Below are 111409 nucleotides of genomic sequence, written 5' to 3'. Positions count from 1 at the left end.
GACGTACACGGCGGAGCGCGTCGAACGCCCGACCTCCTTGGAGCAGGCCGCCGAGATCGTCGCGCGCGAGCCCCGCGTCCACGGCCTCGGCACCCGGCACTCGTTCAACGACGTCGCGGACACCCCCGGCGTGCTGCTCGACCTCACCGCGATCCCGACCGACCTGGCGATCGAGCACGGAGACGGCGCGAGCACCGCGACACTCGGCGCCGGCACCCGCTACGGCGTCGTCGCCCCCGACATCGACGCGGCCGGCCTCGCCCTGCACAACATGGGCTCGCTGCCGCACATCTCGGTCGGCGGCGCGATCGCGACCGGCACGCACGGCTCCGGCACGACGCTCGGCTCGCTGAGCACCGCCGTCTGCGCGCTCGAGTTCCTCGGCCCCGACGGCACGACCCGCACCGTGCACCGCGAGGACCCCGACGGCCCGGGCAGCGTCATGCACCTCGGCCTGCTCGGCATCGTCACCCGCGTCACGCTCGAGGTGCAGCCGACCTACCTGATGCGCCAGGACTCGTACGGCCCGTTCCCGTGGCGCACGTTCCTCGACCACGTCGCCGAGATCCAGGCCGCCGGGTACTCCGTGTGCTCGTACACCCGGTTCGGCGACGAGATCGGCGAGGTGCTCGTGAAGAGCCGCGCCGAACACGTGCCCGACGACCTGTTCGGCGCACCACGACTCCCCGGCACCCCGGGCGACGCCTCCCGCACCGCCCGGGACGGCTCGATGGGCCCGTGGTGGGACCGGCTGCCGCACTTCCCCATCGACTCCGTCCCCTCACACGGCTCCGAGGTGCAGAGCGAGCACTTCGTCCCGCTCCGCCACGCCGCGGCAGCGCTCGACGCCCTCCGCGGGCTCGCCGACCGCATCCAGCCGCACCTGCACGTCGCCGAGCTCCGGACGATGGCCGCCGACGACCTCTGGCTCAGCCCGTCGCAGGGCGAGGACGTCTTCTGCATCGCCTTCACCTGGAAGAAGCACCCCGAGGAGGTCGCGGCGCTCCTGCCCGACCTCGAGGCCCGCCTCGCACCCCTCGGTGGCCGCCCGCACTGGGGCAAGATGAGCTCGCTCGACAGTGACGCGGTCGCCGCGCTGTACCCGCGCCTCCCCGCGTTCCGCGAGCTGGTCGCCCGGGCGGACCCGGACCGGACGTTCGCGTCCGCCTTCGGCGAGCGGTCCTTGCGGACCTGACCCGAGCCTCCCGTCCGGTGCATCCCGGCCCACCACCGGACGGGAGGCGCTCCCCACGTCCGCCCCGCCGCTCACGGCAGGTGGGTGACCACCTTCGCCTGCCCGTCCCAGTGCCGGAGGGCGCCCACGGTGAGCACCTCGGGGAGCGGTCTCGCCGCCGTGAGCGCGCGGAGCGCTGCGGGCAGGTCGACGTCCCGGATGCGGCGGGCCAGGGTGACGTGCGGCGCCCACCGTCCCGGGGCGGCGGGGTCGAGCGAGCCGGGAGCCGCGCGGTGGACGGCCTGGTGGAACCGCGCCAGGGGCTCGTCGACGACCACGCCGAGGCCGAGCACGTGCCGACCGGGCCCGGCGGGGAAGAGCAGGACCCCGGCGACGCGGAGCTCGGCGGGCAGGGCCGTGTCGAAGCCGGTGGGGACGGGCAGGGTCTCCCCCGCGGCGAGGGTCACGTGTGGGTCGTTCGTGCCCGAGTGCCCGAGACTCGGCAGCTCCGCCGCGACGAGCGTCTGCCAGAGCGTCCGGACCACAGCGTCCGAGGGGTCGTCGAGGACGAGTTCGATGCTGCGCACCCGTCCGAGTCTGCCCGGCGGCAGCTGCGCGCGTCCCGGTTGTAACACGGCGGAACGCAAGTCGACCGTGCCCCCGCTGGCCGTCACACTCGTGTCAGTCCACGAGCGTGTGACCCCCACTGCACGGCCCGCGAGGCCCGCCCCACGAGGAGCACCCCATGACCGCACCCGCACTGCCCGACAAGCCGAAGCGCAAGCGCCCGATCGGCTGGATCGTCGCCGCGGCGATCGTCGTCGTCGCCATCATCATCGCCGTCGTCGCGGTCGCCGTCCGCTCCGGTGGCGACGACTCGAGCGCCGCGTCCTCGGGCAACGCGCCGAAGACGGTCACGATCGGTGTCTCGGACAAGTCGCTGCCGTACTGGGACACGTACGTGAAGCTCGCGAAGTCGCAGCTCAACGTCACGGTGAAGCTGCAGAACTTCTCGGACTACTCGCTGCCGAACCCTGCGCTCAAGGACAAGCAGATCGACATCAACCAGTTCCAGCACATCCAGTACCTGGCGAACTACAACGTCACCTCGGACGACGACCTGCAGCCGATCGGTGCGACGGCCGTCTACCCGCTGCCGCTGTACTCCACCAAGGTCTCGGACGTCGCGGACTTCAGCAACGGCGCCAAGGTCGCGATCCCGAACGACGCCATCAACGAGGCGCGGGCGCTCCTGGTCCTGCAGGCCGCTGACCTGGTGACGCTCAAGGACGGCGGCAACGCGTTCTCGACCGTCGCCGACATCACCTCGCACAAGGTCGACGTGCAGACGCTCGACGCCTCGCAGACCGCGAACGCGCTGCAGCAGGGTTCCGTCGAGGGCGCGATCGTCAACGTGAACTACGCCACCTCGGCCGGGCTCGACACCAAGGACGCGATCTTCCAGGACGACCCGAAGAGCGCATCGGCCGCCCCGTACGTGAACGTGTTCGCGGTGCGTGACGCCGACAAGACGAACAAGACCTACCTCGAACTGGCGAAGCTGTTCCAGGACGACGCCGTGCAGAAGGTCTTCGCGAAGGACTACCCGGACGCCGTGCCGAGCGACGAGAGCGCTGCGACCCTGCAGAAGGAACTCGCGGCGGTCGAGAAGGACGCGAAGGCGGCAACGGAGTAGTGGCTGCCCTCGTCGAACTCCGCGGCGTCTCCAAGAGCTACCGCCGCGCCGACACCGGCGAGACCGTGGTCGCCGTCGAGGACGTGTCCCTCGACGTCGAGCAGGGTGAGGTCCTCGGCGTCATCGGCTACTCCGGTGCCGGCAAGTCCACCCTGGTCCGCCTGGTCAACGCCCTCGAACTGCCCACCTCGGGCACCGTCACGGTCGCGGGCCAGGAGCTGACGGCGATCCCCGAGCGGGATCGCCGTCTGGCGCGTCGCCGCATCGGGATGATCTTCCAGCAGTTCAACCTGTTCCGCTCCCGCACCATCGCCGGCAACGTGGCGTACCCGCTCAAGGTCGCCGGTGTCGGGAAGGAAGAACGGGACCGCCGTGTCGCCGAGCTGCTCGACTTCGTCGGACTGCTCGACCGGGCGTACGCGTACCCGGAGCAGCTCTCCGGCGGCCAGAAGCAGCGCGTCGGCATCGCCCGGGCGCTCGCCTCGAACCCCGAACTGCTGCTCGCCGACGAGGCCACGAGCGCCCTCGACCCGGAGACCACGTCCGAGGTGCTCGCGCTCCTCCGCCGCGTGAACCGGGAGCTCGGTGTGACGATCATCGTCATCACGCACGAGATGGACGCCGTCCGGCAGATCGCGGACCGCGTCGCCGTCATGGAGCAGGGCCGCGTGGTCGAGGTCGGGGACGTCTACGACGTGTTCTCCACGCCGGCCAACGCCGCGACGAAGCGCTTCGTCCGCACCGCGCTGCACGACCGGCCCTCCCCCGAGACGCTCGCGCGGCTGCGGGAGCGGCACCCGGGGCGGCTCGTCACCGTGCAGATCACCGACGAGGCCCGGTTGCAGAACCGCATCGACGCGGTGTTCCGGTCCGCCGGGGTCACCGCCGAGCTCGTGTACGGCGGGGTGGGCGAGATCCGGGAGCGCCGGATCGGGTCGCTGACGTACGAGTTGACCGGGCCCGGTGCTGGTGCTGGTTCTGGTTCTGGTTCCGCCATCGACGACGCCGTGGCGGCGCTCCGCTCCGGCGGCGTCACGACCGACGAGGAGGCAGGCGCGTGAACAACTCCTTCCAGAGCGTGATCGACACGTTCGACGTCTTCCTGTCCTCGGTGCGCGACACGATCGTGATGTCGCTGGTGTCCCTGGTCATCGCCGGGCTCATCGGTCTGGCGCTCGGCCTGGCGCTGTACGCGACGCGTCCGGGCAACCTGCTCGGCAGCCGCACCGCGTACACGGTCATCAACCTGCTCGTGAACATCGTCCGCCCGATCCCGTTCGTGATCTTCCTCGCCGCGATCGCCCCGCTCTCGCGCGTGGTGGTGCAGACGACGATCGGCGTCCCCGCGGTGACGTTCGCGATCTCGCTGGCGGCGGCGTTCGCGGTCGCCCGCATCGTGGAGCAGAACCTGCTGGCGGTGGACCCCGGCGTGGTCGAGGCCGCGCGGGCATCGGGAGCGCACCCGGTCTCGATCCTGCTGACGGTGCTCATCCCGGAGGGGCTCGGGCCGCTCATCCTCGGGTACACGTTCATCTTCATCGGCATCGTGGACATGACCGCGCAGGGTGCACTCGTCGGTGGCGGTGGCCTCGGCGAGTACGCCATCACCTACGGGTCGCAGCGCTACGACTGGTGGATCGTGTACGTCTCGGTGGCGGCGATCGTCGTCATCGTGCAGCTCGGGCAGTTCATCGGCAACCGCTTGGCGCGCGCGACGCTCCGCCGCTGACCCCTGCCGAGATCGCACTTCGTGTCGCCCGCCCTCGAGCGAGGCGACACGAAGTGCGATCTCGCGCGTCGGGCGCGGGGCGCGGGCGCGCCCGCGCGGCGCGCGCGGCGCGCGGCGCGGGCGGACGCGCGGCGCGCGGACGCGTCAGGCCGCGCTGTCGGCGGCGACGCTGTCGGCGGCCGCGGCGCCCGGCGCCTCGTAGTGCGCCCGCACCAGGATCGGACGGTGGTCCGAGATGCCCGCCGGCAGGGTCTCCACGCCGGCGATGTGCAGCCCGACGCTCGTCGCGAAGTCGAAGTGCCCGGTGAACTTGCGGTACCGCAGGTACGTCGGCTGGTCGGAGAGCGAGAGCGCGAAGCCGTGCGACTCGATCTTCCGGCGCAGGTTCGTCTGGAACCACGGGTAGTTGAAGTCGCCGACCATGATCGCCGGAGCCTCGCTCGACAGGTCCCGCACGAACTGGTGCGCCGCCTCGATCTGCTTGCGCCGCAGTGAGTTCGTCGCCGTCAGCGGTGAGGCGTGGAACGACGCCACGATCACGTCGGTCGCGGCCTGCTTGTCGTGCAGGTGCATCGCGATGAGGCGTTCGTGCGCGGGCGCGAGCACCCGGTCGTGCAGGGACTTCTGCAGCGAGTGGATGCTGAAGTCCTGCACCTCGAAGCGATCGTCGCGCTTGTAGATCGCGAGGCCGAGACGGTTCGCCTTGGTCGACGCGGCGAGGGTCAGGCCCCCGACGGCGGGCGCGAGGTCGTTGCTGTCGCACTCCTGGACGCACAGGACGTCGGCGTCCGATGCCTCGGCGAGGGCGGCGAGCTCACCGTTCGCGGCGTGTTCCCGCAGGTTGTAGCTGACGACGCGGATGGTGGTGGGTTGGACGTCGGTGTCCATCGGGATGGTCCCCTGTTGGTCTGGCACGGGCATGCTGCCTTCCTTCCGGAGCCGGGTCCCTGCGTCCCGCTCAGTCTGCCGCGGCAACGGTACTCGGCGTCCGCAAGCAGTTGCTGAGACTGTAGCGCCTGCCGGATTTCCGGCGCGTGACAGGGACACGAACGTTCACGCTCGCACCCGCCGGACCGGGCGGATGGTGTCCCCGGCGGTCCGGCTCATGACGATCCCCTCGACACAGGCGACGACGAGCAGCACCGCGATCACCCAGAACGCGACCGCGTACGGCCCCGAACCTCCGAGCCCAGCGGCTGCGCGGATGACGACCGCGGCGACGGCGACCCCGAACCCGGCGGCGGTCTGCTGCAGCGTCGAGGACAGGGTGTTCGCCGGGGTCATGTCGGCCTGCTCGACGTCCGCGAACGCGATGGTGTTGTACGCCGTGAAGCCGACCGAGCGTGCGGCACCGCTGACGACGAGCAGCACGGCGAGGACCCAGAACGGCGTCGCCGGGGTGAGGAACGCCATCGCGACGACCGTGGCCGCGGCGACGGCGGACGACACGATGATGACGGGGCGGTACCCGAACCAGCGGAGGAACGGCGTCGTCGCGGGCTTGATGCCGAGGTTGCCGACGAAGACCCAGAGCACGGCGGACCCGGCTTCGAGCGCGGTCCACCCCCAGGCGTCCTGGAAGAGCAGCGGCAGCACGAACGGCACGGCGGAGACGGCGAGCCGGAACAGGCTCCCGCCGGCGTGCGACACCCGGAAGGTCTCGAGGCGGAACGCGTCGAGTCCCATGATCGGGTGCGGTGCCCGCCGGAAGTGCCGGATCGCGAGCCAGGTGCAGACCGCCCCGACGACGCCCGCGACGACCGCGGCGACGACGGGCACGGTGTCGAGTGCGAGGAGCGACGCCATCACCACGAGCGCGCCGAGCCCGAAGCAGGCGAGCAGTGAACCGCGCCAGTCGAACGGCACGCGCTGCGGTGCCCGCTCCTGGGGGACGAGCACGAGCGCCGCGACCAGGGCGATCACGCCGAGCGGGATGTTCACCAGGAAGATCCAGTGCCACGTCAGGGTGTCGACGAGGACGCCGCCGATGAACGGCGCGATGATCGGCGCGGCGAGTGCCGGCCAGGTCAGGATCGCGATCGCGGTGACGAGCTGGTCCTTGCCGGCGCTCCGGAGCACGACGAGCCGCCCGACGGGGACCATCAGCGCGCCGCCGATGCCCTGCACGATGCGCCAGATCGTCAGGTCCACCAGCCCGTTCGACGCGGCGCAGAGCCCGGACGCGATGGTGAAGACCGCGATCGCGCCGACGAACACCGTCCGCGACCCGATGCGGTCGGTCAGCCACCCGCTCACCGGGATGCACACCGCCAGCGTCACGAGGTACGCGGTGATCGCGATGCCGATCGCCGCGGAGTCGACGCCGAGGTCGCGTCCCATCGCCGGGGCCGCGGTGGCGAGGATGGTGCCGTCGAGCAGCTCCATGAAGAAGGTGCCCGCCACGAGCACGGCCACCGCCGTGCTGCCCGTCCGTCGTCTGGCCGATGTCGTCGTCGTCATGTCACCACAAATGCTATGCCCAGCGGCGCGCGGGCTGTTCTGCAATGTGGAACGGTGGGACGGACAGCGTTGTCCGGACGATCGTCCGTGCAGCAGCGTGGACCCCGTCGAAGGAGGATCGATGCCGACCATCCCCGCCACCGTCAGCACCAAGGGCGCATGGGACCCGGGTGCCAGCACCCCGCACCACGTGCTCGACGCCGCGCACCTGCCCGTGATGACGCTCCGCGACTCCGCGCTCGTCAACAACACCGCGGTGATGCAGGCGTACGTCGAGCGGCACGGGCTCCTGTTCGCCCCGCACATGAAGACGCACATGTCGCCGGACCTCGCCGCGCGGCAGATCGACGCCGGCGCGTGGGGCGTCACGGTCGCGTCGGTCCAGCAGGCGATGGTCGCGTGGGAGCACGGCATCCACCACGTCCTCGTCGCGAACGAGGTCCTCGACCCCGCAGGGCTCGCCTGGCTCGCGTCCCGCCGCTCCGCCGACCCCGCGTCGGACGTGCTCTGCTACGTCGACTCTGCGGCGGGCGTGGCGGCAGCGGCAGCGGCGACCGCGGCGGTCGACGGGCAGCTCCACGTACTCGTCGAGGTCGGGTTCCCCGGCGGGCGCACCGGCGTCCGTGACGCGGCAACCGCTTCGGACATCGCGCAGCGGGCCGTCGACGCGGGCCTGACCGTCCGCGGCGTCTCCGGCTACGAGGGCGGCCTGCCCGGCGTGGACGAGGCCCGTGCGTACGTCGACGGCGTCCTCGCGATCGTCGCGAGCGTCCGACCCCTCGTCACCGGCGACCGGGCACTCCTCAGCATGGGCGGCAGCGCCTGGTTCGACGCCGTCACCGACGCCGTCGCAGCCCGACCGGACGACCTCGACGTGCTGCTCCGGTCCGGCGCGTACCTCACCCACGACGACGGCTTCTACGAGGCACGTACGCCGTTCCACCGACACCCGGCAGAGGGCTCGCTCCGCGCGGCGATCGAGGTGTGGGGGCGGGTCACGTCCTGCCCGGAACCCGGCCTGGCACTCGTCGCGGTCGGCAAGCGCGACATCTCCTTCGACGAGGGTCTCCCCGTGGTGCGGCAGATCCGGATCGGAGGCTCGGCTCGGGACGCGCAGCGCGTCCCGGCACCCGGGGCGGTCACCGTGACCCGCCTCGACGACCAGCACTGCTACCTCGCGCTGGCGACGGGGGTCACGCTGACGCCCGGCGACGTCGTCGTGTTCGGCATCTCGCACCCGTGCACGGTCTTCGACAAGTGGCGCCAGGTGCACGTCGTCGACGACGACGACACCGTGCTCGAGACGATCGCGACGTGGTTCTGATGCAGACAGCCGAAGCACCCGAGCTGCCCGCACGGAACGCCGCGCTCTCCCTCCGGCGTGGCCTCCGGATCCTCGACCTCGTCGCCGACCGCACCCGGAACGGTGACCCGTCGGTGAGCCTGACGACGCTGAGCACCGCGCTCGGCACCTCGAAGTCGACGGTGCTGCGGCTGACGGCCCCGATGCTCGAGAACGACCTGCTCCGCCGCACCGCGGACGCCGGCTTCACGCTCGGCCTCGGGTCGCTGCTGCTCGGGCAGAGCTACCTCGAGGGGATCGACCTCCGCGCCGCCGCCGCGCCCTTCCTCCGCCGCACGGCCGAACAGACCGGGCTGACGTGCCACCTCGTCGTCCCGGACGGCACCGACATCGTCTACGTCGACAAGGTCGAGACCCGGGGCACCGTCCGGATGGGTTCCCGGATCGGGAACCGCCTGCCGATGCGCAACACCGCGTCCGGCAAGGCGATGGTGGCGTTCGGCGAGCCGGACCTGCTCGACCGGGTGCTCGCCCACCCCGCCGCCGCGATGACCGAGCACTCGATCACGGACGACGACCGCTGGCGCCAGGAGATCGGCCGGACGCGGGAACGCGGGTACGGCATCGACGACCGCGAGAACGAGCCGGACATCCGCTGCGTCGCGGCCCCCGTGCTCGACCACGCGAACCAGGTCGTCGGCGCGATGAGCATCTCCGGGCTCGCGTCCCGGTTCAAGGCCTCGGCCGTCCGCGACCTCGGGGGCGGCGTCGTCCGGACCGCGCTCGAGATCTCGGTCGCGCTCGGGTCGTCCTCGGCACAGCTCGCCCTCGCCCGGGGTGCCCGGTGACCGGCGTCCTGACCTTCGGCGAGACGATGCTCCTGCTCGCCGGGCGCGGCGCCGTCACCGACCTCGACGCGATGGGCGTGGACACCGGCGGCGCGGAGAGCAACGTCGCGATCGGCCTCGCCCGCGCCGGTGTCGACGCGACCTGGATCGGCCGGGTCGGCGCCGACCCCGCCGGGGACCGCGTCCTCGCCGACGTCGCGGCAGAGGGGGTCGAGGTCGTCCCCGTGCGCGACCCGGAGCGCCCGACCGGGATCATGATGAAGGAACGACTCGACGGGGGTCGCACGCGGGTCACGTACCACCGCCGGGGTTCCGCGGGCGCTGCCCTGACTCCGGCGGACGTGCCCTCCGGCCTCGTCGAACGCGCTGCGCTGCTGCACCTCTCCGGCATCACGCTCGCGCTCTCGGACACCGCGCGGGAGACCGTGCACGCCGCGATCGTCCGCGCCGCCGATGCCGGCGTCCCGGTGTCGTTCGACGTCAACCACCGCCCGAAGCTCGTCGACGACGACACCGGCCGGTCGTACTACCGCGCCGTCGCCGCCCACGCCGCGGTGGTCTTCGCCGGCGACGACGAGGCACGCCTGGTCCTCGGGCGTCCGGAGCGCGACGACGACGAGGAAACCCTGGCGCACGAGCTCGCCGCGCTGGCGAACGGCCGCGCGGTCGTGAAGCTCGGGTCCCGCGGGGCCGTCGCGTCGATCGACGGGGTGCTGTACCGGCGGCACGCCAGCCCGGTCGCGGTGATCGACCCGGTCGGCGCCGGGGACGCGTTCGTCGCCGCCTGGCTCGCCGCGGACCTCGCCGGGGCCTCCCCCACCGCCACGCTCGACCGCGCCGCAGACGCCGGCGCGCTCGCCTGCACGGTCGACGGCGACTGGCGCCGGCCGGACCCCGCCGCGCTCGGTCTGGTCGACGTGACCGGGATCGACCACGCCGTCCACGACCGCGTCGACCGATGAGCACGATGGAGAACGACACGATGACCGACACCACGACCACCACCACCACCGGGACCGCGCGGCACCGCCACGAGGCCGGACCGGCCATCGCGATCCTCCGCGGCGGGACGGGCGAGCACGTCGAGGACGTCATCCGCACCCTCGTCGATGCCGGCGTCCGGGCGATCGAGATCACCACGAACACCCCGCGCTGGCGTGAGGGCATCGCGTGGGGCACCGCGGAGTACGGCACGGCGGCGGCGATCGGCGTCGGCACCGTGCTCGACACGCGGCAGCTCGACGAGGCCGCCGCCGCCGGAGCCACCTTCGCCGTGAGTCCCCACACCGACGCGGCCATCGGGGAACGCGCGCACGAGCGTGGCCTCGGCTGGTACCCGGGCGCGGCGACGCCGACCGAGATCGTCCGCGCCTGGCAGCTCGGAGCCCGCGCCGTGAAGGTCTTCCCGGCAGCCCAGCTCGGCGGCCCCGCATTCCTCAAGCAGGTGCTCGCACCGCTGGACTTCGTCGACGTCATCCCGACCGGCGGCATCGGGGTGGACGACGCCTGCGACTACCTCGACGCCGGTGCCGTCGCCGTGGGGCTCGGGTCGCCGCTGGTCGGGGACGCGCTGACCTCCGGCGACCTCGACGCGCTCCGGGCCCGCGCCGAGCGACTCGTCGCCGCGGTGCACCGATGACCGTGCTGCTCCGCGGCGGTTCCGTCGTCGGCGTCGTCGGCACGGCCGCAGACGCGGGTGTCGCTCCCGGCGTCGACGACGTCGAGCGGGCCGATGTCCTCGTCGAGGGCGACCGCATCGTCCGGGTCGCGCCGGACATCACCGCACCGCCGGGCGCCACCGTCGTCGACTGCGGCGAGCGCCTCGTGCTCCCCGGCCTCGTGGACGCGCACTCGCACGCCGGCTCGCTCGTGTTCGAGCCCGAGGTGCAGCTCGCGCTCCTGCGGCAGGGCGTCACCACGATCGTCACCGGGCAGGACGGCGTCGGACCGGCCCCGGGTGGTGGTGCGTTCGCCGACACGTACTTCGCCGCGATCGACGGCCCCCACCCCCGCTACGACGGCAGCGGCATCGCCGGACTCCTCGCCACGTACGACGGCACCACGCCGCTGAACGTGGCGACGCTCGTCCCCGCCGGGACCGTCCGGCACGAGGTGCACGGGGACGACCCCGGTCCGGTGACGCCGCAGGAGCGCCGTGCGATGCGCACGATGGTGCGCGACGGTCTCCACGCGGGTGCCGTCGGGCTCGCGACCGGGCTCGACTACGTCCCCGGGCTGTACGCCGACACGGCGGAGCTCACGGCGCTCTGCATCGAGGTCGCCGATGCGGACGCGCTGTACGTCTCGCACATGCGGGGTGGCTACGAGACGAACGCCCGGGCGGGCCTCGACGAGATCGCGGAGATCGTCCGCGCGACGGGGGTCCGCGCGCACGTGTCGCACCTGCATGCGCCCGTCGAGCTCGCGGTCGAGGCCCTCGCCGACCTCGAGCGTTCCGGAGCGCCGATGTCGTTCGACGCGTACCCGTACTCCCGCGGCTGCACGATCCTGTCGATGCTGCTGCTGCCCGCCGACCTCGCCCGTCCGGGCACCACCGACCTCGCGGCGGCCATCGCCGACGAGGACGGCCGTGCCCGGGTCCGCGGCGCCGTGCTCGACCGGGTGCTCGGACGCGCGGACCTCGGCACGGGGTGGGCGGAGCAGATCACGCTCTCGCACGTGCCGGCGCCGGAGTTCCACGCGCTGCAGGGCCGCACCCTCGCCGAAGCGGCCGAGCTGACCGGCACGGACCCGGTCGACCTCGCGCTCGACGTCCTCGTCGACTCGGCGCTCCAGGTCACCGTCGTGATGCGGGTGCCAGACCCGCGGACCTCCGACGAGCTCACCCCGCTCTTCCGGCTGCCCGGGCACACGGCGGGCTCGGACGGGATCTTCGTCGGCACGCACCCGCACCCCCGGGCGTACGGCACGTTCGCGCGGTACCTCGAGGAGTACGCGGTCCCGGGCCGCCTGGGCTGGGCCGAGGTCGCCCGGCACCTCGCCACGACGGCGGTCGAGCGCCATCGACTCGGCACGCGGGGGACGGTGACGGCCGGGGCGGTCGCGGACCTCGTCGTGGTCGATCCGGAGCGCGTGGCCGCACGGTCGACGTACGCCCACCCGATGCAGCTCGCGGAGGGGATCGACGACGTCCTCGTCGCGGGTGTCCCCGTGCTGCGGGACGGCGCCCTGACGCACGAGACCCCCGGCCAGGGGCTCCGCAGAGTGTCCTGACCGGGGGCGCTGAGCCTTCACTCAGCCGAGCGAGCGCGCCGAGGGCAGCTCGGATGGCCGCTCAGGCGGTCGGGAGCACCGCGACGACGTCGATCTCGACGAGGATGTTCGCCAGGTGCGACTGCACGGTGGTGCGCACCGGGTACGGCGCGGTGAAGTGCTTCGCGTACTCCTCGTTGAAGGCCGCGAAGTCACGGTCCGAGTGCTCGAGGTGCACGGTCGACTTCACGACGTCGTCGAGCGTCGCTCCGTGTTCGGCGAGGACCGCGGCGACGTTGGCCAGCACCTGGGCCGTCTGCCCGGCGACGTCGTCGGCGATCGCACCGGTGGCCGGGTCCTGCGGGCCGAAGCCGGCGGTGTAGAGGAAGCCGTTCGCGACGATCCCCTGGCTGTAGGGGCCGGCGGGCTTCGGGGCGTTCTCGGTCACGATGGCGGTCTTCGGCACGGTGGCTCCTCACGGTGGGGTTGCGGGCGGGTCGTCCCAGGCTAGGGCGAGCGGGGCACTGCGGACCGACCACGGGACGGCCGTTTTCCGCACTGCACAACGTGTGTCGTGCCTCCCGACCGGCGCGCTGTGTGCGTCACCCAGCCACCGTGACTATCGTCGTGGCGTGCCGCCCGACGGAACCCTCACGCAGTCGATCGCGTCCGGCCGTCGCCGGGCGATCGACTCGGTCACGAGCCTGCCCGCGTGGGCCGCCGTCGTGCTCGTCTGGTTCGGCGGCCGCATGGTCTCCACGCTCTGGCTCGCATTGGTGTACCCGCTGACCGGGCGGGCGCTGCCGGAGAACGCGATCTGGACCAACGACCACGGGTTCCTGCGCTTCCTGACCGCGTGGGACGGGCAGTACTACGAGCAGATCTCCCTGCACGGGTACCCGACGACGCTGCCCCTCGACACGGCGGGACACGTGGCGCAGAACGCGTGGGCGTTCCTGCCGGCGTTCCCGTTCACGATCCGGTTCGTCACCGTCTGGACCGGCATGACCTTCGAGGTCGCCGCACCCGCGATCGCGCTCGTCGCCGGCCTCGTCGCCGCGTTCCTGCTGCACCGGCTGGTCCGCGAAGGCGCCGGCAACACCGCGGCGATGTGGGCCGTCTTCTTCTTCACGTGCGGGCCGCTGTCGTTCCTGCTGCAGGTCGGGTACGCGGAGAGCATGTTCCTGGCGCTCGTGTTCGGGGCGCTCCTGGCGCTCGAGCACCGGCGGTACGGGCTGCTCACCGCGCTCGGGGTCGCCGCGGCGTTCACCCGGCCGGGCGCGCTCGCGCTGCCGCTGACGCTCGGGGTCGTCGCCCTGGTGCGCTGGGTCCAGTTGCGCCGCGGCAACTCGCGGGTGCTCGACGGGTTCCCGCTCCGCGAGCAGGCCCGCGTCGTGGCGTCCGGCGTCGTGATGGTCGTCGCGGGACTCGCGTGGCCCGTGATCGCGTCGCACGTCACCGGGCGCTCCGATGCGTACCTGGCGACCGAGATGTCCTGGTGGGTGAACTTCATCGGCCGCGTGGACTTCGTGCCGCTGACGCCGTGGTTCCTGACCACCGCGAAGTGGCTCGGCGTCAGCGGCGTGCTCATCGTCGTCGGGCTGCTGATCGGGTACCCGATCTGGCTGCTGCGCCGGTCGACCCGGAAGCTCGGGTCCACGACGCTCGTCTTCTCCGGGGCGTACGCGCTCTACGTCTTCGCGGTGTCGCTGCCGATGGCGTCCACCCCGCGGCTGCTGATGCCGCTCGCGCCGCTGTTCGGGTCACCCGAGCTCGTCGCGAAGCCCTGGATGCGGTGGACGCTCGTCACATGCGCGCTCGCCGGACAGCCGGTGCTCGTCGCCGTGCTCTGGCTGCTCGGCCCGCCCTGACCCGGGCGCTCCGCGCATTCGGGCGCTCCGCGCACTCGGGCGCCCCGCGCACTCGGGCGCCCCGCGCACTCGGGCGAGACGCCGCTCACCGGGCCAGACGCCGCCGCAGACGGCGGCGTCTCGCGGAGCCGGCGGCGTCTCGCGACGCGCGTCTCGCTAGAGCTCGACGGTGCCGTGCGAGCCGACGTCAGGCTGCGTCTCCTTGCCGAGGGCGGCCTTCATCGTCTGCACGAGGCTCCCGACGGGGCCGGTGTCCTGGGTCCAGTACTCGACCGACTCCCCCTCGACCGTGAGGAGCCGGATCGACGGGTCGTCGCGGCCGTCCGGGAACCATGCCTCCGCGAACGGCGACCACAGCTCGTCGATCACGGAGTCGTCCTTCGTCACGGTCGCGGTGCCGGCGATGGACAGGTACCCGCCCTGCGACTCGATCGCGACGTTGACGTGCGGGTTCCTGGCGATGTCGTCGACCTTCTCGCTGCCGTCCTGCACGAGGAACCGCAGGGTGCCGTGGAAGGTCTTGTCCTGCACCGCGAGGGGACGTGCGTGCAGGGAGCCGTCCTCGCTGACCGTGGTCAGGAGGGCCGTGTGGGCCCCGTGGACGATGTCGGAGATGGCGGCGCGCTGGTCCGCCTGCGTGTCGGTCATGGTGCTCCTTCGCATCGTGCGCCCCGACCCACCGCGACGTTGCCGGGCGGACCCGGGGCCGTACCGTTCCGGCCAGTCTGCCCCTCGGACCTGGGCGCGTCCGGCGCAGCGCGTCTCGTCCGGCATCCGGTCCTGCGGCCGGCTCGCCGTCTCGTCCCGGAGAGCGACAGTGGTCGGGTGTGCGGACCACGAGGAGTGTCGCTTCGGCGGCGTGGTCCCGCTGCGCGGCGACCGGGAGGCCCGGTGCCGGTCCGGCGCGCGCGCTCGACACGGCAGGCGCGCGCGTCGAGGGCGGCCGCGCGGGATCCGCGCGGGTCAGGCGGGCTCGTGGATGGTCGTCTCGACGTCGACGACCTGCGGGATGCGCGGCATCGACGCGAAGCCGAACCGCACGGGCGGGTCGAGCGGCGCCAGGGACCCGAGGGACTCCCCCGCCCAGGTGCCCCGCACGCCGGTCACGTCGTGCGCCCCGGTCACGCCGTAGTACTCGCGACGCCCGCCGCCCGCCGAGCCCGCGGTGCCGGCACCGGGCGCGACGAGCCGGGCGATCGGGTCGATCGCGCTGAGCCACCTCGGGTCACGGGCGACGCGCTTCGGGACGATGCGGAGCACCCGGCCGAGCGGCGAGATCGCGCCGACGTCGATCGTCGCGCGGAGCTGGCCGGCGTCGAGCTCGAGCCCGGCCGCGGTGCGGCGGGCGGTGACCGGGACGACGTCGACCGCGTCGAAGCGGTAGGTGCCGGAGACGTACGCGGCGACGATCTCGTCCGGGGCGAGCAGCACGCTCGAGCCGTCGGGCAGCTCCACGAAGACGTCCGTGAACGCGCCGAACGGGGAGCGTTCCCACATCCCGACGACGAGCCGCACGCCCGAGGTCGTGCCGACGCCCATGATCCGACCACGGAAACGACGTTCGACGGTGCTGGGGCGCGACGGCATGCGGGAGACGGTACGCGGCGCTCCCGTGAGGCCGCGTGGCGGGCGCGACCCGAGCCTCCCGGCCGCGCGCGACCCGAACCGTGTCGGACCGCCGCCGCGCCGCCCGCCACCGGGCCGCCGCCGCCCCGGACCGCCGCACAACGAAAAGCAGTTCGCACCACGGAATCCCGTGGTGCGAACTGCTTTTGGTTGTGCCGCGCCGAACGGCACCAGCCATGCGGCGCCAGCCGAACGGCGCCAGCCGTGCGGCGCCAGCCGAACGGCGCCAGCCGTGCGGCGCCAGCCGAACGGCGCCAGCCGTGCGGCGCCAGCCGAACGGCGCCAGCCCTGCGACGCGAGCCGACTACGGGACGGGGACCGGCTCGGCCAGGAGCTCGCGGACCCGCGGCGCGACCGCGGTGCCGTAGAGCTCGATCGAGCGCATCATGTCCTCGTGCGGCAGCCGTCCGGTGGCGTACCGCAAATCGAACCGGGTGACCCCGAGGATCCGCATGTTGCGCGCGATCTTCCGCGCGACGGTCTCGGGCGAGCCGACGTACAGCGACCCGCCGGCGGAGAGCCCGGCCTGGTACTGCGCGAGGTCGAGGGGCGGCCAGCCGCGCTCCCGGCCGAGCCGGTCGGTGACGTCCTTGTGGAACGGCCAGTAGCGCTCCGCCGCTTCCTCGTCGGTGGCGGCGACGAACCCGGGCGAGTGCATCGCGATCGGCTGCTGCGGCAGGTCGAGCTGCGTCAGCGCCTGGCGGTAGAGCCGGGAGAACGGCGCGAACTGCGCGGGCTGCCCGCCGATGATCGCGAGGAACAGCGGCATGCCGTAGGACGCCGCACGGATCACGGACTGGGGCGAGCCCCCGACGCCGATCCACGTCGGGATGGGGCCGTGCTCGAGCTTCGGGAAGACGTCCTGGTCGGTCAGCGACGCGCGCTTCGTGCCGCTCCACGTGACCGGGTCGCCGCCGCGGAGGGCAGCCCAGAGCTGCAGCTTCTCCTCGAACAGGACCTCGTAGTCGGACAGGTCGTAGCCGAACAGCGGGAACGACTCGGTGAAGGAGCCGCGGCCGAGGATGACCTCCGCGCGGCCGTTGGAGATCGCGTCGACCGTGGCGAAGCGCTCGTAGACGCGGACCGGGTCGTCCGAGGAGAGCACCGTGACGGCGGAGCCCATCCGGATGCGCTCCGTGCGTGCGGCGATCGCGGCGAGGACGACCTCGGGCGCGCTGACGGCGTAGTCGACGCGGTGGTGCTCGCCGATGCCGATGAAGTCGATGCCGGCCTGGTCGGCGAGGACGGCTTCGTCGATGACGTTCCGGATGCTCTCCGCGTGGGTGTGTGTCGAGCCGTCGAGCCGGTCGGTGACGTCACCGAAGGTGTCGAGGCCGAGCTGGACCGGCCCGACGCGGTCGGGAGCGGGCGGCGGGACGTCCGACGGACGACCGGTGCCGAATGCGTTGCTCATGGCGACCTCCAAGTGAATGCGTTTGCATGAATCTAGCACAGTCAGGGCCCGCGTGTACGGTCTCGCGCATGCCGAAGATCCCCGACCAGACCGGACGCCGCATCGTCGTCACCGGAGCGAACAGCGGCACCGGCAAGGAGACCGCGACCCGCCTCGCCGAAGCCGGAGCATCCGTCGTCATCGCGGTGCGCACGCCGTCGAAGGGCGAGGACGCCGCAGCCGCGATCCGCCAGGCGCACCCGCACGCCGACGTCGAGGTCCGCGAGCTCGACCTCGCCGACCTGTCGAGTGTCCGGCGGTTCGCCGCGGGCATCCTGGCCGACGACCGGCCCCTCGACGTGCTCGTCAACAACGCCGGCGTGATGGCGCCGCCCGAGCGCTTCGAGACCGTCGACGGGTTCGAGCTGCAGTTCGGCACGAACTACCTCGGCCCGTTCGCCCTGACGAACCTGCTGATGCCCGCACTGCTCAAGGCCTCGGCACCGCGGGTGGCGACGATGTCGAGCATCGCGGCCGTCCCCGGACGGATCCGGTTCGACGACCTCCAGTGGACGCGCGGGTACTCCCCGTGGCGGGCGTACGCGCAGTCGAAGCTCGCGGACCTGCTCCTCGCGCTGCACCTGCACACGCTCTCCGTCGAGGTCGACTGGCCGCTCGTCTCCACCGCGGCGCACCCCGGCTACACGCGCACGAACCTGCAGTCGGCGGGGCGCTCGCTCGGCCGGTCGAAGCCCGTCGCGTCGCGCCAGCGGGCGTGGCCCTTCACGCAGGACGTCGCGCAGGGCAGCGAGCCGATCCTGTACGCGGCGGTCGGGCCGAACGCCACCGGCGGCGCCTACTACGGGCCGTCGGGTCCGTTCGGCATCGTCGGGCCGGCGACCACGGCCTCGATCCCGCGGTCGGCGCGGAGTGCGGACCTGGCGCGGAGCCTGTGGGCGGTCGCGGAGGACCTCACGGGGACGCACCTGCCCGCCTGACGTGGGCGCGGAGCGCGGGGCGCGGGGCACGTGCGGCGCGGGCGGCGGCCGGGCGGCGCGCTGCGGCGTGACTCGGATTGACAACCTCGCTGTCGTACGACATCCGCGGTGTCGTTCGTTCGCGTTGGTGACGGTTGCGCCCGCACGCGACGACAGCCTCGCTGTCGTACGACAGCGAGGGTGTCGTACGGGGACGGCGCGCGGCGCGCGCGGCGGCGCGGCGCGCGCGGCGGCGCGGCGCGCCCGCGCGTCAGGCGCGGTGGAGCTCGACGCTGCCGTCGATGTCGCCCGGGTCCGCGAGACGCGCGTGCTGCAGGACCGTGCGGCCCGGCCCGACCGCGGCGGCCACGATCGAGAGCGTCGCGAAGTGCCCCTCGGGCTCGACGGCGTCGCGGAGGATCGCGTCCGGGTCGTCCGAGGGCAGCGCCGCGGACTCGGCGAGCAGCCCGAACCAGGGGCTCCAGCCGTCACCCGGGTCCGTCCCGGCGTCGGCGGCACGGAGTTCGTCGAAGGGGGCGAGGTCCGGCGGCCCGCTCGGCGCCGCCACGGCACGGAAGGGCTCGAGCCAGCGACCGATGCGCGGCGCCGCCGGGTCGTCCGGCTCGCCGTGCGTGATCATGTGCACGCCGGGGCCGAGCTCGACGGTCCGGACCTCGGCGCCGTCCCAGGTCACGACCGAGCCGCCGGACGCCGTCGCGCGGACGAGGTTGAACGCACGCGTCGTCGGCAGGGTGCCGTCGTGGCCGGGCAGGCGCTCGTCCGCGACGGCGTCGAGGGGCAGCACGCCCCTGGTCGTCCAGCTGCCGTCGGCGGAGGGGACGTCCTCCCAGCGGTTCAGGACCACGGCGAGCCCGCCCTCGTCGGAGGCGGCGAGCCAGGCGCCGCCGGCCTCGCGGTCGCGGACGCCCCGGAGTGCCGGGTCACGGTCGGGCCACCAGGCGGCGGGCGGGTCCCAGGGGCGGGTCGGTGACTCGTCCCGCATCGCGAGCATGGTGACGGGCCACGCCGAACCGGGTTCGACGCGGACGACGACGGTGCACATGGCGTCGATCCTCGCACGGTGCGCTGACCGCGCGACGCGAGCCCCCGCCCGGGTAGCGTGGCGGGCGTGAACGGAGCACCCGCAGCGCGCAGGACCATCGTCGTCGGCATCACCGGAGGCATCGCGGCCTACAAGGCCGTGCAGGTCGTCCGCGAGTTCGTGAAGGCCGGCCACGACGTGCACGTCGTCCCGACCGAGGGTGCGTTGCAGTTCGTCGGGCTGCCGACGCTCGAGGCGCTCAGCCGGAACCCCGTCACCACCAGCGTCTTCGAGGAGGTCGCCGAGGTCCGGCACGTGTCGCTCGGCCGTCGGGCGGACCTCGTCGTCGTCGCCCCCGCCACCGCCGACTCGCTCGCCCGGATGGCCGCCGGCCTCGCCGGAGACCTGCTCGGCACGACGCTCCTGGCGACCGAGGCCCCGGTCCTCGTCGCGCCGGCCATGCACCCGCAGATGTGGGAGCACCCCGCGACCCGGGCGAACGTCGCGACGCTGCGGTCCCGCGGCGTCGCGTTCGTCGGACCCGAGGTCGGCGCGCTCACCGGCGACGACGCCGGGATCGGGCGGATGTCGGAACCCGACGCGATCGTGGCTGCCGCCCTGTCGGTGCTGGACCGCACGACGGGCGCGGGCCGATCCGCCGGGGTCGAGCCGAGCCTCCAGGCCGGTGCAGCCGGAACCACACGAGAAGCCGGAGCAGCCGGAACCGGCAGCCCTGCCGGCATCGGCGCCCGCGGGGAGCAGGGCGACCTCGACGGCGTCCGCGTGGTCGTCAGCGCCGGCGGCACCCGCGAGCCCTTCGACCCGGTGCGCTTCGTCGGGAACCGCTCGAGCGGCCGCCAGGGCATCGCGATCGCCGCAGCGGCCGCAGCCCGCGGTGCCGACGTGACCCTCGTCGCCGCGAACGTGGACGGCGGCCTCACGGCGGACCTCGACGTCCGCGTGGTGCCCGTCGGCTCCGCGCTCGAACTCGCCGAGGCCGTGCACGCCGCAGCAGCCGAGGCCGACGTCGTCGTGATGACCGCCGCGGTGGCCGACTACCGTCCAGCTGAGGTGCTCGGCGAGAAGCTCAAGAAGGACGCGCAGGGCGAGCGGATGACGCTCGAGCTCGTGCGGAACCCGGACGTCCTCGCGGACCTCGTGGCCGCCCGTCGCACGGGGCAGGTCATCGTCGGGTTCGCTGCGGAGACCGAGCCGGACCGTGACGCCCGGATCGAACTCGGCCGCGCCAAGATCGCCCGGAAGCCGGCCGACCTGCTCGTGGTGAACCGCGTCGGCTGGTCCGAGGGGTTCGAGCGCGAGGAGAACGCCATCGAGGTGCTCGTCCCCGGCGGCGAGGTGGTGCGCGAGGCGTCGGGCACCAAGGCCGAGGTGGCGACCGTGCTCCTGGACCTGGTCGCGACCGCCCTGACCTGAGAGCCGCCACCGGCGCCCGGGCCACGATGGACCGCATGGGACGACGCTCCGAACGCGCCAGACGCGCCACCAGGACGGCCGGCGTGCTCGCCGTCATCCTCGGCGGCGCCGGCGTCACACACTTCCTCCGTCCGCGCGGCTACGACCGCATCGTCCCGGCGGGCCTGCCCCCACGCGTGACGACCCTGGCGTCCGGCGTCGCCGAGCTCGGCATCGCGACCGGCCTGGTCATCCCCGCCACCCGCCGTGCGGCCGGGATGGCAGCGGCGGCCCTGTTCGTCGCGGTGTTCCCGGCGAACCTCAAGATGGCGCGCGACCTGCTCGACAGTCCCCGCTCGAGCCGCGCGATGCGCATCGTCTCGGTGCTGCGCCTCCCCCTGCAGGCGCCGCTCGTCGCGTGGGCCCTGCGCGTCGGTCGGCACGCACCCCGGGGATGACCCCGACCGCGCGGGACCGGGCGGCCGTGCCGCTCCGGCACCGCCCCGTGACCGTGCACGCGTGGGACGACGTGGTCTTCGCGCACTGGCGGCACGACCCGGAGTCGCTCGCGCCGCTCGTGCCGCGGGGCACCCGTCCCGACGTCGTCGACGGCAGTGCGTGGGCCGGGCTGTCCGCCTACGTCTTCCGGGAGACGCGGGTCCCGCCGTTCCCGCCGTCCGGCCGGCTCGGCACGATGACCGAGGTCACGATCGAGATCCTGACCGTCGACGACGCCGGCCGGCACGGGGTCGTGTACCGCACGGTCGACACCGGGAACGTGCCGGCGATCGTCGCGGCGCACGCGCTGCTCGGCGTGCCGTACACGTTCTCGCACGCGCGGGCGAAGCGCCGTGGGGACGTGCTGACGTACCGCTCGGTCCGGCACCGGGGCGGGCTGGGTCCGGCTGCCGTGGTGCGGTCGTCCCGCCGCTCGCGGTCCACCCGGGACGGAGGCCCGGTGCCACCCCGCCACGCCGCATCCGTCCGTGTCGTGGCCGGCGAGGTCGACGACTCATCGCTCGCGGTCGAGCTCACCACCCGTGCGGGCATCCACGCGCGGTACCTGACGCAGACGGTGTTCTGGCAGCGGCAGCACGACCCGTTGACCCTCAGGAGCGCCCGGCTCGAGCGGCTCGGCGGGGACCTGCCGGACGCCGTCGGGATGCCGGGGCTGCTCGACCGGCAGCCGGACTCGCTCCTGGTCCTCGACGGCACGACGGTCCGCTACGCGTGGGGCGAGGTCGTGTCGTGAGCGCGGATCCCTTCGACCTCGGGCGGTTCGTCCGCGCGCAGGACGGGGTTCACGAGGTCGCACTCGCGGAGCTGCGCCGTGGCCGGAAGACCTCGCACTGGATGTGGTTCGTCTTCCCGCAGCGCGCCGGGCTCGGCCGCAGCGCGATGTCCGAGCGGTACGCGATCCGCAGCGACGACGAGGCGCGCGCCTACCTCGCCCACCCGGTGCTCGGCCCGCGCCTGGTCGAGGTCGCGGAGGGCGCTGCGACCGCTCCGGCTCGTTCCGCCGATGCGCTCATGGGCGGCGTCGACGCACTGAAGCTCCGGTCGTCGATGACCCTGTTCGCGGCCGTCGCCGACCGTCCCGAGCCCTTCCGCGCGGTGCTCGACCGATGGTGGCCCGGAGCGGAACACGACACACGCTGAGCCGACCGGAACGCCGTTCGCATATCAGGTATCGTGACCGATGCGTCCGCACCGACCGTTCCGTCGGACCGTCGGACCCCCTGATCTCGAAGGAAACGACATGCCGGTCCCCAGCAGCGCCCCGACCGAACACCAGCTGCTCCGCGACACCGTCCGCCAGAAGATCCACGAGGCGATCATGGACGGCACCCTGGAACCGGGCGAGCGCCTCAACGACGAGGAACTGATCGCCTGGCTCGGCGTCTCCCGCACCCCCATCCGCGAAGCCCTCAGCCAGCTCGCCCGCGCCGGCCTGATCGAGATGGCGCCGAACCGGTACACCCGGGTCACCACGCCCCAGCCGACCGAGGTGATCGAGGCGCTCCAGACCCTCGGCGTGCTCTTCGGCGGCGTCGTCCGCCTCGCGGTGCCCCGCCTCGGTGCGCCGGCGCGGAAGAAGATCCTGTCGGCGCTGGACAAGACCATCAAGGAGTTCGAGTCGCACGACATCGGCGGCGTGAACAAGGACGCCCTCGGGGTCTTCGCGCTGTACGTCGACGAGTGCGGCAACGACAACCTGCGCCGGGTGTGCGCCGACACCATGGACGGTCTGGCGTTCCGGCTGCGCCTGCCGAACCTCGACGAGCTCGTCGACTGGGACCAGATGACCGCGGACTTCAAGCGGCTCCGGAGCGCGACGGAGCACGGTGACAACGTCGCGGCGGAGCTCGCGACCGAGGCGATCCACCAGCTCCCGGGCGAGAAGCACTGACCCGACGATGAGTTCCTGCCTGTTGCACTGAGCATCGGTACAGGAACCGTCCCGCTACCATCGCCACGACCGCACGAACCCGATCTCGAAAGCAGCAGATGAGCCCTCGGCAGACGGACCGCACCGAGATCGCCGCGCGCCTGGCAGCCGCGGTGGGTCGGATCAACCGGCGCGCCCGCACCGACTCGGCCTCCCTCGGCTACGGGATCGTGTCGGCACTCGCGACGATCCAGCGCGAAGGGCCCCTGCGACCGGGTGACCTCTCCCGCCTCGAAGTGGTGACGAAACCCACGATGACCCGCATCCTGACGGAGCTCGAGCAGCGCGGCTTCATCGCGCGTGAAGCCGATCCGCGTGACGGGCGGGCCTTCATGGTGAGCGCCACGCCAGAGGGAATCGCGGCCGTCGAGCAGGCACGCTCCCAGCGCACCGGGATCGTCGCCGAGCTCATCGCCGAGCTCCCGACCGAGGACGTCGTGGCCATCGCCGGGGCACTCGACGCACTCGAACGCGTGGCGCAGGGTCACCCCTCTCAGGAGAACCCCAGCTCGTAGCGCCGGACGGGCCGTTACCGAACCGTTACCGACACTCCGGGAGGGGGTGGACGGACGGTTCTGCCAGTGTTCGTGCACGACCTGTCCAGGGACGGTCGTCATCGTTGCCGCTTCGCCACCGCGGCGGCCGCCCCACACGGCTGCGCACCGGCGACGGACGGGCCCCACACCACCGTCCGGTCTCCCCCGGCTCACCCGTGCCCCCTCGCGATGACGCAGCGCGCCCGAACGAACCGCCCGACAACCGGAATCGATGACAGGACACAACTCCGACCTCCCCACCACCACCAACAGCACGCGCCGCGCGGCCCTGGACTCCCCCGGCCGCCGGATGCGCCGTGCACTCCGGAAGCGCGGCGTGCTCATCGCCGGCGGTGCCGCGGTGCTCGCGATCGCCGGGGGCGCACTGACCGTCGGCACGCAGCCCGCGATCGGTGAGGCCATCGGCATGCCGACCGCCACCCCGACCCCCGGGCTCAACGGCACCGCGCTCGACCGGGCGCAGGCAGCCGCGACGATCGAGACCGCGAAGACCATCGTCGCGACCGCGAACGACAAGACCGACACGACGGCGCTCGAGCAGCGGATCACCTCGCTGTCCGACTACACGAAGCTCTCCGGCGGCACGCTCAGCGCCCGCATCGAGTCGACCGTCGACACCACGCAGGACGTCGCCCAGGCGAGCGCCGACCAGGACAAGCACGACGCCGACGCAGCCGCGGCGGCCGCCGCAGCCGCCAAGGCGAAGGCGGACGCCGCAGCCAAGGCGCAGGCCGAGGCCGCGAAGGCCGCAGCGGCAGCAGCCGCGAAGGCGAAGGCCCAGGCGGCCGCGAACACCCCCGCCGCCGCGAAGGCCACCGCCAGCTCCCTGGCGTCGTCGCAGTACGGCTGGGGCTCCGACCAGTTCCAGTGCCTCGACAGCCTCTGGACCAAGGAGTCCGGCTGGGACTACCAGGCGTACAACGCCTCGGGCGCGACCGGCATCCCGCAGGCACTCCCCGGGTCGAAGATGGCGACGATCGCATCCGACTGGCAGACCAACGCGACCACCCAGGTGACCTGGGGACTCAAGTACATCAAGGACGCGTACGGCACCCCGTGCTCGGCATGGGCGCACTCGCAGGCGACCAACTTCTACTGAGCACGCACCACGACGGGGCGCCTGGGTTTCCCCAGGGGCCCCGTTCTCGTGTAGTCATGCACAGTGACGACGATCGGACTCCGCCGCATGGGACCGCGCGACCCCGCCGAGGGGCACCGCGCCGCGAGTCCCCTCGAGCTGCTCTTCGACCTGGTCTTCGTCGTCGCGGTCGGGTTCGCCGCGACGAACCTGCACGAGATCGAGACCGAGGGGCACGTCAGCTCGGCGATCCTGTCGTTCGCGATGGTGTTCTTCTCGATCTGGTGGGCCTGGCTGAACTTCTCGTGGTTCGCCACGTCGTTCGACATCGACGACTGGCTCTACCGCGTGATGACGTTCGTGCAGATGGCGGGCGTGCTCGTGCTCGCCGCGGGCGTCGGGCCCGCGATGCAGGACGGCTCGTTCACCATCGTGGTCGTCGGGTACGTCGTGATGCGGCTGGCGCTCGTCGGCCAGTGGATCCGCGTCGCCGTGTCTTCCGCGCGCTACCGGTCGACCGCGCTGCACTACGTGGTCGGCATCACCGTGGTCCAGGTGTTCTGGGTCGCGATGCTGCTCCTGCCCGCGCACGCGCAGCTGTTCGTCGCGCCGGTGCTCGTGTTCTTCGAGGTCCTCATCCCGATCTGGGCCGAGTCGCGCGCCGAGACGACGCCGTGGCACCGGCACCACATCGCCGAGCGCTACGCCCTGTTCACGCTCATCGTCCTCGGTGAGGGACTCGTCGCGTCCGCGAGCGCCGTCATCGACGGGCTCCGGGACGCCGAGCACCTCGGGCCGCTCCTCGTCCTCGCCGCCGGCGGGCTCGTGATCGTCGCCGGGCTGTGGTGGATCTACTTCTCCCGCGAGCAGCACGAGCACATCCGCGGGCTGCGGAGCGCGCTGGTCTTCGGCTACGGCCACTACTTCGTGTTCGCGGCCGCCGCGGCGCTGCCCGCCGGGATCGAGGTCGCCGTCAGCGCCGACGCGGGCGAGGCGGACCTGTCCCACGCGTCCGTCGCCGCCACGATCGCGGTGCCGGTCGCGCTGTTCGTCGCGTCGATCTGGGCGCTCGCACTCCGGCCGTCGCTGTCGGGCCGCTCGAACGTCGTGGTCGTGGTGCTGACGCTCGCGATCCTCGCGAGCATCGCGGTGCCGGAGGTCTCGCTCGTGGCGACCGCCCTGCTGGTCGCGGCGATCGTCGTGGTCCTGGAGGTCGCGGCCCTGCGGCCCACCCGCTGACGGACGGGAGGCTCGTGGCGGCGCCGCCACGGGCCTCCCGTCCGGCGCGTGGCCGCCGGTCAGCGCTCCCGACGCGCGTCTTGCGGTCCCGACGCGGAACGACGACCGGCGGAACCGGGGAGCCGCGGTCAGCCGACGCGCGCGATGCGGACGTCGACGCGCGCCAGCGTCAGGCCGTGCTCCGCACACTGGGCGAGCACCGCGTGGTGCACCGCTCGCGCGACCTGCGGAGCCGGCAACACGCCGTCGGTCCCGATGACGACGCGGAGGACGTCGCCGTCGAGGACGACTCGCGCCGCTTCCGTGGCGTGCCGGACCGCCGCGACGGTGCTCTGCAGTGTCGGACGGGCCCGGTAGACCTCGGCGACGCCGGGGACCGCGAGGACGGCCGCCTCGACCGCGGCGAGTGCTGGTACCTGCTCGACGTCGCTCATGCGCCCGCCTCCCCGGTGGTGTCGGTGCTGTCGGTGCTGTCGGCGCTGTCCGTTCGGGTCCCCGCCGGGTCCTCCGGCGGGTCCGGCATCGCGGTCGCGGCCGGCATGGTCGTCGCGGCACTCGGGACGGACACGGGAGGCTCGGTGCGGCTCCCCGCGTCGGTCAACGGCGTCAGCGGGTTGCGTCCCACCATCGGTCGGGTCAGCAACGCCGGTGTCGTCCCACTCGCGTGGACCATGGACACCGTCGGGCCGCTTGCCCGGACTGCTGCGGACACCGCCGTCGTGCACGACGCGATCGCGGGGTGGGACCAGCGCGACCGGACCACGCGACGCGAGCCGGTCCACCCGACCGCGCCGAGCCTCCAGGCCGTCGACCCCGCCACCCACCTGCGCGGCCTCCGGGTCGGTGTGATCGCCGACTACGCGCTCGTCGGCAACCAACCCGATGTCACCGCCAGCGTGCGCGCCGCGCTCGACGCGCTCGACGCGCTCGTCGCCGCTGGCGCGGTGGTCACCGAGATCCACGTGCCCGGTGTGGACGAGCTCGTGGATGCGCAACTCGTGGTCGACGCTGTGGAGCCGAGCGCGATGCACCTCGACCTCCTGCGCACCAGGCCGGACGACTACGGCGACGACGTCCGGACGCATCTGGAGATCGGGCTCCGCTACTCCGGCGTCGAGTACGTGCAGGCGCAGCGTTTCCGAGCGTGGTTCCGCGACGGGCTGCTCGAGGCGATGCGCGACGTTGACGTCCTCGTGACACCGACCCTGCCGTTCACGGCGCTGCCGCACGGCGCGGAGAGCGTCGAACTCGACGGGGGGCCGGCGTCACTCACGGCCGGGAACATGCGGTACACAGCGATCGGCAGTATGGCGGGCCTCCCCGGACTCAGCGTTCCGATCGGGCTCGACCGGGACGGACTCCCGTTCGGGATGCTCCTCACCTCCCGAGCGTTCGACGAGACGCGAGCACTCGCAGCCGGGAACGGGTATCAGGCGATCACGTCGCATCACCTGCTGCGACCACAGCTTCCTTGACCGCCCGCATGCCAGCCTGTGCTCGCGAGCATCTGCGCACCGCATGCCAGAGGTCGAGTCGCAGCCTCCGCACGCTCAGGCGGGAGCCCATCGACCGCGAGGAAACAGTGTCGTGGCTGACCACTCGTCACCGTGCCGATGACCGCCGAACTCGGCCGGTTCAACGTTGGACGTCAAGTGTCTGTGCTCGGACGGCCGAGGCCACCCGATTGCGTCAGCGCAGCGAACGCAGAGTCTGTCAGCTCATCCAGCGGCGAGATGCCGTTGTCCTCGACCCAACCGTCGTAGGCCACCATCAGGCAGCCGACAGCAGCCATCACTCGCGTGCGCACCGCGATGATCGGCGTCCCGACCCGGGGCTCGCGTTTGAGCAGGAGGTCAACGAGTTCTGGGCGCCAACTTGCCTGCTTCTCGTGAAGGCGTGCCCAGAGCGCGGGGGTGGACCAGACGAGCCGGATCCTGTCGAGGCCGTCCGCCGCATCTTGCAGCAGATCCACTGCCGGAGCAACCGCGGCGCGGAGCGCCGACCAGGCGTCCTCGGTCAACGGCTGGGTATCGAGAACCGCGGCCATCTGGTCGCCAACGGTGTCGAAGACGTGCAAGACCACGTCCTCTTTGCTGCCGAAGTAGCGCAAGAAGGTGCTGCGTGAGACACCTGCTTCTCTCGCGAGGTCGTCGAAGGTGATTGCGTCGAAACCCGACTCGAGGAATTTCCGCAGACCGACGGCACCGAGTTCGTTGCGAACGGCGGCACGCCCGATCGCTCGCGTACTGGTCCCGTGCATCCGACCATCCTACGAGCCTTGACTTCAGTTGCAGGTACGAATTCTTGCGTCTACAGTGACACTCAGTGTCAAACAAGGCGCTGATGTTCACGCGATACGGAGAGAACACCCATGACCTACGACCTGCCCGCCCTGCACATCTCGGTAGCTGATGGGGTCGCCCATGTCACCATCGACAATCCCCCCTTGAACCTCTCTGACGGGACTCTCCTACCATCGCTGCGCCGGTTCGTCTCGCAGGTGCGTGGCGACGAAGCCGTCCGCGTGATCGTCTTCGACAGCGCTGATCCCGACATCTTCGTGGCGCACGGCGACACTCGGTTCATCACAGAACCCGAGGTGATGGCAGCCGCCGGCGCGGCAACGATGGCGGCGAATCCGGATGCGGAGTTTCCTGCGGACATGAACCTCATGCAAGTTGTCCACGAGGAAGTGCGCTCTCTCCCTCAGATCACGATCGGGAAGCTGACCGGCCTCGCCCGCGGCGGTGGCAACGAATTCCTCATGGCGTTGGACATGCGCTTTGCCGCCATCGGTAAAGCCGGTCAAGCCCAGCCCGAGGCGCTCATGGGCATCATGGCCGGTGGCGGAGGGACGCAGTACTTGACCTCGCTCGTCGGCAGGGCTCGTTCCCTCGAGATCCTCCTCGGCGCCCAGCTCGTCGATGCCGAACTCGCCGAGCGCTACGGGCTGGTGAACCGGGCTCTGCCGGCGGACGAGATCGATGAGTACGTCGGTTCACTGGCACGTCGGATCGGTGAGCTGAGGCCCGAAGTCGTCTTCGCCGTCAAGGAGGCGGTGAACACGGTTCCGAGCGGAGTGACGCGAGGAGGCCTCGCAACGGAGAATGCGCTTCTCGGTCCGTTGTTCACCGCCGACGCGGCAGAGCTTGCTCACCGGCTCCTCGACGCCGGCATGCAGACCCGTGCCGGCGAACTCCGCCTCGAGGCACTGATCAGCGAGATCTGACGGCTTGGGCGCCGGCTTCTCCATGCGAGACCGGCGCCCAGCAGTCACCGTTCACAGCTCAATGGCCGGGGATGTCGACCGAGCTGACGTTCACCTCGAGCGGGACGACGTCGGTTCGCACCCATGTCTCGTACACGTCGAAGCGTTCTTCGTTCTTCGTCCAGGACGTGGATTGCACGCAGATGACCGGCTCGCCGCGCACGATTTCCAGAGCTTCAGCGACTTCAGCAGTCGCGGCCCGCGCACGGATCGTGCGGTGCGCGCCGCGGAGTGGGTAGCCGGCACGCGTCAGCAGCTCGGAGAGGGACCCAGTTCCGTTGAGCACGGCTTCCGAATCGCCGACGATCGGGGCGACGCTTGGCGGACTGTAGTTGACGCTGTACACGGCAGGGACACCGTCCAGGTGGCGAAGGCGGACGAGTTCGAATCCCTCGACTCCGACCGCGACTTCGAGCAAGGCGGCGACGAAGTCCGGCAGCTTCGCTCTCCCCGATCGCAGGACGGTGGTGGTCACGGCGCGGTTCTGTCGTCCGACCGCGTTCTCAAGGAACCCTTCGGTGTTCTGGATCATCCATCCACGGTCGGACGACGGCCGCGACGCGAAGACACCTCGATTCGGGACACGCTGGGCTAGTCCTCGACTCTCAAGGAGCTGCAGGGCCTGCCGGACGGTCGCGCGGGCGATTCCGTACTCAGCGGAGAGGTCCAGTTCGCTCGGCAAACGGTCCCCCACAGCGATCGCCCCGTTCTCCACGCGGACCTGGAGCACATCAGCGAGCTGTTCGTAGTACGGCACAGGCGACTGCCGGTCAATGGCCTGTTGCTCGCTCATCCTGGCTCTCCTCGCATCGCACCCGGGGCGGCATGACACCACCACGTAGACGGTATGACCATCTCATACGGACAACCCGTACAGCCACCGCACGGTGCTCCGCTCCCGACCGATCTCAGCTATTGGACTGCAGGTTGCGAGGATCGCGCCGCCGTCTTCTCGAAGTACCCCATCGCCACCTTCGCAGCGTCATGCTGCTGCGAGATCTGCGTTTCGGTTCGCAGCGGGGCGAGTTCGTCGCCGTTCGTCGACCAGACCGGGAACGCCCCTTGCAGCGCAGCAAGCGCCTGCATCGCCGCCCCCTTGGCGACGTACTCCTCGGGATCGGGGACGACAACAGGTACGTCGACCATCTGCGTCAGGATGTGCTGAACCGCCTCACTTTGCGCAGCACCACCGATGAGGACGACGCGTTCCGTGACGATGCCACACCGCTCCAACGCTTCGAGCATCTCGACCTGGCTCGCAAGGGTTCCTTCGATGATGGCCCGCGCGAAGTTCGGACGGTTGAAGTTGGTCAGGGACGCTTGATGCAGTGAGGCTCTCGCGTGGGGCAGATCCGGAGTCCGCTCTCCTTCGAAGTACGGCAACAGGGTCAGACCGTTCGCACCTGCCGGGGCAGAGAGCGCAAGGTCCGAGAGTTCGTCGAACGAGCAGCCGAGCAGTGCGGCGCCGAGTTCGAAGTTCCGGCCGGCGTTCAGGGTCGCAACGAGCGGTTGGAACTTGCCAGTGGCGTCCGCGTAGTTGCAGACGTATCCGGCGTAGTCGTGGATCGGCGTTTCGGACTGCGTGTAGACGACCCCGGAGGTTCCGAGAGAGAGCACGGTGTCGCCGGCGCTGACGTCGAGCGCGAGGGCTGCGGCTCCGTTGTCACCGCTGCCAGCGCCCACGACGATTCCTGCGGGGATGCCGGGGATACCTCCACCGGTCACACCGGCGCGGTCGAGCGGTCCGAGGATCTTCGGAAGGGTCACGGTCTTGCCGAACGCATGCTCGACGAGGTCCATGCAGTACTCACCGGTCTCCGGCGACCAGTACGCGGTTGCCGCGGCGTCCGATCGGTCGGTGACGAGAGCATCCAGGCCGCCGTGCCCGCTTCCGTACCCCAGGAGGCGCCAGGTGAGCCAGTCGGGGACGATCGCCACCGCGGCAGTTCGCTCGGCTGCCGCCGGGTCCGTGTCTCGCAGCCAGCGGAGCTTCACGACGGTGTCCGAGAGCGTGAGCGGTAGGCCCGTTCGGCGGATCCACGTGTCTCGACCGAGTTCCTCGTTCAGGCTGACCATCTGGCCGTGGGAACCGGTGTCGTTCCAGAGCGGTGAATCGCAGACGACCTCGCCGTCCTCGTCGAGGAAGACCGGAGTGTGCTGTTGACCGCTCACCGCGATCGCTTGCACGTCTTCGAGTCCGCCTGCACGCTCAACCGCTGTGAGCAGCGCCTGCCACCACCGATCCGGGTGGACGATCGTGCCGGACGGGTGTGACGCCTTCCCTTCCCGCACACGGTTGCCGGTCGCGGCGTCTCGAACAGTGACCTTGCACATCTGCGTGGATGAGTCGATCCCTGCGATCAGCATCGTCGACCTCCTTTGGGTTACGGAAGTTGTCTCAGACGGTTCGAACAGCCTCATGCGGGGAGACCCTTGAGGTAGTCCCACTGGGGCTGGATCGTTGCTCGCCATTGAGCGAGTGCCTCGCGTCGAGCCGTGTCGACGTCCACATCTTCCGGATCGCTGTCCTGCCAACTGAGCCGCTGGTCGGAGGCGAGGGCTTGCGCGCCGCGGGAGACGACCTCCGGGAATCGGGAGGCTGTGAGCGGTGTGCCGAGGAGGTCCGCCTTCAGCTGCTGCCAGAGCGGGTTCCCGCCTGCGGGCCCGATCACCTTCACGCGGCTCGCCGTGACTGGGAAGAGGTCGAGCACGTCGGAGAACTGCAGTGCCATCCCGAGGAAGCAGCCCAGGATGAGTTCGTTGGCGGTCGTGTCGGTCTGCAGCCCGGCGATCGCGCCGCGTGTTCGAGCGTTCTTCGTCGGCGGGGGGCTCCCGCGGAACTGCGGGAGGATCACGGGCACGCGGTCGAGCGCCACGTCGCCGGCGACGTACTCCTGGTGGATGCCGGAGATGCTGTCAGCGAGTTCCGATGCGGAACGACCGAGCAGTCCCTGCAACGTCGCGAACGCCGAGCCACCAGTCGGGATCGAGGCGAACAGCGTGTAGTCGGACCCGGTGCAAGAGATTCCGTTCGCGAGCTTCGCGCGTCCTGCTGCCGGACCGAGAGTCGGTGCGTCGGTCAGGAACAGCAAGCCCTCGGTCGTCCCGGTCGAATTCAGCAGCTCGTTGTGTTCAAGGTCGGCGCCGACGGCACCGACCATGTGATCGTGGCCGGCGACGTGGACCATGACAGAGGTGTCCAGTCTGAGCTCCGCGGCCCGAACGGGCGAGAGCGTCGTGCCTTCGGAAGCGGTGCGGAGGTCGGGGAACCGGCTGACGTCCAGATCGAAGAAGTCGCACATCTCGGCCGACCACGTCCTGGCCGCGAGATCGAGCGCCATCGTCCTGCTGGCGAGGGAGAACTCCGACCATCGTTCGCCGGTCAGTTCGGCCGCTACGAACTCCGCCACGTTCAACCACTGCGCATCAGCAGCCCCCGAGCCAGCGTCGTCCACGGCCCACGCCACTTTCGAGATGCCGTAGTTCGGGTTCACCGGGAGTCCAGTGATCGCGTACACGCGATCGCGGCTGAAGACATCGAAGTCCTCGAGCCAGTCCGCTCCACGGTGGTCGTGCCAGAGGATCATCGGCGATGCCAACGACCCATCGGGGCGGACCAGCCCGCCGGACTCTCCCACACCGGCGATCGCGATGCGACGCACCGAACGTCGTGCCGCATCGTCGAGGCCGCGGACGAAGTCGGCGATCTGCTGCAGCAGCGCCTCCACCTGGTAGACCTCTCCCCAAGCGTCCCGGGTCGTCGGCGTCGGGTGCTTCGTCGAGACGACGACGCCGCCCACGTCGTCGAACAGGCACAGCTTGATGCTGGTCGTGCCGATGTCGACCGTGATGGTAGGGAGCACGGGGTGAGGTCCTTCGGTTCGGCGCTGAACGCGGTGACAGGTCAGGCGACGGATGGGTTCAGCGTGCGGATACGCTTCTCGACTACGTGGGTGATGGCGGCGACCGCGTCCGTGGAGACTCGGATGAGCGACGCCTCCTTCGGGTTGGCGTTGTAGGCCTCGCCGAACGAGCGGATCATCGCGTTCCGGAGATCGCTGGCAACGTTGACCTTCACGACGTTGTACTCGTGTAGCTGCGCGAGCTGCTCATCGGGCAGTCCGGAACCGCCGTGGATGACGAGCGGGACCGGGCTGGCGTCGCGGACGGCGGCGAGCAGCTCGAAGTCGATCGCGGCGTTCGGGACGTACCCGTGCTGGTTCCCGACCGATACCGCGAGCATGTCGCACCCGGTCGCGGCGACGAACTCGGCGGCCTGCTGGGGGTCGGTGTGTGCCGCGAACTCGGGAGCGACGTCGTCCTCCTTGCCGCCGATGCTGCCGAGCTCTGCTTCGAGAGCGAGCGACGACGGCGTCAGCTCTCGTGCGATCTTCGAGACGCGCACGTTCTCGTCGTAGTCGTACTCGGAGTAGTCGATCATGATCGAGGTGAAGTCCGCCGCAAGCGCATCCCTCACAGCATCGAGCGACTTCCCGTGGTCGAGGTGCAGCGCCACCGGGACGTCGCACTCTGCCAACCGGCGGCTGACCATGTCGTAGATGTACTCGAACCCTGACAGCGCCGCGTTGGTCGGAGCGACCTGGATGAACGTCGGAACGCCGACCTTCTCGATCGCTGCGACGATCCCCATCGTCGTTTCGATGTTCGTGGTGTTGAACGCGCCGGCGACGAGCCCGCGTGAAGTGCACTCGTTGATGACGTCGATACCGCTGACAAGAGGCAAGAGGGTTCCTTTCGGCCTGCACCGACGGCGTCGCGACGTGCAAGTCGCCGTGTTTTCGGAGCGCTTCGGTGGTCTCGGCGGCTTCCAAGGGGCGCACGCGGCGGCGCGGATGATTGCGTCATCGCGTCGCTGCGACGGAGATCCGTCTCGGCCGAACCGCCTGGGTTCCCGTCCATGGTAGGCAGGTTGGTACAGATTGTCTAGTCCATATGTACAGTCCAGCGAATTGTCCACATCGGGCTGTTGCGGTCCCGCTCATGGGACAGAATGACGCTCGTGAAGCGCGCACACCGGGGTCCGATCGTCTGCGGGGTCGACATCGGCAGTACCAACACGAAGGTCGTCGGTCTGGGTGCTGACAGTCGAGTCGTCAGCCGAGCCCAGCGACAGACCCCGCGCGACGACACCGATCTGTCCATCGACGCGCAGCAATTGCTTCGGCTCATCGAGGACATGCTCCTCGAGGTCTGCGGGACAGAGTTCGCCGTTCATGCGGTCTGCGCCGTCGGTGTCGGCGAGGACGGCATCCCCGTCGACGCACAACTGCGCCCAACGGCGTCGGCGCTCGCCTGGTTCGATCCACGACGAGCCAGGCTGTTCACCGCCGTCGCCCCGCAGCTCGCTGCAGCTGACGGAGTCGGCGTCGGCGACGATGCCGCAAGAACGCTCGTCGGTTGGCTCTGGGCCCGTGAGCAAGGACAGCTCGAATCCGCAGCAGGCTGGGTATCACTCACTGACTACGCAGCCAGCGCTTGGTCCGGCACCGCCTTCATGAGCGACTCGATCGCGGCGCGGACCGCAGCCTGGGACGGAAGAACTCGCTCATGGGTGCTGGCGCGAGTGGAGAGCACGCTGCGGGATCCGACGCTCCTGCCGAAGGTCCTCACCGCAGGTGAGGCCGTCGGACCGATCCTGTCGAGGCGCTTGGACGCGGCCGGAGTGCTTGCCCCAGGCGCACTCGCGATCGCTGGCGGCCACGACCATCCGATCGGCGGGTGGGCAGTGGACCGGCTAGACCAAGGAGCAGTACTCGACTCCATGGGAACCGCGGAAGTCGTCGTGGCGCAGGCGCCGGAGCAGGTGAACCGAACCACAGGAGTCGACGTCGCGCCCGGGATCCGGAACACCGGCACCTCACTCCTGTCGGTCGAGGAGTTCACCCGGAACGTCGAATGGGCGTCGCTCGACCCAGAGGTTGCGTCGGAACTGCGACTCATTGCGAGCGGTCGAAGGAAGCCGGACGGGTACGTGGACTCGGACGTGTTCGTCGCGGGCGATCGCGGCGGAGGCCGACCGAAGTACTCCGTCGGAGCTCCCGCGAAGGCGACATCGAGGGCGGCGGCGGTACTCGGCGCCCTCGCGCGGGTCGGCGCCGATGCGATCGACGAAGTCACCGCGCTGATGCCCGCACCAGGGCACGTGTACGTGGCCGGTGGATGGTCACGTGCGCCCGGCTGGCTCGCGATCAAGGAACAGGTCAGCGGACGGCGGATGCAGATCGTGCACGAGCCGGAAGTCGCAGCCGTCGGCGCAGCGATGCTCGCGGCGGCCGCGCTGGACTGGGTAGTCGACGCCGATACCGTGATGCGCGCCGACACCAGCCACGAGAGCGCCCGGTGATGCCCCGTCCCTAGGGCAGGTCACCGTGCCTGTCCGCAGCCGCGATCCGGAGGTTGCGGGGATCTTCCTCGCTTCGGAGCGCGAGACACAGCAGCGCCCCGACGACGTACATCGCCACGAAGGTGCCGATGAGGATGGGAACGTTTGCTGCTCCGCCGAGGACACCGACAAGGACCGGGCCGATGAACGCCGAGAGGCCTGCCGCGAGCGTGTACACAGCGAGCGCGCTCCCGCGATCTTCCGCCGGGACGAACGAGGGGACCAGGGCCGTGAGAGGTACGAAGCCGGCCAGACCAATTCCGAGAATCGCCCAGCACAGGACAGTGAGCCAGAAGTTCGGGCCAACCAGCACCGGCACGATGTACAGCGAGGCGGCCCCGACCGCGCTCATCACACACCCGAACCAAAGCACCGTGCGTTGCCACCCAAACCGGTCGCCGAGGACTCCGAAGAAGAGGTTGGCGAAGATGTTCGCCGTGTAGACGATCGTCACGATCTGCAGGTACTGAGACTGCGTGAAACCGATCTGTTCAGTGAAGAAGAACGGCGCGACGACGAAGAGCGCGAAGTTCGGCGCCGTGTTGATGAGCCGTACGAGTGCTCCGAGACTCACCCGTGGCTGACGCCAGATGATCGTGAGTCCCTTGGCAAGCTCAGCGATCGCGCTGTCGCCGTTGTGCGCGGGTCCGGCGTGCTGTCGGTCTCGGACGCCGAGGATGGCGGTGAGCGCCCCGAGGACCACGAGGCCCGTCGCAAGCCAGAAGGTGCCGACTTCACCGATGACCGGAATCGTCCAACTGGCCAGCAGCGATCCGAGCGTTGGCAGTCCAGCTCCGAATACGAACCAGAACCAGCCCACGGAGCTTCCGCGCTGCTCCGGTCGGGTCGCGGTGTTGATCCACACCAGGAACGCGTAGGCAAAGAACGGGTACCCGATGCCGCGGATCGAGTACGCGACGACGGCCACCCAGTGCACGTCAGCACCGACGCCGACGGTCAGGAACAGCGCCTCGAACACGACCCAAGTCACGGCGCCGATGATCATCACCTTGCGGGGGCCGAGGACCGAGGAGAGGGTGCCAGAAAGCCACGATCCGATGGTGACGAAGATGCCGTATGCGCTGATCGTCACCGCGGCAGCGGACTCGCTGAAGCCTTCTGTGTCCACGAGAAACGGCGACAGGTAGTTCGACTCGACTCCGTCCCCGATCATGAACAGCAGGACGCCGATGAACCCGAGTGCGAGTGGGGCGGGCAGGCCGAGCCGGTCGAGGAGCCCTCGACCCGTCGGCACTGCTGCGCTGGCGGTCATGGACTCGTTGGTCATCGCGCGTTCTCCTTCGAACGGATGTGGGGTGGGGGCCGCGCCGGACACCACGGAGGCGCGGCCCCCGACGAGTCACGGTTGATCGGACTCGCCAGTATTGAGAGCTAGAACCACTTCTCGGCGCGGTGGTCCGCCTGGATGCGGCGGATGGTGTTCGAGCGCGAGCGCAGCACGAGCGAGTCGGTGTGGATGACCCCGCGCGAGCGGCGGACACCGTCGACCAGGACGCCGTCGGTGACGCCGGTGGCGACGAAGAACGTGTTGTCGCCCGTGACCAGGTCGTCCTGGTCCAGGACCTTGTCCAGGTCGTGACCGGCGTCGATCGCCTTCTCGCGCTCCTCGTCGTCCTTCGGCTGCAGCTTGCCGAGGATCACACCGCCGAGCGCCTTGATCGCGCACGCCGTGATGATGCCCTCGGGGGTGCCGCCGACCCCGACGCACATGTCGATCGGCGAGCCGGGCAGCGCCGCGGCGATGCCACCGGCGACGTCACCGTCGAGCAGCAGCCGGGTACCGGCACCGGTCGCACGGATCGCACGGATCAGCTCGTCGTGGCGCGGGCGGTCGAGCACGGCGATGACCATGTCCTCGAGGTCCTTGTGCTTCGCCTTCGCGAGCGCGCGGATGTTCTCCCCGATCGGCTTCTCGAGGTCCAGGACCCCGCGACCATCGGGCCCGGCGGCGATCTTGTCCATGTAGAAGACGGCGGAGGGGTCGTACATCGAGCCGCGGTCCGAGACGGCCATCACGGAGATGGCGTTCTGCCGGCCGGCGGCGGTGAGCGAGGTGCCGTCGATCGGGTCGACCGCGATGTCGCAGGCCGGGCCGTGCCCGTTGCCGACGTGCTCGCCGTTGTAGAGCATCGGGGCGTTGTCCTTCTCGCCCTCACCGATGACGACGACGCCGTCGAAGTTCACCGTGCCGAGGAACTTGCGCATCGCGTCGACGGCAGCGCCGTCCGCGAGGTTCTTCTCACCACGACCGACCCACGGCTGCGCCCGGATCGCCGCTGCCTCCGTCGCACGCACGAGTTCGAGGGCCAGGTTGCGGTCGGGCTGGAGGAACAGGGAGCCGGTCTCCGTAGAGGGCTCGTCAGCGAGTGAAGGCATGCTCCCATCATGTGACTTGCAACGATTTTTGTCTAGACAGTCCAACGCGTATAGACACAAGCAGCAATCTCGTCGTACTGTGTGTCAGCGGCTCGCCCAACGACGTAGCAGTCTCCGGGAGAACGCCCTGAAACGGCGGGTGCAACGCATCCGCGACGCGACTCCCGAGAGGATCAACGAAGATGCGCGCAGTAGTGCTCGACGGCACAGGCTCGATAGAAATCGCGGACATCCCCGCGCCGACGCCCGGCCCGAACGATGTCGTCATCGCCCCCGAGGCGGTCGGCATCTGCGGTACCGACATCCACCTTGCCTCCGGCGATTACCCCACCGGCACGTTCCCCGTCGTCCCCGGGCACGAGTTCGCCGGTACCGTCACAGCCACTGGTGCTGAGGTCACGAAGTTCGCCATCGGCGACCGCGTGTCGGTCGACCCGAACGTGAACTGTGGCCACTGCGAAGAGTGCCTCGCCGGCGCGACGAACCTGTGCGAGAACCTGTACCCGATCGGCGTGACCGTCAACGGCGCGTGCGCTGAGTTCGTCGCCGTGCCCGAAAAGGTCGTCTTCAAGCTGCCCGAAGGGGTCGATTGGGCAACTGGCGCCCTCATTGAACCACTCGCATGCGTGCTGCACGCGTTCGGGCGCATCAAGCCGATCGAAGGCCAGCGGGTCCTCATCTACGGAGCCGGCTCCATCGGACTGCTCGCTCTCGCGGTTGCGAAGGCGCGTGGCGCGAAGAGCATCGAGATCATCGAACCGAGCCCCGTCCGTCGCGACGCCGCGATCGATTTCGGTGCGGACTCCGCTGGGGCGCCTGGTACGAACTCCGGCGTGCAGGACATCGACCTCGTGATCGAAGCCTCCGGACACCCGGCGGCGGTCTCCGACGCTCTGACCCGACTGGCGAAGCGCGGCACGCTCCTGCAGATGGGCGTGGTCAGCCCCACCGCCACCATCGATCTCCGCCCGTACGACCTGTTCGACCGCGAACTCTCCATCGTTGGCTCGCAGTCCCTCGCTACCTCCTACCCCGACGCGGTCACCGAGATCGTCACCCTCGACGACCTCGCCCCCCGCACCGTCACCCACACCTTCGGGCTCGACGACTACGCCGCCGCGCTCGAGGCAGCGAAGTCCGAATCTGCCCGCAAGGTGCACCTCCTCCCGCAGCAGTGACGCTGCCCTCACGGAAGAAACCCGCCATGTCCACCACGCACATCCGTACCAGCGGCCCGGCCTCGACCGGCTTCATCGACCGACTCGGACTTCCCCGCCCGCTCGTCTGGGGCTTCGTCGGCCTGCTCCTCTTCATGATCGGCGACGGCGTCGAATCGGGCTACATCGCGCCGTTCCTCGCGAACAACGGCGCGGGCACCGAGACGAACGCCGCCATCATCATCTCCGTGTACGGCGCCGTCGTCACCATCGGCTCTTGGTTGTCCGGAGCCTTGTCCGACGTCTGGGGCCCCCGACGCGTGATGATCATCGGCGCCGTCACCTGGGCCGCACTCGAGGTGCTCTTCCTCGCCGTGGCACTCCCCACCCAGAACTACTGGCTGATGCTGGTCATCTACGGCCTCCGCGGTATCGGCTACCCGTTCTTCGCCTACGGATTCCTCGTCTGGGTCCTCGCGGGCAGTCCCGCACACCGGCTCGGATCGGCAGTGGGCTGGTTCTACTTCGCCTTCACCGGCGGCCTTCCCACGCTCGGATCCCTGCTCGCGAGCGGTACCGAGCCGCTCATCGGCGAGTACCTGACCCTCTGGATCTCGTTGGTCCTGGTGGCGCTCGGGGCCGTCGTCTCGCTCGTCGGACTGCGGGGCGCCAAGGGAGGGAACCGACTCGCCCGACCAGAGGTCACCACGGGACGCAGCATCGTGAACTCCGTCGCCATCGCCTTCACCAGCCCGCGTGTCGGCCTCGGCTGCCTCGTGCGGATCGTGAACACCGCGCCGCAGTTCGGTCTGTTCGTCTTCTTCCCGACGATCTTCGCGAAGGACCTCGGCTTCGGAACCGCCGGCTGGCTGCAGCTGGTCTTCGTCCTCGGGGCGGCGAACATCTTTGCGAACCTGTTCTTCGGAGTGCTCTCCGACCGGCTTGGGTGGCACCGCACGCTGCGGTGGTTCGGCTGCATCGGGTCGGCGGTCGCGGTCCTCGCGTTCTACTTCATCCCACAGGCCACCGACGAGTACTGGGTGTCCGTGCTGTGCGCTGCGTTCTTCGGTGTGACGTTGGCCGGCTTCACACCGATCTCCGTGCTCATGTCCCTCATGGCACCGGGGCAGAAGGGCAACTCCATTGCAGTGCTCAACCTGGGTGCCGGCGCTGCGACGTTCGTCGGACCCCTGATCGTTGCGATCTTCCTCGCACCGCTCGGAGCTGGCGGTGTGACGATCATCTTCGCCGCGCTCTACGTCCTCGCTGGCATCTCCGTTCGTTGGCTGCGCGTCCCTGAGGAGTCCGCGAAGGTCGTTGCCACTGGCGGCACGCTGCAGGACCTCGCCGAGGACCCTGAGATGGTCGCTGGCACGCCGGCTCCGGGAACGCCGGAGCAGCTGAAGTAACGACTTCTCGGCCGCACCGTTCGGCGGCCGGGAGCTACGAGGGTGGACGCGATCGCGTCCACCCTCGTTTCATGTGCGACCGCGCGCGATGCGACAGGCCACGCAACCGGCTCAGAGGTTGATCATGTGGCCGGTCAGTCCGTGGAACGCTTCTTGGAACGCTTCTCCGAGTGTCGGGTGGGTGTGCACGTTGCGGGCAAGCTCCGCGGCCGTGAGGTCCCACTTCTGCGCGAGCGTGAGTTCGGGCAGCAACTCTGCGACGTCGGCACCGATCATGTGTGCGCCGAGGAGTTCGCCGTGGGCGGCGTCGGCGATGAGTTTCACGAACCCGCTCGGCTCGCCGAGGCCCTGCGCTTTCCCGTTCGCGGTGAAGGGGAACTTTGCGACGATGATCTCGTGGCCGTCGTCGCGAGCTTGCTGTTCAGTGAGGCCGAAGGATGCGACCTGCGGCTGCGTGAAGGTGGCGCGCGGCATCATCCGGTAATCGCCGAGCGGCAGGGTCTCCGCGCCAGCGATCGTCTCTGCTGCGACGATGCCTTGCGCCTCCGCGACATGGGCGAGTTGCAGTTTTGCGGTCACATCGCCGATCGCGTAGATGTGAGGGACGTTCGTTCGCATGAAGTCGTCGATCGCGATCGCGCCGCGTGTGGTGAGCTGTACGCCGGTGGCCTCGAGGCCGAATCCGAGAACGTTCGGGGCGAAGCCGACGGACATCAGCACACGGTCTGCTGTGATCACGTCAGTCGCCCCGGCCGCGTCGACGTAGGAGACGTCGACGCTCCTGCCGGAATCGGTGACGGTGTCGACGCGGGAGGAGGTCAGGATGTCGATGCCGAGCTTCTTGTACTGCCGGGTGATCTCCTTCGACACCTCCGGGTCCTCGTTGGGGAGGGCCCGGTCCAGGAACTCGATGATCGTGACGTCGACGCCGTAGTTGCGGAGCACGTACGCGAACTCCATGCCGATGGCACCGGCGCCGATGACGATCAAAGAAGCGGGCAGCTCGCGCTCGAGGATCTGGGTTTCGTAGGTGACGACGTTACTGCTCAGCTCGACGCCTGGGAGGCTGCGGACGGTGGATCCCGTGGCGATGATCGCATCGTCGAACGTCACCGTTTCCGCGCCGCCGCCGGTGAGTTGGACGTCGATGGTCTGGGCATCGCGGAACACACCGTATCCGTCGATCTCGGCGATGCCGTTCTTCTTCATCAGGTAGTGCACGCCCTTCACGCGGCCGTTGGCTACGCGCCGGCTGCGATCGAACGCGACGCCGTAGTCGAACTGGACGGTGCCGGAGATGCCGCAGACGTCTGCTTGGCGTGTGACGGTGTGCGCCAGCTCGGCGTTGCGCAGCAGCGCCTTCGAGGGGATGCAGCCCACGTTCAGGCACACCCCTCCCCAGTAACGGCTCTCGATGACGCCGACCTGCATACCGAGTTGCGCGGCGCGGATCGCGGCCACGTAGCCCCCTGGTCCAGCTCCGAGGATGACGAGGTCGTAGTGAGTGCTCATGGTGCCCTTCCTTCCGGGTTCGCTTACGCGGCGGTTTTCGCTGCGGTGGTACAAGGCAGGCAGGCGTCGACCTGACTGCGGATGTCGGCAAGGACCTCGTCGAGGGAACGCTGCGCGAACACCGTGGCGGTGGTGCTGACGTGCACGATCGCGGTGACGACGCGAGCAAGCACTTCCGCGTCCTCAGCGGGTACACCACTGCCTTCGAGACGGCGCGCGACGCCCGCCTCCAAACGGCCGGAGAGCATCAGGCCGGTGCGCCGGTGGGGCTCGTCGGGATCTCCGAAGGCAAGCTCGTGGAGGTACGTACGGCCGTTCTCAACCTGCTCGCGGACGCACTGCACAACGGGCATCAGCACCGCCATCACACGACACGTCTGCCCCACAGGCTCGGGCGCAGCGAGGCCCTGCTCTACGGCGTCTGCAAACTTGTCGTTCTGCACCATGATCAACAGTTCCGCCTTCGTCGCCGCGTAGAGGTACAAGGTGCCGATCGCTACGTCGGCGCGATCCGCGACCTGCTGCGTCGTCACACCGCTCACGCCACGCTCCGCGAACATCTCACGCGCCGCCCGCATGATGCGGTCGCGCTTGTCGGTCTTGGCCCGTTCGCGCCGCCCTACTGATTTCTCTTGTAGTGCCACAACATCTCCTTGACAAGATAACTGAGTTGACTCAAACTTGAGTCTACTCGGGGTTTCCGACGTTTCGAAAGGTCGAGAGGACTCATCCATGAGGCTCAGTAAGGGGCCCTGGCGCGATGTACCGACGAGAACCATGGCAGCAGCCGGGACACAGTTCGCGGTTCGTGAGTACGGAGCGCACTCGGAAGTCCCGCTCGTACTCCTGACGCATCTCGGTGCGAATCTGGACAGCTGGGATCCTGCCGTCGTGGATGCCCTGGCGCTGGACCGTCGTCTCATCGCCATCGACTACCGCGGCGTCGGCGCATCCGCCGGAGTGGTAGCGGACACCTTCGACGCTATGGCTGCCGATGTGATCGCTGTGCTCGGGGCACTCGAGTACGAACGGATCGATCTGTTTGGGTTGTCGATGGGCGGCATGGTCGCTCAGGCCCTGCTCGGCCAAGCACCCGAGCTGGTCGAGCGGGTGGTCCTTGCTGGCACGGGACCGCAGCACGGCCCGGGGCTGAAGGCGATGACCGGGGTCGCGATCCGTAGCACCGTACGGGCCGCGTTGACGCGCCGGGACCCGAAGCAGCTGCTGTTCTTCACCCGCAGTGCCGCTGGCCGCGCCGCTGCTTCCGCGTATCTCCGGCGGCTGACCGAGCGGAACAGGAACAGGGACAGTTCCGTCACGCCAGCGGTATTCCGGGCGCAACTTCGCGCCGTGAACCGTTGGGGGGACGCGGCGGCGCCGTCGGCGCCGTTGTGGTCCTCCCCAACACTGCTGATCCACGGCGAAGAAGACCGGATGGTCCCCGTCGTCAACGCACACGCCTTGCTCGCACTCCTGCCGGACAGCTCCTTGGCCACCTTTCCGGACTCTGGACACGGTGTGGTGTTTCAACACTCCACGGCCGTCACCGACGCCATCCGTCAGTTCCTTACCCGCTGACCGCCCGTTCGTATTCATCGCCCCTACCGACAGAGATGGAAGACATCATGCAGGCGTTCGTCCTGACCAAGTACAAGCAGCCCCTTGAACTCCGAGACATCCCCGAGCCCACCGTCGGCGAACGCGACGTCCTCGTCACGGTCGAAGCCGCAGGGCTCAATCAGCTCGACGAGAAGATCCGGGAGGGCGAGTTCAAGCCGATCCTGCCCTACAAGCTACCGACCACTCTCGGCCACGACGTCGCAGGGACTGTGATCCGGGTAGGAGGCAAGGTCAGCCATTTCAAGCCGGGCGATCAGGTGTACTCACGCCCGAGGGACCACCGCATCGGCGCGTTCGCCGAACGTATCGCCATCGACGAAGCCGACCTCGCACTCACGCCGACGACGATCACCACGATCGAGGCCGGATCGTTGCCGCTCGTCGCGCTGACCGCATGGCAGGCACTCGTGGAGCGCGGCAACGTCCAGCCCGGGCAGAAAGTCCTCATCCACGCCGGTTCTGGCGGTGTGGGCACAATTGCCATCCAGCTCGCGAAGCACCTCGGTGCCCACGTCGCCACGACGGCCTCTGCAGCCAACGCCGATTTCGTCCGCCAACTCGGCGCCGATGTGGTCATCGACTACCGCAGCCACGACTTCGAACAGGAACTCTCCGGCTACGACTTCGTCCTCGACAGTCTCGGCGGCGAAAATCTCGCCAAGTCGCTTCGCGTTCTCAAGCCCGGTGGGAAGGCCGTCAGTATCAACGGTGCGCCCGATCCTGCGTTCGCGAAGGAAGCCCACCTGAATCCGGTCGTGAAGCTCGTCGTCGCTGGGCTGAGCCGCAAGGTGCGCGCCCAGGCAGTGAAGCTCGGCGTGACGTACGAGTTCCTGTTCATGCGAGCCGACGGTGCGCAGCTGCAGAAGATGACCGACCTCTTCGAGCGCGGGATCATCCGCCCTGTCGTCGGCGCGACATTCCCGTTCGAACAGATTCCGGCTGCACTGTCGTCGCTCGGGAAGACGAGTATCCGCGGCAAGGCCGTCGTCACACTCTCTTAGCCAGCATCCGACATCGAGACCGCACTCTCTCTTGATCCCAACGAAGAAAGCCCCGTCGTCATGAGCACTCCGACCGAACCCGTGATCACCTCGTACGCGAACGCGCCCGCGAAGACCATCACCACCGGCGGCGACACGTTCGCCTACCGGGAGCTTGGACCCGAGGGCGGCATTCCGGTGGTGTTCTTCACCCACCTTGCTGCGACCCTGGACAACTGGGACCCACGGCTCGTCGACCCGATCGCCAAGCAGCGCCACGTGATCACCTTCGATCAGCTCGGAGTCGGCGCCTCCAGTGGCGCCGTCCCAGCCACCCTCGAACAGGCAGCGGACGACGCCTATGCGTTCATCACCGCCCTCGGCTACGACAAGATCGACGTCTTCTCCTTCTCCATGGGAGGCATGATCGCGCAGGATCTGACTGTCAAGCATCCATCCCTGGTCCGCAAACTTGTTCTCACCGGGACCGGCCCGCGCGGCGGCAAGGACATGGACAAGGTCGTCGGGGCCACCTACTACGACATCCTTCGCGCCGCCCTCACCCGGTCCGATCCGAAGGAGTTCCTGTTCTTCAACCGAGACGTCCCCGGCAAGAAGGCCGGCAAGGCGTTCGTGGAACGGCTCAAGGAGCGCACGGTTGACCGCGACAAGAAGATCAACAACAAGGCGTTCGGCACCCAGTTGAAGGCGATCCAGCGGTTCGGGCGCTCACAGCCGTCGGATCTGTCCGTGATCATGCAGCCGACCCTCATCGCCAACGGTGACCACGACCGCATGGTGCCATCGGTGCTGTCGACGGATCTGCGGAACCGGATCGCAAACAGTGAGCTGATCATCTACCCCAACTCCGGTCACGGCGGCATCTTCCAGTACTGGGAGGAGTTCGCCCCTGTCGCGGTGAAGTTCCTCACTGACTGAGCCCACCTCGGAAGGGCGGCAGTGCCGCCCTTCCGTCTCAGGCGAAGGGCGGCAGCTCTGGGTAGAGCGCTTCGATGGGGCCTGCAAGAGCTGCCTTCACCTTCGCGGTCTGCTCGTCACCGATCACCTCGACAGCTCCAGCCTGCAACGCGTCGAACACCTGCCGGACGAGATCGCCGGGTTGCAGCTTCTGCCCCTGCGCCTGCGCCGCCATGGCGGTGTCGACATAGCTCATGTGCACCCCGATGACGTGCACGCCTCGTGGTGCGAGTTCGAGGCGCAAGGCGTTCGTGGCGGCCCAGAGAGCGGCTTTCGCGGCACTGTACGCGCCGCCATATCCAAGCCAGCTGCCGATGGAGTGCACGTCGATCAGGATCGGGTGCGCTGCCTTCAGCAGCGCTGGGGTGAATGCGCGGGCGAGCAGGACCGGGGCGAAGAAGTTGATCTCCATTGTGGTCCGCAGTTCGGACTCGGCAATGTCGATCAAGCTGGCCGTCGAGGGGCTGGCACCGGCGTTGTTGACCAGGACCGTGACGTCGGTGGCGGAATCAGCCGCAGCCTGAATGGAGGTCGGGTCGGTGACATCGAGTTGCAGTGCGACGATGCGCTCATCATCCCAGGCGCGCGGGGTGCGCGCGGTGGCGTACACCTTCGCCGCACCCCGGGCCAGGGCTTCGGCGACGAAGTGGGTGCCGATGCCACCGTTCGCGCCCGTCACGAGGACGACGGCGCCGTTGAGTGAGGTCATGGAGGCTGCTTTCAATAGTGCGCAGGGTCAGCTGCGGGTGAGCGCGGGGTAGTCGGTGTAGCCGTGGGCGCCGCCGGAGTAGATCGTTCCGGGGTCACCCGCTTCGATTGCGGACGGGATGATCGGCTGACGGTGATGCGGGGTGTTTTCCAGGTGCGACGTGCATTCGACGTGCATCAGCTGGGTGAACAGGTGCCCGGCACCGCAGTGCACCCGTTCGGTCACGCGGCGCCACCCTGCGATGCGCTCCGGCGTCAAGATACCGGGGGTGTCGAGATACCCCTGCCCATCTGTAGAGGGTTGTGTTCCCTCGGTGATGAGCAGCTCGAGCGAGGCGCGCTGGCTGTAGTACTCGGCGGCTAGGGCACCCGGGGTCCCATCGGTATTTGCGCGGCTTCTCGTCATCAGGGTGCGAGCGAGCCAGTGCACCAGCTCGATGCGGCCGAGAGTGAAGAGGTGTCAGGGGCGGAGGGTGCGGGCATAAGCGGACTCATCTCGAGGGGTCGACGACGACGGGGAGGGGTCTCCTCGGTGCCTGTGGGAAAGTAGGGCGGTAGGATCTCTTCCCATGCCACTTACTGACTCTGCTCAGCACTGAGCGTAGTCGTCTTTTACTCCCGGAGGATCGCTCGTGACTGTGCCATCGACAGGAGCCGGCCGGCGCGAACGCAACAAGCAGGACAAGCTCGCTCGCATCACCGCGGCCGCGTCGGCTCTGTTTGCCGAGCGCGGCGTCGATGAGGTGACGACGCAGCAGATCGCTGATGCGGCGGACATCGGCACCGGCACGCTCTTCCTTTACGCGAAGACGAAAGGCGAACTGTTGCTGATGGTGCAGAACCACCACTACAAGGCTGCGCTCGAGCGCGGCACGCGACTCGCCGCGGAATCAGACACCGCGCTCGATGCGGTGATGGCAATCACCGCACCCATTATCGAGTGCAACCGTGCCCAGTTCGATAATGGACGGACGTACCTTCGCGAAATGGCATTTGGGGATCACACGGAAGAGAACCACGCCGCGGCGCTCGCAATCGTCGGTGACACGGAGATTGCGGTCAGCAGCCAGCTCAAGCGGTTTGCTGTCACCCCCGAGGCGGAAGCAATGAATCTTGCCCGCGTGGTGTCGGCGGTTCTGTTTCTGACGATGGCTACTTCGCCGAAGACGCAAACGGTGTCCGAGATAGTGGCCGCAACTGAGCAGCAGCTTCGGGCCGCGATACGCCCGCGAAGATAGCGACCCTCCAATGTCGCCGAACTGACGTTAGTCGACCACGATCACAATCTTCTGGTGCGGGCGGTGGTCAAGATTAGTTGCCCACAGTGGAATGACTGCTCGTCGCGTCGGCATGGCTGGTGCCACTGTGAGGTTTCCGTGCGAGATCCGCTGCTGCCTCGTTCTTGACGTAGCCGAGGTATGACATCGCCGCCAGAACTCGATGCCGGGTGACCGGTCGCACGTGCCCAGTTTTGTTGATCACTCGCGATACGGTTTGGTGGGAGACCGATGCCAGGGCGGCGACGTCATAGATGGTCGGAGCTTTTGGCGGCTGATCCTGCTCGGACAGCCAGCGCGGTCGTCGGCTACTCATCTCCGGGCTCAACATCCATGATCGGCTTGTCCTCTCCGAGAAGCGCGAAGCTGAGTTCTCTCCGCTGTTGGGCCAGCAAGCAACGGATCCATGGACCACCGCTCGCTGTATTTCGAGAGCTGAAAGGTCAGGGCTTCGCTTGATGGTGTCCAGGCGACTATTTTGGCGCTCGGATGCTCGTGGTGGAGTCAGTGCTTCGACGACCGACCGAGATGGGGATGATGGCCAGCGCGCCAAGAATCCCGACGATTCCACCGACGATGTACACCGCGGTGTAATCGCCGGTCGCGAGTGCGATGATCCCTCCCGCGACGAGCGGCCCGACGGCCTGCGGCACCTGGTTCGCCAGTTGGATAATGCTCATGAACCGGCCGTTTTCGTTCTCCTCGCGTGGCAGAACGTCCTGCTGAATCGCTTGATCGACTGCGCCGTAGACACCGACGGCGAGCGTGCTGAGCGCGCTGCCTACGAGGAACTGTCCCTCGCTCTGAGTGAAGGCGACCACGACCATTCCGGCGGCCAGAATGAACGCACTTGCGATCAAGAATGGCTTTCGGCTGTGGAATCGGTCCGAGAGGTACCCGCTGGCGATGGCGCCGACGATCGCCGTGACGATGCCGATGAGACCCGACGTTGCAAGGATCGGGGCGGCCTCCGCGAGCGTGATGTCGAGACGCTGCCCGAGGAGGTAGACGCCGTAAGTCGTGGAGAAGGATAGTGCGAGGAAGACCAGAGCTCGGCTGATCCATACCCAGCCGACGTTGGGGAACTTCCGTGGGTTGAAGTAGAACCCTCGCGCGATGGACTTGATGTCGACGGGCTTGCGCTCGCTCACCGATCGCTTGTCCTTCATCAGGCCCGCGAAGATCAAAACGAAGATGAGCGCGAACGCCGCCGGAGCCGCGAACATGATCACGGGGATCTTCACGAACGCACCAGCGAACAGGATTCCGACGATCGGGCCGATCTGCGTAACTGAACCGGTGAGGCCAGAGACCTTCCCTCGCTGTTCCTCGGGGATGAGGTCGCTCTGGTGCGTCAGGAGCATTGCGCCGGCAGTCGAGTATCCGACGTAGGCGATGGACCATCCGACGATGAGGAGCGGGATGGACGGTGCGAACCCGACGATGAGCGATCCGAGCAAGCCCACGATTACCCCGCCGATGATCCAGGGGCGCCGGCGGCCGAAGCGGGATCGAGTGCGATCGCTGAGGAGCCCGGCGAGCGGGGTGGTGAAGAGGACGATGATGCCCGGGATCGCGATGGCGAGTGCGATCGCGCCGTTTTTGCCGACCGGGTCGATCTGCTGTACCCGAATGGAGAGGGAGTAGCCGATCGGGGTCACCCACGCGACGTACAGCGCGAGTGTTGCCACGACCAGGCCAATGATGTAGCGCGCGCTGATCTTCTTCAGGGGGTCGGCGCCGTGGCGGACCGCGTCACCAACTCCCTCCGCAGCGATTTCGAGTCCGCTCGGAATTCCGAGTGGGACCTCGTTTGGCTTTGCTGAGGAGTGCGGCGCGGTGCCGTCGGGTGAGGACATATCAGAACTCCGTTGTTGTGATGAGTGACGCAGGCGGTCAAGTAACGCGCGTTACCGAAGTATCGCCAGTGCAGGGTCTAAAAGCAAGAGGTGATGCTGATCTGGCGTAACGCGCGGTACCAGCGGCCGTGCACCCGCTGCTGAGGTGGCGGCCACGCTTGCCGAAGGTGAGAAGACGTCGCTTGGTATGACGTCTTCTTTCCGCTCCTAGTGACCGTGTCGGAGATCACACGTCGTGGATCGACAGGGCGGCGACGAGGTCCCGTTCCATCGCCGATGAGTTCGGGTGCTGCTGCGCGAGGGTGCGCACCGGCGCATCGCCGAGGCGGCTACCCGCGGCTTCGACCGGCACACCCGGGAAGTACGAGCGGAGGACGTCGAGAACGGCGGCCCAGACGGCGTCGTCCTTCATGGTCTCTTTGACGCTGGAGTCGAGTGTCAGCTCTGCCTTCTCGCCGAACCCTGCCGGCGCCGCGTATCGCCATGAGTGCCGACCAGGAGCGACATCGACGGCGAGCTGTTCTGGATGCAGCGGGGGGATGACGGTGGCGGTGGCTCCATCGGGTACGACAACCTCCAGCACGAGGTCACCGTCGTCGACGTACCAGTGGCTTTCCACCCGCCCGAGCACCGTGTCGTGTTTGGCGTGGGCGGATGTGAGTCCTCCACCCGGCTGCGGGGCCACCGTGAATGTCCGCCAGCCCGGCGCAGTTCGGGTGAGACCGCCGACGACACGGTGAAGCCAGTCGGCGACGGCCCCGAGGGCGTAATGGTTGAGCGAAGTCATGCCAGTGGCGTTGACCGTACCGTCGGCGAGCACAGCGTCCCAGCGTTCCCAGATCGTGGTCGCACCCATGAGGACGGGGTAGAGGAAGGAGGGACTCTTCGTCTGCATCAGCAGGTCGTACGCGACGTCGACGTGTCCGGTGCTGCTGAGCGCGTCCGTAACGAGCGGGGTGCCGGCGAATCCCGTGGCGATCGTGGCGCCCGACTCACTGATGATCGCTGCGAGCCGATCTCCAGCGACGCGCTGCTGGTCGTCGTCAAGCAGTCCGAACATGATGGGAAGGGCGTATCCGGTTGCCGATTCGCTCACCACGCGGCCGACGGGGGTCACGAAGTGACGCCGGAAGGCCGTCCGCACACGTGTATGTAGTTCGTCGAAGTGCTGAGCGTCTGCATGCTCACCGAGAACTGCCGCAGTTTGCGCCATCTCCTTCGTCGTCTTGGCGAGGTACGCCTGGGCGACGAGGTACCGGTCCGTCTTTCCGCCGGCGGGGTTGTCGGACGGAGCGTCGGGGTCGAGCCAGTCACCGAACTGGAATCCGTGGCCCCAGAGCCCGTCGTCGTCGAGTGCTGATTCGACTTCGTCGACGAAGGCCGTCATCGATTCGTAACTGCGTCGGAGGATCTCCGACTCCCCATACTCCTGGTACATGGCCCACGGCAGGCTGACCGCCACGTCACTCCACAGCGCGGTAGCGGTTGACGGTGTCGGGAGGACGTCCGGGATGCTCCACGGGACGGTCCCGGTCTCCTGTTGTTCAACCGCGAGGTCCTTCAGCCAGGAGCCGAGCACCTCGCGGACGTCGTAGAGGAACGTGGCGGTGGGCGTGAATGCGTTCAGATCGCCCGTCCATCCGAGTCGTTCGTCACGCTGCGGGCAGTCCGTCGGTACGCCGACGAAGTTGTCGCGCATCGACCAGACGGTGTTCTCGTGCAGCTTCGTGATGCGGGGGTCTGATGCCTCGAACCAGCCGGTGCGAGTCATGTCCGTGTGCACCACAATGGCGCGCAGATCAGCGACTGTGGGTACCCCGGGCCATCCTGTTACCTCGACGTATCGGAAACCGTGGAAGGTGAAACGTGGCTCCCACGTCTCCGCTGTGCCGCCCCGGAGGATGTACTCGTCGGTCGCGGCCGCGCTGCGAAGGGTCTCGGTTTCAAGGGAGCCGTCTGGCTTCAGCAGTTCGGCGTGACGGAGCGTGACGGTGTCGCCGCTTTGCCCGTTCACCGTCAGTCGCACCCAGCCGGAGATGTTCTGCCCGAAGTCGACGATCCACTGCCCAGCGGACTGCTCGGTCACGGAAACCGGCTCTAGTTCCTCTATGCGCCGGATAGGGGGTGCACCGCCTTCGACGAGCGTCTTGGTGTCCCAGTCGAAGGCTCGCGCGGCGCACCAGTTCGCAGCGTCGAACGCCGCTGTCGACCATCCGATCGGTTCACTGCGCGCGTCGTAGCGTTCGCCAGCGTAGATCCCGCTCGAGTGCACCGCTCCGGTGCTCACGAGGACTTGCTCGTCGCTTCCGATGACGTCGATGTGATCGTCGTACTCGAGTTCGAGGCGCGCCCAGAAGGCAGGCCGGTCCGCGTAGTTGTGTCGCCGGTTCTCCCAGGTGAGAGCACCGACCGCCCACCCTTCACCGACGATCGCGCCGAACGCGTTCTCGCCGTTCGTGAGGAGACCGGTGATGTCGTGGCGTCTTGCGACGAGTCGGTGCCGATACGACGTCCACCCTGGGAAGAGCACTTCATCACCGACGCGGTGTCCGTTGACGTACGTCTCAGCGATGCCCAGCGCAGACACCGTGAGCGTCGCTTGGCGGAGTCCTTCGGCGACCGTGAAGTCACGCCGGAAGTACGGTGCCGGGTCGCCTTCGACGCTTGCAGTGTCGGCGCTGACGAAGACGGGTTCGGTGGACTGTGTCATGGCGTTCCTTCTAGGTTCGCAGAGGAGGAGAACGGTTCCGGCGGACGGTCAGTGCACGGTGAGTTCGACGACTGCGGATGCACAACCGGGTGCAGTGACCGTCACGGTGATGACGCCTGCAGCGGTCGGTCGGACGATTGCGAGGGCGGTTCCGTCGAAGGTGCACCGAGTTGTCTCGGCGAAGAGCGACACCGGTGCCGGATCCCCACTGCCGAACGACTGAAGGGTCCCTGCGCCCTCAACGAGGACAGTCACCTCGCGATCCATCAGCGGTCGAACGACGCCCGCGGTGTCGGTGAGTGAGATGTCGATGTATGCGAGGTCGGTCGTGCCGTTGGTGATCTCCGTCCGGTCCGCCGAAACGGAGAGGATCGTCTCATCGGCGGCGGAGCGGAGCGACGTTCGACCGGTCTCGACACCGCCGGCGTACGCCACGGCGGTCAGTTCACCGGGCTGCCACACCGTCTCGATCGTTGCCCGGAACGCCAACTCGGCTCCGACGGCGGCGCGACCGATGATGTCGCCGTCCAGCAGCAGCTCGACCTCGTCGGCGTCGCTGTAGACCTCGACGGTTACGGGAAGGCCGTCGTAGCCGTCCCAAGCCCAGCTCGACACACTGTCGCTCCACGACCAAGGGGTTCCGAGCACCGTCTGACCGTGACGTGAGGGCCGCTGCACGGCAACGTACGGCTCGCGGCGAAGGCCGAACACGATCTCTCGGTAGTACGAAACGGGCCGACGGCGTCCGATGATGTCGAGGTCGCCGCTGGCGGCGGCGAGCCAGGGCCAAGCCTTCGCTGCGGCAGGACCGGCTGCCTCGTCGTGATAGCTCACGCCGCCGAGGCCCGCTTCGCCGAGGTAGTCCCACCCCACCCACGTGAAGTCGCCGATGACGTGGTCCAGCCGCTTGACGAGGTCCCAGTTCCGGGCGATGTGCGAGGGGAACGTCTCGCTTCCGACGATGACGCGGTGCGGGAAGAGCTCGTGGTCGAGTTCGTACCGCCCGTCGCCGTAGTTCATGCCGGCGACGTCGAGCACGGAGAACGATTCTTCGGTCCGCGCGGTCACGGGCGGCGAGGCCGAGATCTGGTTCATCATGTCGCCGACCTGGCTCATCATCGCATTCACGCCGCCGGCTTGCGGCTCTGCGGATGCCAGCGCCTCCCGCTGCTGCGCCATACCGGCGGTGACCAGGTCGAGGACTGACACGAATCCGTTGATGCCGTTCGTGACGAACCGGTTGGGGTCGAGCGAGCGGAGCTTCTCGGCGAGACGCCTGCTCCAGATGCCGCCACTGATGGAACCCGTTTCTGGGATTTCGTTGCCGATGGAGTACATGATGACGCTCGGGTGGTTGACGTCCTTGGCGACCATTGACTCGACGTCTCGCTCCCACCACTGGGTGAAGTCGGACGCGTAGTCGAAGTCGGACTTGCTCGAGGTCCAGACATCGAACGTCTCGTCCATGACCAGCATGCCCAGCCGGTCGCACGCTTCGAGTAGCGCCGAACTCATGGGATTGTGCGCACTTCGGATCGCGTTGAACCCTGCGTCTTTGAGCAGCTCGATTCGGCGCTCCTCCGCGCGGACGATCGCTGCAGCACCCAGGGGGCCGTTGTCGTGGTGGATGCATGCTCCGCGGAGCAGGACGGCTCGTCCGTTGATCCGAAGTCCGCGTACGGCGTCGAGCTGCAGAGTGCGGATGCCGAAGGTCACCTGTTCGCGGTCGACCTCGTCGTCACCGTCAGTCAGGACGACGGTCGCGCCGTACAGCGTCGGCGAGTCCACATCCCACAGCGATGGGTTCGTCACAGGCAGTCGGAGTCGGACGGTGGAGCGCTCGCCAGGAAGGAGACTGACCGGAGCGCTGCTCATGACGAGGGAAGCGGACGATTCGGCCTGGGTCACCTGCGTGATGTTGGTCGTGAGACGGAGAGTGCGGGTCGTTGTGCCGCCGTTCTCGACCTCCGCAGCAACCTCGACGACCGCCCTGTCCACATCGACGTCCGGGGTGGTGACCTGCACGCCGTCGACTGCGATCCGCGCGGCACTCTTCACGATGAGACGAACGTCGCGGTAGATTCCGGCTCCGGTGTACCAACGGCTGTCCTGGTGAGTGCGGCAGTCGACCTTGATCGTGTTCGTTGTCCCGGCCTCGAGCCACGGGTCGATCCGCACCACGAATCGGGAGTATCCGAACGCGTGTTGGCCGGCGAGTGCACCGTTGACGTAGACCATCGCATCTCGGTGGACACCGTCGAATTCGAGCGCCCAGAGCTGACCACCGAAGTCCGCTGGAACTGAGACCTCGGTGCGGTACTCCCATGCTCCACCCGGGAAGTAGCCAGGCGCGGCGCCGTTCCGGAGATCAGGCGTTCGCGCCGTGGTGATCTGTGCATCGTGCGGCAACGTCACGTCTTCCCAGTCGCCGCCCGCGCCGCCGAGTTCGGCAAACGCGCTGACCTTCGGACGGTAAGACCAACCCTGGTTGAGCAGCTGCACGGTCATTAAGGTCTCCACAACGTCATCGTCTGCGCAGGTATCGCGCGTTACCTAGCCAATCAGCTCGGGTATTGCGTGTCAACCGCCGAGACGGTTCCCCCGCATGCCGATCCCTGGGGGCCACTGATCCAGGACGGACGCGGCCGAGCACCCTCGCCGACGACCCGCCAAGCCCGAGGCTCATTCGGGTCGCCGTTCGGGCGTGTGTAGCGGCATGTCTTCATCGCGACACTCATGGGATGCACACCTCGCGTCCTCCTTTGACTTCCACGAATGAGCGCGCCGGCACTGATGACCGACGAGAACCTGCTCCTCGAAGTTGCGAGCGGCGGCGCCCGGTTCGTTGCGTCGCACCGAAGCACTCGCGGACAACGCGGTGCCGATCGGCATCCTTTTGCACCGGCTGGGAACCTCAACAGCATCCCGCTCGAACCAGATGGCGCGGTTGACGTGGACACGCGACCGCTCTAGCGTCAGTTACGCGCGTTACCAACGAAGGGATGGACACGTGTCCGAGTCGAACAAGCCACTCACTGGCCACACAATGATCGGAGCGTGGCTTGAGCACCCCGCCGGGGGTGCGGTGCTTCGTCAGTTCGGTGAACAGCTCGGCATGCAGGAATCGGCCCTTCGCCTACTCCGCCGTGTGCCACTCGAGACCTTGATCGCTGGGATGGGGGACCGAGGTGAGGGAGTGCTCGATACTTTGACTCGGGAGGCGAACGGGCGGGAAGTGTCTCCGGAAGAAGAAGCCGAAAGTGCGGGCTGGGTGGAGCGCATCTCCGCCGGTCGGTTCGACGGCCGCACCGTCATCGTCACGGGCGCCGCTTCGGGTATCGGCCGTGCCGTCGCGGTGCGTATCGCCCGCGAGGGCGGAACCGTTGTCGCTGTGGACATCGCCGAATCGCGCCTCGCCGACCTGGTGGCAGCGTTCCCGTCCGTGCGGCCCGTCGCAGCGGACATCACCGCCGATGACGGCGTCGCGCGGATCGTTGAGGCTGCCGGAGCCCGTATCGATGGGCTCGCGAACGTCGCGGGCCTCCTCGACGATTTCAGTCCCCTTCACGAGACGGACGACGCGATGCTTCGTCGCGTGTTCGAAGTGAACGTGTTTGGTCTGGTCCGACTGGCTCGAGCGGTCATTCCTGCGATGATCGCCGCTGGCCGCGGATCAATCGTGAACGTAGCGTCCGAGGCTGCCCTGCGCGGCTCCTCTGCGGGGTTGGCGTACACCGCGTCGAAGAGCGCCGTCCTCGGCGTCACGCGCTCGTCTGCGTTCATGTACGAGCCGAACGGGATCCGCGTGAACGCCGTCGCTCCCGGCGGTACCCTCACCGGCATGCGTCCGACAGCGACGAACACCTTCGGTCAAGAGCGATTGAACAGTCACACCGCCGACGTCCCCATCGCCGTTCCGGAGGCGCTTGCAGCATCCATCACGTTCCTGCTGAGCGACGACGGCGTCAACGTCTCGGGCGCCCTTCTGCCGTCTGACGGTGGTGAGTCCGTGTTCTGACGCATGCGGTGAGCGTCGGATCGTTCTCCTCGGGTCAGGTAGTACCACGCACGACGACCCGAAGCGGATTCTCGGCCGGCTTCGGGTCGGTCGTTGTGAGCCCGAGTCCTTGGATGACTCGGCTGATACTTGACCGCGCCGCGCCCTCCAGATCGACGTGCACGGTCGACAGGGGCGGGATGGTCACTGCTGAGAGCGGGGTGTCGTCCATTCCGATCAGCGCGACGTCCTCGGGGATGCGGTACCCGCGTCGCGTTCCCGCGGCGAGCAGAGCAGTTGCGACGTCGTCGTTGTAGCAGGCAATCGCGACACCAGGCGCGGCAAGCGAATCAAGGGCGGCGTCTGCGGAGTCAGCGTTGATCTCGACACTCACGTTCAACGGGTCCGGGAGGCCGGCGGCGCGGCAGGCGTCTCGCACTCCTGCCTCCCGGGCCTGACCGAAGGGGTCGTCACGCGCATCGTGAAGATGAGCGAACGCAAGGCGTTGGTGACCCTTCTCGATGAGGTGCTCAGCCTGCAAGCAGCCGATACTCCTGTTGACGTCGTCATCTGCGGCGCGCGGTCCCGGGTCGACGGCGAGGACCCCGTTCCGTTCGAGTAGCTCTCGCTCGAAGCTGTCGAAGAGCGTGAATGAGATCACGGCACGTGGATGCAGACCGCGGACCATCCGATTGAGTGACTCGGCCGATGCGGTCGGGAATCGCAGCAGGAGCGTCAGGCCACGATCGGCAAGCTCGTCGGTCGCTCGCTCGAACAGGTCCTGCAGGTTGCCGTGGAATGTCGTGTTGGGGATGAGGGCGATGACGATGTCGCTGGAACCAGTCGCGAGGGCCCGTGCCGCGACCGACGGCTGGTACCCGAGGTCGAGAGCGATCCGTTCGACCCGTTCGCGCGTCGCGGGTGAGAAACGTGCACCGCGACCGTTCAGGATTTGGCTGACGGTCGCTCGCGAGACACCAGCGGTACGCGCCACGTCTTCGCTCCTGGTCACCATGCGGTCTCCTCCCGGCCGTGCCCAGCTTAATGGGGCGGTGACGCGCGATACGCGACCGACGAAGATCGTCTAACTACTGGTGGATCCGACGAGTGCTGGATGGAGCACGGTCCTCATTTCCGTCTCACGCCAGCGTCGGAGCAACGAGTGGAACCGCACGGGACCGGGACTGTAGCTCCCGCCGCCGCGGCGGCGAGTCCCCTCGCCGTTGTAGTACCCAGGCGTGCACTCGGCGAGGAACGCCGCATTGTTCGTCTCGACGGCGCTGATTGTCTCGGCCCAAGCATCTTGCGCCTCTTGAGTCGGTTCGACGAAGCGGGCGCCCTCGCTTCTCGCTCGTCCGAGGATGGCGGCGATGTGGGTTGCCTGCTCCTGGAGGACGTGGACGAAGTTCACTGAGTTGGCGTTCTGCAGCGACCCGAGGTGGAAGAGGTTGGGGAAACGATGCGACATGAAGCCGTGGAGCGTCTTCGGCCCCTCCGCCCACGCCTGGAGGAGCTGGTCCCCGCCGCGACCGACTACCGGTAGCGTCCCGGAGACGACTCCGGAGACGCCGGTCTCGAATCCGGTGGCGAAGATGACGCAATCGACTTCCCACTCGTTGTCGCCGACGACGACCGTGTGCTCCGTCATGGCGGTGATGCCGCCGCTGTCGGCCGTGTCGATGAGAGTCACGTTCTGCCGGTTGAAGGTCTGCAGGTACGTGTCGCTGAAGGTGGGCCGCTTGCACATGTACCGGTACCAGGGCTTCAGCTTTGCGGCGGTGCCGGCGTCGTCGATGATCGCGTCGACGCGGGCGCGGATCCGGTCCATCTTCTGCGCGTCTGCAACCTCGACGAGGAGGTCTCGGTCTGGCGTATCGATCGTCTCGTCGCTCTGGCCGGTGAGCATCGTCCGTTGTATGGCAGCGGTGGAGGTCCACCCGTCCTGGACGAGGTCGACGTCTGTCTCCTCGCCGGACACGACCGCGAGGAAGTTCTCCATTCGTTCTTCCTGCCAGCCGGGCGGCAGCGACTGGGTCCAGCCAGGCGGCAGGTCTCGGTTGTCCCGGACATCGACGCTGGACGGGGTGCGCTGGAACACGAAGAGGTGCTCAGCGGAGCGAGCGACCTGAGGAATGACCTGAATCCCGGTGGCGCCGGTGCCGACGACCGCGACCCGCTTGTCACGCAGCCCTCCGAGGTCGCCGTCCTGCGTGCCCCCCGTGTAGCCGTAGTCCCAGCGGCTCGTGTGGAAGGTGTGACCGCGGAACGTCTCGATGCCAGGGATCGCGGGGAGCTTCGGCTGCGAGAGTGTCCCAGACGAGACGACGACGTACCGTGCACGGAAGCTGTCACCACGATCGGTTGCGACCTGCCACTCGGCGTCGTCCTCGTGCCATCGCAGTTCCGTCACGCGGGTGTGGAACAGGACGTCGTCGTACAGGTCGAACTTCCGGGCGATGGCCATCGCGTGCTTTCGGATCTCCTCACCCGGCGCGTAGCGCCTGGAGGGGATGGTGCCGACGTCCTCGAGCAGTGGCATGTAGATCGACGACTCGATGTCGCAGTGGACGCCGGGATATCGGTTCCAGTACCAGGTGCCGCCGAAGTCGCCGCCCTCCTCGGACATGCGAATGGACGTGAAGCCGGCCTGCCGCAACTTCGACGCGGTGAGCAACCCACCGAACCCGCCTCCGACGACGAGCACTTGGACTGCACCGTGTTCCACGGTCCGTTCCTTGCGCGGCGTGTAGGGATCGGTCTCCCAGTATCCGAAGGACCCGCGGGTTCGTCGGTACTGCCGGAGCCCATCTGGCCGGATGCGACGGTCGCGCTCCTGCGCGTACCGCGCGCGGAGCGCAGGCATGTCGTTGGCGGTGGGGTCGGTCATGTTCCTCCAGAACGGGACGATTGGTGACGATGCGTGACCGCCTCGGTCGACGGCCGGTTGGTCGACGGTGAGTTCGCTCGTCAGTCTTCAAGCGCGATCGCGAGAGCCGGGCAGACCGCGACGGCGTCGCGGACTTCCTCGACTTCTTCTCCGGTCACGTCGTCCTTGAGGAGAAAGGCGATACCGTCCTCGTCTCGTTGGTCGAAGACGTTCATGGCAGCCATCACGCACTGACCGCTTGCGACGCACTTGTCTTGGTCGAGGATGACCTTCATCGGGTCTGCTCCTTCTCTTCCTTCTGGGGGTGAGCCGGGCACCAAGTGACCGGGAGTTCGTACACCCCGTAGACGGATCCGTCGTGCTTGAAGGGGATCGCGTCGAGGGTGGTGGCGAGTGTCAGCGTGGGGATACGTCGGAGCAGCGTGGCGTAGGCGACCTGCAGCTCCATTCGTGCCAGCGGTTGGCCGAGGCACTGGTGCACGCCGAACCCGAACGCAACGTGCGTTCTGGGGTTCCGTCCCACGTCGAGCCGGTTTGGGTCGCTGAACACGGCGTCGTCCCGGTTGCCGAGGTCGGTCGCCACGATGATCCCGTCGCCAGCGCGGATGGTGACGCCGTCGATTTCGATGTCCTCGACAGCGACTCGCTTACGCCCGTCGTGCGTGATGGTGAGGTAGCGCAGAAGCTCCTCTACCGCGGACGCCACGAGCGCGGGGTCGGGATCGTCGCGGAGTCGCGCCAACTCGTCAGGGTGTTCGATGAGCGCGAGGGTGCCGAGGGCGATCATGTTCGCCGTTGTCTCGTGACCGGCGATGAGGAGCAGGATGCCCATCTGCACAGCGTCAGCCATCTCCAGCTCGCCGTCGGTGACGCGGCGGCCGAGGTCCGAGAGCAGGTCCTCGCCTGGTTCGGCGATCTTTCGGTGCAGGGGCTGCGCGAGGTAGGCGCCGAGCGATTCGAAGGCGCGACGCTGTTCCTCACGAGCGACACCGCGCTTGATGATGGTTCGACTGTGCTCCTGGAAGTCGTCGTGATCGCCATAGGGCACGCCGAGCAGCTCGCAGATCACCAGCGACGGGAGCGGAAGCGCAAATTCTTCGACGAGGTCGACTGGTCCGGTGTGGGAGAGCATCGAGTCGATCAGGTCGTCTGCGATCCGTTGCACTGCCGGTCGCATGACCTCGATGCGCTTCACCGCGAACGGCGCCGTCACCATCCGGCGCAATCGCGCGTGGTCGGGATCGTCCATGAGGATGAAGCTCAGACCGGAACCGCCGCCGTCGACAGGAGCCGGGGATGGGTAGCCGGGTCGGCTGATGTCCGCGCTGATGCGGGCATCAGCAAGGATCGTCCGCGCTTCAGCATGTCGAGTCACGTACCACGGCGTGGAACCGTCCCAGAGGCGAACCCTTCGAATCGGTCCCTGCTGCTGTTCATGGGTTGCCGTTGGAGATGGGTCGAACGGACATGCGCTCGCTCGCCGCATGGGGAATGCTGGCGGTTCAGCCTGCTGCGTCGATGCAATGACATCAGTCATCGGGTTTCCTTCCTCTCGGTGTTCAGATGACAGCGGCTTGACCGGCGAAGCGGTCAGTGAGCAGCGCGCTCGCGAGGCGTGCCTGCTTCGGCATCCCCCACCCCAGGACACCGACGGGTTGACCGGCCCGTGTGGCGAGCGCGACAAACCGACCTTCCTCGATCGATCCCTCGATGACTGCGCTGTCATCTGCGTCACCGGGGAAGCCGTACGCCTGGATCTTGGTCCCGTACTGATCAGACCAGAAGTACGGAACTGGCACGTAGGGTGCTGCCGCGTCCGCGTCCAGGATGTTTCGGGTCACTGCCGCCGCTTGTTCCGTTGCGTTGGTACGGTTCTCGAGTCGAAGGTCCCTGCCGAGGCCTTCGTGACGCCAGCGTGCGACATCACCAACTGCCCAGATCCCGGGTGCAGCGCGACAAAGACCATCACACAGGACGCCGTCAGACACATCGAGGCCGCTGTCGCTGAGCCACTCCGTGTTCGGTGTCGACCCGATCGTCACGATCACTCGACCAGCCTGAAGCTGTGTGCCGTCGTCGAGTACGGCGCCGGCCACGCTGCTGCGATCCTGCAGGAGTGATCTGACGCGGGACTCACCACGCAGGACGACGCCCGCGTCTTCATGGCGGCTGCTGAGCAGGGCGGAACCGACGGAGCCGAGCTGGGCGAGCATCGGAGTCGGCTCCGGGCCGACAAGTGTGGTTGCGGACCCAGAAGCGACTGTCGCCGCGGCGATCTCGCTGCCGAGGACCCCGTTCCCGACGACGAGTGTGGGCACCTTCGATCGGAGCGACTCGCGGAGTTCGCGCGCGTCATCGAGCGAGCGAAGGACATGGACGCCGAGGAGGTCGTGCTGGAGAGGAAGCTGACGAGCACGGACACCGGTCGCGATGACGATGTTGTCGGCAGCGATGGCCTCGTTGCCCACCGATACTGTTCGGCGCGCCACGTCAAGTCCGCTGGCGGAGTGCCCGAGACGGAAGACCGCGCCGAGGCCATCCAGCGACCGTTGCGGCCGGAGCATCACCTGCTCGAGGTCCCAGTGGCCGCTCAGGTACTGCTTCGACAGCGGCGGGCGGTCGTATGGGGTGTGCTGTTCGTTGTCGAGCAACGTCAGCGGGCCGCTGTGCCCTCGCCGTCGTAGACCTTCCGCAACAGCGATCCCCGCGGCGGACGCACCGACGATGAGCACGCTGCTGTCGATTGCAGATGTCGTCATGTATGCCTCCGCACGGAAGCCGAATCTGCGAGTCAGAGACGCTCCGTCAGGGGGTAGTCAACTCCGACGAGCAAGATTTTCAAACACGTGATTTAGATTCTCACCGCTTTCTCACCCGTCCGTGCCCCACGGTCCCCTCAACGGAGGACCCACGGCCCAGGTCACGGCAGACGGTCAGTCGTGGGCAGATCGACGAGCCACAGCGCGGAGATCGCGTTGGTGAGTGCTGCTGCGACATCGGACCAGTCGGACCAGATCCTGGGCCCTCCGCGCTCAAGGGACCGTTCGTGCTCCGCGATCATCTGCGTCAACAAGATCCGGCCCATGGCATTGCGTTCCGCCCGCACCTGCCGAGGGAGGTCGGGTAGGCAGCTCCTGATGCCTTCAGCGATGCGAAGGAGGCTCGGAGTCTCGCGCGCCTCGTCCATCGCGATGTCTGCCCACGCCGGGTCGGTGGCGACCTGTGCGCTGAACCGGCCGTACCAGGTAGGTGACCCGAGTGCTGCGAGATGTGTCGTTGTTGCTCGCACGAAGCATCCGATCCAGTCACGAACGTCGGTAGACCCGTCGATGCGCTCAAGTTCCAGGAGGCGCAGCTCGTTGATGCGCCGCTGGTGTCGTCCGAGGATGGCGCGGATGAGTTCATGCTTGCTGCCGAAGTGGTAGCTGACGACTGCGGTGTTTCCTTGGCCCGCAGCCTCTCCGATCTGCCTGTTCGAGATGTGTGCGATGCCGTACTCCGCGTAGAGACGCTCGGCGGCCGTCAGGATCAGTTCTCGCGTTGCTGTGACGCGCTTGCTCCGAGCGCCTTCTTCACCGGTGGTCATCGCGATTCCTCTCCGCGATGAGATCGTAGCGACTGCGCTCGTTGGGCTGTGCCCGAATGGGACCTGCCGGTCAATCGCAGGCAGACGACAGCGGGGGTACCGACGAAAGACTCGTCGATACCCCCGCTGGCGGGAATGTCAGGAGGCCTTGATCGCCTCTCGCTGCGGCTCAGTGTTGGCAGCCGTTTCGTCCTCGGTCAGGCTGTGACCCTCGGTGTCGAGATTCGGCACGATTCGCTCCAGCCACTTCGGCATCCACCATGCGGCGCGTCCGGCCAACGCCAGGAGCGCCGGCATCAGGACCATGCGGACGATGAACGCATCCGCTAGAACGCCGATCAGGAGTCCGAACGCGGTCTCCGACGCGAACGTCATCTCGCTCGACGCGAAGCCGCCGAACACGAAGGCCATGATCAGGGCTGCGGCGACGATCACCGGGCCGGACTTGCTGAAGCCCGCGAGGATGGCTTCCTTGGGCCGGAGCCCGGAGACGTACTCTTCGCGGATCCTGGAGACGAGGAAGACCTGGTAGTCCATGGCGAGTCCGAAGAGGACGCCGACGAGGATGATGGGGAGAATGCTGCCGAGGGGGTCGCCCTGGGGTGCGGCGATGATGAAGTCCAGCCACTTCCACTGGAACACCGCAGTGAGTGCACCGAGTGCGGCACCCAACGACAGCAGGTAGCCGAGGGTCGCGAACAGCGGTACGAGGAGTGACCGGAACATCACGACCAGCAGCAGGAACGACAAGACGACGATCACGACGACGTACTGGATCAGTGCCTTGTTCATCTGTGCGGTCGTGTCGAGACCGATTGCAGTTTCGCCGGTCACTTCGAGGTGCACACCACCGACAGAATCGGCTTGGTCGCGGATGTCGTGGACAAGGTCCTTCGTGCCGTCGTCGATCGGGCTGCCGTTCGGGATGACGGTGAACAGGGCCGTGTCACCGGAGGTGTCGATCTGGGCAGGGGTGACCATCCGAACGTGAGCGAGGTCATCGAGCGCGTTCTGCACGTCAGGAGCCTTGTCCTGAACGTCGTTGCCTTCGGCGAGGACGAGGAGCGGTGACTGCGTGCCACCGAACTTGTCCACGATGAGGTTGTACGCGTGGCGCTGTGTGGAGTCCGGGTTCGAGCCGCCCGGGATGTTTGCGGCGGTCTTCATGCTGAACAGCGGGATCGCAACGATGGCGAGAACTGCAACGCCTCCGATGAGCATGAGCAGGGGGTGCCGGGTGTTCGCCGTTCCCCAGCTGCGCAGGAACGAACGCTTCTTCGGGGCGACGTCGATCGTTCCGCCGGCGCGGAGCGTTTCGCGGTCCTTCTTCGGCAGGGCGCGAAGGCCGAGGCTCCGCAGGATGACGGGCAAGAGGGTGAGGGCTGCGAGCACGGCGATCGCGATTGCGAAGGCTCCTGCGAAGCCCATGTCCTCGATGGTGCTGATCCGAGTGACGACCAAGCCGACGAGCGCGATGATCACGGTGAGGCCAGCGAAGACGACGGCTGTGCCGGCCGTGCCCGTGGCGTGAGCGACGGCGTCCTCGACCTTGCGCCCGGCACGAAGCTCAGCGCGGAAACGTGTGAGGATGAAGAGCGAGTAATCGATGCCGACCGCGAGGCCGAGCATGCCTGGCAAACTGATCACGGTGGTGTCGAGAGGGTGAATTGCCGACCATGCGAGCACGCCGAGGATGCCTGCTCCGACGCCGCTGAGGGCGACAAGCATGTTGGCGCCGGCGGTGATGAGCGATCCGAAGGTCAGGAAGAGGATCAGGAACGCAACCAGGAGGCCGACGATCTCCCCGGCTCCGCCGATCGGGTAGCTGTCCTCGGCGATCTGCCCGCCAACTTCGATGCGAAGATCTGCGTCGTGCGAGTGAACGAAGGAGAGGACCTTGTCATAGGTCTTCTCAGCGTTGCTGTCCGTGATGCCGCTGAACGTCAGCGTGGACACGGCGGTGGTCTGGTCCTTCGACACGTAGGGCTGCTGCTCGTCGAACGGGGAGGTCACAGACTCCACGTGCGGGAGGTCCCCCGCGGCGTCCACGATGCGAGTGACTCGGGACACGGAATCGGCGTCCGTGATGTTGGCGCCGTTGCGGCCTTCCATCACCAGCTGCAGGGTCTTTGCCTCCGAGCCGGAGGATTTCATGCCGGGGAACTTGTCTTGGAGTGTGTCCAGCGCCTTGGACGCGGGGGTGTCAGGGGCAGTGGTCTTTCCGCCGCCGAGGTCAGCTGATGTGGCGGTGATTCCGGTGAAGACGGCGATGATCAGCAGCCAAGCTGCGATCACGATCAAGCGGTGTCTGGCGCTGAATCGCCCGACAGCGGCGAGGAACTTCGGCATGAGTGCTCCTGAAGAATGAGGTGCCGCCCTGGAGGAACTCGGGCCGGCAGTTGATGTCTCAATCCTCGGGTGACGCAGTCGTCGGGGCGTCGTCTGTGCGAAGCGCCGTTTCTACTTCGTCTGCAGTAGATGACGCTCCGATGTCCGGAGGGTCAGACGAGTCCAGCGCGGTAGGCGAAGGCGACGAGCTGAGCGCGGTCGCGCGCTGCGACCTTCGCCATCGCGCGGGTGGCGTGAGTCTTGATGGTGAAGGGTGAGACGAACATCGCTGCGGCGATCTGCTCGTTGTCATTGCCCGCGGCGACGGCGATCACGACGTCGAGTTCGCGGGGCGTCAACGCTGCGAACCGCTGCGCGAGTTCGGCGTCGACTGGTCGTCGGGGACCAGTTTGGACGTGTTCCACGACCGCGCTCGACGCAGCTGGGGAGAGCACTGCATCACCCTGCACCGTTTGCCGGAGTCGCTCGAGGAGCGCGGCTGGTCCGACGCCTTTGCCCAGGAACCCGTTGGCACCGGCCTGGAGTGCGTCGAGAACCACGGCGTCCTCCTCGAAGGTGGTTAGGACGATGATTGGGAGTTGCTGCGCTGATCGTGTCGCTCGCACCCGTCGGGTTGTCTCGACTCCGTCGATCCCAGGCATCCGAACGTCCATCACGATCAGGTCTACGGACTCGTGGTCGAGAACCCGTAGGGCCTCGAATCCATCGGATGCTTCGGCCACGACAGCGAAGTCCGGGCTGGAATCGATGATGGCTCGGAGACCGAGACGGATCATCTCCTGGTCGTCGACGAGTAGTACGCGACAGATCATGCTTGCTCCTCGGGGATGGTCACGAACACGGCGAATACGTCATCTTCGACATCAATCCGAACGGTGCCCCCAACAGATTTGACGCGCTCCTGCATGCCCATGATGCCGAACCCAGTTCCATGAACATTCGATGCGTCCGGGCGGGTTGGGTTCGTCACCTCCACGTGCAGCGCACCGGCCGCAGCGTGGAGCGTGAGTGCTGCCTCGCCGGCGCCGTATCGATGAGCGTTCGTGAGCGCCTCTTGCACGACTCGGTAGACGGTCACGCCCACCGCGTCCGAGGTTTTCGGCAAGGGCGTTGGGATCTGTGCGTCGACGTTGAGACCGATCTCGGAGAACGATCGAACAAGCGCGGCCATGTCCTGGAGGGTCGGCAGCGGGCTCGATGCCGCGGCTGCGTGCTCGTCTGCGCGGAGAACCCGCAGGGTGTGCTGGGTTTCTGCGAGGATGCGTTGCGTGGCGGTCTGTGCGGCCTCGACGGATGCGGCAGTCCGTGAGTCAGTCGCTAGCCCGGATACGGCAATCGCCCCGAGATGCATGTTCACGACTGCGGTCTGATGTCCGATGATGTCGTGGAGATCACGAGCGATACGGATGCGCTCCTCAGCGACTCGGCGAGTTGCCTCAATGTCTCGGGTGACGATCGCGTCCTCGGCACGTGCTCGCAGCGCCTCCCAGGACCTGTACTGCTGGAACAACGCCGATCCGATGGCACCTGCCGCGACGACGCTCAGAACTCCCGCAGCTCCGTCCCACTGGACAACCCGACCGTGGTCGAGGTAGCCGCTTGCGGCGACGATCCCCGCAACCACTCCCGCAGACAGCAACGTCGATCGGAACGCCGGGGTGCCGGTAGCCGTGATGGCGAACAACGTGAATGCCACCACCGTGAACTCAGCGAGGGCGTCACGGTGCCCCAGTGTTGCCAGTGCGGTCCCCAGGAGGACTGCCCCGATCCCGACGTAAGGTCGCCGACGTGCCGCTACGGCACCTACCGCGCAGACCACGGCTCCCATGTATCCGAGGAACGACCCCCCGAGAATGATCGCGGTGGCGATCTCGACCAGCATCGCCGTGACGCTGATGTACGGCATGGAGCGAGGTACCGCGCGCTGCGCACGCAGCCATCGGGGCGACTCGATCTCAGGTCGCTGAGGTTCGTCGTTCACGGTCTGATTGTGCCTGGACAAGATCGGCGCGCGGCCTACAGACGTCACATGCCTCGGATGTTCGGGCGACGTCGCCCTCTGAGCCCTATTCACCGCCGCGCGCCGGACCGTTCACCGATCGCCAACGGCGGCCTCGCGTTCGTCGGAGACCGGAGTGGCTGAGGTGGTGTCGCGCGCCGTGGTTTCTCGCTCTGACGCTCGGCGCTCCGCGGGTTCCGCGCGTTCCTCGGGCCTCGAGTACTCGAGCATCACGGCGGTCATGTCGATCGGAACGGTGTCCTGCAAGAAGAGATCGTCCGGGCGGACGGTCTGTCGCATCAGTACGGATTCCGCATCGGAGCGGCCGAAGCTCATCGTCATCGCGAGATCACCGTCACAGCGAGCTTCTCGACACCCATGGCGACGAGCACAACCATGAATCCGGCAAACCGGACCACCTCGGAGACGGTCATGAGTGTCCCCCAGGCGACCAGCTTGGGAACTCGGGCAGTGCGCGCCACGGCACCCTCAGCGGGACGGATGCGTTGCGCAGTTGGCGCTGCGGCGGACTGAATCACGGTCATGATGACTCCTTTGCGCAGGGGCTCGCCCTGATGAGTTCATCCTCAGTGCCGGCGGACGATCCGTCGTCGTTCAGCAAGACTCGATCGCCTACTCCAGATGGAGTAGACGCCGTAGTGTGATCGTCTTCGGTATCCGAGGCCGCGCCACCTTCCTCGGTGTCCGAGAGTGAGACGTTCAAGGCGGCGCCGAAGGGTCCGTACTCCGGATGGACCACACGGATGGAGTGCTGCGGGAGTACGCGGCTCATCCATGCGCCTGTGAAAGTAGTCGACAAATGATTCGACGGGTGAGCAACGTTGTGGCGCAAGACATGAGTACCGGGATCCTCCGCGATCAAAGCCGGTCTGGATCGTGTTCGACAGCAGCTGGACTCCAGTCCAGACGAACTCGCCGACCAGCTTCTTGCGCTTGGCCCGCTCATCACCGAATTGGGTCGCGGACGATTTGCTCGATGTGTGGGTGACAATCCCAGAAGGAGTCGACGGCGTCGTCCGCCTGCCTGGCACCGCCGATCAACGGATCGGCTCCGGAACCAGCCGCATCGGTGCTGCGGCACGTCGGATGGTCGCGGACCACCTTCGAACGACAGCCAATCCGCAGCCGGGGGTGGATGTGGATCGCGATCGTGGTCGTGCTGCTGTTCAACGTGCTGCGGCTCGCGACCGTCGACTACTCCGCCGCAGGGTTCGACTGGGTCGCTGCGTGGTTACTGGCCGGACTCGTCATCGGCTTCTCCGAAGAACTCCTCGCCCGCGGCTACGTCGTCCGGATCATGCGGTCCTCGGGGCATTCTGAGGTTGCTGTCGGCCGGGTCTCGGCGGCGCTGTTCGCCCTCCTGCACGGGAGCAACCTCTTCACGAGTCAGCCGCTCGGACCCACGCTGCTGCAGATGGTCTACACGTCCTTCTTCGGCTTCTGCATGTACCTCGCGTCGCGGGTGACCCGCATGATCGTCGCGCCGATCCTGCTGCACGCCCGACCGACCCCAGCATCTTCATGCAGGGCACCCACCCGGCGACCGGCGGCATCACCGCCCTCGCCCAGCTCGGCAACATCGCCCTGGTCCTCGTCGGAGCCGTTCTCCTCATCGTCTTCCTCATCACGGAACGACGCGCACTGCACCACGACCGGAGCGTGATGTCGGAGTCCGTCAAAGTCTCCTGACCGGGCGCGCACAGGGCGACGGTTCAGCGCAATACTCCGCCGCAAATCGATGGATCTCGCGTCTGTTCAATGCTCAGTTCCGGGCATCTTCGTGCGGTAGTCGGGCCAGTTTCGCCAGATCGGGTTCATGAAACGCGGCACGAATTGTCCTGTGGCGTCGTCCGTGAGCGGCCCCCAGACGATCCCGTCCTTGGTTCTGCCAAACGGTTGAATCAAGACTCGAGATCGGCCATCGTTTGCGAGCCCGATCACGATCAGTGCTTCTTCCCTCCCTGCCGCAACAGAGACCGTGAAGTACTCATCGTTGCTGTCAAGTAACTCTTCGGGCGGTACACCCAGAAGACTGCCTCTCGGCACTCCAAGCCAGGTCTCAGAGGAATACACCGCGCCGGTGAAGGGCCAGACACCGACCATGTCCACGCTCGCAGCGATCTTCAGTTCGCGAGGCTCATCGTCGTCGAACCAGACACCCAGCAGTCTCACTTCTTCTTCGCGGCTCAACACCAGCATTGGACCGCTGTACCCGTCCGCCAGCAAGAACTGCTTGGAGTACTCCAGGCGCTCCGGTGCGTGCTCAATCGGGTCGGAGGAGTGCTTCTCGGGCAGGGGACCGTAACGCTCCAAGCCGACCTGCATGAGGTCTTCATCCTTCTCGATCGTTCCGTAGCGGAACCCCATGCGTTCGCCCGTCGCGAGGTCATACAAGCCGTCGGGAACAGGAGCACCGGGTCCCACGCACCGCAGCTCAGGCTCGATCAAAGCGGTCACGCAGTCACGCGGGAAGTGCTCGATACCACAAGGCTCAACAGCACCGCTGGCCTTGTGCGCGAGGCTGACCACGTTGGCAACTCCGCGGTACATCTCACTCAACGCGGCGACGAGTTCGTAGTCAGGCAGCTGATCGTCGACCCAGCGCCTCTGTACGCGGATCACACCCTTCCGGGTGCCGGAAGCCTCACGCGCCTGGTGGAACACGGCCAAGATGTCGTCAGGTGTGTACTCCGGTGGCACGACCAAGACGTCTTCTGCCACGCTGAGCCGCTCGCCGTACAGCGTGATGCGGGCCTCACTCAGCGTCTTCAGGTCTTCTTCCTTGACGACTCGGTTCCGAGCGGTGACGCCCCAACTGAGGATCGAGTTCTCTCTGGACTTCGACTGCCAGGATCCCTACCACTGGTCGAAGTCGGGCCACTTTGCCTTGCGCTTCTGAAGGAGGAACGTCACTCCCCTCGAATTCTGGATAGCTGAATTCAGGAAGCGCCTGAACTCGTTGGGCTCCATGTATGCCTCGATGGCGCGATGCACGTCTTCGTGAAGGTCCTGGAGTCGCCGATGCGCGTCGATACACGGGCAGGCGGGAGCTGTTGCGGGCACGTCGAGACCGTAGTCGGCCTCCCTACCGAGCCGCGAGCGCGTTGCCCACTTCGAGGAGAGCAACCTCTCCTGGAGGCATAACCAGGTCGGCCACTACTTCGTGTTCGCGGCCGCCGCGGCGCTGCCCGCCGGGATCGAGGTCGCCGTCAGCGCCGACGCGGGCGAGGCGGACCTGTCCCACGCGTCCGTCGCCGCCACGATCGCGGTGCCGGTCGCGCTGTTCGTCGCGTCGATCTGGGCGCTCGCGCTCCGGCCGTCGCTGTCGGTCCGCTCGAACGTCGTGGTCGTGGTGCTGATGCTCGCGATCCTCGCGAGCATCGCGGTGCCGGAGCTCTCACTCGTGGCGACCGCCCTGTTGGTCGCGGCGATCGTCGTGGTCCTGGAGGTCGCGGCCCTGCGGCCCACCCGCTGACGGACGGGAGGCTCGTGGCGGCGCCGCCACGGGCCTCCCGTCCGGCGTCGTGGCCGCCGGTCAGCGCTCCCGACGCGCGTCTTGCGCTCGTGGGGCGCGTCCTGCGCTCCCGACGTGCGTCCTGCGCTCCCGACGCGGAACGACAACCTCGCTGTCGTACGACAGCGACCTCGTCGTCACCGCGCGCCTGCAACTGTTGCGGACGCGCGATGGCGACGATCTCGTTGTCGTACGACGACGGCTCTGTCGCTCCTTCGCGGCGCAACGACCTCGGCGCCGACGCGGAACGACCCGGTCCCGACGCGGAACGACGACCGGCGGAACCGGGGAGCCGCGGTCAGCCGACGCGCGCGATGCGGACGTCGACGCGCGCCAGCGTCAGGCCGTGCTCCGCACTCTGGGCGAGCACCGCGTGGTGCACCGCCCGCGCGACCTGCGGAGCCGGCAACACGCCGTCGGTCCCGATGACGACGCGGAGGACGTCGCCGTCGAGGACGACTCGCGCCGCTTCCGTGGCGTGCCGGACCGCCGCGACGGTGCTCTGCAGTGTCGGACGGGCCCGGTAGACCTCGGCGACGCCGGGGACCGCGAGGACGGCCGCCTCGACCGCGACGAGTGCTGGTACCTGCTCGACGTCGCTCATGCGCCCGCCTCCCCGGTGGTGTCGGTGCTGTCGGTGCTGTCGGTCGGTGCCGGGTGCCCGACGATGAGGTCGCGAACCAGCACGTCGATCGCCTCGACGACCAGGTCCGTCTGCTCCCGGAGCGCCGAGTCGACCGCGGCCCGCACCAGGTCGGCGGTGGCCGGGATGGAGGGGCCCGCGACGATCGCGACCTCGACCGTGACCCGGACCGGCGCCGCGAGCTCGGTCACGTCACCGTCGATCGAGCACCGTGCGACGACGATCCCCGGGACAGCGTCCCCGGCGCGGCGGACCAGGGAGCGGATCGCGCCCTCGGTCATCACCGGGTGCTCGGTGGCGGCCTCCGCACGCAGCGGGACGTCGCGGCCGGAGCGTGCCTCCAGCGAGATGTTCGCCAGGACGCCGCCGATCCACGAGTCGTCGGCGGGCGCTTCGTCGCGGGCGGCCGCCTCGAGCGAGCCGAGCGACGCCTGCCGGAGCCGGATGATCGCGGCGAGGGCGTTCTGGCAGGCGGGCGAGCCGTCGATGCTCGGGTCCACCGGCTGCATCCCGGCGTCCAGGTAGTCGGCGAGCTCGTCGATCGTGTGGCCGTCGAGGTCTTCGGGTTCGAGTGCCGAGAGGACCACGTTCTCGGGTGCGTCGGTCATCGCCATCCCTCCATCAGTCGGATCATGTTCTTCCTGGCGCGGGAGAGCAGTCCGCGGACGGTCGAGAGTGGCACACCGAGCTCCTCGGCGATCTCCTCGTAGCGGTACTCCAGCACTTCCTTCATGAGCCAGCACCGCCGTTGCGCCTCGGGCAGGGCCGCGAGCGCGACCTCGACCGCCTGTTCACGGTCGTGTGCCTCGGCGACGCGCTCGGGCGCGCCGTCGTCGGGCGCCGCGACCTCGAGCTCGGTGACGTCGTCGTGGTCACGGCGGGCACGGATCCGGTCGAGGCACTTCCGGCTGAGGATCCGCATCAGCCACGCCTTGACGTGCGCACGGTCCTCGAGCGAATCGAGGCGGTTCCAGGCCGTGATGAAGGTCTCCTGGACGACGTCGTCGAGTTCGTCGGTCGAGCCGAGGGTCCGCCGAGCGTAGGCACGGAGCAGCGGGGTGTGCCGACGGATCAGGATCTCGAAGGCACGGACGTCGCCGTCGGCGGACCGACCGGCGAGGACGCCGTCGTCGAGTTCCGCCAGTGGCGTCCGGTTCGGTGGGTGTTGCACGGTTTCCTTCTACTGGTCGCAGTTGCGGGATCGCTGGTGTTCCCGTCCTCGCATCTGGGACGGTCCCCGGACGGCATTCGTCACGCCGGTCCACGAAGTGCCAGGTTCCGCTCGGGGTCCCGGATGCGGCAGGCTGGGCGCATGTCGCTCGTCACCGCCGTCTGCCGCGTCGACCGCCTGCTCCCCGACTCGGGCACGATCGGGATCACCGCGATCGACAAGCGCCCCGTCGACGGCCCCGTCCGGGTACGGCCGCTCGGGCTCTACGCGGACGTCCAGGCGGACCGCAAGCACCACGGCGGCGAGGACCAGGCCGTCTACGCGTACGCCGACGAGGACGCCGCGTACTTCGCCGAGGTGCTCGACCGCCCGGTCCCCGCCGGGCTCTTCGGCGAGAACCTCCGGACCACCGGGATCGACGTCACCGGAGCCGTCACCGGGGAGCGCTGGCGGGTCGGGGCGACCCTCGAACTCGAGGTCACCATCCCCCGGATCCCCTGCGGGACCTTCGCCCGCCGGATCGGCGTCGACAAGTGGGTCAAGCGGTTCACCGAGGAAGGACGTCCCGGTGCGTACTTCCGCGTGCTGAAGTCCGGGCCCGTCGCAGCGGGCGACCCGATCGAGGTGCTGTCCCGACCGGAGCACGGCGTGACGATCGGGGACGTGTTCGCCGGACTCACGCCGGCGCAGGCGCAGGCCGTGCTGGACGCGTCGGCGCCGGGCGCCGGGGGCCGTCCGCTCGCGCCGAAGGTGCTCCGCGAGGTCACGAAGGTCCTGGCACGCGTCGACGCGTGAGTCCAGGGGCGCGTCGGCGTCGACGCGTGAGTCCAGGGGCGCGTCAGCGTCGGCGCGTGAGTCCCCGGCTGCGTCAGCGCACGACGCGGAAGCGGGCGACCTCGACCAGGTCGTCGTCCCCGAGCGACGGGTAGTGCGCCAGGAGTCCGGCGCGCAGGTCCGCGACGCTGCCGGCGTGCTCGTCGCGGGCGTCGTCGGCATCGATCTCGTCGACGCGCTTCCGGACGACGGACTCGACCACCGCGCCGGTCGTCGTGAACTCCTCGGCGTGCTCGTCCTCGAACACGAAGGTGGTCGGACCGGTGCCCTGCGGGTCGTCGTGGCGGATCGTCGCGGTCTTCCGGCCGGCCAGCACGTCGTTGCGGTAACGGCCGTTGAACCGGACGATCCTCGGGGCGGGACGGTCCGGCCAGGCGTAGGCGTGCGGCAGGAGCGTCCGGACCGGGACGCCCACCGGCTCGCCGTCGCCTTCCCCGCCCGCGTCGGCGCCGGGCACCAGGACCAGCACGTGCGGGTGCAGGTCGAGCAGCACCTGTCGGCAACGCCCACACGGGGCGAGCACCCCGCGGTCACCGTCCCCGACCGCCACGATCGCCATCACCGGGTCGTCCGAGACCGCCGCGGCCGCGCCGAGCACCGCGAGTTCCGCGCACGGGCCACCCGTGAAGTGGAAGACGTTCGCCGCGGTGTGGACGCGTCCGGACAGGTCGATCGCCGCCGCGGCGACGGTGTGGGTGCCGCCGTGCGTCCCGTCCCCGGGGAGTCGGGCAGCGGCAGCCGTCGCCGCGTCGAGGATCATCCTGTCGGTGCGCCAGAGCATGCCCCCACCCTGCCAGGAGTTCCGGCCCGCGTCAGCGCTCGTCGCGTCAGCGCTCGTCGCGTCGCCGCTGCGGGTCGATCGGCCGCTTCGCCCGGGGCAGCCCAGCGACCACGAGCTCGTACGCGTTCGCGACGAGGTCCTCCACGAGGGTCTCGTCGATCCCCGCACCCGGTGACAGCGTGATCCAGTGCCGCTTGTTCATGTGCCACCCCGGCGTGATCTCCTCGTGGTCACGCACCAGCGCCGCGCCGTGGGGTGGCGCGCACTTGAGGTTCACGATCGGCACCCCGCGGAGCTCCGAGGTCATCACGAACATCTTCCCGACGACCTTGTAGACGAGGGCGCCCTCCCCGAACGGCTCTGTCGCTTCGGTCGCCGGCAGCGCGAGCGCCGTGCGGGCCGCGACCTCGTGCAGTGCTTCGCCGTCCATGTCCCCAGCATGCCGCAGGCTCCCCTGGACTGGGGAGGGCACCCGGAACCGAGGGATCGTTACGATCGGCTCTGCCGCGTACCCGACGCGGCAGTGACCACCCGTGGGGGAACCATGCGCATCATCCGGACCATCGGCATCGCGGCGACCGCGATCGTCCTCGCCACCACCGTCTCCGTCGGCACCGCGGTCTCCGCCGAGGCCGCGACGACCACCTACAAGAACTGCGATGCCGTGCACAAGGTGTACTCCGGCGGGATCGCGAAGAAGGCCACGAAGGACAACACCGTCCGTTCCGGCGGCAAGGTCACCCACCGTGCGTTCAAGGGCACCGTGAAGAAGGACGACGCGCTCTACAAGGCGAACAAGAAGCTCGACGCGGACGCCGACGGGATCGCCTGCGAGAAGAGCTGACGCGCGCCGCGCGCAGCCGCCGCCGTTCTACCGAGACGCCGCTGATCTGCCGAGACGCCGCCACTTTCCGCGGCGTCTCGAGCGGACGGCGGCGTTTCGCGCGCCCGGAGACGCGCCACCCGCGCCCGCGCCGCGCGCCGCGCGCCGCGCGCCCCGCGCCCCGCGTCAGAGCGTCGGCACGCCCTCGCCGCCGGACCGCGGCCGCGCCGTCCCGGCGACGCCGGTCACGACCGACCCCGCCGGGACGTCCTTCGTGACGACCGTGTTCGCCCCGACGACCGAGTCGTCCCCGACGGTGATCGCACCGATGAGCGACGACCCCGCGCCGAGCACCACTCGGTCCCCCACGGTCGGGTGCCGCTTGGCGCCCGGCCCGTGGGCACCGCCGCGCCCGCCGAGGGTCACCCCGTGGAACACCAGCACGTCGTCGCCGACCACGGCGGTCTCGCCGATGACGACCCCCATGCCGTGGTCGATGAAGAACCGCCGGCCGATGCGGGCGCCGGGGTGGATCTCGATGCCGGTCAGCGCCCTTGCGGTCTGCGCCACGACCCGGGCGGCGAACCGGGACCCGGGCAGGTCACGTGCGATCCAGAGCCGGTGCGCGATCCGGTACGCCCAGATGGCGTGCAGCCCGGAGTAGACGACGGCGTTCTCGAGGTCTCCGCGGGCAGCGGGGTCTCCACGGCGCGCTGCAGCGAGGTCCTCCCGGACGGTCCGCAGCACGCCTCGTCGGCGACGGGTCACGCAGTGAGTCCCTCGAACAGCACGGTGGACAGGTAGCGCTCACCGGTGTCGCACACGATCGCGACGACGCGCTTGCCGGCGTTCTCGGGCCGCGCGGCGATCTCGAGCGCCGCGTGGATGATCGCGCCGGAGGAGATCCCCGCGAGGATGCCCTCGTCCGTCGCGAGCGCCCGGGCCACGCGCAGTGCGTCGTCGAGTTCGACGTCGAAGACCTCGTCGATCACGGACTGGTCGAGCACCTCGGGGATGAAGTTCGCACCGATGCCGGCGATCTTGTGCGGGCCGGCCTTGCCCTCGGTGAGCAGGGGCGAGTCCTTCGGCTCCACCGCGACGATCTGCACGCCGGGCACACGCTCCTTCAGGACCTGGCCCACGCCCGTGATCGTGCCACCCGTGCCGACGCCCGCGACGAACACGTCGACGTGGCCTTCGGTGTCGCGGAGGATCTCCTGCGCCGTCGTCTTCCGGTGGATCGCCGCGTTCGCAGCGGTCTCGAACTGGTGGGCGAGGATCGCCCCGGGCGTCTCGTCGACGATGGACGCTGCCTTCGACACGGCGCCCTTCATCCCCTCGGCGCCGGGCGTCAGGACGATCTCCGCCCCGTAGGCGCGCATCACGGCGCGGCGCTCGACACTCATGGTCTCGGGCATCGTGATGACGACCTTGTACCCGCGGGCAGCACCGACGAGGGCGAGTGCGATGCCCGTGTTGCCGGACGAGCCCTCGACGATGGTGCCGCCGGGCTTCAGCTCGCCGGACTCCTCTGCCGCGTCGATGATCGCGACGCCGAGCCGGTCCTTCACACTCGCACCCGGGTTGTAGAACTCGAGCTTCGCGAGCACCTCTGCGCCGCCGTCGGCGGGCAGCCGGTTCAGCCGCACCAGCGGGGTGTTGCCGAACGCCTGCGAGATGTTGTCGTAGATGGTGCCGGTCATCGGTTCCGTCCTCACTCGGGTCACGTCCGCGACCCTGTCTGGAGGCGCGGTGTGCGCCCGATCCTAGCCACCGGAACCGACCCGGCCCTGTCCATGACGTGCCCCGCGTCGGCGACGCGGGTCGGGCCTCCAGGCCGCTGGTACCAGCCAGCGGAGAAAGCGACAGCGCGGACACGATCGCGCGCCGCATCTTGCCGCTCGCTGTCGCTTTCGACGCTGTCTCCTTCGTGGACGACGTCCGCCGTCGTGGGTTGCGAGTAGGTTGCGCCGCAACGACGAGGAGGTCGCCATGTACGCACCCGAGCAACCCGAGGCCGCACCACCCGTGGTCGACCGAGCCGCGTTCGACGACGCACTCGCCGCGCAGGTCCGCGACGAGAAGGAACTCACCCGCCACGGCGACCGCGTCTCGGCGGGGCGACGCCGCCTGCCGATGGTCCGGGTCGACGACTACGCGTTCACCGGACCGGACGGCCCCGTCCGGCTGACCGAGCTGTTCGGCGACCGGTACATGCTGCTCGTGCAGAACGTCATGTACGCCCCGTCGTGGGACGAGGCCTGCCCGGCGTGCACGTGGGGCGTCGACAACCTGCCCGCGGACATGGGGCGGCTCGAGGAGGAGGGGATCGCGTTCGCGATGATCGCGCAGGCCCCGATCGAGAAGCTCGACGCGTGGAAGGCGTCGCACGGCTGGCCGCACACCTGGGTGTCCTCCGGCGGGACGAGCTACCACGACGACTGGGGGTGGACGCAGCCCGAGGGCCCGGTGCCCGGGTACTCGTACTACCTGCTCCGCGACGGTGTCCCCTACCTGACGTACTCGACGACCGCCCGCGGCACCGAGGCGATCAGTCCCGTCGCGCACATCATGGACCGCACGGTGTACGGGCGGCAGCAGGAGTGGGAGGACAGCCCGGCGGGCTGGCCGCAGTTCCCCACGTACGGCTGAGCCGGGTTCGGCGCGTCCGCTCGGCTGTGCGGCGCTCGGCTGCCCGGCGCTCGGCTGCCCGGGCTGCTTGCTACCGCACCAGTGCGGTCCGGCCGAACCGCTCGTCGGTGGCCTCGAGCACGCGGAGGACGTTCCCGCCCGCCAGCGCCTCGAGGTCCGACGCGCCCCACCCCCGGCGCTCCAGTTCCGCGGCGAGCACCGGGTACCGCGACACGTCCCGGACGTCCGGCGGCAGCACCGGCGTGCCGTCGTAGTCCCCGCCGAGGCCGATGTGCTCCGCGCCGGCGACCTCCCGCGCGTGTTCGACGTGGTCGGCGACGTCGGACACCGTGACGAGCGGGCCCTCACCCACCGAGCCCGCTTCCTCCCAGTCCGCCCACGCGCGGGAGACGAACTTCGGCACGAACGTGATCATCACGACGCCGCCGTTCGCCGCGAGGCGCCCGAGCACGTCGTCCGGCACGTTCCTCGGGTGGTCGTTGACCGCGATGGTCGAGGAGTGGCTGAACACGACGGGCTGCGTGGCGACGTCGAGCGTGTCCCGCATGGTCGCGGGCGCGGTGTGGGACAGGTCGACGAGCATGCCGATCCGCTCCATCTCGGCGACGACTGCACGCCCCCGGTCCGTCAGGCCGCCGTGGGCCCGTGCGCCGGTCGCGGAGTCCGCCCACGGGGTGTCGTCGTTGTGCGTCAGGGTCATGTAGCGGACCCCGAGCCGGGCGAAGTCGCGGAGCACCGCGAGGTCGTTCCCGATCGAGTGCCCACCCTCGGCGCCGAGGAGCGAGGCGATGCGGCCGCTCGCGATCGCCGCACGGACCTCGGCGGCGGTGCGGGCGAGCGCGAGGTCGTCCGGGTACCGCTCGATCAGCCGGTGTGCGACGTCGATCTGCTGCAGGGTCGTCCGGACCGGGTCGGGCTCGTCCGCGGGGACGAACACCGACCAGAACTGCCCCACGACGCCCCCGGCGCGGAGCTTCGGGATGTCGGTGTGCAGCGAGCCGTCCTCGGTGTCCACGCCCTCGACCCCGGAGCCGTGCGACTCGCGGCGCTCCCAGGGCAGGTCGTTGTGGCCGTCGATCACCGGGAAGGGAAACGTCATGCCACCGACGCTACCGGTCCGGGCACAATGGCCCCGTGACCGTGTCGTTCCGCCTCGTGACCCACCTCGACGCGCTCCCGGCGGAGGCCTTCGCGCTGTCACTCGACATCGGTGCGCACGAGCGGTCGCTCGCCGCCACCGGGGAGCGTGCCGTCGCCGGCACCGTGTCGGGACCCATCGGCCTCGGCGAGACGGTCACGTTCCGCGCGCGGCACCTCGGGGTGGTCTGGCGGTTGACGAGCAAGATCACCGCGCTGGAGGCTCCGGCCCGCTTCGTCGACGAACAGGTCCGTGGTCCGTTCGCCCACTTCCACCACGAACACCGGTTCGAGCCGTCGGGTCCCGGCACACGGATGGTCGACGACGTCACGTTCCGCGCGCCGCTCGGCCCGCTCGGGCGTTTGGCCGAGGTGCTCGTGCTCGCGCGGTACATGCCCCGCGTGCTCACGGCGCGGAACCGGGTGCTGGCGGCGGAGCTGCGTCGGCCGGGTGCCGCGTAGGAAGTCGAATCGCGCGTAGGCGGTCGATTCGCGCGTAGGTGGTCGAATCGCGCGTAGGCGGTCCGAAGTTCCGACCCCCTACGCGCGATTCGACTTCCCATCACACGCGGTGTGGGAAGGAACGCGCGTGGTGAGTGCCCCGGCGCGGGCCGGCCGGGCCGACGCGGGCCGGCCGGGCCGGCCGGGCCGGCCGGGCCGACGCGGGCCCGGCCGGTTCCGATCGCCGGCGCACAACCAAAAGCACTCCGCACCACGCGATTGCGTGGTGCGGAGTGTTCTTGGTTGGGCGAAGTGCTCGCGCACCGCGCAGCAGCCGCGCGCTCAGGGGGCGGCGAGCTCGCCGAGGGAGTCGTACGCCGCCGCGACCGCGTCGACCCGGGCACGCCCGGCGGGCCCCGACGCCTCGTACACGTCGTTCGCGATCGCCGCGACGACCGCGAACAGCGCCGCCAGCGAGTCGAACGCGGACGGCGAGTCCACCGGGCAGAGGATCGTGGTCGCCGCCGGGGCCGCGATCACCGCAGCGGTCGGGTCACCGATCACGACGACGTCCGCGCCGGATGCCACGCAGTGCCGCACCAGCCGGTCGATCCCGGCCGCGTGCCGCCGCACGGTCACGACGACGACGAGGTCGCGGCGGTCGAGGTCCGCCACTTCTTCCCCGAGGCGCTGTCCCGGCGCGGGTCCCACCCGGACGTCCGGCCGGACCTGCGCGAGTTGCGCCCGGAGCTGCAGGGCGATCGGGTGCGCACCGCGCTCCCCGAAGACGAGCACCCGCCGCGCCCGCATGATGCGGCGCGCGAGCCGGGGCCGCTCGGCACGCGCGAGCGAGGCGAACGCGGCATCGAGGTTCCGCGACTCCACGGCCCGCTGGTCGACGTGGGCAGCGTCCTCCGCAGCCCACGGCAGCCCGGTGCCCCGGGCGGACATGAGTTCTTGACGGACCTCGGCGGCATCCTGGAACCCGAGGGAACGGACGAGCCGCGAGACCGTGGCCTTCGAGGTGCCCGACTCTGCCGCGAGCTGCGCCGAGGTGCCGACGAGCAGGAGTTCCGGGTCGTGCCGGACCATCGCGGCCACGCGCCGCTCGGCGGGCGAGAGCTGCTCCCACACGGAGTCGATGCGCCCGCGGACGTCGGGCTGCACGGCGGTCACGACGCCGCTCCGGACGAGGGGGCCGCAGCGAGGTGCAGGACGGCGGCCGCGAGCGCGTCGAGCCCGAGGGCGATGTCGTCCTCGGAGACGAACTCGTCCGGGTGGTGGCTGATGCCGTCCGGGTTCCGGAGGAACAGCATCGCGACGTCGGTGACGAGCCCGAGCGACATCGCGTCGTGGCCGGCGCGGGAGAACAGTTCGAGGGGCTGCTGCTCCCCCGTGGCGACGATCCCCGCGCGGACGGCGTCCATCAGGCGTGGGGCGCAGAACACCGCCGGGGCACGGTGCACCTCGGTCGGTTCGACGCTGACACCCCGGCGTTCGCCGATCAGCACGAACGCCTTCGTGATCTCGTCCCACACCCGGTCGCGTCCGTCGTCGAACTCACCGCGGAGGTCCACGGAGAACCGTGCGAGGCCGGGGACGACGTTCACGGCACCGGGCTCGACCGTCATCGTGCCGACGGTGCCGACGTGCTGCGACGCCCGGCAGATCCGCTCGACGGCGAGTGCCGCTTCGGCCGCGGCGAGGAGCGCGTCGTGCCGTCGTTCGTACGGGGTGCCGCCGGCGTGCCGGGCTTCGCCGACGGCTTCGACCGTGAAGCGCCGCGCGCTGGCGATGCTCGTCACGACGCCGAGCGCCTGCCCGGCCGCTTCGAGGTACGGGCCTTGCTCGATGTGCGCTTCGAGGTACCCGACGAGCCGGGACGGGTCGACCGCGGCGTCGGCGACGCGTGCGGGGTCGAGCCCGAAGTCGGTGAAGGCCTGACGGAGGGTGATGCCGTCGTCGTCGGTGAGGTCCCACCAGGAGTCGTCCCAGACCCCCGCGACCGCGGAGGACCCGAGGAGCGCCTTGCCGAACCGGGTCCCTTCTTCGTCGGAGAACGCGATCACCTGGATGCCGAACGGAAGCGGACCGCTGGCGGCGAGCCGGGCCACGGTGGCGATGCCCATGAGGACGCCGACGATCCCGTCGTAGCGGCCGGCGTCCACGACGGTGTCGAGGTGCGACCCGATGAGCAGCACCGGCGCGTCTGGGGTGGCTCCGGGGACGCTGCCGTGCAGGTTCCCGGCGTCGTCCTGCCACGTGGCGAGCCCGGCGTCCTGCATCCACCGCGCGACGATCGTGTTCACCCGGGCGTGCTCCGGCGAGAGGTAGACGCGGGTGAGGTGTCCCGGCGTCGCGGACACGGCGGCGAGGTCGTCGCACCAGCCCACGATCGTCGCGGCCTGCTGCCGGGCGAGTGCCGAGGCGGCGAGCGTCGCGGCACTCACGAGCGCACCAGCGGAGCGGCGGCAGCCGCAGCAGACGCGGGGGCTGGGGCAGACGCAGCAGAAGCGGGGGCAGCGCCGGCGTAGACGTCGAGCGCCGCGTCCACGCCACCGCCCTGCGGCACCGCGAACCCGCCGCGCCGCAGCGCCTGCTCGAGCGCGGCGAGCGTCGTCACGACGGCGTCCTTGCGGGCGTTGTAGCCCATGGTCCCGATGCGCCAGACCTTGCCGTGCAGCGGTCCGAACGACGTGCCGATCTCGATGCCGTGGTCTTCGAGCAGGGACCCGCGGACGGCGTCCCCGGAGACGGCGGACGGGATCGTGACGGCGACGACGTTGTGCATCTTGTGCGCGACGTCGCCGAAGACCTGGAGCCCGAGGGCCTGCACCCCGGACAGCATCGCCCGACCGGCGAGTTCGTGCCGCGCGATCACGGCGTCACGCCCTTCGTCGAGCAGGATGCGGGCGCACTCGTTCGCGGCGTAGAGCATCGACGCCGCCTCGGTGTGGTGGTTCAACCGCCGCGGTCCCCAGTAGTCCAGGATCATCGCGAGGTCGAGGTAGTTCGAGCGGATCGGGTGCTCGGACACGTCGTCCCCGGGTTCGCGGATACCGGCCTCGACGCTGCGTCGGCCGTCGAGCACCGAGACGGCCCGCGGGGACAGGGTCAACGGCGCGCTCCCGGACGGGCCGCCGAGGCACTTCTGCAGCCCGGCGCTCACCGCGTCGATCCCCCACGCGTCGGTCTCGAGCGGGTTGCCGCCGATCGTCGCCGTAGCATCCGTGTAGAACAGCACGCCGTGCCGTTCGCAGATCGCCCCGAGCTCGTCGAGCGGCTGGTTCATCGTGGTCGAGGTGTCGCCCTGCACGATCGCGAGCAGCTTCGGCCGGACCCGGACGATCGCGTCTTCGATCACGGAGGTCGGGAACACCTGCCCCCAGGCCGTCTCGATGGTGTGCACGTCGGCTCCGGCACGTCCGGCGATCTCGGCGAGCAGGTGCCCGAACCGGCCGAACACCGGGACGAGCACGCGGTCCCCCGGTGCGAGGAGCGACACGAGCGCCGCTTCGATGCCGGCGCGGGAGGTGCCGTCGACGAGCACGGTCGCGTCGTTCTCGGTGCCGAACACCTGCCGGTACAGCGCCTGCGTCTCGGTCATCGCCCCGGTCATCCAGGGGTCGTACTGTCCGACGAGCGGCGTCGAGAGCGCGCGCAGCACGCGGGGGTCGGCGTTGATCGGGCCGGGGCCCATGAGGAGCCGGGCGGGTGGGTTCACCGGGTGCATTGGTCTCTCCGTTCCGTGATCGAGACTACTGGAACGATCGTTACAGCAGTGTTTCGGCGAGCTCGACGATCGCCCGGTCCGAGCCGGCCGGGCCGACGAGGCAGACCCCGACGGGAGCGCCGTCGACGGTGAGGAGCGGCGCACTCACGGCGGGCAGGCCGCCGACGCCGGCCATGGCCGTCATCCGCAGGGTGGCGGCGCGCGTGCGCAGGACGGCGTCCCCGGATGCGGTCCGCAGCGGGGCCGGTCCCGGAACGGACGGGAGGCACAACACGCCACCGCCGATCGCGTCCCGCACCAGGGTGCGCAGCTCCTCGAGCCGCACGCGCGCCGCACCCTCGGCCGCCGCCGTGATCGTGGCGGCCGTGGCGAAGCGCGCTGCCACGTCGTCGCCGAGGGCCCCGGGATGCTCGGCGATCCAGGGTCCGTCGTTCCGCCAGGCTTCTGCTGCCTGCACGACCCGGAGCGTCTCCGCGAGGTCGTCGAGCGCCGGCAGCTCGATGCGCCGCACGGCCCGTCCGTGGCGCTGCAGCCAGGCGTCGAACGCCGCGCGGGTGTCGGGTTCGACGGCGGCGAGCAGGGCGTCGCTGACCAGGAGTTCCTCGTCGTCGACCGCGGTGCAGCGCCCCGGCAGCGAGATCGCGGCGGCAGCGGCGAGCACCGATGACGAGCGGGCGATCCACCCGACCGTGTCGAACGACTGCGCGAGCGGCAGCACCCCGTCGCGCGGGACGGCGTCGTGCGTCGTCCGGAGCCCCCACAGCCCTTGGTACGACGCCGGCACGCGGAGGCTCCCGGCGGTGTCCGTGCCGAGACCGAGGTCCGCCTCCCCCAGCGCGACGGCAGACGCCGAACCCGAGGTCGATCCGCCCCCGATCCGCATCGGGTCGGCCCCGTTCGGCGGCGACCCGAAGTGGGCGTTCCGGCCGGCGAGCGCGTACGCGAACTCGTCGGTGCGGGCGATCCCGGTGACGACCGCGCCGGCGTCGAGGAGCACCTGCACCGCCGATGCCGACCGGGTCGACACCGGTGCCGAGCGCTCCCAGGTCGGGTTGCCCGCGCCGACGACGTGCCCGGCGACGGCGAACAGGTCCTTGACGGCCACCCGGACCCCGGCGAGGGGACCGTCGGCGGCTCCGTGCACGAGGGGGTCCCCGACGACCCGCCAGATCGACCGGTCGAACGCCGTCGGCCGACCGGTGACGTGGGCCGTGCGGATCCGCCAGCGCCCCTCGGTCCGGCACCAGAGCTGGGTCTGCAGGCCACGACCGCCGCCGACGAACTCGGACTCCCCCACGACGAGCGCGGCGTCCGGGGCGAGCTGGTGGACGTCCACGGCCGTGATCACCCGCCGCGCGACGCCGCCCCGACCACCCCGGAACGCGCTGATCCGGTCGTGCCCGCGGAGGAGTCCGGTGTCGTCGCCGCGGAGCGTCTCCGGGCCGGGCGCGAACAGCGCGTCGAGCGCTGCGGTGTCGTCCGCCATCAGGGCGTCCTCGTAGGCGGTGAACGCCGGCTCGAGGCCGTCCGGCCACACGCCGGTCAGCATCATGCGCCGACCGCCGCGAAGTCGCGCTTGCGCACGGTGGCGTGGGCACCGCACACCAGGTCGACGACCTGCGAGATCCGGAAGTCGGTCGCCGCGCTGAGGTACGCGTACGCGATGTGCTCGTCGACACCCCACCGCGCCCGGAGCAGTGCGATCGCGGCACGCACGCAGCGGCGGACTGCTTCGTCGAGGTCCTCGTGCATGCCGGTCGGGACGAGGTACTCGGTCGTCTCCGCGATCGGGCCGACGAGCGCGCCGAATCGTCGGAGCGCTTCGGTTCTGGGAACGAGGTCCAGGCGCAGGGTCAGGCGGAGCGAGGCTTCCATGGCCGTGAGTGCCACCTCTCCGTCGCCCTGCGCGAAGTGCGGGTCGCCGACGTACACGCCGGCGCCCGGGACGAACACGGGCAGGTGCAGCGTGGCGCCGGCGGTGAGCAGGGCGATGTCGACGTTCCCGCCGTGCGGCCCCGGCGGCACCGAGTGCGCCCGCACGTCGGAGTCGGGTGTGACCCCGACGATCCCTGGGAAGGGGGCGAGCGGGAACGTGATCGTCCGGGGTCCGCCCTCGACGACGGGGAGCCGGCCGTGGTCGACCCCGTCACGCGAGACGACGTCGGCGAACACCGACACCGGTTCCTCGGCACGGGGCAGCTCGCCGGGCAGGGCGCCACGACCGTGCCGGTTCGAGATGACCCCGTACGGCACCCGCGGCTCGGCCCGGAGGATCGTGACCGAGACCACGTCCCCGGGCTCCGCACCCGTGACCGCGATCGGCCGGGACACCACGTGTGGGCCGTCGGCGGGGTCACGGGTGAGCGTCCGCGCGATGTCGACGGCGTCGGTGAGCACCTCCGAGGCGGCGACACCGTGCCGGCCGAAGTACCCGACCGGGTCCGATCCCTGGTCGGCGAGGATGCCCTCGTGCGAGACGGTGTCGATCGTCACGACGGTCCCCGGCGCGACGGACAGCACCGGCGCGTCCGTCCGGGACGGCAGCCGTCCCCACAGCACGTCGTCGGGCGTGGACCCCAGGAACTCACCCACGTGGCACCAGCGCTCCGGCGATCACCGAGACGGACGTGACGCCGTCGGTGGTGGTCGTGATCCGCTCCCCGCGCAACCAGGTCTCGGTGACGCGCCCCAGTGCATCCAGCCCGGCGAACGCGGAGACCGCGTTCCGGTGCGCGAGCCCGGCCGCCTCGATGACCGCGGTGGCGGCGGGGTCGAACACGGCGAGGTGGGCGAGGGCTCCGGGGGCGATCCGGCCGCGGTCGGTGAAGCCGGCGAGCGACGCCGGGCCGGTCGTGAACCAGGGCAGGACGCGCTCGAGCGGGATGCTGCGTCGTGACGCTTCGGTCCAGACGGCGCGGAAGCCGACCTGGAGGCCGGCGATCCCGCCCCATGCGAGCCCCCAGTCGTCGACCTTGAGGTCGGCGGTGGACGGGGAGTGGTCCGAGACGACCATGTCGATCGTGCCGTCGAGCAGGCCCTGCCAGAGCGCGTCGCGGTTGGCGTCGTCACGGATGGGCGGGCAGCACTTGAACTCGGTGGCGCCGTCCGGGATCGTGGCGGCGTCGAACGCGAGGTAGTGCGGGCAGGTCTCGACCGTGATCCGCACGCCGTCGTCCTTCGCGGCGCGGATCATCCCCAGGGCGCCCGCGTCGGAGAGGTGCAGGACGTGCACGCGCGCGCCGGTCGCCCGCGCTCCGTCGATGACCTGCGCGATCGCCGACCGCTCGGCGCGGGCCGGCCGGGTCGCCAGGAAGTCCGCGTAGTGAGCGCCGAGCTCGTCGTGGTCGACCAGGTGCTCCGGGTCTTCCGCGTGCACGATGAGGAGTGCATCGATCGCGGCGACCTCTTCGATCGTGCCCTGCAGCTGCGCGGCGTCGAGGTGCGGGAACTCGTCGACGCCGGACGGTGCGGTGAAGCACTTGAACCCGAAGACGCCGCGGTCGTGCAGGGCGTCGAGCGACCCGAGGACCTCGGGGACCGCACCGCCCCAGAAGCCGACGTCGACGGCGACCCGTCCCTCCGCGCTCGCCTGCTTGACGGCCAGCGCCCCGGGCGTCGTCGTCGCGGGGATCGAGTTGAGCGGCATGTCGATGATCGTGGTCACGCCGCCGAGCGCCGCGGCCCGGGTGGCGGAGGCGAAGCCCTCCCACTCGGTGCGACCCGGCTCGTTGACGTGCACGTGCGTGTCGACGAGCCCGGGGAGCAGCACGTGGCCGTCCGGGACGACCTGCACGTCCGGGTCGGGGACGGTCGCGTCGAGCGGCAAGATCTCAGCGACCCGCCCGTCCCGCACCACGACGGTGGCCGGCCGGAACGCCCCGTCGATCCACGCGCGCCCGGCGCGGAAGACGGTCATGCGTCCACCCGCGCGGCGCGCTCGAACGGGGCCAGCAACCCGGACATCGCCTTGGACGGCGGGGCCGCGTACTCGCCGCGCTTGCCCGTCGTGAGTCCCAGCCGCACCAGGGACTCCGCGAGCACCGTCGCGGCGGCGACCCCGTCGACGACCGGCGCACCGATCGCCCGCGAGACCTCGGCACAGAAGTCCGCCATCCCCGCGCACCCGAGCACCACGGCGTCGGCGCCACCGGCGACGACGGCACGGCACTCCGCGGTGACGAGGTCGCGCGCGCCGGACGCGGGGTCGTCGAGTTCGAGCACCGGGACCTCGCACGCACGGATCTCGGTGACGAGCGGGGCGAAGCCGTAGCGCTCCGCGAGCTCGTGCGCCCGGCCCGTCGTGCGGGCGAGCGTGGTGACGACCCCGAACCGGCGACCGAGCATCGCCGCAGCGTGGAACCCGGCTTCCGCGATCCCGATGACCGGGCCGCGCGCGAGTTCCCGAGCGGCGTCGAGCCCCGGATCGCCGAAGCACGCGACGACGTAGGCGTCCACGCCGTCCTGCTCCCCCAGGGCGATCTGCTCGAGGAGCCCCGGGACCGCCAGGGCTTCTTCGTAGTGGCTCTCGATCGAGGCGGGCCCCATCGTCGGGTTCACCGCTTCGACTACGGTGCCGACGCCGGCGACCGCCGATGCGGCGGCGCCGATCGACCGGGTCATCGAGGCGGTGGTGTTGGGGTTGACGACGCGGATGCGCATCGGGGTCCTTCCGGTGGAGCGGTGGAACAGGTGGTCGTGACCATCGTTGCGGGGCCGAGCCGAGCCTCCAGGGCGGAGTGCCCGGACTGTGGACGGACGGACGCCGCGACCCGTCTGTGGAGGACGGGTCGCGGCGTCGGCACTCAGGCGCGACCGATGGCGGCGCCGTCGTCGACGGTCGGGTCGTCGGCGTCGAGGACCGGCATGCTCGGGCGGACCCGCTCGAGGCCCCAGAACACCAGGAGTCCGAGGCCGCAGCCGATGAACCAGCTGTAGTTGCTGAGGCCGGGCAGGATGCCGAGGGCCGGCGGCAGCACCGCACTCGCCACGGAGACCAGCCCGGTCCCGACCAGCGTCCACACCGCGTTCGGGTTGAACCCACGGCGGTACCAGTACCGGGCGCCGGTGTTCTTCGTGTACATGTCGTCGACCGCGACGCGCTGCTTCGCGACCAGGTAGTAGCCGGCGATGAGGATCCCGAACAGCGGTCCGATCAGCGCACCGAGGATGCCGAGCGTGTAGAGGATCGCCTGGTCGTTGCCGTACCAGTTCCAGGGGGTGAGGAGCACGGAACCGACGGCGGCGATCATGCCGCCCATCCGCCAGCTGATCTTCCGCGGGGCGACGTTGGAGAAGTCGAACGCTGGGCTGATGAAGTTCGCGACGATGTTGATGCCGACGGTCGCCGTGACGAAGGTCAGGCCGCCGAGCAGGATCGCGAACGGTGCGTCGATCGCCTGCATCGTCTGGATCGGGTCGGTGATGAGCTTGCCGAAGACCGGCACCGTGGCGCTCGCGCAGAGGACGGTGAGGATCGAGAAGAACAGGAAGTTGACCGGCAGACCCCACATGTTGCCGCGCTTGACCGCCTGGAACGACTTGCCGTAGCGCGAGAAGTCACCGAAGTTCAGCATCGGGCCGGAGAAGTAGCTGACCACGATGGCGACCGCGGACAGCATCACCGGGATGCTCGCGCCGAACGACAGGGGCTTGCCGGCGGAGAGGTTGAACGAGATGTTCCCGATGCCGGCCTTGCTCACCAGGTAGATCGCCAGCGCGATCATCACGACGTAGACGGCGGGACCGGCCCAGTCGATGAACTTCTTGATCGCCTCCATCCCCATCGAGAAGAGGGCGGCCTGCGCCACCCACAGGATCGCGTAGGAGATCCACCCGAGTGCGGACAGCCCGAGGAACGAGTGGTCCAGCAGGCCGGCCGAGGCGGGGATGAACTTGAGGAAGATGATGTTGAGCGACTGCGCGGCGAGGAACGTCTGCACGCCGTACCAGGCCATCGCGATGAGGCCGCGGATGATCGCGGGGACGTTCGCGCCGAGGACGCCGAACACCGCCCGGTTGATCACCGGGTACGGGACCCCGGTGCGCTGCGACGGCTTCGCGACGAGGTTCGCGAACACCTGCACGATGAGGATGCCGACGACCAGCGCGATGAGCACCTGCCAGCTCGCGATGCCGAGGGCGAAGAGCGACCCGGCGGTCACGTACCCACCGACCGAGTGCACGTCGGACATCCAGAACGCGAAGATGTTGTAGCTCGTCCAGGACTGCTTGCGGAGCGGGGCGAGGTCCTCGTTGGTGAGGGCCGGGTCGTACCCGGGCTTGATGACGCCGGCGCCCGCGGGGGCGTCCGGCGTGACGGGGGCGTGGGGCGCTGCGACGGGTGTCGCGATCTCTGTAGCCATGGCGTCCTCCGATGGGAGTGGGAAGCGGGGCGGTGCTTGCTTGTCGAGAAAGCTACGGACCCCGTTCGCCCCGGCCGTTTCCCCCTTGTAACGACCGTGTGTCAGGCCACCCACCCTGAAACGCTCGTTCCAGGGTGGGCCAGCGAGTCAGGGCTGCACGTGCTCCAGGTCTGCCAGCAGGCTCGGGTGCACCGGCTCCCATCCGAGCGTCCGGCGCGTGATCTCGCTCGACGACGGCTGGTCGGTGGCGAAGATCGGGGCGAACGCGCCGAACGTCTCGTCCGCGACGCGCTCGACCGGCAGGCCGAGGCGCCGTCCGATCACCGCGGCGATGTCCCGGACGCGGTCCCCCTCGTCCGCCACGGCGTGCCAGGCCGTCCCCGCCGGCGCGCCCTCGAGCGCGAGCCGGAACAGGACCGCGGCGTCGCGGGCGTGCACCGCCGGCCACCGCTGCTCGCCGTCGCCCGGGTACCCCGCGACCCCGCTCTGCCTGGCGGTCTCGGTGAGGATCCCCGCGAAGCCACCGGCACCGTCGGCGTGCACGGTGCGCGGCAGCCGGATCGCCGACGTCCGGACGCCGCGAGCGGCCAGTGCGAGCGCGGCGCCGACGGAACGGGCACGCCCGGCCACCGGGCCCTCCAGCGGCAGTGGATCCGTCTCGACCGACCGACGTCCGGTGATCCAGGGCGTGCCGGACACGACGACGAACGGACGGTCGGTGCCGACGAGCTCCCCGCCGAGTGCGGCCATCGCCGCGGACTCCTCCTCGATCGCGCGGGTCAGGGCCTCCGGGGAGCTGAAGTCGTTCGAGAACGCCAGGCTGACGACACCGTCGGCGTCGCGGGCGCCGGCCCGCAGCACGTCGAGGTCCGTGATCGCGCCGGGGACGGGCGTCGCGCCCGCCGCGGCGAGCGCCGCTGCCGCGCGGTCGGAGCGGGCGAGCGCCGAGACGCTGTGGCCCGCCGTGATGAGCTCGGCGACGACCGCCGTGCCGATGGTGCCGGTGCCGCCGGTGACGAAGACGTGCATGGGGACTCCTCAAGTGATGGGACTGTTGTGCCATCACCATACGCCCGTGATGGCACTCTTGTCCCATCGCTTAGGATGGGCCCATGGCACGATGGGAACCCGGTGCACGTGAGCGGCTCGTCCTGGCCGCCGTCGACCTGTTCTCCGAACAGGGCTACGACGAGACGACGGTCACCCAGATCGCCGAACGCGCCGGGGTCACCAAGAGCACCTTCTTCCGGCACTTCCCCGACAAGCGCGAACTCCTCGTCGCCGGCCAGGAGACCCTCAGCCGCCTCCTCGCCGAGGGCATCGCCGACGCACCCGCTGGCAGCAGCCCGCTCGACGCCGTCGCCGCCGGGCTCGACCGCGCCTCCGGCGAGATGGGCCCGATGAACCGGGAACTCGGACCACGACTGAAGGCCGCCGTGGCCGCCAGCGCCGAGCTGCAGGAACGTGACGCCCTGAAGAGCGTCGGGATGGCCGCCGCCATGACGACGGCACTCGTCGCCCGCGGTGTCGCCGAGGCCCCCGCACGACTCGCCAGCGAGATCGGCGTCCTGGCCTTCAAGCAGGGCTTCGACCGGTGGTCGGGCACCGCGCGGAACGACGACGACGGGCTCGCACGGCACACGCTCGCGGCGCTCGCCGAGCTGCGCGCCGCCACCGCGGCCCTGGGCTGACCCCGTGACGGACGGGAGGCCCGGTGCCAGCTGGCACCGGGCCTCCCGTCCGTCACGTGGTGACGATCACATCACCAGCAGGCGCGTGAACTGCGCTGCCGACACCTGCTGCGCAGGGCCACCGGCCGCGGGCACCCGCCAGAGCCCGGCAGTCGGGGCCTGGTCGATGTCGATGTACACGTCACCGGACTCGGTCGCCGCACCGATGTTCGCACCACGGGAACCCGCCGTGATCCCGGAGACCGGCACGGTCTTCGAGGACCCGGTCGAGCCGAGGACGAGCATGTTCGGGATGCTCCGGTCGATCGCGCAGCCGCCGGGGGTGCCGTACTCCGCCGGGCTCGTGCACCACTCGGCGGACTGCAGGAGCGAGAACGTCCCGGAGTTCGTCGCGGCGTACTCGAAGGCGATGTGCGTGCCGATGTGCTGCTGCACCGTCGCACCGGGCTTCAGGAGGTACCAGCCCCAGTAGCCGGCACCGCCGGGCGAGCGCTCGTTGAGGTACAGGTTCCCGTGGCCGTCGACGACGACCGCCGTCGCGTAGCCGAGCGTGTCGTTGCCGCCCGCGTAGGTGAGTGTGCGGGAGGTCGTCGTCCCGGACGGGGACGCCGTGTTCACGACGAGCGAGTCGCCGTTGCCGGCCTGGGTCGCGACGGTTCCGTCCCGTCCGACGCCCCAGGCGCGCTGGATCGAGGCACTCGGGGCGCCGAACCCGAGCAGCGTCTTCGGAGCACCACCAGTGACGGGCAGCTTCACGATCGAGCCGGACACCGAGTCGACCCAGTAGAGGTTCCCGGGGACGTCCGAGCGGAGGTCAGCGGTCAGGTGCAGGCCCGTCGCGACGGTCTTCGCCGCGCCGCCGCCCGCCGGGTACATCACGATGGACGTGAGGTCCGCAGACGGCACGAACACGTCACCCCGGTCGTCAGCGGTGAAGCCGGCGCCCTTCGCCGCGATCGTCGTCGGAGCGCCCGTGCCGCTCACCGGGAAGCGCACCACGGCACCGGCCGCGTTCAGTGCGAAGAGGGACTGCACGGTCGGGTCGGTCGTGGCGCCGGTCGCGGTGTGCTTCACCGTGACCGCCGGGCCGAGGCCCTTCGCACCGACCGCGCGCACCGCGAACGAATACGTCGTCCGAGCCGTGAGGGCGCCGAAGTGGTCCGTCCGCGCCGACGCCTTGAGCTTGTCGACACCGTGGGTAGGCTGGTTCTCGGCCGGCGAGATCGTCACGCGCCAGCCGGTGATCTTCGGGCCGGTGCGCGGTGCGCTCCAGCTGACGTCGGCATCGCCGCCGACGCCCGTGACCTTGACGGCGGTCGGAGCGCCGGGCGTCGCGGCCGCTGGTGCGGCCTGCGCGGGCAGTGCTCCTCCCACGATGAGCGCGACCGCTGCGACAGCGGTCAGTGCGGCTCTGTACATGTCGGACCCCTTCTCGTGCCTCGGCTCCCTGTGCCGGGGCTGCGCACATGCTGACACCGGGTGGTGTCCCGCCGGAACGCGTTGTCCGGAACGTGCGGCATCGCGCAACCGCACGATCCGGGGGCGGGGTGGGGTCGTCCCGCGCTCGGTCGTTTCGCGCGTAGGGGGTCGTCCCGCGCTCGGTCGTTTCGCGCGTAGGGAGTCGTTTCGCGCGTAGGAGGTCGAAAGTTCCGACCCCCTACGCGCGATTCCACTTTCCATCGCGGGCAGTGTGGGAAGGATCGCGCGTGGTCGCCGAGGCGCATCGGCACCCGCTGCACCCGGCCTGGAGGCTCGGCGCACGCCCGCAACGCGCCCGCCGGTCCGGCAGGCGGCCCGGCAGGCGGTCCGGGTCAGGGCCGCGCGACGTACGTCCGCGTCGCCACGCCCGTGATCACGTGGGGAAACTCCTCGCCGGTGGGGACGAACCCGCCGGCCTCGTACAGCCGCACCGCGCGGTGGTTGTCCGCCAGGACGTGCAGTGCGACGGCGGGGTGCCCCTCCGCTCGTGCTGCGTCCTGTGCACCCGTGAGCAGGGCACGACCGAGCCCGCGCGCCTCGAGCCCCGGACGCACGGCGAGCAGCGACAGGTACGCAGCATCGACGGGGTCCGTCGGCCGCCCGGTCCCCGGCGCCGTGACGAGCGCGAACCCGTCCACGACACCGTCCGGCCCCGCGGCCACCAGGCACGCCACCCGGGGCGCGGCGAACTTCTCCTGCGCCCGGGCCCGCGTCGCCGGGTGCTCCGGGATCCCGTCACGCGCAGCGACCGCGGCAGCCCACAGGTCGATGCAAGCGGGGACCTCGTCCGGGGCGGCGGCACGCACGACCACGGACGACTCGATCACCCGATCAGCCTACGACCGCGTCGCTGCCGATCCGGTACCCGGCTCCGCGGTGCTCCGCGGGCAGCCGGTCCCCGCGTCCGTGCAGCTTGTGCCGGAGCGACCCCGCCTCGTACGCCTCCGGGTACACGCCCCGAGCGCGGAGCTCCGGGACCACGAACTCGATGACGTCCTCCCACGTGCCCGGCGTCACGGCGTACGCCAGGTTGAACCCGTCCACGTCCGTCTGCTCCTGGATCTCCTGCAGCTGTGAGGCGATCGTCGCTCCCCCACCCACCGCGACCGGCCCGAGCCCGCCGATCGCCGTGTGCCGCGCGAGGTCCCGGATCGTCCAGGCGCTCCCGTCCTCCCCCGTCGCTGCCGAGATGTTCGCCGCCGCCGACTGGATCGCGTTCGACTCGACGTCCCCGAGCGGCTCGTCGAGGTCCCACTGCGACAGGTCGACGCCCATCCACCCGGAGTTGAGCACGAGCGCGCCGAGCTCCGACGCATAGGAGAGGTAGTCCTCGTACTTCGCCTGCGCCAGCTCGTCCGTCGCATCCGTGATGATCGTGAGCAGCGTGTAGATCTTCGCCGCGTACCGGTCCCGCCCGGCCGCCTCGAGTGCATCGCGGATCTTCGTCACCGTCGAAGCGAGCTGCGGCAGCGTCGGCGCACCGACGAAGATCGCCTCCGCGTTCTCCGCGGCGAAGGCGATCCCCCGCGGCGACGCCCCCGCCTGGTAGATCACCGGCGTGCGCTGCACCGACGGCTCGGAGAGGTGGATCCCCGGCACGTCGAAGTGCTTGCCGTGGTGCTCGATCGGGTGCACCTTCGCCGGGTCAGTGAAGACGCCGTTCTCCTTGTCGAGCACGACGGCGTCGTCCTCCCACGAGCCCTCCCACAGCTTGTAGAGGACCTCGAGGTACTCGTCGGCGACGTCGTACCGGTCGTCGTGGCTCAGCTGGTCCGTCTGCCCCATGTTCCGTGCCGCGCTCGGCAGGTACCCCGTCACCACGTTCCATCCGACGCGGCCCTTCGTGAGGTGGTCGAGCGTGGACACCCGCCGCGCGAACGGGTACGGGTGCTCGTAGGCCGTGCCCGCCGTGATCCCGAACCCGAGGTGCTCCGTCACCGACGCCATTGCCGACACGAGCAGGATCGGGTCGTTCACCGGGACCTGCGACCCCGTGCGCAGGGCGGCTTCGTTCGAGTCCCCGTACACGTCGTACGTGCCGAGGACGTCCGCGATGAAGATGCCGTCGAACGCCCCGCCCTCGAGCGTCTTCGCGAGGTCGGTCCAGTACGTCAGGTCGCGGTAGTTGCGGGAGCGGTCCCTCGGGTGCCGCCACAGGCCCGAGGACTGGTGCGCCACGCAGTTCATGTCGAACGCGTTGAAGCGGATCTGCCGCGGGGTCGTCGGGGTCGGGTTCGTCGAGTCCGTCACGGTCGCGACGCTACGGATGGTTGCTCCGCGGGTCACGCAAGGTGACGAACCGTGACGAGACGGATCCGGACGGCCGCACTGCTACCGCCGGTAGTCCCGGTTCTCGTCGGGCTGGTCGAGCGGGAGCTGTCGCGGCCACTGGCGACCGTCGGTCCCTGCGCCGACGCCGGTGATCGCCCGGACAACAGCGATGAGCACAGTGGTCGCCCACCCGTGCCGCTTCGGGTTCGTGAACCCGTCGTCACCGAACGGGCGATCGCGATCAGGTCCGGACACTTCGCCTCCGAGCAGCAGTTGATGGTGCACAGACTACGTGCGGGCGGCGGATCAGCAACGAGGTCGAGACGGGAGGATCCTCGGACCAGACACGGCCGCCGTCACCGTCGATGACGAATGTCAGAAGTTCAATATCTCTTGTATCAGCGTATGCATGCCGACATCCTTGTCATGGGCTGGGCCGCACAGCGCGGCCAGCACGACGGTTCCGACGAAGGAGATGCAATGTTCGACGCACCACGGCGAGTGGCCGCCGCCACGTTCGCAACGGGGATCATGACTGCGGCTCTCGGTTTGGGGGCACCTGCGGTCGCCACGACGGCCACCTTGGCGAGTGACGCCAACCACGTCACCACTGTCGGAGACACGATCGTTTCGTCCAGGACCGAGATCACCACTGAGGCTCAGCTCAGTGCGCTCGAGCAGAGCGAAACGCCGAAGGTCATCACGATCGACCCATCGACGAACACTGTCGTGTCTGTGGTCGAGCAGACGGATGCCGCAGCGCCGACGGCAGTCACCAACGGATGCGCGTCGGGTGCGCTGTGCTGGCAGGCAGCGAAGGTCCCGTACGCGAACTTCGGCTTTTCCGGTGTCGGGAACCACAACGGCGGATGGGAGTGGCGAAGCACGATGAAGTCGAACAACTGGGGTGGGCAGCTCACCTATACGGTCAACAACAGCGGAGCATCCTCGAGCACGCCGGTCTTCGGCCACAACTCGGAGATCAAGTTCACCAAGCCGACGGTGAACAACATCAAGGGCTTGAAGGTGGCTGTCCGGAAGTAACAGGGAGGATCCTCGGATCAGACACGGTCGCCGTCACCGTCGCCGCGCACCGAGGAGAGGACCAGCCCATGGCCGAGGAACCGATCACCACGATGACCGCGGTGCGAGCGCACCGCCGCGGCGGACCCGAGCAACTCGTCGTCGAACAGGCTCCCGTGCCGGAACTCGCCGCGGGCGAGGTCCTCGTGCGGGTCGAAGCCGCCGCGATCACCGTCGCCGAGCTGACCTGGCCGGAGACGTGGGAATCGGGAGGCGTCGACCGCACCCCGATCATCCCGTCGCACGAGTTCGCCGGCCGGGTCGCCCGCGTCGGCGGCGCCGTGGAGGACTTCCACGTCGACGACCGGGTGTTCGGGCTCGTGCCGTTCGACCGCGACGGCGCGGCAGCAGAGTTCGTCGCGGTCCCGGCGACCTCGGTGGCGCACCGGAGCGCATCGGTCGCTCCCACCGTCGCGGCAGCAGCCGTGCTCCCCGCACTGACGGCCTGGGAGGCGCTGGTCGACCGGGCGGCGATCGGCCAGGGGACCCGGCTGCTCGTCCGCGGCGGGACCGGAGCCGTCGGGTCGTTCCTCGTCCAGATCGGCGCGAGCAGCGGCGCGGAGGTGACGGCCACGGTCTCGTCGGAGGCGGCTGCATCGCGAGCCCGTGCGCTCGGCGCCGCCCACGTCGTCGTGGTGCCACGCGGCACCGCTCCGGCACACATCGGGGACTTCGACGTCGCGATCGATGCGGTCGGTGACGACCTGCCGGAGTGGGTGTACGCCGCCGTCCGTCCGGGAGGCGACCTGGTCGTCCTGCAGCAGCCACCGGCGCAGGACGTCGCCGAGCGGTACGGCATCCGCGCGACGTTCTTCGTGGTCGACACGAACCAGGACCGACTCCGTGAGCTCGACACCCTGCTCGCGACCGGACGACTCCACGTCGCGGTCGCAGCGACGTTGCCGCTCAGCGCCGGCGGCGAGGCGTTCGTCGCGGCGACCGCTGCGGGTCGGCCATCGGGCAAGACGATCTACGTGCTGCCCTGACCGCTCCGGCTGAGCCGCGTTCCGGTCGGCTACCCGACGACTTGCCGGATCCGCTCGAGGCCCGTTCGGCAGCGATCCCGGTACTCGTCGTACAGGTCCGGCCGCTTGTCGAGCGCCCAACGGGTCACGTCCAGCAGGTGCAGTTCCGTCATCGTGGCGAGGCGCCGGTGATCGGCGGCCGACGCCAGCCCCGCAGCGGCAGCGAACTCGGCATGGTCCTGGAGGGTGATCGACCCGTCGACGAACGCCCATTCGAAGACCCGTCTGGCGTCGGTCCAGGGTGACGGTCCGGTCTCGGCGGCGCCCCAGTCGATGAGCACGGGTGGCAGGTCGGGACCTCGGGAGAGGAGGTTGCGCGGCGCGAGGTCGCCGTGCGCGAGTCCGAAGTCGTGCGCATCGTCCTGCAACGAGCCGAGGCGATCGCGCAGGCGCGCGGGCTCCGTGTACGCGCCGTCGCGGAGGAGCCGGTCGTCGTCCCCGAGGGCGCGGATGTTGTAGTCGAGGTGTGCCGACCAGGCACGCGGCACGTCGGCGCCGAACCGCGAGTAGAGGGACGGCGGCGCATCGCGGAGCGAGATCCCGGCGACCGCGCGGGCGTAGGTGCCGAGCCACGTCCAGGGGTGGTCGATCGCCCGCGCGTCCGGCGTCACGTACTCGGACATGGCGAACGGCACCCCGCGTTCGACACCGTGCGCGAGCGGCATCGCGACCGGGATGCCGATGCGAACCGCCTCTGCCGCGGCCCACGACTCGACGGGGTACTCGTCCTCGCGGAGCGGATCGACCGGGAACCGGAGGACCACGGGGTCGGCGTCGACGCGTTCAACCAGGTACGTGTGGTTCACCGCGCCGCCGCGCAACGGCACGATGCGGTCGACGGTTCCGCCGACACCCTGCACGACGACCCGCAACCATTCCTGGTCGATCCCCTCGTGCGGCACGGCTCCATCATGGCCCCCGGCTCGGACACCGGCTCTTGCGCAAGCGGTACTCAGTGTTACTATCTACCGGTAGTCAGCAACGCTGAGTACCACTTCGACCAGGAGGTACGCATGGCCAAGCAGGAGACGGAGATGCTCAAGGGCATCCTCGAGGGGATCGTCCTCGCCGTGCTCGTCGGCCGTCCGGCCCACGGGTACGAGATCACCGCCTCGCTCCGGGAGCAGGGCTTCACCGACATCGCCGAGGGCACCGTCTACGCCCTGCTCGTCCGCATCGAGCAGCGCGGCCTCGTCGACGTCGAGAAGGTCCCCTCCGAGAAGGGGCCGCCGCGGAAGGTGTTCACCCTGAACGCCCGCGGCCGGGAACAGCTCGACGACTTCTGGTCGGCGTGGACCTTCCTCGCCGACCGCCTCGAGCACCTGCACAACGCGACCAGCACGAACGGACAGGACTGACCATGGCCATCTCGATCTCCGACATCACCACCAAGCTCATCGGCGACAAGAAGCGCTGGCGGGCGTACAAGGCCCGGACGGCGACCCTGCCGGCGAGCCACCGCACCGCCGTCGACGGCATCGAGCGGTACCTCATGTACACGGGGCCGAGCGACGGCGACCAGCTCATGCGCATGCTCGACGACCTCGCGGACCTGTTCGAACAGAGCGCCGCGGACGGCACGAGCGTCCGCACCGTCGTCGGCGAGGACCCGATCGCGTTCGCCGAGGACTTCAAGGCGAACTACGGGCTCGGCTCGTGGCTGAGCAAGGAGCAGCAGCGCCTGGTCACCGCGATCGACGAGGCAGACCAGGCGGACGCTCATCGAGGAGGTGAACCGTCGTGACCAACGCCATCCGGGTCCGGGGCCTCACGAAGTCCTTCGGCGACCTGCACGTCCTCCGCGGCGTCGACCTCGACGTCGAGGCCGGCACCGTCGCGGCCCTGCTCGGCTCGAACGGTGCCGGCAAGACCACCGCGATCCGCATCCTCGCGACCCTCGCCGCGGCCACGGGTGGCACGGCCACCGTCGGGGGGCATGACGTCGCTGCCGAACCGGGCGCGGTCCGCGAGGCGATCAGCCTCACCGGACAGTTCGCGGCCGTGGACGAGGTGCTCACGGGCCGCGAGAACCTCGTCCTCGTCGCCCGGCTCCGGCACCTCCCGCACGCCGGCCGCATCGCCGACGAGCTCCTGGGACGGTTCTCGTTGACCGAGGCCGGTTCGCGTCGGGCGGGGACCTACTCGGGCGGCATGCGCCGTCGACTCGACATCGCGATGAGCCTCATCGGTGATCCGCAGGTGGTGTTCCTCGACGAGCCGACCACCGGACTCGATCCCGAGGCCCGGCTCGAGGTCTGGGATGCCGTCCGCGCACTCGCGGCGAGCGGCACGACGGTCCTGCTCACCACGCAGTACCTCGACGAGGCCGAGCACCTCGCGGACCGCATCGCGATCCTGCACGAGGGACGGATCATCGCCGACGGCACCCTCGCCGAGCTGCGACGCCTGCTCCCGCCCGCGCGGGTCGAGTACGTCGAGAAGCGTCCGACGCTCGAGGACGTCTTCCTCGCCGTCATCGGTCACGGCCCAGCCACGGCTGCGCCACACGAAGAAGCCACCACCGCGCCGCACCAGGAGGAGGTCGCCTGATGTCCACCCACCCGATCCACGACACCGCCGTCCTGACCGGCCGCTCCCTCAAGCACGTCTGGCGGAGCCCGGACACGATCATCACGACCGCCGTGATGCCCATCGCCTTCCTGCTCCTGTTCGTGTACGTCTTCGGCGGCGCGATCGACACGGGCAGCACCTCGTACGTCGACTACCTGCTGCCCGGGATCCTGCTCATCACGGTCGCGTCCGGCGTCGCGTACACCTCGTACCGGCTGTTCCTCGACCTGCAGTCGGGCATCGACGAGCGCTTCCGGTCCATGCCGATCGTCCGCGCGGCGTCGCTCTGGGCGCACGTCCTGACCTCGCTCGTCGCCAACCTGGTCTCGGTGACCGTGGTGGTCGGGGTCGCCCTGCTCATGGGCTTCCGGAGCAGCGCCGGCATCGGCGCGTGGCTCGGGGTGCTCGGCATCCTGGTGCTCTTCACGCTCGCACTCACCTGGATCGCGGTCGTGGCGGGCCTGTCGGCGAGGTCGGTCGACGGGGCGAGCGCGTTCTCGTACCCGCTGATCTTCCTGCCGTTCATCAGCTCGGCCTTCGTCCCGACGGACACGATGCCGGGTCCGGTCCGCTGGTTCGCCGAGCACCAACCGGTGACGTCCATCGTGGACTCGATCCGAGCCCTGTTCGCCGGGCAGTCCCCGCAAGCGGACCTCTGGATCGCGCTCGCCTGGTGCGCGGGCATCCTGCTCGTCGCGTTCGGCGCCGCGGTCCTGGTCCAGCGTCGCCGGGTCGGCTGATCCTCGAGATCCCGGGTCCGTCGTTGCCCGGACCCTCACATGTCGGTGTCTCGCGCTCGGGCCAGGCGGGCGCTGACGGCCCCGATCGTCGCCCCGACGGCCGGGAGCGCGAACGTCGTGAAGGCACCGGCCGCGATGACCAGCCCCCGCGCCGTCCGGTCCGGGTCCGAGCCCGGCAGGCGCGCGATGAGCACGAGGACGAGCGTCGCAAGCGCGACGGCGACGGCCCAGAGGACGACCGCGACCACCGTCAGGACGATGACGGTGCGCCGTCGGCGTCGATCCTGTGTGGTCTCCCCCGGCTGATGCATGACCCCATCCAACCGGAGACGCGGGTCGGCTGATGGCCCGCGATGCCGGCCTCGGCCCGGGGGTGCGGACCACCGCTCCCCCGGGCCGCCCCGTCACCGCCCCGTCGGCTCCTCCAGGTCGTCGACGTCCCGCCAGTTCCCGATCACCGGGAACTCCGTGACCCGCAACCGCGCGGACCCGTACGGCACCAACCGCAGGTCGTCGTCCGGCCCGTGGTCGAGCACCGGGCTCGCCGGCGGCACCGACGCCTGTGCGCCGTCCTTCCGCCACTCGGTCGCCCGCGCCCCCGGTGCGTGCAGCACCACGGCCGCGCTCCGGCGGTCTCGCAACGACCACGGCGCGCTGGGTACCGTGCCACGCGTGACGCGCCACTCCCCCGCGTCCCGGACCTCGGCGAGCGCCCAGTTCCACGACCCGCGCGGGTGCAGTTCCCACTCCCCGATACCGGGTGCCCCGTCGTGGGACACCCACCGCTCGCCGGGCGAGTAGACCATCGTCAGCGGGCCGAGCCGGACGGCTGCGGCCTGGCGCTCCCGCCGGACGACCCGGGCACGCATCGGCAGGACGAGCACGACGTCCCCCGCGGCGGACCAGTCCCGCACCAGCGTCACGTACCCGTCGACGACGGAGACGCCGAGCGGCACCACCACCCCGCCCACCGTCAACGACGCCTCAGTCGCCCACTCCGGGATCCGGAGTCGCAGCGCGAACGGCGTCGTGCGCGCGGTCGACACCCGGATCGTCACCGTCTCGTCGAACGGGTACTCGGTGTCGACCGTGATCGCCACCGGGTCCTCGTCGACGGTGGTCGCGACCTCGGACGGCGCGTACGCGACGGCCCGCAGCCCGTCGTCGTCGCGCAGCCACAGGTGCGACACGAACTTCGGCCATCCCTGGTGCAGGTTCGCCGTGCAGCACCCGAAGTGCGGTTCGAGCCCGAAGATGCCGGCGTCGTCGGAGGAGAAGCTCCACTCCCGCCGGGCGACGGACACCTCGACCTGGTTCGCCTGCTGGTGGTACTGGTGCCCGCGCATCTCGGGGTCGCTCGACGCCGGCAGCAGGTTGTAGGCGAGGGACTCCAGCCGGTCGCCGTCGACCCCGCGCCCGTACACCTGGGCGTGCACCGCCGCGGTGAACATCATCTCGACGACCTGGCAGGTCTCGATGCCGGCGGTGGCTTCGCGGCCGCCGAGCCACTCGTCACCGGAGAACCACCCGTTCGCCTGCCCGTGCCACCGGTCGAGCGCGCCGAAGGACGTCTCGGTCCGGTCCGCGTGCCCGGCGAGGTCGTGGTCGCGGAGCGCGGCGACGGCTCCGGTCTTCAGGCCCATCGCGACGTTCGGTCCGTGGGTGCGGTGCGAGAAGGTCCGCGCGGGCCCGGTGATGAGCTCGTCCGCCAGGTAGTCGTCCCACCGCGTGGTCTGCGCCGCGAGCAGGTCGACCAGGTCGAGGAGCCAGGCGTCGCCGGTCCGCTCGTACAGCCACCAGACCGACAGCGCGTTGTCGGCACCACGGGCGCGCCCCCATGACGTCAGCGGCCGGCCGGGCAGGTGGTCGAGCTGGTGGCGGAAGTACCGGGACAGGAACGGTGCGACCCGCTCGTCTCCGGTCGCGTCGGCGTGCTGGGTGAGGACCTTGAGGGCGACCATCCGCGGCCACCAGTCGTCGTTCCCGGTCGGACCGAAGAAGCCGTCGTCGCGCTGCGACCCGAGGATCCACTCGATCCACGGTTCGGCCAGGGCGGTCAGCCGCGCGTCCTGCAGCACGTGCGCGAGCGGGACCAGCCCGTCCAGGTAGTACGGCCCGCGTTCCCAGTTCTCGCCGGGTCCGCCGCGCCAGCCGCTGTCCGGGCCGACGTCGGGCCAGATCGCCTCGAGCTGCCCGGTGATGTTGTCGGCCTGCAGCTGGAGCTGGTCGAGCAGCCAGCCGCGCGGGGTGATGCTCCCGAGCGGGAGCGGACGGTGCGGCCGACCGGCGGTGCCGGCGGAGACGCCGGTCGAGCTGCCGGCGGTGCTGCCGGTGGGGGTCGACGTGTAGGACATGGTCATTTGATGGATCCTCCGATGAGACCTCGGGTGTAGTACCGCTGCAGGGCGAGGAACAGCACGACCACCGGCACGGTCGCGACGCACGCGACGGCGGTGAGGAGTCCCGGGTCGATCACCGGGACGCCGGGGATCTTGAAGGACGTGCTGATGCTCGAGAGCGCGAGCGGAAGGGTGTACTTGCTGTCGGTCGACAGGAACGTGACCGAGCTGAGCAGGTCGTTCCAGCCGGCCATGAAGCCGAACAGTGCGGTGGTGACGAGCCCGGGCCACGCGAGCGGGAGCATCACGGAGCGCAGGATCCGCCCCGTTCCGGCGCCGTCGATGGCCGCAGCATCCTCGAGCTCGGACGGGATCCCGTCGAACGTGTTCCGCATCACGAACACCGAGAACGGCAGCTGCAGCGTCACGAGGACGAGCACCACGCCGACCAGGGAGTCGAGCAGCCCGAGCTTGCCGAGCACGATCGACAGCGGCGTGAGCAGCCCCTGGAACGGCACGACGAGCGGCGCGAGCAACAGCACGAACACGATCGACGACCCGCGGAACCGGATCTTCGACAGCGCGTAGGCGGCGAGCGTCGACACGAGGGCGACGAGCACCGCGACCGCGATGGCGACGACGAACGAGTTGACGATGTTCTGCCGCAGGTCCACCGACGGGTCGAACACCTTCGCGTAGTTCCGGAGCGTCAGCGTCGCGATCGACTCCAGCCCGATCCCCCGGGCGTCGGCGTCGGCCGGCAGGAACGACCGGAACAGGATGTAGACGATCGGCGCGATGAAAAGGAAGGCGAGCACCGTGCCGACGGCGACGTACGCGACGCCACTCGCGTGCACACGACGGCGCCGTGGCCCGGGACGGGTCACGTCCGGTGCGTCGGTCCGGTCCACCGCATCCGGCCTGGAGGCTCGACCCGCCCCGCGTCGAGACGCTGCGGTCGTGCGCTTGGTCACGTCCGTCGCGCTCATCGGTCGTCCTCCGCTCCGGTCGAGCGCAGCGCCCGCAGCTGGACGACCGCGATGGCGAGGATGATCACCGTGAGGATCATCGACAGGGCGGCGCCGTAGCCGAGGTCGTACCGGACGAACGACTGCTGGTACGTGTACATGACCGTCGTCGTGGTGGATCCGCTGGGGCCGCCCTTGGTGAGCACGTAGAACTGGTCGAAGACCAGGATCGAGCCGGAGACCGCGAGCAGCAGGCAGAGCGCGAACTGTCGTCGGACGAGCGGGAAGATCACGGATCCCTCGCGTCGCCACCAGCTGGCGCCGTCGATCTTGGAGGCCTCGATCACCTCGGTCGGCACCGCCTGCATGCCGGCCATCAGCAGGATCATCGCAACGCCCATCGACTTCCACACGGTCAGGACGATGACCGCCCAGAACGCGGAACCGGGCGCCGTGAACCAGGCGGTGTCCCCGTCGGTGAGCCCGACCGACTTCAGGAGCACGTTGATCACCCCGGTGCCGGGGACGAGCAGCACGTTCGCCATGTACGCGGCGGCGGTGAAGCCGATGACGACCGGCATGAAGAACGCCGTCCGGACGAAGGAGACGAACCGGCCCTCACCGCGGACCATCGTCGCCGCACCGTAGCTCACGGCCATGCCGAGCGGCACGGCGACCACGGTGAACAGCAGCGAGAAGACGAGTGAACGCCAGAACGCCGCGTCCTGGAACGCCTGCGCGTAGTTCCCGAAGCCGGCCAGGCTGACCTTGCCGAGCAGCGGCCAGTTCGAGAACGACATCCCGACGAGCAGCACCATCGGGACGACGAAGAACACGAGCGCGAGGACCAGCGCGGGGGCGACGAGCACCCACGCCAGCGTCTGGCGGCGCCGGCTCCCGGGCCGGGGACGGGAGCGTGTGCTCCCGTCCGCGACCCCGGCGAGCGCCGTGGAGGTGACGGCTGTCACTGCCCGACCTGGCTGTACGCCTGCTCGATGAGCGAGTTCGCCTGCTTCTCCGCGCTCGCGAGGGCGGTCGTCGCGTCCGCGCCCTGGAAGATGACCTTCTGGGACTGCTGCGCCCACGGGCCGTTCGGGTCGTTGATGACGGCGTTGTAGGCGATGCTCTTCGGGAGCTTGCCGATCGCGAGCGTGTCGACGATGTCCTTCGACCACTCGTCGGTCGCCAGGCTCTTCGCCACGGTGAGGTCCGGCGCGATCCAGCCCTGCGACAGGTCGATCTTCGCCGCTTCCTTCGAGCTGACCAGCCACTTCATGAGCGACCAGGCGCCGTCGGTGTTCTTCGCACCGGCGGTCATGCCGATCTCGTCACCACCGAGGAACGAGCCGGAGCCGCCGTCCACGCCGGGGATCCCGACCGCGCTGCCGAAGTCGGCCTTCTTCGCGGTGAGCGTGTTCGCACCGCCGAAGAGGATGCCGACCTTGCCGTTCAGCGCGTTCTCCTGCCCGACGTTGCCCGGGTCCTGGTTGGGCTGGTCGGTCTTCTGCATGAGCCCGGACTTCCACATGTCCTGGTACCAGTCGACCATCCCGACGAGTTCCGGGCTGGTGAACTCGGCCTTCTGGTCCTTCCCAGCGGCGGTCAGGACGCTGCCGCTCTTGGCCCACGAGCTCGGGAAGCCGGTCCAGGCCTGGCCGACGCCGCCGAGGGTCGAGAACCCGGTGACCCCGCCGCCGAGCGCCTGGATCTTCTGCGCGTCCGCCTTGACCTCGGCGAGGGACGTCGGCGGCTTCGTCGGGTCGAGTCCTGCCTCCTTGAAGAGCGACTTGTTCCAGAACATCTGCGAGCCGGTGAGCGCGACCGGGAGCGCGAAGTTCTTGCCGTCGAGCGTGCCGATCTCGACACCGGCCGGCGCGAGGTCGCCCTTGTCCGAGAGCCCCTTCACCTTGTCGGTGACGTCGGCGAGCAGGCCCTGCGTCGCGAGGAGCGGGGTGTTGACGATGTCGTAGCTGACGAGGTCCGGCACCGACCCCGCACGTGCGGAGTTGGCGAGCTTGGTGAGGTACTGGTCGGCCTGGATCGTGGAGAGCTTCACGGTGACGCCGGGGTGCGACTTCTCGTACGCCTTGACCTGCGCCGTCAGGTCGACGCCGCCGTCGCGCTGCCAGAGCGTGACCGTGCCCTTCGCCGCGCCACCGGTGTCGGCCGTCCCGCTCGAGGAGCACCCGGCCAGCCCGATCGCCGCGACGGTCAGAGCGGCTGCCGCGATCGCGGTCCGCCGGATCGTGGATGTCTTCATCGTCATCTCCGCATCTCTGCTTGCCGCGTCGTTGCGGCAAGATTTGCTGTGTTTGCCGAAGGTAGAACCTGGCGATGGCCGTGTCAATGCTTGACGTCGCAATCGTGATACGGCAAGGTTTGCCGAGTGCCGTACGATGCATCGCAAGGAGGACGCCGTGGTCAATCGACGTGAGGTGACGCTCGCCGACGTCGCCGCGCAGACCGGTGTCTCGGTCGGGACGGTCTCCAAGGTCCTCAACGGCCGCGGACAGATCGCCGAGGCGACGCGGCAACGTGTGGCCCTGGTGGCGAGCGAGCTGGGACTGGTCGTGCGCGCCGAGACGCGAGCACAGCCTCCCGGCCGCTCCTTCCTGGTCGGCGTGCTCTCGACGGATGCCTACGGGCGCTTCACCATCCCGATCCTCACCGGGGCGGAGGACACCTTCGGCCCCGGCGAGGTGTCCATGCTGCTCGCCGAGAGCCGCGGCGACCCCATCCGTGAAGCGCACTACGTGCAGACGTTCCTGAACCAGCGGGTCGACGGCATCGTGGTGACCGGTCGCTCCAGCGACCCCCGACCGTCGATCACCGGACTCCTCGGGGTGCCGGCCGTGTACGCGCTCGCGCCGTCCCTCGACCCGGACGACGTCTCCATCGTGCCGGACGACGAAGCCGGCGCCGCCCGCGCGATCGACCACCTGATCGGGTCCGGACGCCGCTCCATCGCGGTCGTCTCGGGTGCCCGGCGGCACACCGCGAGTTCGCACCGCGTCGAGAGCGCGAAACGGGCCATCGCCGCTGCCGGAGCGACGCTCGCCGGTGGCGACGCGCTCTACGGCGAGTGGAGCGAGCGCTGGGGGTACGAGGCGGCGACCCGGCTGCTCGGGAGCGAGTTCGACGGCGTCTTCTGCACGAGCGACCAGATCGCGCGCGGCGTCGTGGACTGCCTCCGCGAAGCCGGGATCGTGGTGCCCACCCAGGTCGGCGTCGTCGGCGTGGACAACTGGAGCGTCATCACCGACGCGGCGCGGCCGAGCATCACGTCCGTGGACCTCAACCTGCGCGAGGTCGGCCGCCGCGCGGCAGACCTGCTCATGCGGATGATCCAGGGCGACCAGGTCGCGGGCGGCGTCCGCACCGCGGAGTGCTTCCTCGTGCCCCGGCAGTCGACGTGAACCCCTCGGCGGATCCGCGCCTGGCGCGCGCACTGGCGGCCGCCGGTCTGCCGACGACGGGTCACTTCGTCGAGAAGGGCGGCTGGGTCAGCCACGCCTGGATCGGCGACGACGTCGTCGTCCGGGCGAGCAACGGCGCGATCCGCGACGCCTACCGCCACGAAGCCGAGGTCGTCGACCTGCTCGCCGGCAGCGGCGTCCCGCACGCTCGACGCATCGCGCACGGCGACGAACCGGACGGCGCCTGGTCCGTGTCGACGCGACTGCCCGGTCGCACGCTGCAGGACGCCTGGCCGACCGCCTCGCCGGAGGCCCGCCGGACCATGATCGAGAGCCTCGGATCAGCGCTCCGCGAGCTCCACCGCGTCCCGGCACCCGCGGACCTCATGCCGCCGTGGCTGGCCGATGCCCTCGCCGGCGGATCCTGGCCCGCGTACCACCCGCCCGTCGTCGACGCGGCCGAGCAGCTGGTCGACGAGGCCCGTCACGCCGGCGGCGACGCCGGGCTGTTCGAGCACGTCGCCCGCTGGGTCGACGCGCGACTGCCGCTCTTCGCCGACGACCGGCTCGTCCTCGTCCACGGTGACCTGCACGGGTCGAACGTGATGGTCGACCAGGGGCGCGTCACCGGGCTCATCGACTTCGCCGAGGCGGTGGCCCAGCCGGCCGACGTCGAGCTCGACACCATCCTGCGCTGGTGCGCTCGACCGCTGGAGTTCCCGGCCACACCCGACGGCCGAGGGCTCGACGCATCGACCCTGGCGGAGGTGCCCGGGTGGCTGCGCGGCGCGTACCCGGAGCTGTTCGCGCGCGAGCACCTGCGCGAGCGACTGCGGTTCTTCGACATGGAGGTCGAGCTCGCGATCCTCGCGCACCACCCCGACCCCGCGGTGCGTGAGGTGGCGCGAGGACGCGTCGTGCGACTGCTCGAGGGGCACGACCACCTCGACGAGCTCGTCTGGTAGGTCAGCGCGCCGCCGCTTCCACCGCGGCGACCGCTGCAGCGACCCCACCGTGGAACGGTGCCCCGTGCCCCGGCAGCACCCACGTCGCCCCAGTGGGCAGCAGGGCGCCGAGCGACGCGATCGCCTGGGCCGGCTCGTCGGTGAACGGCGCGGGCGCGGGGCCGACGGCTCCGGTCAGCACGTGCCGGGTGGTGAGCCCGTCGCCGACGAACACCGCGTCGACCGCCGGTACCCACACCGCGATGCTCCCCGGCGAGTGTCCCGGCATGCCGATGACCTGCGGCGCACCCGGCAGGTCGAGGACGTCGCCGTCGTGCACCTCGACCACCTCCTGCAGCCACACCGGCCGTGCGCCGCCCTTGCGCAGCGAGTAAGCCACGAAGCCGAGGAGTGCCCCGATCCGCATCCGCTGCTTCCCGCCCTTGGGCTTCGGACCACCCTTGGCGCGCTCGGCGTCGGCCGCGTGCACGTACACCGGCACGCCGTGTTCGCGACGCAGCCGTTCGGCGAAGCCGACGTGGTCGGAGTCGCCGTGGGTGAGCACCACGCCCCGGACATCATCGAGCGAGCGCCCCATCGACGCCAGCTCGGCGACGAGGTCACGCCAGTGGCCGGGGAGGGCGGCGTCGATCACGGTGATGCCCTCGGGCGTCTCGACGAGGTAGGCGGAGACCACGTCGCTGCCGATGCGGCGGAGGTTGGGTGCGAGTTCCATGATGGCTACGCTACATAGCCATCATGGCTACTGTCAATAGCTATACTCGGGTCCATGCCCACTCCGGACCGGACCACCCTCGACGCCATCGTCGCCGCCGCGCGCGACCTGCTCGAGGAGGACGGGCTCGCCGGCGTGACGATGCAGGGCGTCGCCGTCCGCGTCGGCGTGCGCGCACCGTCGCTGTACAAGCGGGTGGAGAACCGCGACCGGCTGATCCAGCTCGTGGCCGAGGAGACCCTCCTCGAGCTGACGGCACGCCTGGACGCCGCCGCGGATGCTCGCACGCTGCTCGACACGTACCGCGCGTTCGGGAAGGAACGACCAGCGGCCTTCCGACTGGTGATGACGCCCGGTGCAGGAACGCCCGTCGCCGACACCGCGGTGCAGGCGGCAGCGAGCACCGCGATCCTCCGCATCTCCGCCGGGCTGGCGGGCGAGACCGATGCGCTCGAGGCAGCGCGCCTGCTCACCGCGTGGGCCACGGGCTTCATCAGCATGGAGCTGAACGGCGCGTTCCGCCTCGGCGGGGACATCGACCGCGCGTGGGACTACGGCATCGCCCACCTGGTGGACGCGATCACCCGGTAGTCGCCGGCGGACGCGGTCAGCAGCACCGGCGCCCCGCTGAGCGTCATCCCAGCCCCAGGCAGGTCGCCATCACGGCCTGCTGCACCGGCAGCAGCGACGCCTTGAACGCGTGCCCCACGAACGCCGGGTGCTCCAGGGCATCCGCGCTGACCTCGCGCCCCAGCAGGAACGGCGGGCACGGGTTCAGCCGGACGCCCGACGGCGCCGCATCGAGGAGTGCCGCGGTGATCCGGTACGGCGCCAGGAGTTCGGCGTGCGGGCCCGGACCGTCGGTGAGCACCACGTCGGCGGAGCGGATCGCCACGTCGAGGTCGTCCGTCCACCGCGCACCCGGGGTCGCGACCTGCGCCGGGCAGCACTGGACGAGGTCGAGCTCCATCGCCCGTGCCGCTTCCTGCCAGGCACGCGCGATGTTGCCGTCGGCGCCGACGAACAGGAACCGCAGCGACCGGAGTTCCGCACCGAGCCGCAGGGCGTACAGGTCCGACAGCACCTCGCACGGGTGGTTGCCGTCCGTCATGGCGTTCACGACGGGGAGGGACGGCACCGAGTCCAACCCGTCGAGGACCGCGAGATCGGGGTGCCGGGCGACCACGATGTCGGCCCAGGCGTCGAGGTACCCGGCGACGTCGGCGAGTGCCTCGGGCTTGTCGAGCGTCGTCTCGGGGAACACGATCGGCTGCAGGCCCATCAGCGCCGCCCCCCGCTCGAACGTCACCCGCGTCCGCAGGCTGGAGGCGGGGAAGAACAGCACCGCGCACCCGGAGGTGACGGGACCGCGGCCGTCGCGGTAGGCGTCGGCGAGGTCGAAGACCCCCGCGATGTCCGAGTCGGACCAGTCGTCGAGGCGGATGAGCGAGCGCATCAGATCACCGTAGCGACACGTCGGCGAAACACCGGATGTCGTCTCCTGGTCCTGCACGGCGTCACCGAGGCGTCGACGAAACGAAGGAGAACACCATGCCCGTCACGAAGAAGCTCCTCGCGAGCGGCATCGTCCTCACGGCGGTCGGAGCGAGTGTGCTCGGCGGAACGGCGGTCGCCTCCGCCGCGTCCGTCGGTCAGGAGGCAGGGACACTCGCCCGTCCGACCGAGGACGCGCTCATGCTGACGCCGCACTCCGGTGATGGCGATGCCACGTTCACGGTCGACCAGGACGCGGTGGGGGATCCTTCCGTGGTCCTCGAGCCGGGTTCCGGCGACACGGTCATCGGTCAGCCTGTCGGGTCGTAGACGCGGACGATGACGGACGGGAGGCCCGTGGCGGCGCCGCCACGGGCCTCCCGTCCGGTTCCGGGTCGTGTCAGCGGGCCGCGCTCGCCTCGCGCACGGCGGCTTCCGCCGCGACCCACGCGAGCATCCCGCACTTCACGCGCATGACGAACTTGGAGACCCCGTGGAAGGCGATCAGGTCCTCGAGGACGTCCTCGTCCGGTTCGCCGACTCCTCGGGACCGCATCATCGCGCGGAACTCCTCGGTGAGGGCGAGCAGCTCCGGGGTGGTCCGGCCGACGGCCATGTCGGTGAGCACCGACGCGGAGGCCATCGAGATCGAGCACCCGTCGCCCTGCCAGGCGAGCCCGGCGATGCGGTCCGAACCGGGCTCGAGCCGCACGCTGACGGTGATCTCGTCGCCGCACGTGGGGTTCCGCTCGAAGTGCGACGCGTCGGCATCGGCGAGCGCACCGTCGCCGTGCCGGGCCTTCGCGTGGTCGAGGATGACCTGCTGGTACAGGGAGTCGAGGGAGTTCACGAGGCCGCCCCGTCCGCACCGAAGTAGCCGCGGATCTCGCTGACGGCCTGCACGAAGCGGTCCACGTCCGACTCGGTCGTGTACACGTACGTGCTCGCGCGGCTGGTGGCGGTGAGACCGAGGCGGCGGTGCAGCGGCTGGGCGCAGTGGTGCCCGGAGCGGACGGCGATGCCCTGCGCGTCGAGGTACTGCGCGACGTCGTGCGCGTGCACCCCGTCGACGTCGAACGACACCAGACCCGAGCGCGGGATGCCCGCTGCCGGACCGACGACGGCGATGCCCGGGACGGCGGCGAGCCCGTCGAGCATCCGCTGGGCGAGGTGCTCCTCGTGCATGCGGACCCGCTCCATGCCGATGGCCTGCAGGTAGCGGACCGCCTCGGCGAGCGCCACGGCCTGGGACACGGGCTGCGTGCCGGCCTCGAAGCGCTCCGGTGCCGGCATGAAGTCGGTGTGCTCCATCGTCACGGTGGTGATCATCGAGCCGCCGGTGCGGAACGGGGGCAGTGCGTTCAGGAGTTCACTGC

General features: G+C 69.6%; 112 protein-coding genes and 2 pseudogenes (2 of these 114 only partly in view). 47 read left to right on the top strand and 67 right to left on the bottom strand.

The window, feature by feature from the left end; translation table 11 throughout:
* Nucleotides 1-1195, top strand: partial view of a D-arabinono-1,4-lactone oxidase gene (locus EDF24_RS08485; protein ID WP_123702230.1) — the 3' portion only. 41 nt of this gene lie to the left of the window's left edge; the window shows 1195 of its 1236 coding nt (coding positions 42-1236); its start codon lies off the left edge, out of view; its stop codon occupies nucleotides 1193-1195.
* A gap of 71 nt (nucleotides 1196-1266) precedes the next feature.
* Here the strand turns inward: EDF24_RS08485 and EDF24_RS08480 are convergent, their stop codons facing one another.
* Nucleotides 1267-1761, bottom strand: coding sequence for a 2'-5' RNA ligase family protein (locus EDF24_RS08480; protein ID WP_185021611.1), 495 nt, complete (start codon nucleotides 1759-1761; stop codon nucleotides 1267-1269).
* Between the two features lie 158 nt (nucleotides 1762-1919).
* Here EDF24_RS08480 and EDF24_RS08475 point away from each other — a divergent pair, with 158 nt between their 5' ends.
* The 3 genes from EDF24_RS08475 to EDF24_RS08465 are packed head-to-tail and all read left to right on the top strand — an operon-like array spanning nucleotide 1920 to nucleotide 4599.
* Complete coding sequence (locus EDF24_RS08475) at nucleotides 1920-2870, top strand: MetQ/NlpA family ABC transporter substrate-binding protein (protein WP_123702226.1); 951 nt, start codon at nucleotides 1920-1922, stop codon at nucleotides 2868-2870.
* A complete protein-coding gene (locus tag EDF24_RS08470) occupies nucleotides 2870-3931 on the top strand; it encodes a methionine ABC transporter ATP-binding protein (RefSeq protein ID WP_123702224.1) in 1062 nt (353 codons plus the stop codon). Before EDF24_RS08475 ends, EDF24_RS08470 begins: the two co-directional genes overlap by 1 nt.
* Entirely contained in the window at nucleotides 3928-4599 is a 672-nt protein-coding gene (locus EDF24_RS08465; protein WP_243698244.1) for a methionine ABC transporter permease, read from the top strand. Before EDF24_RS08470 ends, EDF24_RS08465 begins: the two co-directional genes overlap by 4 nt.
* A 144-nt stretch (nucleotides 4600-4743) precedes the next feature.
* Here EDF24_RS08465 and EDF24_RS08460 read toward each other — a convergent pair whose 3' ends face one another.
* Both EDF24_RS08460 and EDF24_RS18885 read right to left on the bottom strand, forming a co-directional pair.
* Nucleotides 4744-5520, bottom strand: a complete 777-nt coding sequence (locus EDF24_RS08460; protein ID WP_123655566.1) for an endonuclease/exonuclease/phosphatase family protein — start codon at nucleotides 5518-5520, stop codon at nucleotides 4744-4746.
* Between the two features lie 132 nt (nucleotides 5521-5652).
* On the bottom strand, nucleotides 5653-7059 hold the full coding sequence (locus EDF24_RS18885; RefSeq protein ID WP_132047907.1) for an MFS transporter: 1407 nt from the start codon (nucleotides 7057-7059) through the stop codon (nucleotides 5653-5655).
* Nucleotides 7060-7180: 121 nt separating this feature from the next.
* Between EDF24_RS18885 and EDF24_RS18880 the strand changes: the two genes are divergently transcribed.
* The 5 genes from EDF24_RS18880 to EDF24_RS08435 are packed head-to-tail and all read left to right on the top strand — an operon-like array spanning nucleotide 7181 to nucleotide 12444.
* The gene (locus EDF24_RS18880; protein WP_185021610.1) at nucleotides 7181-8383 is read left to right on the top strand and encodes an alanine racemase; all 1203 of its coding nucleotides are present in this window, start codon (nucleotides 7181-7183) and stop codon (nucleotides 8381-8383) included.
* Nucleotides 8383-9210 carry an IclR family transcriptional regulator gene (locus EDF24_RS08450; RefSeq protein WP_123655569.1) on the top strand — a complete coding sequence of 276 codons (828 nt, stop codon included), beginning with the start codon at nucleotides 8383-8385 and terminating at the stop codon, nucleotides 9208-9210. The genes EDF24_RS18880 and EDF24_RS08450 overlap by 1 nt, the downstream gene beginning before the upstream one ends.
* Nucleotides 9207-10172, top strand: a complete 966-nt coding sequence (locus EDF24_RS08445; RefSeq protein WP_123702219.1) for a sugar kinase — start codon at nucleotides 9207-9209, stop codon at nucleotides 10170-10172. Before EDF24_RS08450 ends, EDF24_RS08445 begins: the two co-directional genes overlap by 4 nt.
* Nucleotides 10169-10849, top strand: coding sequence for a bifunctional 4-hydroxy-2-oxoglutarate aldolase/2-dehydro-3-deoxy-phosphogluconate aldolase (locus EDF24_RS08440; protein ID WP_123655571.1), 681 nt, complete (start codon nucleotides 10169-10171; stop codon nucleotides 10847-10849). Before EDF24_RS08445 ends, EDF24_RS08440 begins: the two co-directional genes overlap by 4 nt.
* A complete protein-coding gene (locus tag EDF24_RS08435; RefSeq protein ID WP_148070856.1) occupies nucleotides 10846-12444 on the top strand; it encodes an amidohydrolase family protein in 1599 nt (532 codons plus the stop codon). The genes EDF24_RS08440 and EDF24_RS08435 overlap by 4 nt, the downstream gene beginning before the upstream one ends.
* 61 nt (nucleotides 12445-12505) lie before the next feature.
* Here the strand turns inward: EDF24_RS08435 and EDF24_RS08430 are convergent, their stop codons facing one another.
* Complete coding sequence (locus EDF24_RS08430; protein ID WP_123655573.1) at nucleotides 12506-12889, bottom strand: RidA family protein; 384 nt, start codon at nucleotides 12887-12889, stop codon at nucleotides 12506-12508.
* Nucleotides 12890-13055: 166 nt separating this feature from the next.
* Here EDF24_RS08430 and EDF24_RS08425 point away from each other — a divergent pair, with 166 nt between their 5' ends.
* Nucleotides 13056-14294: a hypothetical protein gene (locus EDF24_RS08425; RefSeq protein ID WP_123702215.1), complete on the top strand. Its 1239-nt coding sequence runs from the start codon at nucleotides 13056-13058 to the stop codon at nucleotides 14292-14294.
* A gap of 156 nt (nucleotides 14295-14450) precedes the next feature.
* Here the strand turns inward: EDF24_RS08425 and EDF24_RS08420 are convergent, their stop codons facing one another.
* The 3 genes from EDF24_RS08420 to EDF24_RS08405 form a co-directional block, all read right to left on the bottom strand.
* Complete coding sequence (locus tag EDF24_RS08420) at nucleotides 14451-14942, bottom strand: pyridoxamine 5'-phosphate oxidase family protein (protein ID WP_185021609.1); 492 nt, start codon at nucleotides 14940-14942, stop codon at nucleotides 14451-14453.
* A 315-nt stretch (nucleotides 14943-15257) separates the two neighbouring features.
* Nucleotides 15258-15881, bottom strand: coding sequence for a hypothetical protein (locus EDF24_RS08415; RefSeq protein ID WP_123702211.1), 624 nt, complete (start codon nucleotides 15879-15881; stop codon nucleotides 15258-15260).
* Between the two features lie 343 nt (nucleotides 15882-16224).
* Nucleotides 16225-17334 carry an LLM class flavin-dependent oxidoreductase gene (locus tag EDF24_RS08405; RefSeq protein ID WP_123702209.1) on the bottom strand — a complete coding sequence of 370 codons (1110 nt, stop codon included), beginning with the start codon at nucleotides 17332-17334 and terminating at the stop codon, nucleotides 16225-16227.
* A gap of 68 nt (nucleotides 17335-17402) precedes the next feature.
* Between EDF24_RS08405 and EDF24_RS08400 the strand changes: the two genes are divergently transcribed.
* Entirely contained in the window at nucleotides 17403-18311 is a 909-nt protein-coding gene (locus EDF24_RS08400; protein ID WP_123655578.1) for an SDR family oxidoreductase, read from the top strand.
* Nucleotides 18312-18561: 250 nt separating this feature from the next.
* Here the strand turns inward: EDF24_RS08400 and EDF24_RS08395 are convergent, their stop codons facing one another.
* A complete protein-coding gene (locus tag EDF24_RS08395) occupies nucleotides 18562-19353 on the bottom strand; it encodes an NRDE family protein (protein ID WP_123702207.1) in 792 nt (263 codons plus the stop codon).
* Nucleotides 19354-19419: 66 nt separating this feature from the next.
* Here EDF24_RS08395 and EDF24_RS08390 point away from each other — a divergent pair, with 66 nt between their 5' ends.
* The 8 genes from EDF24_RS08390 to EDF24_RS08355 all read left to right on the top strand — a co-directional run bounded on the left by EDF24_RS08390 (nucleotide 19420) and on the right by EDF24_RS08355 (nucleotide 26068).
* Nucleotides 19420-20766 carry a phosphopantothenate--cysteine ligase family flavoprotein gene (locus EDF24_RS08390; protein ID WP_123702626.1) on the top strand — a complete coding sequence of 449 codons (1347 nt, stop codon included), beginning with the start codon at nucleotides 19420-19422 and terminating at the stop codon, nucleotides 20764-20766.
* Between the two features lie 35 nt (nucleotides 20767-20801).
* On the top strand, nucleotides 20802-21203 hold the full coding sequence (locus EDF24_RS08385) for a hypothetical protein (protein ID WP_123655581.1): 402 nt from the start codon (nucleotides 20802-20804) through the stop codon (nucleotides 21201-21203).
* Nucleotides 21200-21997: a YqjF family protein gene (locus EDF24_RS08380; protein ID WP_123655582.1), complete on the top strand. Its 798-nt coding sequence runs from the start codon at nucleotides 21200-21202 to the stop codon at nucleotides 21995-21997. The genes EDF24_RS08385 and EDF24_RS08380 overlap by 4 nt, the downstream gene beginning before the upstream one ends.
* Nucleotides 21994-22404, top strand: coding sequence for a DUF1810 domain-containing protein (locus tag EDF24_RS08375; RefSeq protein ID WP_123702205.1), 411 nt, complete (start codon nucleotides 21994-21996; stop codon nucleotides 22402-22404). Before EDF24_RS08380 ends, EDF24_RS08375 begins: the two co-directional genes overlap by 4 nt.
* Before the next feature lie 100 nt (nucleotides 22405-22504).
* Nucleotides 22505-23155, top strand: coding sequence for a GntR family transcriptional regulator (locus EDF24_RS08370; protein ID WP_123655584.1), 651 nt, complete (start codon nucleotides 22505-22507; stop codon nucleotides 23153-23155).
* Between the two features lie 98 nt (nucleotides 23156-23253).
* Nucleotides 23254-23709, top strand: a complete 456-nt coding sequence (locus EDF24_RS08365) for a MarR family winged helix-turn-helix transcriptional regulator (protein WP_123655585.1) — start codon at nucleotides 23254-23256, stop codon at nucleotides 23707-23709.
* Between the two features lie 253 nt (nucleotides 23710-23962).
* On the top strand, nucleotides 23963-24850 hold the full coding sequence (locus EDF24_RS19135; protein WP_185021608.1) for a phospholipase: 888 nt from the start codon (nucleotides 23963-23965) through the stop codon (nucleotides 24848-24850).
* 63 nt (nucleotides 24851-24913) lie between these two features.
* On the top strand, nucleotides 24914-26068 hold the full coding sequence (locus tag EDF24_RS08355) for a low temperature requirement protein A (protein WP_260233390.1): 1155 nt from the start codon (nucleotides 24914-24916) through the stop codon (nucleotides 26066-26068).
* A gap of 128 nt (nucleotides 26069-26196) precedes the next feature.
* On the opposite strand, the gene EDF24_RS19130 is transcribed toward EDF24_RS08355, so the two are convergent.
* Nucleotides 26197-26502, bottom strand: coding sequence for a hypothetical protein (locus EDF24_RS19130; protein WP_185021607.1), 306 nt, complete (start codon nucleotides 26500-26502; stop codon nucleotides 26197-26199).
* Between the two features lie 24 nt (nucleotides 26503-26526).
* Here EDF24_RS19130 and EDF24_RS08350 point away from each other — a divergent pair, with 24 nt between their 5' ends.
* On the top strand, nucleotides 26527-27543 hold the full coding sequence (locus EDF24_RS08350) for an amidase (protein WP_185021606.1): 1017 nt from the start codon (nucleotides 26527-26529) through the stop codon (nucleotides 27541-27543).
* Between the two features lie 173 nt (nucleotides 27544-27716).
* On the opposite strand, the gene EDF24_RS08345 is transcribed toward EDF24_RS08350, so the two are convergent.
* Nucleotides 27717-28328, bottom strand: a complete 612-nt coding sequence (locus tag EDF24_RS08345) for a TetR family transcriptional regulator (protein WP_123702201.1) — start codon at nucleotides 28326-28328, stop codon at nucleotides 27717-27719.
* Between the two features lie 111 nt (nucleotides 28329-28439).
* Here EDF24_RS08345 and EDF24_RS08340 point away from each other — a divergent pair, with 111 nt between their 5' ends.
* Nucleotides 28440-29297 (top strand): enoyl-CoA hydratase/isomerase family protein, encoded by an 858-nt coding sequence (locus tag EDF24_RS08340; protein WP_123702199.1) that lies wholly within the window; start codon nucleotides 28440-28442, stop codon nucleotides 29295-29297.
* Between the two features lie 58 nt (nucleotides 29298-29355).
* Here the strand turns inward: EDF24_RS08340 and EDF24_RS08335 are convergent, their stop codons facing one another.
* From EDF24_RS08335 to EDF24_RS08320, 4 genes are all read right to left on the bottom strand, one after another.
* Entirely contained in the window at nucleotides 29356-30129 is a 774-nt protein-coding gene (locus tag EDF24_RS08335) for a GntR family transcriptional regulator (RefSeq protein WP_123702197.1), read from the bottom strand.
* A gap of 119 nt (nucleotides 30130-30248) precedes the next feature.
* On the bottom strand, nucleotides 30249-31703 hold the full coding sequence (locus tag EDF24_RS08330) for an FGGY family carbohydrate kinase (RefSeq protein ID WP_123293789.1): 1455 nt from the start codon (nucleotides 31701-31703) through the stop codon (nucleotides 30249-30251).
* 50 nt (nucleotides 31704-31753) lie between these two features.
* Entirely contained in the window at nucleotides 31754-33199 is a 1446-nt protein-coding gene (locus tag EDF24_RS08325) for an L-fuculokinase (protein WP_123702195.1), read from the bottom strand.
* Between the two features lie 41 nt (nucleotides 33200-33240).
* On the bottom strand, nucleotides 33241-34080 hold the full coding sequence (locus EDF24_RS08320; protein ID WP_123293787.1) for a class II fructose-bisphosphate aldolase: 840 nt from the start codon (nucleotides 34078-34080) through the stop codon (nucleotides 33241-33243).
* A 267-nt stretch (nucleotides 34081-34347) separates the two neighbouring features.
* Here EDF24_RS08320 and EDF24_RS19670 point away from each other — a divergent pair.
* Nucleotides 34348-35004, top strand: a pseudogene (locus EDF24_RS19670) (FGGY family carbohydrate kinase); the annotation flags it as partial.
* A gap of 114 nt (nucleotides 35005-35118) precedes the next feature.
* Nucleotides 35119-35700: a hypothetical protein gene (locus EDF24_RS19505; protein WP_243648833.1), complete on the top strand. Its 582-nt coding sequence runs from the start codon at nucleotides 35119-35121 to the stop codon at nucleotides 35698-35700.
* Between the two features lie 10 nt (nucleotides 35701-35710).
* Here EDF24_RS19505 and EDF24_RS08310 read toward each other — a convergent pair whose 3' ends face one another.
* Together EDF24_RS08310 and glpX are read right to left on the bottom strand one after the other, a co-directional pair.
* Nucleotides 35711-37012, bottom strand: a complete 1302-nt coding sequence (locus EDF24_RS08310; protein ID WP_260233408.1) for an MFS transporter — start codon at nucleotides 37010-37012, stop codon at nucleotides 35711-35713.
* A gap of 119 nt (nucleotides 37013-37131) precedes the next feature.
* Nucleotides 37132-38136 carry a class II fructose-bisphosphatase gene (glpX, locus tag EDF24_RS08305; RefSeq protein ID WP_123702191.1) on the bottom strand — a complete coding sequence of 335 codons (1005 nt, stop codon included), beginning with the start codon at nucleotides 38134-38136 and terminating at the stop codon, nucleotides 37132-37134.
* Between the two features lie 182 nt (nucleotides 38137-38318).
* Between glpX and EDF24_RS08300 the strand changes: the two genes are divergently transcribed.
* Together EDF24_RS08300 and EDF24_RS08295 are read left to right on the top strand one after the other, a co-directional pair.
* Nucleotides 38319-39314 carry an alcohol dehydrogenase catalytic domain-containing protein gene (locus EDF24_RS08300; RefSeq protein ID WP_123702189.1) on the top strand — a complete coding sequence of 332 codons (996 nt, stop codon included), beginning with the start codon at nucleotides 38319-38321 and terminating at the stop codon, nucleotides 39312-39314.
* A gap of 26 nt (nucleotides 39315-39340) precedes the next feature.
* A complete protein-coding gene (locus EDF24_RS08295) occupies nucleotides 39341-40702 on the top strand; it encodes an MFS transporter (protein WP_123293783.1) in 1362 nt (453 codons plus the stop codon).
* Nucleotides 40703-40813: 111 nt separating this feature from the next.
* On the opposite strand, the gene lpdA is transcribed toward EDF24_RS08295, so the two are convergent.
* The gene (gene lpdA / locus EDF24_RS08290; RefSeq protein WP_123702187.1) at nucleotides 40814-42214 is read right to left on the bottom strand and encodes a dihydrolipoyl dehydrogenase; all 1401 of its coding nucleotides are present in this window, start codon (nucleotides 42212-42214) and stop codon (nucleotides 40814-40816) included.
* 23 nt (nucleotides 42215-42237) lie between these two features.
* Nucleotides 42238-42858, bottom strand: coding sequence for a TetR/AcrR family transcriptional regulator (locus EDF24_RS08285; protein WP_165931389.1), 621 nt, complete (start codon nucleotides 42856-42858; stop codon nucleotides 42238-42240).
* Nucleotides 42859-42991: 133 nt separating this feature from the next.
* Between EDF24_RS08285 and EDF24_RS08280 the strand changes: the two genes are divergently transcribed.
* From EDF24_RS08280 to EDF24_RS08270, 3 genes are read left to right on the top strand one after another with little or no spacing between them, the layout of a single operon-like run.
* A complete protein-coding gene (locus EDF24_RS08280) occupies nucleotides 42992-43792 on the top strand; it encodes an alpha/beta fold hydrolase (protein ID WP_185021604.1) in 801 nt (266 codons plus the stop codon).
* Nucleotides 43793-43839: 47 nt separating this feature from the next.
* Nucleotides 43840-44835 (top strand): NADP-dependent oxidoreductase, encoded by a 996-nt coding sequence (locus tag EDF24_RS08275; RefSeq protein WP_123293858.1) that lies wholly within the window; start codon nucleotides 43840-43842, stop codon nucleotides 44833-44835.
* Between the two features lie 60 nt (nucleotides 44836-44895).
* Nucleotides 44896-45753: an alpha/beta fold hydrolase gene (locus EDF24_RS08270; RefSeq protein WP_123293779.1), complete on the top strand. Its 858-nt coding sequence runs from the start codon at nucleotides 44896-44898 to the stop codon at nucleotides 45751-45753.
* Nucleotides 45754-45790: 37 nt separating this feature from the next.
* On the opposite strand, the gene EDF24_RS08265 is transcribed toward EDF24_RS08270, so the two are convergent.
* Together EDF24_RS08265 and EDF24_RS08260 are read right to left on the bottom strand one after the other, a co-directional pair.
* Complete coding sequence (locus tag EDF24_RS08265; RefSeq protein ID WP_123340205.1) at nucleotides 45791-46501, bottom strand: SDR family oxidoreductase; 711 nt, start codon at nucleotides 46499-46501, stop codon at nucleotides 45791-45793.
* A gap of 27 nt (nucleotides 46502-46528) precedes the next feature.
* Entirely contained in the window at nucleotides 46529-46930 is a 402-nt protein-coding gene (locus tag EDF24_RS08260; protein WP_260233389.1) for a hypothetical protein, read from the bottom strand.
* 202 nt (nucleotides 46931-47132) lie between these two features.
* Here EDF24_RS08260 and EDF24_RS08255 point away from each other — a divergent pair, with 202 nt between their 5' ends.
* Complete coding sequence (locus tag EDF24_RS08255) at nucleotides 47133-47738, top strand: TetR/AcrR family transcriptional regulator (protein ID WP_123702181.1); 606 nt, start codon at nucleotides 47133-47135, stop codon at nucleotides 47736-47738.
* A gap of 73 nt (nucleotides 47739-47811) precedes the next feature.
* Here the strand turns inward: EDF24_RS08255 and EDF24_RS08250 are convergent, their stop codons facing one another.
* The 4 genes from EDF24_RS08250 to EDF24_RS08235 form a co-directional block, all read right to left on the bottom strand.
* The gene (locus tag EDF24_RS08250) at nucleotides 47812-48093 is read right to left on the bottom strand and encodes a LacI family DNA-binding transcriptional regulator (RefSeq protein WP_123340263.1); all 282 of its coding nucleotides are present in this window, start codon (nucleotides 48091-48093) and stop codon (nucleotides 47812-47814) included.
* 157 nt (nucleotides 48094-48250) lie between these two features.
* Nucleotides 48251-49636, bottom strand: a complete 1386-nt coding sequence (locus tag EDF24_RS08245; RefSeq protein ID WP_123702179.1) for an MFS transporter — start codon at nucleotides 49634-49636, stop codon at nucleotides 48251-48253.
* Nucleotides 49637-49862: 226 nt separating this feature from the next.
* The gene (locus EDF24_RS08240; RefSeq protein ID WP_123702177.1) at nucleotides 49863-52346 is read right to left on the bottom strand and encodes an alpha-L-rhamnosidase; all 2484 of its coding nucleotides are present in this window, start codon (nucleotides 52344-52346) and stop codon (nucleotides 49863-49865) included.
* A 48-nt stretch (nucleotides 52347-52394) separates the two neighbouring features.
* Nucleotides 52395-54854 carry a glycoside hydrolase family 2 TIM barrel-domain containing protein gene (locus EDF24_RS08235; protein WP_123702175.1) on the bottom strand — a complete coding sequence of 820 codons (2460 nt, stop codon included), beginning with the start codon at nucleotides 54852-54854 and terminating at the stop codon, nucleotides 52395-52397.
* Between the two features lie 502 nt (nucleotides 54855-55356).
* Between EDF24_RS08235 and EDF24_RS08230 the strand changes: the two genes are divergently transcribed.
* Nucleotides 55357-56364 (top strand): SDR family NAD(P)-dependent oxidoreductase, encoded by a 1008-nt coding sequence (locus EDF24_RS08230; protein ID WP_260233388.1) that lies wholly within the window; start codon nucleotides 55357-55359, stop codon nucleotides 56362-56364.
* 34 nt (nucleotides 56365-56398) lie between these two features.
* On the opposite strand, the gene EDF24_RS08225 is transcribed toward EDF24_RS08230, so the two are convergent.
* From EDF24_RS08225 to EDF24_RS08175, 11 genes are all read right to left on the bottom strand, one after another.
* The gene (locus EDF24_RS08225) at nucleotides 56399-57358 is read right to left on the bottom strand and encodes a LacI family DNA-binding transcriptional regulator (RefSeq protein WP_123702171.1); all 960 of its coding nucleotides are present in this window, start codon (nucleotides 57356-57358) and stop codon (nucleotides 56399-56401) included.
* Nucleotides 57359-57427: 69 nt separating this feature from the next.
* Complete coding sequence (locus tag EDF24_RS08220; RefSeq protein ID WP_123702169.1) at nucleotides 57428-59230, bottom strand: NAD(P)/FAD-dependent oxidoreductase; 1803 nt, start codon at nucleotides 59228-59230, stop codon at nucleotides 57428-57430.
* Nucleotides 59231-59310: 80 nt separating this feature from the next.
* The gene (locus EDF24_RS08215) at nucleotides 59311-59505 is read right to left on the bottom strand and encodes a ferredoxin (protein WP_123293772.1); all 195 of its coding nucleotides are present in this window, start codon (nucleotides 59503-59505) and stop codon (nucleotides 59311-59313) included.
* Nucleotides 59502-60767: a cytochrome P450 gene (locus EDF24_RS08210; RefSeq protein ID WP_123702167.1), complete on the bottom strand. Its 1266-nt coding sequence runs from the start codon at nucleotides 60765-60767 to the stop codon at nucleotides 59502-59504. Before EDF24_RS08210 ends, EDF24_RS08215 begins: the two co-directional genes overlap by 4 nt.
* A 22-nt stretch (nucleotides 60768-60789) precedes the next feature.
* Complete coding sequence (locus EDF24_RS08205) at nucleotides 60790-61989, bottom strand: NAD(P)/FAD-dependent oxidoreductase (RefSeq protein ID WP_123702165.1); 1200 nt, start codon at nucleotides 61987-61989, stop codon at nucleotides 60790-60792.
* Between the two features lie 161 nt (nucleotides 61990-62150).
* Complete coding sequence (locus EDF24_RS08200; protein WP_123702163.1) at nucleotides 62151-62816, bottom strand: TetR/AcrR family transcriptional regulator; 666 nt, start codon at nucleotides 62814-62816, stop codon at nucleotides 62151-62153.
* A gap of 138 nt (nucleotides 62817-62954) precedes the next feature.
* Nucleotides 62955-65165 carry an MMPL family transporter gene (locus tag EDF24_RS08195; protein WP_123340196.1) on the bottom strand — a complete coding sequence of 737 codons (2211 nt, stop codon included), beginning with the start codon at nucleotides 65163-65165 and terminating at the stop codon, nucleotides 62955-62957.
* Between the two features lie 152 nt (nucleotides 65166-65317).
* Nucleotides 65318-65977: a response regulator transcription factor gene (locus tag EDF24_RS08190; RefSeq protein WP_221181361.1), complete on the bottom strand. Its 660-nt coding sequence runs from the start codon at nucleotides 65975-65977 to the stop codon at nucleotides 65318-65320.
* The gene (locus EDF24_RS08185) at nucleotides 65974-67146 is read right to left on the bottom strand and encodes a sensor histidine kinase (RefSeq protein WP_148070855.1); all 1173 of its coding nucleotides are present in this window, start codon (nucleotides 67144-67146) and stop codon (nucleotides 65974-65976) included. Before EDF24_RS08185 ends, EDF24_RS08190 begins: the two co-directional genes overlap by 4 nt.
* Nucleotides 67147-67257: 111 nt before the next feature.
* Complete coding sequence (locus EDF24_RS08180) at nucleotides 67258-67506, bottom strand: hypothetical protein (protein WP_123702159.1); 249 nt, start codon at nucleotides 67504-67506, stop codon at nucleotides 67258-67260.
* Nucleotides 67503-67709, bottom strand: coding sequence for a hypothetical protein (locus EDF24_RS08175; protein ID WP_123702157.1), 207 nt, complete (start codon nucleotides 67707-67709; stop codon nucleotides 67503-67505). Before EDF24_RS08175 ends, EDF24_RS08180 begins: the two co-directional genes overlap by 4 nt.
* 611 nt (nucleotides 67710-68320) lie before the next feature.
* Here EDF24_RS08175 and EDF24_RS08170 point away from each other — a divergent pair.
* The gene (locus tag EDF24_RS08170; protein WP_123702155.1) at nucleotides 68321-68848 is read left to right on the top strand and encodes a CPBP family intramembrane glutamic endopeptidase; all 528 of its coding nucleotides are present in this window, start codon (nucleotides 68321-68323) and stop codon (nucleotides 68846-68848) included.
* Between the two features lie 92 nt (nucleotides 68849-68940).
* Here the strand turns inward: EDF24_RS08170 and EDF24_RS08165 are convergent, their stop codons facing one another.
* On the bottom strand, nucleotides 68941-69906 hold the full coding sequence (locus EDF24_RS08165; protein WP_132047946.1) for a hypothetical protein: 966 nt from the start codon (nucleotides 69904-69906) through the stop codon (nucleotides 68941-68943).
* A gap of 436 nt (nucleotides 69907-70342) precedes the next feature.
* Here EDF24_RS08165 and EDF24_RS08155 point away from each other — a divergent pair.
* Nucleotides 70343-70660 (top strand): annotated as a pseudogene (locus tag EDF24_RS08155) (low temperature requirement protein A); the annotation flags it as partial.
* 337 nt (nucleotides 70661-70997) lie between these two features.
* Here the strand turns inward: EDF24_RS08155 and EDF24_RS08150 are convergent.
* The 3 genes from EDF24_RS08150 to EDF24_RS08140 are packed head-to-tail and all read right to left on the bottom strand — an operon-like array spanning nucleotide 70998 to nucleotide 72513.
* On the bottom strand, nucleotides 70998-71303 hold the full coding sequence (locus EDF24_RS08150; protein WP_123702147.1) for a hypothetical protein: 306 nt from the start codon (nucleotides 71301-71303) through the stop codon (nucleotides 70998-71000).
* The gene (locus tag EDF24_RS08145) at nucleotides 71300-71950 is read right to left on the bottom strand and encodes an Asp23/Gls24 family envelope stress response protein (protein WP_132047950.1); all 651 of its coding nucleotides are present in this window, start codon (nucleotides 71948-71950) and stop codon (nucleotides 71300-71302) included. The genes EDF24_RS08150 and EDF24_RS08145 overlap by 4 nt, the downstream gene beginning before the upstream one ends.
* On the bottom strand, nucleotides 71947-72513 hold the full coding sequence (locus EDF24_RS08140) for an RNA polymerase sigma factor (RefSeq protein ID WP_123655588.1): 567 nt from the start codon (nucleotides 72511-72513) through the stop codon (nucleotides 71947-71949). The genes EDF24_RS08145 and EDF24_RS08140 overlap by 4 nt, the downstream gene beginning before the upstream one ends.
* A 141-nt stretch (nucleotides 72514-72654) precedes the next feature.
* On the opposite strand from EDF24_RS08140, the gene EDF24_RS08135 reads away from it, so the two are divergent.
* On the top strand, nucleotides 72655-73308 hold the full coding sequence (locus EDF24_RS08135) for an MOSC domain-containing protein (RefSeq protein ID WP_123655589.1): 654 nt from the start codon (nucleotides 72655-72657) through the stop codon (nucleotides 73306-73308).
* A 73-nt stretch (nucleotides 73309-73381) separates the two neighbouring features.
* Here EDF24_RS08135 and EDF24_RS08130 read toward each other — a convergent pair whose 3' ends face one another.
* Both EDF24_RS08130 and EDF24_RS08125 read right to left on the bottom strand, forming a co-directional pair.
* Nucleotides 73382-74128 carry an ASCH domain-containing protein gene (locus tag EDF24_RS08130; RefSeq protein ID WP_207909578.1) on the bottom strand — a complete coding sequence of 249 codons (747 nt, stop codon included), beginning with the start codon at nucleotides 74126-74128 and terminating at the stop codon, nucleotides 73382-73384.
* 46 nt (nucleotides 74129-74174) lie between these two features.
* Nucleotides 74175-74558: an MmcQ/YjbR family DNA-binding protein gene (locus tag EDF24_RS08125; protein WP_123702143.1), complete on the bottom strand. Its 384-nt coding sequence runs from the start codon at nucleotides 74556-74558 to the stop codon at nucleotides 74175-74177.
* A gap of 114 nt (nucleotides 74559-74672) precedes the next feature.
* Here EDF24_RS08125 and EDF24_RS08120 point away from each other — a divergent pair, with 114 nt between their 5' ends.
* Complete coding sequence (locus EDF24_RS08120) at nucleotides 74673-74972, top strand: excalibur calcium-binding domain-containing protein (protein ID WP_123655591.1); 300 nt, start codon at nucleotides 74673-74675, stop codon at nucleotides 74970-74972.
* A gap of 165 nt (nucleotides 74973-75137) precedes the next feature.
* On the opposite strand, the gene epsC is transcribed toward EDF24_RS08120, so the two are convergent.
* Nucleotides 75138-75719 (bottom strand): serine O-acetyltransferase EpsC, encoded by a 582-nt coding sequence (epsC, locus tag EDF24_RS08115; RefSeq protein WP_243698248.1) that lies wholly within the window; start codon nucleotides 75717-75719, stop codon nucleotides 75138-75140.
* Nucleotides 75716-76654 (bottom strand): cysteine synthase A, encoded by a 939-nt coding sequence (gene cysK, locus EDF24_RS08110; RefSeq protein ID WP_123702141.1) that lies wholly within the window; start codon nucleotides 76652-76654, stop codon nucleotides 75716-75718. Before cysK ends, epsC begins: the two co-directional genes overlap by 4 nt.
* Before the next feature lie 289 nt (nucleotides 76655-76943).
* Here cysK and EDF24_RS08105 point away from each other — a divergent pair, with 289 nt between their 5' ends.
* Entirely contained in the window at nucleotides 76944-77603 is a 660-nt protein-coding gene (locus EDF24_RS08105) for a DUF899 family protein (RefSeq protein WP_123702616.1), read from the top strand.
* Nucleotides 77604-77673: 70 nt separating this feature from the next.
* Here the strand turns inward: EDF24_RS08105 and EDF24_RS08100 are convergent, their stop codons facing one another.
* Nucleotides 77674-78702 carry a dipeptidase gene (locus EDF24_RS08100; protein WP_123702139.1) on the bottom strand — a complete coding sequence of 343 codons (1029 nt, stop codon included), beginning with the start codon at nucleotides 78700-78702 and terminating at the stop codon, nucleotides 77674-77676.
* Nucleotides 78703-78737: 35 nt separating this feature from the next.
* Between EDF24_RS08100 and EDF24_RS08095 the strand changes: the two genes are divergently transcribed.
* Nucleotides 78738-79202, top strand: coding sequence for an SRPBCC family protein (locus EDF24_RS08095; protein ID WP_123702137.1), 465 nt, complete (start codon nucleotides 78738-78740; stop codon nucleotides 79200-79202).
* Between the two features lie 321 nt (nucleotides 79203-79523).
* Here the strand turns inward: EDF24_RS08095 and EDF24_RS08090 are convergent, their stop codons facing one another.
* From EDF24_RS08090 to EDF24_RS08050, 9 genes are all read right to left on the bottom strand, one after another.
* Nucleotides 79524-80357, bottom strand: coding sequence for a MurR/RpiR family transcriptional regulator (locus tag EDF24_RS08090; RefSeq protein ID WP_123655595.1), 834 nt, complete (start codon nucleotides 80355-80357; stop codon nucleotides 79524-79526).
* Nucleotides 80354-81631 carry an allantoate amidohydrolase gene (locus EDF24_RS08085; protein WP_123702135.1) on the bottom strand — a complete coding sequence of 426 codons (1278 nt, stop codon included), beginning with the start codon at nucleotides 81629-81631 and terminating at the stop codon, nucleotides 80354-80356. The genes EDF24_RS08090 and EDF24_RS08085 overlap by 4 nt, the downstream gene beginning before the upstream one ends.
* Entirely contained in the window at nucleotides 81628-82914 is a 1287-nt protein-coding gene (locus tag EDF24_RS08080) for an alanine--glyoxylate aminotransferase family protein (RefSeq protein ID WP_123702133.1), read from the bottom strand. The genes EDF24_RS08085 and EDF24_RS08080 overlap by 4 nt, the downstream gene beginning before the upstream one ends.
* A gap of 40 nt (nucleotides 82915-82954) precedes the next feature.
* Complete coding sequence (locus tag EDF24_RS08075; RefSeq protein ID WP_260233387.1) at nucleotides 82955-84466, bottom strand: AtzH-like domain-containing protein; 1512 nt, start codon at nucleotides 84464-84466, stop codon at nucleotides 82955-82957.
* Nucleotides 84463-85506, bottom strand: coding sequence for an acetamidase/formamidase family protein (locus EDF24_RS08070; protein WP_123702131.1), 1044 nt, complete (start codon nucleotides 85504-85506; stop codon nucleotides 84463-84465). Before EDF24_RS08070 ends, EDF24_RS08075 begins: the two co-directional genes overlap by 4 nt.
* Nucleotides 85499-86830, bottom strand: a complete 1332-nt coding sequence (gene allB / locus EDF24_RS08065) for an allantoinase AllB (protein WP_123702129.1) — start codon at nucleotides 86828-86830, stop codon at nucleotides 85499-85501. The genes EDF24_RS08070 and allB overlap by 8 nt, the downstream gene beginning before the upstream one ends.
* Nucleotides 86827-87573, bottom strand: coding sequence for an aspartate/glutamate racemase family protein (locus tag EDF24_RS08060; protein ID WP_123702127.1), 747 nt, complete (start codon nucleotides 87571-87573; stop codon nucleotides 86827-86829). Before EDF24_RS08060 ends, allB begins: the two co-directional genes overlap by 4 nt.
* Before the next feature lie 143 nt (nucleotides 87574-87716).
* Nucleotides 87717-89276: an NCS1 family nucleobase:cation symporter-1 gene (locus tag EDF24_RS08055; protein WP_123702125.1), complete on the bottom strand. Its 1560-nt coding sequence runs from the start codon at nucleotides 89274-89276 to the stop codon at nucleotides 87717-87719.
* A gap of 147 nt (nucleotides 89277-89423) precedes the next feature.
* On the bottom strand, nucleotides 89424-90305 hold the full coding sequence (locus tag EDF24_RS08050) for an NAD-dependent epimerase/dehydratase family protein (RefSeq protein ID WP_123702123.1): 882 nt from the start codon (nucleotides 90303-90305) through the stop codon (nucleotides 89424-89426).
* An 83-nt stretch (nucleotides 90306-90388) separates the two neighbouring features.
* On the opposite strand from EDF24_RS08050, the gene EDF24_RS08045 reads away from it, so the two are divergent.
* A complete protein-coding gene (locus EDF24_RS08045) occupies nucleotides 90389-90967 on the top strand; it encodes a TetR/AcrR family transcriptional regulator (RefSeq protein WP_123702121.1) in 579 nt (192 codons plus the stop codon).
* A gap of 66 nt (nucleotides 90968-91033) precedes the next feature.
* Here EDF24_RS08045 and EDF24_RS08040 read toward each other — a convergent pair whose 3' ends face one another.
* The 4 genes from EDF24_RS08040 to EDF24_RS08025 all read right to left on the bottom strand — a co-directional run bounded on the left by EDF24_RS08040 (nucleotide 91034) and on the right by EDF24_RS08025 (nucleotide 94972).
* Nucleotides 91034-92386 carry a fibronectin type III domain-containing protein gene (locus EDF24_RS08040; RefSeq protein ID WP_165931391.1) on the bottom strand — a complete coding sequence of 451 codons (1353 nt, stop codon included), beginning with the start codon at nucleotides 92384-92386 and terminating at the stop codon, nucleotides 91034-91036.
* 392 nt (nucleotides 92387-92778) lie between these two features.
* A complete protein-coding gene (locus EDF24_RS08035; RefSeq protein ID WP_123702117.1) occupies nucleotides 92779-93273 on the bottom strand; it encodes a GNAT family N-acetyltransferase in 495 nt (164 codons plus the stop codon).
* A gap of 4 nt (nucleotides 93274-93277) precedes the next feature.
* Nucleotides 93278-94696, bottom strand: a complete 1419-nt coding sequence (locus tag EDF24_RS08030; protein ID WP_260233386.1) for an LLM class flavin-dependent oxidoreductase — start codon at nucleotides 94694-94696, stop codon at nucleotides 93278-93280.
* Nucleotides 94697-94777: 81 nt separating this feature from the next.
* Complete coding sequence (locus EDF24_RS08025) at nucleotides 94778-94972, bottom strand: hypothetical protein (protein WP_123702115.1); 195 nt, start codon at nucleotides 94970-94972, stop codon at nucleotides 94778-94780.
* Between the two features lie 150 nt (nucleotides 94973-95122).
* Here EDF24_RS08025 and EDF24_RS08020 point away from each other — a divergent pair, with 150 nt between their 5' ends.
* Together EDF24_RS08020 and EDF24_RS08015 are read left to right on the top strand one after the other, a co-directional pair.
* The gene (locus EDF24_RS08020; protein ID WP_132047972.1) at nucleotides 95123-95761 is read left to right on the top strand and encodes a hypothetical protein; all 639 of its coding nucleotides are present in this window, start codon (nucleotides 95123-95125) and stop codon (nucleotides 95759-95761) included.
* Nucleotides 95762-95829: 68 nt separating this feature from the next.
* Complete coding sequence (locus EDF24_RS08015) at nucleotides 95830-96786, top strand: NADP-dependent oxidoreductase (protein WP_221181360.1); 957 nt, start codon at nucleotides 95830-95832, stop codon at nucleotides 96784-96786.
* A 29-nt stretch (nucleotides 96787-96815) separates the two neighbouring features.
* On the opposite strand, the gene EDF24_RS08010 is transcribed toward EDF24_RS08015, so the two are convergent.
* Nucleotides 96816-97727: a phosphotransferase gene (locus tag EDF24_RS08010; RefSeq protein ID WP_185021603.1), complete on the bottom strand. Its 912-nt coding sequence runs from the start codon at nucleotides 97725-97727 to the stop codon at nucleotides 96816-96818.
* Between the two features lie 111 nt (nucleotides 97728-97838).
* Here EDF24_RS08010 and EDF24_RS08005 point away from each other — a divergent pair, with 111 nt between their 5' ends.
* From EDF24_RS08005 to EDF24_RS07990, 4 genes are read left to right on the top strand one after another with little or no spacing between them, the layout of a single operon-like run.
* Complete coding sequence (locus EDF24_RS08005) at nucleotides 97839-98183, top strand: PadR family transcriptional regulator (protein ID WP_123702109.1); 345 nt, start codon at nucleotides 97839-97841, stop codon at nucleotides 98181-98183.
* 2 nt (nucleotides 98184-98185) lie between these two features.
* Nucleotides 98186-98569: a DUF1048 domain-containing protein gene (locus EDF24_RS08000; protein WP_123702107.1), complete on the top strand. Its 384-nt coding sequence runs from the start codon at nucleotides 98186-98188 to the stop codon at nucleotides 98567-98569.
* Nucleotides 98566-99375, top strand: a complete 810-nt coding sequence (locus EDF24_RS07995; RefSeq protein ID WP_123702105.1) for an ABC transporter ATP-binding protein — start codon at nucleotides 98566-98568, stop codon at nucleotides 99373-99375. Before EDF24_RS08000 ends, EDF24_RS07995 begins: the two co-directional genes overlap by 4 nt.
* Nucleotides 99375-100136, top strand: coding sequence for an ABC transporter permease (locus EDF24_RS07990; protein ID WP_123702103.1), 762 nt, complete (start codon nucleotides 99375-99377; stop codon nucleotides 100134-100136). The genes EDF24_RS07995 and EDF24_RS07990 overlap by 1 nt, the downstream gene beginning before the upstream one ends.
* Nucleotides 100137-100171: 35 nt before the next feature.
* On the opposite strand, the gene EDF24_RS07985 is transcribed toward EDF24_RS07990, so the two are convergent.
* The 5 genes from EDF24_RS07985 to EDF24_RS07965 form a co-directional block, all read right to left on the bottom strand.
* Nucleotides 100172-100447 carry a hypothetical protein gene (locus tag EDF24_RS07985; protein ID WP_123702101.1) on the bottom strand — a complete coding sequence of 92 codons (276 nt, stop codon included), beginning with the start codon at nucleotides 100445-100447 and terminating at the stop codon, nucleotides 100172-100174.
* A 93-nt stretch (nucleotides 100448-100540) separates the two neighbouring features.
* Nucleotides 100541-102496, bottom strand: coding sequence for a beta-L-arabinofuranosidase domain-containing protein (locus EDF24_RS07980; RefSeq protein ID WP_123702099.1), 1956 nt, complete (start codon nucleotides 102494-102496; stop codon nucleotides 100541-100543).
* Entirely contained in the window at nucleotides 102493-103464 is a 972-nt protein-coding gene (locus EDF24_RS07975) for a carbohydrate ABC transporter permease (RefSeq protein ID WP_123702097.1), read from the bottom strand. Before EDF24_RS07975 ends, EDF24_RS07980 begins: the two co-directional genes overlap by 4 nt.
* Nucleotides 103461-104411 carry a carbohydrate ABC transporter permease gene (locus EDF24_RS07970; RefSeq protein WP_123702095.1) on the bottom strand — a complete coding sequence of 317 codons (951 nt, stop codon included), beginning with the start codon at nucleotides 104409-104411 and terminating at the stop codon, nucleotides 103461-103463. The genes EDF24_RS07975 and EDF24_RS07970 overlap by 4 nt, the downstream gene beginning before the upstream one ends.
* Nucleotides 104408-105709: an ABC transporter substrate-binding protein gene (locus EDF24_RS07965; protein WP_123655616.1), complete on the bottom strand. Its 1302-nt coding sequence runs from the start codon at nucleotides 105707-105709 to the stop codon at nucleotides 104408-104410. Before EDF24_RS07965 ends, EDF24_RS07970 begins: the two co-directional genes overlap by 4 nt.
* 151 nt (nucleotides 105710-105860) lie before the next feature.
* On the opposite strand from EDF24_RS07965, the gene EDF24_RS07960 reads away from it, so the two are divergent.
* Both EDF24_RS07960 and EDF24_RS07955 read left to right on the top strand, forming a co-directional pair.
* Nucleotides 105861-106859, top strand: a complete 999-nt coding sequence (locus tag EDF24_RS07960; RefSeq protein ID WP_221181358.1) for a LacI family DNA-binding transcriptional regulator — start codon at nucleotides 105861-105863, stop codon at nucleotides 106857-106859.
* Entirely contained in the window at nucleotides 106856-107824 is a 969-nt protein-coding gene (locus EDF24_RS07955) for a phosphotransferase family protein (protein ID WP_260233385.1), read from the top strand. The genes EDF24_RS07960 and EDF24_RS07955 overlap by 4 nt, the downstream gene beginning before the upstream one ends.
* Before the next feature lies 1 nt (nucleotide 107825).
* Here the strand turns inward: EDF24_RS07955 and EDF24_RS07950 are convergent, their stop codons facing one another.
* Complete coding sequence (locus EDF24_RS07950) at nucleotides 107826-108539, bottom strand: MBL fold metallo-hydrolase (protein ID WP_123702089.1); 714 nt, start codon at nucleotides 108537-108539, stop codon at nucleotides 107826-107828.
* Between the two features lie 54 nt (nucleotides 108540-108593).
* Between EDF24_RS07950 and EDF24_RS07945 the strand changes: the two genes are divergently transcribed.
* Nucleotides 108594-109130 carry a TetR/AcrR family transcriptional regulator gene (locus EDF24_RS07945; protein ID WP_123702087.1) on the top strand — a complete coding sequence of 179 codons (537 nt, stop codon included), beginning with the start codon at nucleotides 108594-108596 and terminating at the stop codon, nucleotides 109128-109130.
* Between the two features lie 43 nt (nucleotides 109131-109173).
* On the opposite strand, the gene EDF24_RS07940 is transcribed toward EDF24_RS07945, so the two are convergent.
* Nucleotides 109174-109995 carry an ornithine carbamoyltransferase gene (locus EDF24_RS07940; RefSeq protein ID WP_123702085.1) on the bottom strand — a complete coding sequence of 274 codons (822 nt, stop codon included), beginning with the start codon at nucleotides 109993-109995 and terminating at the stop codon, nucleotides 109174-109176.
* Nucleotides 109996-110090: 95 nt separating this feature from the next.
* Between EDF24_RS07940 and EDF24_RS07935 the strand changes: the two genes are divergently transcribed.
* On the top strand, nucleotides 110091-110363 hold the full coding sequence (locus EDF24_RS07935; protein WP_123702082.1) for a hypothetical protein: 273 nt from the start codon (nucleotides 110091-110093) through the stop codon (nucleotides 110361-110363).
* 70 nt (nucleotides 110364-110433) lie between these two features.
* Here EDF24_RS07935 and sufU read toward each other — a convergent pair whose 3' ends face one another.
* Complete coding sequence (gene sufU / locus EDF24_RS07930; RefSeq protein ID WP_123702080.1) at nucleotides 110434-110883, bottom strand: Fe-S cluster assembly sulfur transfer protein SufU; 450 nt, start codon at nucleotides 110881-110883, stop codon at nucleotides 110434-110436.
* Nucleotides 110880-111409, bottom strand: the 3' end of a protein-coding gene (locus EDF24_RS07925; protein ID WP_260233407.1) for an aminotransferase class V-fold PLP-dependent enzyme. Its footprint extends 772 nt past the window's final position; 530 of the gene's 1302 nt are visible here — the last part of the coding sequence; its start codon lies off the right edge, out of view; it ends in the stop codon at nucleotides 110880-110882. Before EDF24_RS07925 ends, sufU begins: the two co-directional genes overlap by 4 nt.

This window comes from Curtobacterium sp. PhB130 (assembly GCF_003755165.1).
Lineage (GTDB): Bacteria > Actinomycetota > Actinomycetes > Actinomycetales > Microbacteriaceae > Curtobacterium.
This window is presented reverse-complemented; position numbering and strand designations above follow the sequence as displayed.

Excerpts from the sequence above, each read along its gene's own strand:
- EDF24_RS08475 (WP_123702226.1), top strand. The coding sequence starts at position 1,920 with ATGACCGCACCCGCACTGCCCGACAAGCCGAAGCGCAAGCGCCCGATC.
- EDF24_RS08460 (WP_123655566.1), bottom strand. The coding sequence starts at position 5,520 with ATGCCCGTGCCAGACCAACAGGGGACCATCCCGATGGACACCGACGTC.
- EDF24_RS18885 (WP_132047907.1), bottom strand. The coding sequence starts at position 7,059 with ATGACGACGACGACATCGGCCAGACGACGGACGGGCAGCACGGCGGTG.
- EDF24_RS18880 (WP_185021610.1), top strand. The coding sequence starts at position 7,181 with ATGCCGACCATCCCCGCCACCGTCAGCACCAAGGGCGCATGGGACCCG.
- EDF24_RS08450 (WP_123655569.1), top strand. The coding sequence starts at position 8,383 with ATGCAGACAGCCGAAGCACCCGAGCTGCCCGCACGGAACGCCGCGCTC.
- EDF24_RS08440 (WP_123655571.1), top strand. The coding sequence starts at position 10,169 with ATGAGCACGATGGAGAACGACACGATGACCGACACCACGACCACCACC.
- EDF24_RS08435 (WP_148070856.1), top strand. The coding sequence starts at position 10,846 with ATGACCGTGCTGCTCCGCGGCGGTTCCGTCGTCGGCGTCGTCGGCACG.
- EDF24_RS08420 (WP_185021609.1), bottom strand. The coding sequence starts at position 14,942 with ATGACCGACACGCAGGCGGACCAGCGCGCCGCCATCTCCGACATCGTC.
- EDF24_RS08415 (WP_123702211.1), bottom strand. The coding sequence starts at position 15,881 with ATGCCGTCGCGCCCCAGCACCGTCGAACGTCGTTTCCGTGGTCGGATC.
- EDF24_RS08405 (WP_123702209.1), bottom strand. The coding sequence starts at position 17,334 with ATGAGCAACGCATTCGGCACCGGTCGTCCGTCGGACGTCCCGCCGCCC.
- EDF24_RS08400 (WP_123655578.1), top strand. The coding sequence starts at position 17,403 with ATGCCGAAGATCCCCGACCAGACCGGACGCCGCATCGTCGTCACCGGA.
- EDF24_RS08395 (WP_123702207.1), bottom strand. The coding sequence starts at position 19,353 with ATGTGCACCGTCGTCGTCCGCGTCGAACCCGGTTCGGCGTGGCCCGTC.
- EDF24_RS08385 (WP_123655581.1), top strand. The coding sequence starts at position 20,802 with ATGGGACGACGCTCCGAACGCGCCAGACGCGCCACCAGGACGGCCGGC.
- EDF24_RS08380 (WP_123655582.1), top strand. The coding sequence starts at position 21,200 with ATGACCCCGACCGCGCGGGACCGGGCGGCCGTGCCGCTCCGGCACCGC.
- EDF24_RS08370 (WP_123655584.1), top strand. The coding sequence starts at position 22,505 with ATGCCGGTCCCCAGCAGCGCCCCGACCGAACACCAGCTGCTCCGCGAC.
- EDF24_RS08365 (WP_123655585.1), top strand. The coding sequence starts at position 23,254 with ATGAGCCCTCGGCAGACGGACCGCACCGAGATCGCCGCGCGCCTGGCA.
- EDF24_RS19135 (WP_185021608.1), top strand. The coding sequence starts at position 23,963 with ATGACAGGACACAACTCCGACCTCCCCACCACCACCAACAGCACGCGC.
- EDF24_RS19130 (WP_185021607.1), bottom strand. The coding sequence starts at position 26,502 with ATGAGCGACGTCGAGCAGGTACCAGCACTCGCCGCGGTCGAGGCGGCC.
- EDF24_RS08345 (WP_123702201.1), bottom strand. The coding sequence starts at position 28,328 with ATGCACGGGACCAGTACGCGAGCGATCGGGCGTGCCGCCGTTCGCAAC.
- EDF24_RS08340 (WP_123702199.1), top strand. The coding sequence starts at position 28,440 with ATGACCTACGACCTGCCCGCCCTGCACATCTCGGTAGCTGATGGGGTC.
- EDF24_RS08335 (WP_123702197.1), bottom strand. The coding sequence starts at position 30,129 with ATGAGCGAGCAACAGGCCATTGACCGGCAGTCGCCTGTGCCGTACTAC.
- EDF24_RS08330 (WP_123293789.1), bottom strand. The coding sequence starts at position 31,703 with ATGCTGATCGCAGGGATCGACTCATCCACGCAGATGTGCAAGGTCACT.
- EDF24_RS19505 (WP_243648833.1), top strand. The coding sequence starts at position 35,119 with ATGGGAACCGCGGAAGTCGTCGTGGCGCAGGCGCCGGAGCAGGTGAAC.
- EDF24_RS08310 (WP_260233408.1), bottom strand. The coding sequence starts at position 37,012 with ATGACCGCCAGCGCAGCAGTGCCGACGGGTCGAGGGCTCCTCGACCGG.
- glpX (WP_123702191.1), bottom strand. The coding sequence starts at position 38,136 with ATGCCTTCACTCGCTGACGAGCCCTCTACGGAGACCGGCTCCCTGTTC.
- EDF24_RS08300 (WP_123702189.1), top strand. The coding sequence starts at position 38,319 with ATGCGCGCAGTAGTGCTCGACGGCACAGGCTCGATAGAAATCGCGGAC.
- EDF24_RS08295 (WP_123293783.1), top strand. The coding sequence starts at position 39,341 with ATGTCCACCACGCACATCCGTACCAGCGGCCCGGCCTCGACCGGCTTC.
- lpdA (WP_123702187.1), bottom strand. The coding sequence starts at position 42,214 with ATGAGCACTCACTACGACCTCGTCATCCTCGGAGCTGGACCAGGGGGC.
- EDF24_RS08280 (WP_185021604.1), top strand. The coding sequence starts at position 42,992 with ATGGCAGCAGCCGGGACACAGTTCGCGGTTCGTGAGTACGGAGCGCAC.
- EDF24_RS08275 (WP_123293858.1), top strand. The coding sequence starts at position 43,840 with ATGCAGGCGTTCGTCCTGACCAAGTACAAGCAGCCCCTTGAACTCCGA.
- EDF24_RS08270 (WP_123293779.1), top strand. The coding sequence starts at position 44,896 with ATGAGCACTCCGACCGAACCCGTGATCACCTCGTACGCGAACGCGCCC.
- EDF24_RS08265 (WP_123340205.1), bottom strand. The coding sequence starts at position 46,501 with ATGACCTCACTCAACGGCGCCGTCGTCCTCGTGACGGGCGCGAACGGT.
- EDF24_RS08250 (WP_123340263.1), bottom strand. The coding sequence starts at position 48,093 with ATGAGTAGCCGACGACCGCGCTGGCTGTCCGAGCAGGATCAGCCGCCA.
- EDF24_RS08245 (WP_123702179.1), bottom strand. The coding sequence starts at position 49,636 with ATGTCCTCACCCGACGGCACCGCGCCGCACTCCTCAGCAAAGCCAAAC.
- EDF24_RS08240 (WP_123702177.1), bottom strand. The coding sequence starts at position 52,346 with ATGACACAGTCCACCGAACCCGTCTTCGTCAGCGCCGACACTGCAAGC.
- EDF24_RS08235 (WP_123702175.1), bottom strand. The coding sequence starts at position 54,854 with ATGACCGTGCAGCTGCTCAACCAGGGTTGGTCTTACCGTCCGAAGGTC.
- EDF24_RS08225 (WP_123702171.1), bottom strand. The coding sequence starts at position 57,358 with ATGGTGACCAGGAGCGAAGACGTGGCGCGTACCGCTGGTGTCTCGCGA.
- EDF24_RS08220 (WP_123702169.1), bottom strand. The coding sequence starts at position 59,230 with ATGACCGACCCCACCGCCAACGACATGCCTGCGCTCCGCGCGCGGTAC.
- EDF24_RS08215 (WP_123293772.1), bottom strand. The coding sequence starts at position 59,505 with ATGAAGGTCATCCTCGACCAAGACAAGTGCGTCGCAAGCGGTCAGTGC.
- EDF24_RS08210 (WP_123702167.1), bottom strand. The coding sequence starts at position 60,767 with ATGACTGATGTCATTGCATCGACGCAGCAGGCTGAACCGCCAGCATTC.
- EDF24_RS08205 (WP_123702165.1), bottom strand. The coding sequence starts at position 61,989 with ATGACGACATCTGCAATCGACAGCAGCGTGCTCATCGTCGGTGCGTCC.
- EDF24_RS08200 (WP_123702163.1), bottom strand. The coding sequence starts at position 62,816 with ATGACCACCGGTGAAGAAGGCGCTCGGAGCAAGCGCGTCACAGCAACG.
- EDF24_RS08195 (WP_123340196.1), bottom strand. The coding sequence starts at position 65,165 with ATGCCGAAGTTCCTCGCCGCTGTCGGGCGATTCAGCGCCAGACACCGC.
- EDF24_RS08190 (WP_221181361.1), bottom strand. The coding sequence starts at position 65,977 with ATGATCTGTCGCGTACTACTCGTCGACGACCAGGAGATGATCCGTCTC.
- EDF24_RS08180 (WP_123702159.1), bottom strand. The coding sequence starts at position 67,506 with ATGACGATGAGCTTCGGCCGCTCCGATGCGGAATCCGTACTGATGCGA.
- EDF24_RS08175 (WP_123702157.1), bottom strand. The coding sequence starts at position 67,709 with ATGACCGTGATTCAGTCCGCCGCAGCGCCAACTGCGCAACGCATCCGT.
- EDF24_RS08170 (WP_123702155.1), top strand. The coding sequence starts at position 68,321 with ATGTGGATCGCGATCGTGGTCGTGCTGCTGTTCAACGTGCTGCGGCTC.
- EDF24_RS08150 (WP_123702147.1), bottom strand. The coding sequence starts at position 71,303 with ATGAGCGACGTCGAGCAGGTACCAGCACTCGTCGCGGTCGAGGCGGCC.
- EDF24_RS08145 (WP_132047950.1), bottom strand. The coding sequence starts at position 71,950 with ATGACCGACGCACCCGAGAACGTGGTCCTCTCGGCACTCGAACCCGAA.
- EDF24_RS08135 (WP_123655589.1), top strand. The coding sequence starts at position 72,655 with ATGTCGCTCGTCACCGCCGTCTGCCGCGTCGACCGCCTGCTCCCCGAC.
- EDF24_RS08130 (WP_207909578.1), bottom strand. The coding sequence starts at position 74,128 with ATGCTCTGGCGCACCGACAGGATGATCCTCGACGCGGCGACGGCTGCC.
- EDF24_RS08125 (WP_123702143.1), bottom strand. The coding sequence starts at position 74,558 with ATGGACGGCGAAGCACTGCACGAGGTCGCGGCCCGCACGGCGCTCGCG.
- EDF24_RS08120 (WP_123655591.1), top strand. The coding sequence starts at position 74,673 with ATGCGCATCATCCGGACCATCGGCATCGCGGCGACCGCGATCGTCCTC.
- cysK (WP_123702141.1), bottom strand. The coding sequence starts at position 76,654 with ATGACCGGCACCATCTACGACAACATCTCGCAGGCGTTCGGCAACACC.
- EDF24_RS08105 (WP_123702616.1), top strand. The coding sequence starts at position 76,944 with ATGTACGCACCCGAGCAACCCGAGGCCGCACCACCCGTGGTCGACCGA.
- EDF24_RS08100 (WP_123702139.1), bottom strand. The coding sequence starts at position 78,702 with ATGACGTTTCCCTTCCCGGTGATCGACGGCCACAACGACCTGCCCTGG.
- EDF24_RS08080 (WP_123702133.1), bottom strand. The coding sequence starts at position 82,914 with ATGCACCCGGTGAACCCACCCGCCCGGCTCCTCATGGGCCCCGGCCCG.
- EDF24_RS08075 (WP_260233387.1), bottom strand. The coding sequence starts at position 84,466 with ATGATGCTGACCGGCGTGTGGCCGGACGGCCTCGAGCCGGCGTTCACC.
- allB (WP_123702129.1), bottom strand. The coding sequence starts at position 86,830 with ATGACCGTCTTCCGCGCCGGGCGCGCGTGGATCGACGGGGCGTTCCGG.
- EDF24_RS08060 (WP_123702127.1), bottom strand. The coding sequence starts at position 87,573 with ATGCGCATCCGCGTCGTCAACCCCAACACCACCGCCTCGATGACCCGG.
- EDF24_RS08055 (WP_123702125.1), bottom strand. The coding sequence starts at position 89,276 with ATGGCTACAGAGATCGCGACACCCGTCGCAGCGCCCCACGCCCCCGTC.
- EDF24_RS08050 (WP_123702123.1), bottom strand. The coding sequence starts at position 90,305 with ATGCACGTCTTCGTCACCGGCGGCACCGGCACCATCGGCACGGCGGTC.
- EDF24_RS08045 (WP_123702121.1), top strand. The coding sequence starts at position 90,389 with ATGGCACGATGGGAACCCGGTGCACGTGAGCGGCTCGTCCTGGCCGCC.
- EDF24_RS08040 (WP_165931391.1), bottom strand. The coding sequence starts at position 92,386 with ATGTACAGAGCCGCACTGACCGCTGTCGCAGCGGTCGCGCTCATCGTG.
- EDF24_RS08020 (WP_132047972.1), top strand. The coding sequence starts at position 95,123 with ATGCATGCCGACATCCTTGTCATGGGCTGGGCCGCACAGCGCGGCCAG.
- EDF24_RS08015 (WP_221181360.1), top strand. The coding sequence starts at position 95,830 with ATGGCCGAGGAACCGATCACCACGATGACCGCGGTGCGAGCGCACCGC.
- EDF24_RS08005 (WP_123702109.1), top strand. The coding sequence starts at position 97,839 with ATGGCCAAGCAGGAGACGGAGATGCTCAAGGGCATCCTCGAGGGGATC.
- EDF24_RS08000 (WP_123702107.1), top strand. The coding sequence starts at position 98,186 with ATGGCCATCTCGATCTCCGACATCACCACCAAGCTCATCGGCGACAAG.
- EDF24_RS07990 (WP_123702103.1), top strand. The coding sequence starts at position 99,375 with ATGTCCACCCACCCGATCCACGACACCGCCGTCCTGACCGGCCGCTCC.
- EDF24_RS07985 (WP_123702101.1), bottom strand. The coding sequence starts at position 100,447 with ATGCATCAGCCGGGGGAGACCACACAGGATCGACGCCGACGGCGCACC.
- EDF24_RS07980 (WP_123702099.1), bottom strand. The coding sequence starts at position 102,496 with ATGACCATGTCCTACACGTCGACCCCCACCGGCAGCACCGCCGGCAGC.
- EDF24_RS07975 (WP_123702097.1), bottom strand. The coding sequence starts at position 103,464 with ATGAGCGCGACGGACGTGACCAAGCGCACGACCGCAGCGTCTCGACGC.
- EDF24_RS07965 (WP_123655616.1), bottom strand. The coding sequence starts at position 105,709 with ATGACGATGAAGACATCCACGATCCGGCGGACCGCGATCGCGGCAGCC.
- EDF24_RS07950 (WP_123702089.1), bottom strand. The coding sequence starts at position 108,539 with ATGGAACTCGCACCCAACCTCCGCCGCATCGGCAGCGACGTGGTCTCC.
- EDF24_RS07945 (WP_123702087.1), top strand. The coding sequence starts at position 108,594 with ATGCCCACTCCGGACCGGACCACCCTCGACGCCATCGTCGCCGCCGCG.
- EDF24_RS07940 (WP_123702085.1), bottom strand. The coding sequence starts at position 109,995 with ATGCGCTCGCTCATCCGCCTCGACGACTGGTCCGACTCGGACATCGCG.
- EDF24_RS07935 (WP_123702082.1), top strand. The coding sequence starts at position 110,091 with ATGCCCGTCACGAAGAAGCTCCTCGCGAGCGGCATCGTCCTCACGGCG.